This window comes from Kitasatospora sp. NPDC048365 (assembly GCF_043200835.1).
In the GTDB taxonomy this organism is placed as follows: domain Bacteria; phylum Actinomycetota; class Actinomycetes; order Streptomycetales; family Streptomycetaceae; genus Kitasatospora; species Kitasatospora terrestris.
The window spans coordinates 165608-277685 of sequence record NZ_JBICYJ010000004.1; the positions used below are offsets into that span (position 1 = coordinate 165608).

Consider the following 112078-nt stretch of genomic DNA (forward strand, 5'->3'; position numbering starts at 1 on the left):
CGAGGAGGTGATGGCGGTCGCCTCGGCCGCCCGCCACTACGGCCGCAAGGCCGCCTCCTACCTGCGCGACCGCCGCCGCGGCGGCGCGGTGCCCGGCCTGACCAGTGCCGTCGAGGCGCGCCGCCCCAAGGGCGTGGTCGGCCAGATCTCGCCGTGGAACTACCCCTTCGAGCTGTCGGTCGGCGACGCGCTGCCCGCCTTCGTGGCCGGCAACGCGGTGGTCAACAAGCCGGACACCCAGACCGCGCTCACCGCGCTGTGGGCCCGCGAGCTGTTCGTCGAGGCCGGGCTGCCCGCCGAGATCTGGCAGATCGTGCTCGGCGACGGCCCGGTGGTCGGCCCCGAGGTGGTCGACCGGGCCGACTACGTGGCCTTCACCGGCTCCACCCGCACCGGCCGCGAGGTCGCCCAGAAGGCCGCCGCCCGGCTGGTCGGCGCCTCCCTGGAGCTCGGCGGCAAGAACGCCATGCTGGTGCTGGCCGACGCCGACCTGGACAGGGCCGCCGAGGGCGCCGTCCGGGCCTGCTTCTCCTCCGCCGGCCAGCTGTGCATCTCGATCGAGCGGCTGTACGTGCACCGCTCGGTCGCCGAGGACTTCCTGGCCCGGTTCGCCGCCCGCACCGCCGCGCTGCGGCTCGGCGGCGGCCTGGCGTACGGCGCCGACATGGGCTCGCTGGTCTCCCCGCGCCAGCTGGAGACGGTCGGCCGGCACGTCGAGGAGGCGGTCAAGGCCGGCGCCACCGTGCTGGCCGGCGGCCGCGCCCGCCCCGACCTCGGCCCGCTGTTCTACGAGCCGACCATCCTCGACGGCGTCACCCCCCAGATGGCGGTCTGCGCCGAGGAGACCTTCGGCCCGGTCGTCTCGATCTACCGCTTCGACACCGACGACGAGGCGGTCGCCGCCGCCAACGCCACCCCGTACGGCCTGAACTCCAGCGTCTGGACCAGGGACACCCGGCGCGGCCGGGCGGTCGCGGCCCGGCTGCGCACCGGCACGGTCAACGTCAACGAGGCGTACGCGGCCGCCTACGGCTCGGTCGCCTCGCCGATGGGCGGCATGGGCGAGTCCGGCCTCGGCCGGCGGCACGGCTCCGAGGGCATCCTGCGCTACACCGAGGCGCAGACCGTGGCCGTGCAGCGGATCCTGCCGATCGGCCCCTCCATGGGCCTGGACGACGAGGCGTTCGCCCGGCTCTTCACCACCGGCCTGAAGGCCATGAAGGCGTTCCGGCTCAAGTGAACGACCACCACACCCAGAAGCAGGAGTCGGTCATGACGGACAGCGGTTTCGACTACGACGTGGTCGTGGTCGGCTCGGGATTCGGCGGCGCGGTCTCCGCGCTGCGGCTCACCGAGAAGGGCTACCGGGTCGCGGTCCTGGAGGCCGGGCGCCGCTTCGGCCGCGACGAGCTGCCGAAGAACTCCTGGGACACCAGGAACTACCTGTGGGCCCCGGCCCTGGGCCTCTACGGCATCCAGCGGATCCACCTGCTGCGCAACGTGCTGATCCTGGCCGGCGCCGGCGTCGGCGGCGGGTCGCTCAACTACGCCAACACCCTGTACGTCCCGCCGAAGCCGTTCTTCGAGGACCGCCAGTGGGCGCACATCACCGACTGGCAGGAGGAGCTCGCGCCCTTCTACGACCAGGCGCAGCGGATGCTGGGCGTGCGGCTCAACCCGACGCTGACCCCCTCGGACGTCCACCTCAAGGAGGCCGCCGAGAAGATGGGCTGCGGGGACACCTTCCACATGGCCCCGGTCGGCGTCTTCTTCGGCGACGGCCAGGACTCCGACGGCGACTCCAAGACCACCCCCGGCGCCGAGGTCCCCGACCCGTACTTCGGCGGCGCCGGCCCCAGCCGCAAGGCCTGCGTGGAGTGCGGCGAGTGCATGACCGGCTGCCGGCACGGCGCCAAGAACATGCTCACCGAGAACTACCTCCACCTCGCCGAGCGGAACGGCGCCGAGATCCACCCGCTGACCACCGTCGCCCGGCTGCGCCCGCACGGCGAGGGCTACGCCGTGGACGTACGGCGCACCGACTCGCGCTCGAAGGACCCGAAGAAGGCCGGCGCCCGCACCATCACCGCCGCCCGGGTGGTGGTCGCGGCCGGCACCTACGGCACCCAGACCCTGCTGCACCGGATGCGCGAGGGCGGCCACCTGCCCGCGATCTCCGGCCGGCTCGGCGAGCTGACCCGCACCAACTCCGAGGCGCTGGTCGGCGCGCAGACCACCGACCGGCGGTACGGGGAGCGGGTCGACTTCACCAAGGGCGTCGCCATCACCTCGTCCATCCACCCGGACGCGAACACCCACATCGAGCCGGTCCGCTACGGCAAGGGCTCCAACGCGATGGGCGCGCTCTCCATCCAGCAGGTCCCCGGCGCCGGGCGCGGCCCGCGCTGGCTGCGGTACGCGCTGACCGCCGCCCGCCACCCGTGGATCTTCGCCCAGTCGATGAACCAGCACCGCTGGTCCGAGAAGATCATCATCGGCCTGGTGATGCAGTCGCTGGACAACTCGCTCACCGTCTCGCTGAAGAAGTCCGGCACCGGCAAGGGCAAGCTGACCTCCCGCCAGGGCCACGGCGCACCCAACCCGACCTGGATCCCGGCCGCCGAGGAGGGCGCCAAGGCGCTCGCCGAGTCGATCAACGGCTTCCCCGGCTCCACCGTCGGCGAGATCTTCGACATCCCGATGACCGCGCACTTCCTCGGCGGCTGCCCGATCGGCGACAGCGCCGAGACCGGCGTCGTCGACCCCTACCACCGCCTCTACGGCTACCCCGGGATCAGCGTGGTGGACGGCTCCGCGGTCTCCGCCAACCTCGGCGTCAACCCCTCACTGACCATCACCGCCCAGGCCGAGCGCGCCATGTCGATGTGGCCCAACCGCGGCGAGGCCGACCCGCGCCCCGCCCAGGGCGAGGACTACCGCCGCGTCCGGTCGGTCGCGCCGGAGCGGCCCGCCGTCCCCGAGAACGCCTTCGGCGCGCTCAGGCTGCCGCTGCTCGCCGTCCCGGAGGTGCCGAAGCGCACCGAGGCCTGAGCGTCCGACAGCCCCCGCGGCCCCATGGGATATAACAGCCCTTCCGGTGAACCACAGGGCTACGGGGCGGGGGCGGGACGGCATGGCGATCTGCATGGTCTGCGGGGCGGGCTCACCGGAGGGCACCCGGCGGTGCGCCTCCTGCGGCACCGCCTTCGCCACCGGTGACGACTCCGGCCCCGGCGCCGTCCTCGGCGGCGCCGGGCCGGCCATCGGCGAGGTGGTGGAGGAGACCGGCGGCGCACCGGCCACCTCGCACTGGGGCAAGGGCGTGGTGCACCACGCCCGCGGCGAGCGCCTGCGCTTCGACCGGGCCTGGCTCGTCGCGCCCCGCACCCTGCTGCTGCCGACCGCGCTGCTGCTCGCCCTCCCGCTGCTCCTCGCCGGTGCCGCGAGCGGCTGGCTGATCCGCAGCGGCGGAGACTACGCGGAGCACTACGGCACCTGGCTCGCCTTCGTCCTCACCGCCTTCGGGGCGCCGTGGCACTCGACCGTCGTGTTCGAGGGCGGCGCGGTCTCCTTCGGCACCACCACCGAACTGCGGGCCGTGCCGCTCGTGGTGTCGCTGGGCTGGCTGCTGCTGCTCCGCCTCACCGTGCGGCGGGCCCTGCGCGCCCGGGTCCGGGCCGGCGCCGCGCCCTCGCTGCGCGAGGCGGGGGTCGAGGCAGCCCGGACCGCCCTCGCCGCGGGCCTGATCGCCTGGCTGCTGGCCACCGTCGGCGGCGTGCGGATCGCGGTCGGCACCGACGAGGACATGGACCGCTACACCGGGATCGACGCGGGGGCGGTGGCCTGGCAGGCGGCCCTGACCTTCGCCCTCGCCGCCGGCCTGCTCGCCTTCGCCACCTACGGCCGGGACGCGCTGCGCGCGGAGGCCGGCCGGCGCCGCGCGCTCGACGGCTGGCTCACCGCGGCGGGCATCTCGGCCCGGGCGGCCGCGGCCACCCTGGGCCTGGCCGCCGTGGTCGGCTGGGTCTTCGCCGCGTTCGACGGGGAGAGCTGGACCCGCTCGCTGCTCGGCGCGAACGTCGGCATGTTCGTGCTGGGCCTCGGCTCCGGCGCCGAGGCCATCGCGCCCGAGGGCGGCTATCTCGGGACCGGCGAGCAGGTTTTCGTCTCGCTGTTCGACCTCGACGGCAGGTCCCCGCACCTGTGGTGGCTGGTGCTGCTGCCACTGGCCTGCGCGGTGCTGCTCGCGGTGCTCGCCCGCCGCGCGGCCCTCGGCCCGGCGGACCGGCTGAAGCTCGCGGCGGTGCACGGCGCGGTGCTCTGCGGGCTGACCCTGGCGGCCTCGGCCACGCTCACCTTCTCCCAGGACAGCCCCGACGAGTTCGGCGCGGAGGCCGTCCGCAACGGCCAGTCGGTCGACCTCTCCACCGGGTGGGCGGCGGGAACCGTCCTGCTGGCGAGCGTGTTCTGGGCCGCGCTCGGCGCGTTCAGCGGGGTCTCCTCGCTCCGGCCCGCGCCGCCCGTCGTCCCGGCGGAGGGGGCGGAGCCGGCCCAGGTCGAGCAGGTCGGGGCGGTGCTGCCGGACGAGCCGGCGCCGGTGCCCGCGCCCGCCGGCGGGGACGCGCACGCCGCCTACCGGCGGCCGGTCGGCGACTGAACCCGCGCGGGGCGGCCGGCGGAGCGGCCGGGCAGGGCAAAGGGCCGGGCAAAGGGCCGGGCAGGGCAAAGGGCCCCGCGGGGGAACGGGGCCCTTTGTCGCTCAGCACGCGGCGTCAGGGCTGCGCCGGTGCTGGGGTGACGGCGCCGGGGGAGGAGCGCCGTCTCGTCGAATGGTCTGTGGCACGCGCGCGGACCGTGGGGCTCACGGAGCGTGAGGTGATAACCGTTCTCGTCAACGGTCTTCGGGTGGACCGGATCGGTGGTCCGGTGGCCCCCCACATCAGCATCGTGCTGGAAGAAGGCCGTACTGTGCAACCGATTCGACGCACTTCGGCACAGTCCAATTTCGGACGGGCCGCCCCGGACCGGCCCGTCCGGGAGCCGACGGGCAGTCACGGTGCGTAGTACTCGGCAGGTGGGGGCGCACTGGGGCGTACGCCGGGGCGGGCGGTCCGAAGGGGTGTGGCGGCCGGCACCGGTACCGGCCACCACACCCCCGGGTCCGCCCGGTCGCGGTCGGGGGTCGCTGTCCCCTGCTGACCCGACCGCAGCACCGGAGCGCGGTCCCACGGCGGGCCCGTGCCCGCCACGCGCACCGGTGGACCGGAGTGTTGATCCACGCGTGGTTCTCCGTACCCACCGCCCGCTTCCTGGCTGGCCGCGCGGCGGTCGTACGGTCTGCCGGGTGCAACGATTCGGCACCCCGGCCGGTCACGGCGCGCCGGGTCGGCAGACGAGTGAACCGGGGGCGTTCGAGCAGCCCGGTAGACTCGACCCCAGACACTCCCCACACCGCTGCCGGAAGGCCGTCCGTGTCCTCTGCTATTCCCGTTCAGTCCGTACCTGAGAACGACACCGTCCTGGTGGTCGACTTCGGTGCCCAGTACGCCCAGCTCATCGCCCGTCGGGTGCGTGAGGCGAGGGTCTACAGCGAGATCGTGCCGAGCAGCATGCCGGTCGCCGAGATGCTCGCCAAGAACCCGAAGGCGATCATCCTCTCCGGCGGTCCGTCGTCGGTCTACGAGGAGGGCGCGCCGCAGATCGACCGGGCGCTCTTCGAGGCCGGCGTCCCGGTCTTCGGCATGTGCTACGGCTTCCAGCTGATGGCCGTGACGCTCGGCGGCACCGTCGACAACAGCGGCGCCCGCGAGTACGGCCGCACCCCGCTGTCCGTCTCCCGCACCGGCTCCACCCTGTTCGAGGGCACCCCGGCGCAGCAGTCGGTGTGGATGTCGCACGGCGACGCCTGCTCCGCCGCGCCCGAGGGCTTCACCGTCACCGCCTCCACCGACGTGGTGCCGGTCGCCGCCTTCGAGAACGACACGCTGAAGCTGTACGGCGTGCAGTACCACCCGGAGGTCATGCACTCCGAGTACGGCCAGCAGGTGCTGGAGCACTTCCTGTACCGCGGCGCCGGCATCGCCCCGAACTGGACCACGGTCAACGTGGTCGACGAGCAGGTCGCGCTGATCCGCGAGCAGGTCGGCGACAAGCGCGCCATCTGCGGCCTGTCCGGCGGCGTGGACTCCGCCGTCGCCGCCGCGCTGGTGCAGCGCGCCATCGGCGACCGCCTGACCTGCGTCTACGTCGACCACGGCCTGATGCGCAAGGGCGAGACCGAGCAGGTCGAGAAGGACTTCGTGGCCGCGACCGGCGTCAAGCTGGTGGTCGTGGACGCCGAGGAGCGCTTCCTGAACGCCCTCAAGGGCGTCTCGGACCCCGAGGAGAAGCGCAAGATCATCGGCCGGGAGTTCATCCGGGTCTTCGAGCAGGCCCAGGCCGACATCATCGCGGACGAGGGTCCGGCGGTGGAGTTCCTGGTCCAGGGCACCCTGTACCCGGACGTGGTGGAGTCCGGCGGCGGCACCGGCACCGCCAACATCAAGTCCCACCACAACGTCGGCGGCCTGCCCGAGGACCTCGAGTTCCAGCTGGTCGAGCCGCTGCGCAAGCTGTTCAAGGACGAGGTCCGGATGGTCGGCCAGGAGCTCGGCCTGCCGGAGGAGATCGTCCAGCGCCAGCCGTTCCCCGGCCCGGGCCTGGGCATCCGGATCGTCGGCGAGGTCACCAAGGAGCGCCTGGACCTGCTCCGCGACGCGGACGCGATCGCCCGCGAGGAGCTGACCGCGGCCGGCCTGGACCGTGAGATCTGGCAGTGCCCGGTCGTCCTGCTCGGCGACGTCCGCTCGGTCGGCGTCCAGGGCGACGGCCGCACCTACGGCCACCCGATCGTGCTCCGCCCGGTCTCCTCCGAGGACGCGATGACCGCCGACTGGTCGCGCCTGCCGTACGAGGTGCTGGCGAAGATCTCCACCCGGATCACCAACGAGGTCCGCGACGTGAACCGCGTGGTGCTGGACGTCACCAGCAAGCCGCCGGGCACCATCGAGTGGGAGTAGTCTCCCCACGCGTTCGAATCGGCCGCGCCGCCGCTCCCGTACGACAAGGGAGTGGCGGCGCGGCCGTGTGTGCGCCGTGTGTGCACACGAGAAGGCAGAATCGGACCGGAACCGGTCGGAAGTCGACCGGTGGTGAGCGAGAGGCAGCGGCATGACGGGCGGGCATGGCGACCAGCGGACGACGGACAGAGCTGCCGGCTGGAAGGAGACCGCTTCCACGTACGCACTGCTGCCGCTGCGGCTCTTCCTCGGCGTGACCTTCGTCTACGCGGCCTTCGACAAACTCTCCGACTCCCACTACCTGGCCGGCGCCGGGGACGCGGCGTCCTTCTACTCCCAGACCCAGGCGGTCAAGGGGAGCAGCCCGATCGGCTTCCTGCTCGGCCCGGCGCTGTCCGCGCCGACCCTCTTCGGCCTGCTGATCGCCTTCGGCGAGCTGGCGGTCGGCCTCGGCACCCTGTTCGGCCTCTGGGGCCGGGTCGCCGCGGCCGGCGGCGCCGCGCTCAGCGCCACCCTCTGGCTGACCGTCAGCTGGGGCGTCAGCCCGTACTACCTGGGCAACGACCTCGCCTACCTCTTCGCGTGGACGCCGCTGCTGCTGGCCGGCACCCCGTACCTCTCGGTCGACGGCTACCTGGCCGCCCGGGCGCGGCGCGACCGGCGCCGGGGCCTGGACGACGCCGCGGTGCGCCGGCGCTCACTGCTCGACGGCGGCATCGCGGCGGTCGCGCTCGGCGGCGCCGGGCTGCTGGCCGGCTCGCTGACCGCCACCTTCGTCCGGAAGAAGGACACCGCCCCGGTCGCGGCCACGCCCGGCTCCACCGCCCCGGCGCCGGCCGCGTCCGGTGGCGCGTCGGGCGGGGCCTCCGGCGGGGCGAAGGTGACCGTGGCGGCCGCCTCGGTGCCGGTCGGCGGCTCGGCGCAGGTGCAGGAGCCCGGGACGGGCGACGCGGTGTACATCGTGCAGCCGACCGCCGGCCAGTACTGCGGCTTCTCCTCGATCTGCACCCACTCCGGCTGCACCGTCAACGCGCCGAAGAACGGCGAGCTGTACTGCCCGTGCCACGGCTCCAAGTTCAATGCCACCACCGGAGCGGTGATCACCGGCCCGGCCACCAAGCCGCTGCCCAAGTACACCGTCACCAAGAACGGCGACCAGCTGGAGCTCGGCGCCAAGCAGAGCTGACCCGGGCCCCGGCGGGTCAGCGGCCGCGGCCCCGCCGGGCCATCGCCACCACCGCCCCGCCGAGGCCGGCGGCCATCAGCGTCACCACCGCGACCGGCACCACCAGGTGCCCGGCCACCTCGTGGTCGGTCGCCGCCGCGACCAGGTACAGCACCGCGATCCCGGTGAACAGCACCCCCGCGACCAGCGAGAACAGGTCGAACCCGTGCTTCCTCATCCCTGTACCACCTCAGCGTCGCCGAGCCCGACCAGCACCGTGAGGTCGAGCGTTCCCTTGGCGGCCTGACCGCCCGTCGGATGGAGCTGCACGTCCCGGTCGGTGCCGCCGCCGGAGATCTTCTCCCCGCCGGGCAGCGTCACCTCGCCCAGGCCGTTGCGGACCGTCAGCCGCACCTCCACGTCGTCCGGCACGGTCACCGTCAGATCGCCGGCGCCGAGGCGGACCTCGGTGGTGAGCGTCGCGCCCGCCGGGTCGAGCCCGGACAGGTCCAGCTTCACGTCGCCCGCGCCCAGGCTGTAGTGCGGCTGCAGCTCGGCCGCCGACGTCACCGTCCAGTTCCGGTCGCCGAAGGTCGAGTCGACCGTCGCCGCCGAACCCGCCGCCCCGGCCAGCGCCAGCGTCAGCACCATCGCCGGCACGGCCAGCCCCCGCACCCGGCCCCACCGGGTGCCGACCAGCATCGCCAGGCCGAGCGGCAGCAGCGCCGCCGCCAGCACCGCCGTGAGCGGCAGACCCGGGTGGTCGCGGCCGACCAGGAACGCCGCCGTGCCCGCCCCGATCGAGGCCAGCACCGCCAGCGGACCCAGGTACGAGCGGTGCCTCACCACCTTCACCGGCGCCGCGGCCCCGCCCTCCGCGTCGAGCGGCCGCTTGCGCAGCGGGTCGCCCTCCGGCAGGTCGGTCCGCTGCCACCAGGCCTGCGCCGGAGCCCCGGGCGGCGGCGTCGTCCCCTGGTACGGGTTGCGCTCCGGGTGCCGCGGGTCCCACAGGTAGCCGCTCGGACCGGCCGGCGGGGTGTCGGAGGGCACCTTGCCGCTCTCCCGGGCCTCGGCGTGCGCCCGGTGAGCCGCCGTCATCCGCTCGTGCACCTCCGACGCCCTCGCCTCCCACTCGTTGCGCAGGTCCGCCGAGAGCCGCCGGCCCCAGGTCGTCCAGTCCACCGGCTCGCCGGAGTCGGCCAGCCGGTCCCGCGGGCCCGGCGTGCTCGCACCGGGCCGGCCGTGGCCGGGCTCGCCGTGCGCCCGGCGGCGGCGCTCGGGGTCGTAGCGGACCGCCAGGAACACCAGGCCGCCGAGCAGCAGCAGCGGGAACAGCTGGTCGCCGTCGCCCATCGAGGAGAAGAACACCCCGGTGCCGATCACGGTCAGCAGCACCGCGCCGATCGACTGCCCGTCGACCCGGCCGGTCAGCACCCGCTGCACCTCGCTGCGGCCGTCGTCCCCGTCGGCGCCGACGGCCTCGCGCGGGACCACCAGCCAGGCCAGGCCGTACAGGAAGAGACCGAGGCCGCCGGTCAGCCCGAGCACCGCGACGACCACCCGGAAGACCACCGGGTCGATGTCCAGGTAGCGGCCGAGGCCGCCGCAGACGCCCGCCACCACCCGGTGCCGGGAGGAACGGGTCAACGGCGGTCGCGCCGGGGTCTCTTCGCGCTCGTTGTCAGGGGCGTCCGTCATACCCACCATCCTGGCCGCTCCGGCCGCGTTCTTTAACCGCCGGACGCCCCGGCCGGACCCTGAACTCTCCCTGATACCCGTATCAGGGCCGGACCCTGATGCGCCCGCACCCGCGCACCTGCGACCATCGGACCCGTGGCAGCACCCGACACCAGGCCGAGCGCCCCCGAGACCGCGGCGGGCGACCCCGCGACCGCCGAACCGCTCCCGTACCGCCGGCTCTACCGCAGCCCGCGCGGCCGGATCCTCGGCGGCGTCGCCCACGGCCTCGCGGTCCACCTCGGCCTGCCGGTCGCCTGGGTACGGATCGCCTTCATCCTGCTCTTCTTCACCGAGGGCATCGGCGCCCTGCTGTACGCGGCGTTCTGGGTCGTGGTGCCGCTCGGCATCGGCGAGCCCGCGCCCGGCAGCGCCGACCGCTGGGTCTACACCCGCGGCGGCTTCGTCCGGGCCGGCGCCGGCGAGGGCGGCGGCGAGATCAGCAAGGGCGCGCTCGGCCGCGCCGGGCGGCTGCGCGAACTGGTCCAGCGCTCCTTCCACGGCGAGACCGACCGCGACCCGGCGGCAGAACCCGGCGCCGTCGGGTCCGGCGACACCAAGCGCGGCGGCGGGCTCGGCCAACTGTTCGCCCTGCTCGCCCTGGTGATCGGCCTGATGGCGCTGCTCAGCGCCCTCGGCATCCAGACCGCCAAGCCGTACGTCTGGCCGCTGCTCGCCGTCGGCGTCGGCGTCGCCCTGGTCTGGCGGCAGGCCGACGACTCGCGCTGGCAGCGCTGGTTCGGCCTGGAGGACGGCAGCCGCAAGAGCCGCGCCTACCTGCGGATCGGTGCCGGCGTCCTGCTGGTCCTGGTCGGCATCGTGGTCTTCTTCATCCTCCAGGGCCACGCCTCCCCGCTCGCCCTGGTCATCGAGTCGATCGTCGCCGTCCTGGCCGGCTGCCTCGTCCTGGTCGGCCCGTACGCGCTGCGCCTGTGGCAGGACCTCGGCGACGAGCGCACCGCCCGCATCCGCGCCCAGGAGCGCGCCGAGATCGCCGCGCACGTCCACGACTCCGTCCTGCACACCCTCACCCTGATCCAGCGCCGCGCCGAGGACCCCAAGGAGGTCCTGCGCCTCGCCCGCGCCCAGGAACGCGAACTGCGGCTGTGGCTCTACCGCCCCGAGGCGGTCGCCGAGGCCGCGCCCGACACCATGGCCGAGCGCCTGCGCGAGGTCGTCGCCGAGGTCGAGGACCGGCACGGCGTCCCCGTCGAACTGGTCTGCGTCGGCGACTGCCCGATGGACGAGAAGATCTCCGCGCAGATGCAGGCCGCGAGGGAGGCGATGGTCAACGCGGCCAAGTACGGTGGCGGGGGACCGGTCCAGGTCTACGCGGAGGTCGAGGGGAGGACGGTGTCGGTGTTCGTTCGCGACCACGGCCCCGGCTTCGACCCCGACGACCTGCCCGAGGACCGGATGGGCGTACGCGAGTCGATCATCGGCCGGATGAGGCGCAACGGGGGCACCGCCAAGGTGCGGCCCGCGCCGGACGGCGGCACCGAGGTCGAGCTGGAGATGGAGAGGGCAGATGACTGAGTCCGGCGTTGAGACCGCCGTGGAACCGGGACGCACCGCACGCGTGGTCCTGGTCGACGACCACCGCATGTTCCGGACCGGCGTGCGCGCCGAGATCGGCCGCACCGAGACCACCGGCATCGACGTGGTCGGCGAGGCCGACGACGTCGAGTCCGCGGTCCAGGTGGTCGCCGAGACCCGGCCCGACGTGGTCCTGCTCGACGTCCACCTGCCCGGCGGCGGTGGTGTCGAGGTACTGCGCCGCTCCGCCCCGCTGATGGGCGAGTCCGGCGGCGTCCGCTTCCTCGCGCTCTCCGTCTCCGACGCCGCCGAGGACGTCATCGGCGTCATCCGCGGCGGCGCCCGCGGCTACGTCACCAAGACCATCACCGGTACCGACCTGGTCAACGCGATCTTCCGGATCGCCGACGGCGACGCGGTCTTCTCCCCGCGGCTGGCCGGCTTCGTCCTCGACGCCTTCGCCGCCACCGACACCCCGCCGGTCGACGAGGACCTCGACCGCCTCACCCAGCGCGAGCGCGAGGTGCTGCGCCTGATCGCCCGCGGCTACGCGTACAAGGAGATCGCCAAGCAGCTCTTCATCTCGGTGAAGACCGTCGAGAGCCACGTCTCCGCCGTGCTGCGCAAGCTCCAGCTGAGCAACCGTCACGAGCTGACCCGCTGGGCCGCTGCCCGCCGCCTGGTCTGACCGGGGTCCGGCCCGGGGTCCGACCGGGGGCCGACCGGGGGCCGACCGGGGTGGTGCGGCGGACGGGCCGTCAGGCCGGTCGCACCGCCCCGGCGAAGGGCATCACGTCGATGGACTCGTAGCGGACCGGGGCGCCCGGGTGCGGGGCGTGGATCATCCGGCCGTTGCCGGTGTAGAGGCCGACGTGGCTGATCCCGGAGAAGAAGAACACCAGGTCGCCCGGCTGCAGCTGGTCGCGGGTGACCCGGGGCGCGGCCGCGATCTGGGACCAGGTGGTGCGGGGGAGCGAGACGCCGGCGCTCCGCCAGGCCGCCTGGACCAGGCCGGAGCAGTCGTACGAGTCCGGGCCGGTGGCGCCCCACACGTAGGGCTTGCCGAGCTGGGCGCGGGCGAACGCGATGGCCTGGGCCGCCCGCGCGTCGGTGACCGGGACCAGGGCGTCGAGGGCGGTGGCGGTCAGCGCGTCGATGCCGGTACCGGTGTCGAGCAGGGCGCGGGCGCCGCTGCGGGAGGCCCGGGCGACAGCGGCGCGCTGGGCCGGGTCGAGGCGGGCGAGCAGGGTCTGGGTCTCGGCAAGCCGCCGCTGCACCTCGGCCTTCTGGCCGGCCAGGCGCTGCTGCCGCTCGGCGAGGTCGGCCAGCCTGGCCCGGGCCTCGGCGGCCCGGTCGCGGGCGGCGGCCTGCTGGCGGCCGAACTGCCGCAGCGCCTCCTGCTCGGCCTGGCCGGCCTGCCCGAGCCGGGCGGAGCGCTCCAGGAACTCCTGCGGGTCGTCGGAGAGGGCCAGCTGCATCGCGGCGGAGAAGCCGCCGCTGCGGTACTGCTCGGCGGCGACGGCGCCGAGCCGCGTCCTGGCCTCCTCCGCCTCGGAGGTGCGCCGGGCCAGCTCGTCCTGGAGCTGGGTGACCTGCCGCTGCAGGGTGTCGATCTCGTCCTTGGTGCCGTCGTACTGCTGGGTGGCCTGCTCGGCCTGCTGGTACGCCTCGTCGATCCGGGCGGCGATCTGGTCCGGACCCGCGACCGGCTCGGCGTGGGCGGCCGGCGCCAGCGTGCCGGTGACCGCGGCGGCCCCGGCGGCGGTGGTGAGGGCGAGGACACGGGTGCGACGGACCGGGGCGGGCTTGCGGTGGCGGTTGCCGATCGGTTTTTTGTGCGACGCCATGGCGGCGCTCTCCTTTCGAGCCGGCCCGCGCGGGTGGTTCCGGGGTGGGCGGTCCGGCGATGGGAGGGCGACGCTAGCCGTCCGCGGCGCGCGACAGGCCGTACGTCACGGGCGTGATCGCAATCCTGCGGAACTGTCCGTTCCTGTCCGCGGCGGTGGCGGGGAGGGCGCGGGCGGCGACCGGTTCGGGTGGCCGGGGCGACCGGAGATGAAGGGCCTCCGGGCTGTCGGCGGCGGGCCATAGACTCGGAGTGCCATGAGTAGCCTCTTTGACGACCTCCCGCTCCCCGGTTTCGAGGACCCCGCCGTCGGGTCTAGCCGTCCCGCCGCCGAGCCCGTGCCCTACGACGAGGAGCCCCCGTACGAGGAGGCTCCGCCCTACGACGCCGTGCCCTACGACGCCGTGCCGTTCGAGGAGGAGATCCCCGGGGATCTGTTCCAGACGGACTTCGCCGCGCAGGACGAGCGCGACGCCTTCTACCGCAACGGCGCCGCCCGGCCGGTGATCGACCCGGCGCAGCTGCTGGAGGGCATGAACGACCCGCAGCGCGAGGCGGTGCTGCACCACGGCTCGCCGGTGCTCATCGTGGCGGGCGCCGGCTCGGGCAAGACCCGGGTGCTGACCCACCGGATCGCCCACCTGCTGGCCGCGCGCGGCGTGCAGCCCGGCGAGATCCTGGCGATCACCTTCACCAACAAGGCCGCCGGCGAGATGCGCGAGCGGGTGGAGGCCCTGGTCGGGCCGCGGGCCCGGGCGATGTGGGTGTCCACCTTCCACAGCGCGTGCGTGCGGATCCTGCGCCGCGAGTCCAAGCTGCTCGGCTTCACGTCCAGCTTCTCGATCTACGACGCGGCCGACTCGCAGCGGCTGATGGCCCTGGTCTGCCGCGACCTCGACCTCGATCCCAAGCAGTTCCCGCCGAAGTCCTTCACCGCGAAGATCAGCAACCTGAAGAACGAGCTGATCGACGAGGAGACGTACGCCGACCAGGCCGCCAACCCGATGGAGAAGAAGCTCGCCGAGGCGTACTTCCTCTACCAGCGGCGGCTGCGCGAGGCCAACGCCCTCGACTTCGACGACATCATCATGACCACGGTGAACCTGCTGCAGGCGTTCCCGGACGTCGCCGAGCACTACCGGCGCCGCTTCCGGCACATCCTGGTCGACGAGTACCAGGACACCAACCACGCCCAGTACACGCTGGTCCGCGAGCTCAGCGGCGGCACCGCCGCGCACACGCCGAAGCTCACCGTCGACGGCGACTTCGTGAACCCGGCGGACGCCCGGCTCGCCCAGATCCCCCCCGCCGAGCTCTGCGTGGTCGGCGACGCCGACCAGTCGATCTACGCCTTCCGCGGCGCGACCATCCGCAACATCCTCCAGTTCGAGGAGGACTACCCGAACGCGACCACGATCCTGCTGGAGCAGAACTACCGCTCCACCCAGACCATCCTGAGCGCCGCCAACGCCGTCATCGAGCGCAACACCAACCGGCGCAAGAAGAACCTCTGGACGGCGGGCGACCAGGGCGAGCAGGTGGTCGGGTACGTCGCCGACGACGAGCACGGCGAGGCGCAGTTCATCGCCGACGAGATCGACCGGCTGACCGACGCCAAGGACGCCCGCCCCGGCGACGTGGCGATCTTCTACCGGACCAACGCGCAGTCCCGCGTCTTCGAAGAGGTGTTCATCCGGGTCGGCCTGCCGTACAAGGTGGTCGGCGGCGTGCGCTTCTACGAGCGCAAGGAGGTCAAGGACGTCCTCGCCTACCTGCGGGTGCTGTCCAACCCCGAGGACACCGTGCCGCTGCGCCGCATCCTCAACGTGCCCAAGCGTGGCATCGGCGAGCGCGCCGAGGCGATGATCGACGCCCTCGCGGCGCGCGAGCGGATCAGCTTCGCGCAGGCGCTGGTCCGGGTCGACGAGGCGTACGGGATGGCCGCACGCTCCGCCAACGCGGTGCGGAAGTTCAACGAACTGCTGGCCGGGCTCCGGCAGGTCGTCGAGTCCGGCGCCGGGCCGGCCGCCGTGCTGGAGGCGGTGCTGGAGGAGACCGGCTACCTGGCCGAACTCCAGGCCTCCACCGACCCGCAGGACGAGACCCGGGTGGAGAACCTCCAGGAGCTCGCCTCGGTCGCCCTCGAGTACGAGAAGGACCCCGGCGAGCGCCCCGAGGGCGAGGGCGACGACGGCCCGCCGGTCGGCTCGCTCGCCGACTTCCTGGAGCGGGTCGCCCTGGTCGCCGACTCCGACCAGATCCCGGAGGACGACGAGGACGGGTCCGGGGTCATCACGATGATGACCCTGCACACCGCCAAGGGCCTGGAGTTCCCGGTGGTCTTCCTGACCGGCATGGAGGACGGGATCTTCCCGCACATGCGCGCCCTCAACCAGGTCAAGGAGCTGGAGGAGGAGCGCCGGCTCGCCTACGTCGGGCTCACCCGCGCCCGGCAGCGGCTCTACCTGACCCGGTCGGTGCTGCGCAGCGCCTGGGGGCAGCCCTCGTACAACCCCGCCTCGCGGTTCCTGGAGGAGATCCCGGACTCGCTGGTGCAGTGGAAGCGCACCGGCGCCGCGTCGGCGCCGCCCTCCCGGCTCACCGGCGGGTCGTACGGCTCGTACGGCGGGTCCTCGGGCGGTTCCGGCGGCTCGGGCGGTTCTGGCGGTTCGCGGGGCGGCGGGCGGATGTCGGGCGGCGGCGCGCACGCCGCGCCGAAGGCCGGCTGGGGCAAGTCCGCGCGCACCGTCGCCGACCGGGACGTCGTCGCGCTCGCCGTCGGCGACCGGGTCACCCACGACACCTTCGGCCTCGGCACGGTCGTCGCCACCCAGGGCGTCGGCGACAAGGCCCAGGCCACCGTCGACTTCGGCTCCGCCGGGCGCAAGCAGCTCCTGCTGCGCTACGCGCCGGTGGAGAAGCTGTAGCGGAGCACCGGCCGGCCCGGTAGCCGGTCGGGCGCTCGCTCGGCGCGCGGTCGGTCGGTGGTCGGCGGTGGTCGGTGGTTGGTGGTCGGCCGTGGTGGTCAGTGGTCTGCCGTGGTCGGTCAGCGGTCGGTCAGCGGTCGGTCAGCGGGGGTCCAGGCCGTGGCCGAGCAGCCACGGGACGGGGTCGACCGGGTTCTCGCCCTCCGGCCGGACCTCGAAGTGGAGGTGCGGCCCGGTGCTGTTGCCGGTGGACCCCGAGTAGGCGATCACGTCGCCCGCCCGGACGGGGCCCTTGCGCACCCGGTACGACCGCAGGTGGCCGTACCAGGTCTGGGTGCCGTCCGGCGCGGTGACCGTCGCCAGGTAGCCGTACGCGCTGCTCCACCGGGTGGAGACGGTGCCGTCGGTGACCGCCCGGACCGGCGTGCCGGTGGCCACCGGGAAGTCGATGCCGGTGTGCCGGGCGGTCCAGTGCGCGCCGGTCTGTCCGAAGCCGGCGCTGAGCCCGTGCTGCTCGACCGGCAGCGCGTAGCGCGGCCGGACGGCCTCGGCCTCGGCCGCGGCCTGCGCCTCGCGCTGGGCCAGGGCGGCGCGGTCGGCCCGCTCGCGGTCGGCACGCTGGGCCTCCCGGCGGGCGAGCTGCCGGCGGACGGCCTCCTGCTGTTCGGCCCGCTGCTCGGCCTGGTGCCGTCCGGCCCCGCCGAGTTCGGGACCGGCGAGTCCGGTGCCGGCACGGGCACCGGTGGCGCCGTTCTCGCCCCGGCCGGGGGAGGGGGTGGGGTGGTCGGCGGTCCGCTGGTGCACCACCACGGCGGCCGCGGCGAACACGCCGAGGGTCGCCGCCGAGGGCAGCGCCACGGTCAGGACGGCCGTCCGGGTCGCGCTGCGGGCGCGGGCGCGTCGCTCGGCCCGGAGTTCGCTGCGGTTTCCGGTGCGGGTGGTCGGTGCCATGGTGCCGCCTCGGGGAGGTGCTGCCGAATCAGGAGAAATCAGCCGAGACTGTAGTCCTTTGCGGTCAGAGCGGACAAAGTGTGCATCTCAGCAGGCGTGGCGCTCCGTCAGCTCCGGCGTCAGCTCCGGCCCGGAGAGCGCGTGCCGGACCAGGGCGAGCGTCAGCGGGTGTGCGGGCAGGGCGAGATGGCCGACGCCCGGGACCATCAGATTGTCGGACGGCAGGTCCGGGTGGCGGATCCAGGCGCTGCGACGGGGCACCACCACCTCGTCCAACTCGGCGGCGAGCGCGGTGAACCGGGCGGTGCAGCCCGGCGCCGGCCGCCGCAGCTCGACCAGCAGATCGCTGCCCGGGCGCAGCTGGCGGGTGATCGGCAGCAGCGCGGGCAGCCGTGCGACGGCCGTGCCCTCGTGCGGGGTCGCGAGGGTGACCACGTGCGGGGCGAGGCCCGCCCCGCCGAGGCGTTGGACGTAGTACCGGGCGATCAGGCCGCCCAGGCTGTGCCCGATCAGGGTGACCGGGCGGCCGTCGTGCGCGCGGGCCGCCCACTCGACGTGCCGGGCGAGCAGGACGGCGGCGGCCCGGACGTCGGCGGTCAGCGGCGAGTGGTTGAGGGCGTGCAGGTGCGTCCAGCCGTGCCGGTGCAGGTGGCGCAGCAGCGGGCCGAAGACCGCGCGGTTGTCCACCAGGCCGTGCAGCAGCAGGACCGGGCCGTGGTGCGGCGGGGCGGTGACCGGCCGGGCCGGGCACACGGCGGCGACCGTACGGTTGCCGCCCACGCCGGTGGGGTAGCGGAGCAGGTGCTGGGCGAGCGCGGCCGCTTCGCCGCCCGCGCCCCGGAGCGCGGCGGTGGTCCGGCCGAACGGGATGGTCATCGGCTCTCCCGGGGTGGGGCTTTGATTTTCCCCGCGCCTCGGCAGCCGGAAACGGCGAACCGGCCCGGCGGGCGCCGCCCGCCGCCCGGCCCGGAGGGAACCCGTCGGTACGGGAGTCGTGGACGGCAGCGGTCAGGAGGCAGCGATGGGTGTGTCGGGGCCGATCCGTGTCGTGGTCGCCAAGCCGGGGCCGGACGGCCACGACCACGGCCACGACCGCGGGGCGAAGGTCATCGCCCGCGCGCTGCGCGACGCCGGCATGGAGGTCGTCTGCACCGGCCTGCACCAGACGCCGGAGCAGATCGTCGGCACGGCGATCCAGGAGGACGCGGACGGCATCGGGCTCTCCGTCCTCTCCGGTACGCACATGACGCTCTGCGCCGAGGTCGTCGAGCTGCTCCGCGAGGGGGACGCCGAGGACATCACGGTGTTCTGCGGCGGGATCGTCCCGGACGAGGACATCGCCGAGCTGAAGGCCCTCGGCGTCGCCGAGGTCTTCACGCCCGGCACCTCCACCCGGGCCGTGGTGAGCTGGGTCGAGGCGAACCTGCGCCCGGCGGGCTGAGACCCGCCCGCGCGGCGGCGGCGGGGGGCCGGGGCGGATGCCCGACCCCCTTCGCGCCTCGTCCTGCGTCCGGTGCTCAGTACTTGGTACTTGGTGCTCAGTGCTCAGTGCGGCTGCCCGGTGAGCTCGTCGAGCATCGCGGCGCGGAAGCGCAGGGTGCCGGCCAGCCGGCCGAAGGTGTCCGCCCAGGCGGTGTCCGGCGAGGCGTCGGCGGCCAGCGCTTCCACCGCCGGCGCGGTCTCCGGGGCGAGCGCCCGCTCGGTCATGCCGAGGACCCCGCTGTGGCTCCACGGGTACGCCCCGGTGGTGGCGGCCCGCTCCAGCGCGGCCACCACGGCGGTGCTGAGCGGTGGCGTCCACGGCGTCGCGCAGGCGCCGAGCAGCTGGAAGGCATCGCCGAGCCCGTGGGTCCGGACGAACGCGGCCGTCCAGGTGGCGCGCTCGGCCGGGGGCAGGACGGCCAGCAGCCGGGCGGGCGCGCCCGGGGTGCGGTCGGCCCGGCCGGGCTTCGGCGCGGGCCCGAGCAGTGCCCGGGCCCAGGCCGCGTCCTGCTGGCGGACCGCCGCGCGGGCCCAGGCCTCGCGCAGGTCGTCCGTCCAGTCCGCGTCGCCGTCGGCGGCGGGCAGCCGCAGCAGCTCGTCGGGCGTCAGGCCGGTGTCCGCGGTCCACAGCGAGAGCGGGGCGGCGGCCACGATCTCGCCGAACCACCACGCCCGCTCGCCCCGGCCGGTCGGCGACTTGACGGGTATTCCGTCGTGCTGCATCGCGGCGTCGCACTCGGCGGGCGGGGTGACGAGGATCCGCCCGGGGGCGGGCTCCAGGTGGACGGCGGCCCGGGCGCGCTCGGCCATCCGGGCGGCGAGGGCGGAGCCGGGCAGGGTGGAGAGCAGCTCGGCGGCGGTGGCCCGGACGTTCTTCGAACGGTCCGCCAGGGCCGCCTCGACGAAGGGCTCGTCGGCGAGGGAGAGGCCGTCCTGCAGGGCGTCCAGGAAGAGCACCCTGTCCTCGGCGCGCTCGGTGGACCAGGTGGAGCGGAGCAGGGCCAGACCGGCGGCCGGATCCCGACGGCGCAGCCTGGTCAGGTGGGTGACCCGCTCGGCGAACAGGCCCTCCTGCCAGAGCTGGTCACCGCTCTCGGCGCCGCTCCGGCCGCCAGTGCCGCCAGTGCCGCCAGTGCCGCCCGCGTCGGCCGTGCCGGACCTGTCGGGCGCGTCGGGCGTGCCGGTGGGGTTGCCGGTGGCGGTCGGAGTGGCGGGCGCGGGTGTGGCTTCCGGGGCTTCCGCCGTCTCGGAGGTCTCGGCCGTTTCGGCGGTCTCGGCGACGGTGCGGGCGACGAAGCGCCACTCGGTGTTCCGCGCGGCGAGCCAGCGGCCGAGCGGGCCGGCCAGGGCGACCGCGTCGGGCCGCAGCTCGCTGCGGGCGCGGGCGGCGTCGAGCAGCGCCGGGACGAGTGCGGGCGGCAGCCGGTACCCGTGCTCGCGGGCGACGGTGAGCCACTGCGGCAGCAGCTCGGCCAGATTGGCGGTGGTGGCGGCGGACCGGCCGCTGACCAGGACGGAGAGCCGGCGGGCGGCGGCCTCGGGGACCTCCGGGCGCGGGTCGGCGGGTGCGGGCTCCGGCAGCTCGGGTGCCGGGTCGGCGAGCGCGCCGGCCCGGCGGCGGACGGCGGCGAGCGAGGCCAGGTCGAGCAGTGCGGTGGCCTGGTCGGTGCGGTCGATGGCGTCGGCGGCGGCCAGCAGCGCGGTGCTGCCGACCGGTGCGGGCAGCGGCCGCCGGTCGGTGCCGAGCAGGGCGGTGGTGCGCAGCTCGGCCCAGTCGTCGCCGACGGGCGCGGCGGCCGGCGTGGCGGTGGCGGCGGTGGTCACGGGCGGGCTCCGATCGACGGGCGGGCCCCGACCGGACGGCGGGCCCCGGGCGCCGGGCGGCGGGGGGAGGCGGACGTCGGCCGGCGGGTGGCGGGCGCGGTGCCCGGGCCGGGGGCCGGACGGCCGGCGACGGCCGACGCCTCGCGGTGGCGGACGGTGCGCCACCTGCGGCTCCAGCCGGTGGCGGTGGGCATGAGGTGGGTCGTCACTGGCTCACTCCGATCGGTCGGGCGGACTGCGTCCAGGCGGTGACGGGGGCGAAGCCGGCGTGGCCGCACTCGCCGAAGAGGGTGACCGGGTGGCCGGCCGAGACGGCGGCCAGCCGCCACAGGGCCGACTCGGGCACCGAGCCGGGGCGGATGCGCAGGGCCCGGTGGCCGTCCGTCAGCTGCCAGCCGTCCGGCCCGAGGACCGGGACCACGCCGGTGAGGACGGTGGGCCAGGCGTCCAGCCAGGGGTCGTCGGCGACGGCGGAGCCGTACTCGACCATCGCCTCGGCGGGGGACAGCCCGACCGGCGGCTCGGCCGGACCGGCCTCGGGCGTGCCGTACCGGGTGCCGAGGACGGCGCGCAGCTGCCGGGCGCCGGGGTGGAAGGCGAGCTCGGCCTCGACCGTCTGCCCGGTGGGCAGGGCGAGGTCGGGGGCCTGACCGGGCCGGCCGAAAGCGAGCAGCAGGGCGTTGCGGCCGGTCTTGGCGCCGCGCAGCCACAGCCGCCGGGTGGTGAGCCGCTCGTCGGCCGTGTCGCGGCTGCCGAGGACGTGCCAGCGGTCGCGGACGGTGGGGCCGGCCAGCAGCTCGGCGGAGTCGGCGGTGAAGCCGACGCGGGTGCGGACGGTGGCCGCCAGCGGGGCTGGCAGGGTGTCGATCCGGCCGTAGGCGCCGGCCAGCAGGTGCAGCATCGCGTACTCCTCCAGCAGGCTCTCCTGCGGTGCGTCGGCCAGCTCGCGGACCCGGCCGGCCAGGCCGGGGGCCTGGGCGTCGACCATGCGGGCCGCGACCTCCTCCCAGACGCCGGGCGGGGTGGGCTCGGCGAGGCCGCGCCGGATGTCGTCGGCCAGGCGCAGCCGCAGCTCCTGGGCGCCCGCGGCGACCCGGGCGGCCCGCCGCTCGGCCCGGCGGCCGGCGGCGGCCGGGTCGGCCTCGGTGGCCCTGGTCTGCTGCCGGGCGGCCTTCTGCTCGGCGGCCCGGCGGCGCCCGCCGGTCCACTCGGCGACCCACTCGGGCGGCTCGGAACCCTCCTGGACCGCCTCCGGGCTGCCGCTCCACAGCAGGAGCAGCCCGAGGGCGTGCTTGCACGGGAACTTCCGGCTGGGGCAGCTGCACGTGTACGCGGGCGTGCCGAGCTCGACGGCCGTCCGGTACGGCGTGCTGCCGCTGCCCTTGCACTGGCCCCACAGGACGCCCTCGCCCCAGCCGGTCTCGGACCAGGGCGCGGGGGCGGACAGCTTGCCGGCGGCCTTCCGGGAGGCCGGGTCGGGGGCGAGGGACAGGACGTGTTCGGTGCTCCAGCGTTCCTCCATGGCCACGACGCTAGGAGCCGCCACTGACAAATCCGGGGGATCGGGCCCGACCGTCACTCGAACTGATGAACGATCAGAATCCGGGCCCGGTTCTGTCAGTGGCGGGGTGCATGGTTGTTCCCACAGGCCGCGAACGGGCGTACGAAACGCCTGGTCCGGGCCCCTGCACGGCCTCTGCGCCGATGGTCCCGCCGATCCCCTGAGCTGCTCGCGCCCCGCCACCGGTGCATCCCGAGCCGCCCGTCCGAAGGAGCAGTTGATGACCACGACGACCAGCGAGCCGACGACCACCGGGGCGGTGCTCCGGCAGCACGCGGAGGACGCCTTCGCCGCCGAGCTGGCCGCGCTCGCGGCGCACGACGACCGGCCGCGCCCGGAGCGCTGGCGGCTCTCGCCGTGGGCGGTGGCCACCTACCTGCTCGGCGGCGAGCTGCCCGACGGCACCGTGATCACGCCGAAGTACATCGGCCCCCGCCGCGTGGTGGAGGTCGCGGTCACCACCCTGGCCACCGACCGCGCGCTGCTGCTGCTCGGCGTCCCCGGCACCGCCAAGACCTGGGTCTCCGAGCACCTCGCGGCCGCGATCAGCGGCGACTCCACGCTGCTCGTCCAGGGCACCGCGGGCACCCCCGAGGAGGCCGTCCGCTACGGGTGGAACTACGCGCAGCTGCTCGCCCACGGCCCCAGCCGCGACGCCCTGGTCCCGTCCCCGCTGATGCGGGCGATGGCCGACGGCCGGATCGCCCGGGTGGAAGAGCTCACCCGCATCCCCGCCGACGTGCAGGACAGCCTGATCACCATCCTCTCCGAGAAGACCCTGCCGGTCCCCGAGCTCGGCACCGAGATCCAGGCCGTCCGCGGCTTCAACCTGATCGCCACCGCCAACGACCGCGACCGCGGCGTCAACGAGCTCTCCTCCGCACTGCGCCGCCGGTTCAACACCGTCGTGCTGCCGCTGCCGGCCACCCTGGAGGAGGAGGTCGAGATCGTCACCCGCCGGGTCGGCCAGCTCGGCCGCTCGCTCGACCTGCCGGAGCTGCCCGGGGGCGCGGAGGAGATCCGACGGGTCGTCACCGTCTTCCGCGAGCTGCGGGCCGGCCTGACCGCCGACGGCCGCACCAAGGTGAAGACGCCCAGCGGCACCCTCTCCACCGCCGAGGCGATCTCGGTGGTCACCAACGGCCTCGCCCTCGCCACCCACTTCGGCGACGGCGTGCTGCGCGCGGGCGACGTCGCCGACGGCATCCGCGGCGCCGTGGTCCGCGACCCGGTCGCCGACCGGCAGGTCTGGCGCGAGTACCTGGAGGGCGTGGTCCGCGAGCGCGACGGCTGGAAGGACTTCTACCGGGCCGCCCGGGAGGTGCGCGCATGACGACCCCCCAGGTGACGCTGCTGGGCATCCGCCACCACGGTCCCGGCTCGGCCCGGGCGGTGGCCGCCGCCCTGGAGCAGCTCCGGCCGGACGCCGTGCTGATCGAGGGTCCGCCCGAGGCGGACGCGCTCGCCGCGATGGCCGGCGACAAGGAGCTGGTGCCCCCGGTGGCCCTGCTCGCCCACGTGGTGGACGACCCGGGCCGGGCCGCGTTCTGGCCGTTCGCCGTCTTCTCCCCGGAGTGGGTGGCCCTGCGGTACGCCGCCGACGCCGGGTCCGCGGTCGGCTTCATCGATCTCCCCGCCGCGCTGACCTTCGCGCTCGCCGCCCGGCGGGCCGAGGAAGCGCAGAGCGGGCCGGGCGCCCCGTCGGGAGTGCCGGGGGGCACTTCCGACGGGACGGGCCCGCAGGAGGACGACGGCCCGACGATCGGCGACCCGATCGGCGAGCTGGCCCGCGCCGCCGGCCACGACGACCCCGAGCGCTGGTGGGAGGACGTGATCGAGCACCGCTCGCCCGGCGCCGACGCGCTCGCCCCGTTCGCCGCGGTCGCCGAGGCGATGGCCGCCCTGCGCGAGGAGGGCACCGCCGGGCGGAGGGACGAGCTGCGCGAGGCGTGGATGCGCCAGCAGATCCGGGCCGCCCGCCGCGCCGGGCACCAGCGGATCGCCGTGGTCTGCGGCGCCTGGCACGTCCCCGCCCTGCAGTCCATGCCCAGCGTCGCCCACGACCGCGCGCTGCTCGCCGGTCTCCCGAAGAAGCCGAAGACCGAGGTCACCTGGGTGCCGTGGACGCACCGCAGGCTCTCCCAGCACACCGGGTACGGCGCCGGGATCGACTCGCCCGGCTGGTACCACCACCTCTTCACCACCGGCCAGGACGACACCCGCGGCACCGCCGGCACCGGCCCGGCCACCGGGCGGGACACCATCGCCCACTGGATGACCCGGGTCGCCGAACTGCTCCGCGCCGAGGACCACCCGGTCTCCTCCGCCCACGTCATCGAGGCCGTCCGGCTCGCCGACACCCTGGCCGCCATGCGCGGCCGCCCGCTGCCCGGCCTCACCGAGACGCTGGACGCCGTGCGCGCCGTCATGTGCGACGGGTCGGACGTCGCGCTCGCCCTGGTCCACGACCGGCTGGTGGTCGGCGACGCGCTCGGCGAGGTCCCGGCCGACGCGCCCGCCGTGCCGCTCCAGCGCGACCTCGCCCGGGTCCAGCGCAGCCTGCGGCTCAAGCCGGAGGCGGGCGAGCGCGAGCTCGTCCTCGACCTGCGCAAGGAGCTCGACGGCGAGCGTTCCCGGCTGCTGCACCGGCTGCGCCTGCTCGGCATCGACTGGGGCACCCCCAGCCGATCGACCGTCAACTCCACCGGCACCTTCCGGGAGACCTGGCGCCTGCGCTGGGAGCCCGAGTTCGCCGTCCGGGTGGTCGAGGCCGCCCAGTGGGGCACCACCGTGGAGTCCGCGGCGACCGGCAAGGCCGTCGAGGAGGCGGTCCGCGCCGCCGAGCTCGCCGAGCTGACCGCGCTGGCCGAGCGCTGCCTGCTGGCCGGGCTGCCCGACGCCCTGCCTGCCGTGATGCGGCTGCTCGCCGACCGCGCCGCGCTCGACACCGACGTCGCCCACCTGGCGGCCGCCCTGCCCGCCCTGGTCCGCTCGCTGCGCTACGGCGACGTCCGGGCCACCGACGGCCACGCCCTCGGCGAGGTCGCCCACGGCCTGGCCGAGCGCATCTGCGTCGGCCTGCCGCCCGCCTGCACCGGCCTGGACACCGACGGCGCGACCGCCATGCGCGCCCACCTGGACGCCGTCCACGCCGCCGTCGCCCTGCTCGCCGGCCCCGGCCGCGCCACCGGCTCCGCCGCACCGGCGACGGACGGCGGAGAGCCCGGCGGCCAGTCCGAGCCCGTTGCCGTTGCCGAGCACGCGGGCACTCCGGGTGTCCCCGCCGCCGGGGCCGGGATCGACGAGCGGTGGGCCGCCGCCCTGCGCTCGCTGGCCGAGCGGGAGCCGGCCGGCGGCCCGGCGACCGGGGTGCCGGGGCTGCTGCGCGGCCGCGCCGTCCGACTGCTGCTGGACGACGCCCGGCTCGACACCGCCGAGGCGGGTCGCCGGATGGGGCTGGTCCTCTCCACGGCGGGCGCGCCCGCCGACGCCGCCGGCTGGATCGAGGGCTTCCTGGCCGGCCAGGGCGCCCTGCTGCTCCACGACACCGCCCTGCTCGGCCTGCTCGACGACTGGCTGTGCGCGGTCCCCGCCGACTCCTTCACCGATCTGCTGCCGGTGCTGCGCCGCACCTTCTCCGCCCTGGAGGCGGGTGTCCGCCGCACCGTCGGCGAGCGGGTCGCCACCGGGCCGCTCACCGACCGGCCCGTCCCGGTCGCCGCGGTCGCGGCCGATCTCGACCCTGGCCGCGCCGACGCCGCCCTGCCCACCCTCGCCCTGCTGCTCGGGCTGCCCGCCGCGGCCCCGTGCCACCGGCCCGGCGGGCCGCGCATCCCCCGCCAGACCGACCGCCGGGCCTCCTGACCGGCCACCGCTGCCCGACCGCACCGCTGCCCGACCGCATCGCCCGCCGCCCCGAAGCGCCTCCGCCGCCGCGGACAATGCCCCGCCCCACCACCCAGCTCGAAGGAGTGTCAGATGACCACCGTTCAGGCACCCGCCGACCCCGCCGTCGAGCGGCTGCGCCGCTGGCGGCTCGTGCTCGGCGGGGAGGCCGACGGCACCGGCTGCCGGCTCTCCGGCCGGGACGCGGCGATGGACGGCGCGCTGGCGGCGCTGTACCGGGGCGGCGAGTCCGGTGGTGAGGCCCGGTCCCGGTCGGCCCGCTCGGCGGGCCTGGGCGGTTCGGCCCCGCAGGTGGCCCGCTGGCTGGGCGACATCCGCGAGTACTTCCCGACCTCCGTGGTGCAGCTGATGCAGCAGGACGCGATCACCCGCCTCGGGCTCGACCGGCTGCTGCTGGAGCCGGAGATGCTGGAGGCGGTCGAGCCGGACGTGCACCTGGTCGGCACCCTGCTCTCGCTCAAGCACGCGCTGCCCGAGACCACTCGGGAGAGCGCCCGCGCGGTGGTCGGCAAGGTGGTGGCGGAGCTGGAGCGCCGGCTGGCCGACCGGACCCGCTCCACCCTGGGCGGCGCCCTGGACCGCAGTGCCCGGGTCAACCGGCCGCGCCACCGGGACATCGACTGGGGCCGCACCATCCGGGCCAACCTGAAGAACTACCTGCCCGACGCCGGGCCGGACGGGCGCGGCACGGTCGTCCCCGAGCGGCTGGTCGGCTACGCCCGCGCCCAGCGGGCGGTGAAGAAGGACGTCATCCTCTGCATCGACCAGTCCGGTTCGATGGCGGCCTCGGTGGTGCACTCGGCGGTGTTCGGCGCGGTGCTGGCCTCGATGCACAGCCTGGACACCCGACTGGTGGTCTTCGACACCTCGGTGGTCGACCTGACGGAGCAGCTGGACGACCCGGTCGACGTGCTGTTCGCGACCAGGCTCGGCGGCGGTACCGACATCAACCGGGCCCTGGCGTACTGCCAGTCGAAGATCACCCGGCCGTCGGAGACCGTCGTGGTGCTGATCAGCGACCTCTACGAAGGCGGTATCCGCAACGAGATGCTCAAGCGGGTGGCGGCGATGAAGGCGTCGGGCGTCCAGTTCATCGCGCTGCTCGCGCTCTCCGACGAGGGTGCCCCCGCGTACGACCACAGCCACGCGGCCGCGCTGGCCGCGCTCGGCGCGCCGGCCTTCGCCTGCACGCCGGACGTGTTCCCGGACATCATGGCCGCCGCGATCGAGAAGCGGCCGCTGCCGGTGCCGGAGCAGCGCTGACCCGATCCGGTTCACCCGGCCGAGTGATCCGGGCGGGTGCTTTCCGGCCGGTCCCCGGGCGGCTGCCGGGCGGTCGCCGACCGGCCCCGTCGGACCTCACCGTGCGGCGGTGCGGAAGGTGAGGCCCGCGGAAGGACAAGGCCGGAGCCACCCGCTGTGACGGTTCTCACCAAAGCGGACCCGGTCCCGGGCGAAACACGCCCGTCGTACGGGGATAACCTGCCAGACGGACGTGACGCGCGTGTTGATTGACGATGCGCCCGGTAGCTGCGTGGGCCGCAAGGCTGTACATCTGCGTACCCGCTCAGCCCCGACGACCCGCAGCGAAGATCCTGCCGTGGCACGCTCGTAGAGACACATTCCGCGACCACGAACAAGGACAAACACGTGGACCTGTTCGAGTACCAGGCGAGGGACCTCTTCGCCAAGCACGGTGTACCCGTGCTTGACGGTGATGTCATCGAGACCGCCGCAGACGCTGCCGCCATCGCGGAGCGCTTCGGCGGCCGCGCCGTCGTCAAGGCTCAGGTGAAGGTGGGTGGCCGAGGCAAGGCCGGTGGCGTGAAGCTCGCCGCCGACCCGGCGGACGCCGTCGCCAAGGCCGAGGCGATCCTCGGCATGGACATCAAGGGCCACACCGTGCACAAGGTGATGCTGGCCCAGACCGCGGACATCAAGGACGAGTACTACGTCTCGTTCCTGCTGGACCGCACCAACCGCACCTTCCTGGCCATGGCCAGCGTCGAGGGCGGCGTGGAGATCGAGGTCGTGGCCGAGGAGAACCCGGACGCGCTGGCCAAGATCCCGGTCGACGCCAACGAGGGCTGCACCCCGGCCAAGGCCGCCGAGATCGTCGCCGCGGCGAAGTTCCCGGCCGACGTCGCCGACCAGGTCGCCGATGTCCTGGTGCAGCTGTGGAAGGTCTTCATCGCCGAGGACGCGCTCCTCGTCGAGGTCAACCCGCTGATCAAGTCCGGCGACGGCAAGATCATCGCGCTTGACGGCAAGGTCTCCCTGGACGAGAACGCCGAGTTCCGTCAGCCCGAGCACGAGGCGCTCGAGGACAAGGCCGCCGCCAACCCGCTCGAGGCGGCGGCGAAGGCCAAGGGCCTGAACTACGTCAAGCTCGAGGGCGAGGTCGGCATCATCGGCAACGGCGCGGGTCTCGTCATGAGCACCCTGGACGTCGTCGCCTACGCCGGTGAGAACCACGGTGGCGTCAAGCCCGCCAACTTCCTCGACATCGGTGGCGGCGCCTCCGCCGAGGTGATGGCGAACGGCCTGGAGATCATCCTGGGCGACACCGACGTCAAGTCGGTCTTCGTCAACGTCTTCGGCGGCATCACCGCGTGCGACGCGGTCGCCAACGGCATCGTGCAGGCGCTCGCTCTCCTCGAGGAGAAGGGCGAGGCCGTCACCAAGCCGCTCGTCGTCCGTCTGGACGGCAACAACGCCGAGCTGGGTCGTCAGATCCTGACCGACGCCAACCACCCGCTGGTTCAGCAGGTGGACACCATGGACGGTGCGGCCGACCGCGCCGCCGAGCTGGCGAACGCCAAGTAAGGAAGGGGACTAACACCATGGCTATCTTCCTTACCAAGGACAGCAAGGTCATCGTCCAGGGCATGACCGGCTCCGAGGGCATGAAGCACACCCGCCGCATGCTCGCCTCCGGCACCCAGATCGTCGGCGGTGTGAACCCGCGCAAGGCCGGCACCACCGTTGACGTCGATGGCACCGACGTGCCCGTCTTCGGCTCCGTGGCCGAGGCCATGAAGGAGACCGGTGCCGACGTCACCGTCATCTTCGTGCCGCCGAAGTTCACCAAGGACGCCGTCGTCGAGGCGATCGACGCCGAGATCGGCCTCGCCGTCGTCATCACCGAGGGTGTGCCGGTCCACGACTCGGCCGCCTTCTGGGCGTACGCCGGTTCCAAGGGCAACAAGACCCGGATCATCGGCCCGAACTGCCCCGGCCTGATCTCCCCCGGACAGTCCAACGCGGGCATCATCCCGGCGGACATCACCTCCACCGGCCCGATCGGCCTGGTCTCGAAGTCCGGCACGCTGACCTACCAGCTCATGTACGAGCTGCGTGACCTCGGCTTCTCCTCCGCCGTCGGCATCGGTGGCGACCCGGTCATCGGTACCACCCACATCGACGCCCTCGCGGCGTTCGAGGCGGACCCGGAGACCAAGATCATCGTCATGATCGGCGAGATCGGCGGCGACGCCGAGGAGCGTGCCGCGGCCTACATCGCCGAGCACGTCACCAAGCCGGTCGTCGGCTACGTCGCGGGCTTCACCGCGCCCGAGGGCAAGACCATGGGCCACGCCGGCGCCATCGTCTCCGGCTCCTCCGGCACCGCCCAGGCGAAGAAGGAGGCCCTCGAGGCCGCCGGCGTCAAGGTCGGCAAGACGCCGTCCGAGACCGCCCGCCTGGCCCGCGAGCTGTTCAACGCCGCGAAGTAACACTCGGGGCAACGCCCCACGCGGTACACGCCGAGGGCGCCGCGGACGGTTCTTCCGTCCGCGGCGCCCTCGGCGTTCGTGCGCTGTGGAGAAACGTTTCAGCGGGTGGCCGGCGGCGACTGCACCGACTGCACCGACTGCGTCGGATCCTGAGCGACGGGTGCCTGCCCGGCCGACGGCTGGGCCCCGGACGGCTGGGCCCCGGACGGCTGCGCGGCCGCGGCCAGGGCGGGCGGCGCGACGAGCCGGGCGGGCAGACCCGGCGCCGGGCTGCACCACGCGCTGCGCAGACCGGGCGAGCCGTCCGGCTGCGCGGCCGGTCCGGCGCTGCCCAGCGACGCCGTGGTGCACACCGCGGGCGGCGCGGGCTCCGCCGGCCGGAACAGATCGGACGGGCCGCTGCCCAGCAGCGTCGTCACCACCGCCGTCCCCATCGCCACCGACAGCAGCGCCGCCGAGCCCGTGGTCACCGTCGACCGCAGCCGGCTGCCGGACGCCAGCATCGCCGGAGCATGCAGCCGCGGCGACGGGCAGCCGTGCACCGCCGCCCGGTACAGCAGACCGCCGAGCCGCTCGCCGAACCCGTCCTCCGCCGGATCCCCGCCGACCAGCTCCGGCACCGACCTGGCCAGCGCCGCCCGGGCCGTCAGCACCCGTCCCTCGGCGGCCGCCGTGCTCGACTCCACCGACGCCGCGACCGCCGACACCGGCAGGCCCAGCGTGTCGTGGAGGACCAGAGCCTGCCGCTGCGGGCGGGACAACCGGTGCAAGGCCTTCAGCAGCGCCCGGTCGCGCGGGGTCAGCCGGTTCGGTGCCTCCGGTTCCGTCGCCGGGCCGACCTTGATCCGGCGGTGCGGCAGCCGCAGCAGGTGCGAGCGGCGCGGGCTGCCCCGGCGCCACGGCGACAGCGCGGACTCGAACGCCCGCGCCCGGACCCAGCCCTCCGGGTCGGGCAGCGCCGACACCGCGGCCCAGCTGCGGCACGCGTCGCCGAGCGCGAGGTTCACGCAGTGCGTGGCGCGGCGGCGGTGGCCGGTCAGCAGGTACGTCTGCTGCACCAGGCGGGTGTGGGCGACCGCGCACAGCTCGGCGAAGCCCGCTGGTGCGGCCTCGGCCGCGACGGCCGGCGGGGCTGCGGGGTCCGGCTCCGCGGGGGCCGGCGCGGGCGCGGGGGCCGGCGAGGGTTGGGGGGCTTCCTCGGCCTCTGGAGTCGCGGCCGGGGCCGGTTCGGACTCGGGGACCGTACCCGGGGCCGGGGCCGGGGCCGGGGCCGGAGTCGCAGCCGGGGACGGGGTGGTCGGGCTCGGCGCGAGGGGCGCAGCCGCAGCGGGTGACGGTGTCGGGCCCGGCGCGGTCGCAGGGGTCGGAGGCGTAGTCGGCGTCGTGGTGGTCGGGCTCGGCGCGAGGGGCGCAGCCCCAGCGGGCGGCGGGGTTGGGGCCGCGGTCGGTGTCGGCGGCGGGGTGGGCGCGGAGGCCGGAGCGGGTGCCGGTGTGGGGCCGGCGAGCAGGCCGGTGAGGGCGAGGGCCTCGTCCCGGCTGCTGACGCCGAGCTTGCGCATCGCGCGGTGGACGTAGGCGCGCGCGGTGGCGGGCGCCAGGCCGAGGTGGTCGGCGGCGGCGCGCAGGTCGTCCCCGGCGGCGAGCCGGGCGAGGACCTCGGCCTCACGTGGCGTCAGCAGGCGCAGCGCCTTGGCGGCGTCGGCCCGGGCGCGCGCGGACGGACCTCCGGGCTGCGGGGGCTCGGCGGTCTCGGGCGAGGTCGGAGGCGAGGGGGTGGTCACCGAGCGTGGACCTCCCCACCGGACGGGCGTCCCGGAATTACGCACATAGACTGATAATCAGGGACACGGCGAAGGTTTGCCCGTTGACACCCCGCAACGGGTGATCTTGGGAGCATGAAGCCCATGACGCAGCTGATGGGTCGTCCGATTCTGGGGCTGCCGGGCGAACTGGGTGCCCGTTCGGCCCTCGCCGACCTGCTCGCCGGCGTCCGTACCGGGCTGCTCACCTTCTCCCTGGTCGCGGTGCCCGTGCTGGGCCTGTGGGTCCTGGCCCCGTACGGCGACGACACCGCTCCCGCGGCGGCCCGGGTGGCGTCCGCGATCTGGCTGCTCGGCCACGGCGGACCGCTGCGCAGAGGCGTGGAGGAAGCGCCGGTGACGGTCGCCCCGCTGCTGCTGACCGTGATCGCCGCGGTCCTGCTGCACCGCGCGGGGCGGCGCATCGCCCGGCGCGGACGGTTCAGCTGGCGCGCCCCGCTGGCGGTGGGCGCCGGATACCTGCTGGTGGCGGCCGGGGCGGTGGCACAGTGCGCGGTACCGGACGCCACCCTGCGCGCCCGCCCGGTGGCCGACCTGGCGGCAGTGGCGGCGCTCGCCGCAGCCGCGCTGACCACCGGCGTACGGGCGGGCCTGCGCGGCGCCCACCGGGACGGGACGCCCGGGCACCCGGCCGCCCGGCGTGCTGTCCGCCCGGCCGCGCACCGGGCGGCCGACGGAGTCGGCAGGGTAAACGGGGCCGGCGGGGCCGAACGTCGGACGGACCGCTGGTCGCACCGGGTACCGGCGGCGCTCCGGCCCGCCGGGGCGGCCCGGGTGGCGGGCCGGGCGGCCGCGCTGTGGCTGCTGGCGATGGTGGCGGCCGGGGGAGCGGTGCTGGTCCTCGCGGTGGTGCTGGGCACGGCGGGCCGGTCGGCGCGGCTGCTCGGGACCGGGCCGGCGGACTGGCTCGGGATCCTGCTGGCGTGCGCCGCGCTGCTGCCGAACGCGGTGGTCTGGGCCGCGGCGTACGCGCTCGGCCCGGGCTTCGCGGTCGGCACGGGGACGGTGGCGGCGCCGTTCGGCACCCGGCTGGGCGCGGTGCCCGACTTCCCGCTGTTCGCGCTGGTACCCGCGCCGGGCGGCGCGGGCTGGGGGCTGCTGGCCTGCGCCCTGCCGCTGGGGGCGGGCGTCCTGCCCGCGCTGCTCCTCGGCCGGGCGGCGATCGAGGCGGACTCCCGGTACCCGGCCGACCCGGCGGGACCGGAGGGATCGGGGCACCTGGTCGACCCGGTGGAGTACGGCGCCTCCGGCGACGGGTCGCGGGTCCTGCGGGGCCGGGTGGTGGCCGCCGACGGCCGGGCCCTGTCCGGCTCGGCCCGCTACGGCGACCACGAGGCGGTGGCGGCGGCCGACGCGGGGCACGGCGCTGCGCCCGGCTCCGGCGGTCGGTGGTACTCGGGCGGCTCGCAGCACTCCGGCGGGCGGTACGCCGACGGCGGGCAGGACCCGGCCGGCGCCCCGCAGGCCGGCGGGCGGTGGGGGGTGCGGGGGACGGCGGTGGCTGCGCTCGGGGCGGCGGGGTGCGCGGGGGGCGTGGCAGCGGTGGTGGCGTGGGCGGCGGGCGGCGCGCTCGGGGCGGGGCGGATGTCGGCGCTGGGGCCGTCGGTCTGGCAGACCGGGGTGGCCGCGGCGGGCTGGCTGGCGCTGGCGGCGGTGCCGGGCGCGGCGCTGGTCCGCTGGTGGGGCCTGCGCGGCGCGGAGCGGGACTGGTGGGCGCGGCTGACCCGGCTGGGCGTGCGGTGGACGGCGCGGCCACGGGTGGCGCTCAACCGGACGCTGGCGTGGCTCGCCGCCCTGCCGTCACCCTGGGCGGCCCTCCGGCGAAACGGCTGACCCGCCCCGCGGAGCCGCCGGGCCGGGCCGGTCGGGGCCGGTTCGCTGCTGCCGGATCGCCTGCGGCGGGTCGGCCGAGACCGGGTCACGGGCCCAGGACACCGGCGCCGGGCTGCCGCTGCGCGGACGCCGAGTCGGGCTCCGACGCCGGGCCGCCGCTGCGCGGACGTCGGGCGCGGGCTCCTGCGTCGGGCCGCCGGGACCGGGGCGCTGCTCCGGTTCCGGCGGGGGTCGGCTACTGCGGGCCGGTGATCAGGTTGACCAGCCAGTGCGGTGCGAGGTTGCTGCAGGAGGCGGCGCCCTGGTCGGTGAGGGCGTCGCTCATGCAGCTCAGGTAGTCCTGGTAGTACAGCTGGACGCCGAACCAGGCGAAGGTGAAGAGCAGCGCGATGCCGCCGGTGATGAGTCCGCCGAGCGCGGCCGGGACCTGGGGCGGGGTGGGCCAGCCGGCCAGGTTCCCGCCGTTGCCGTTGCCGCCGGCGGGGGCGCCGGTCGGGGCGGGTGCGGCGGCGGCGCGTCCGGCGCGCAGGGAGCTGAGCGCCCAGTGGACCGCGAGCAGGCCGAGCACCAGCGCCACGTACGACAGGCTGAGCAGGGTGCAGAACATCGCCCCGAGGCCGGCGCTGAGCGCGTAGCGGGAGCGGCGCTGCACCGGGTCGTTGGGGTCGAACTTCGGCTGCGGCGGCGTGGGCGGCTGCTGCGGGGGCGCGGACCAGCCGCCCCGGTAGCCGGGGCTCCAGGGGTGCGGCGGCGGCACCTGGACGGGTCCGTCCTCGTCCGCACCGCCGGACGAACCGTTGCCGGACGAGCCGTTGCCGGCCGACCCGCCGTTCGGCCCGCCGCCGGCCGGGGTGCGGGGACGCCACGGCTGGTCGGGGGTGCCCTCCGGCGGGGGCGCGAAGGGGTTGCGCTCGCCGGTGTCCTCGCCGCTGCTCATGGTGTCGGCCCGTTCCTTCTCGTGAGGGCGTGCGGGCGCCGGGTGGCGGTCCGCGGGTCAATGATCCCCCAGCCGTTCGACGCCCGGACGGCGCCCCGCCCGTTGGGTTCGGCGGGTGGTGGTGGGAGCTCGGCCCGGGTGGGGTCCGGATCGGGGCGAGATCCCTGTCTCAACTACGCGCGTAGCGTTGCCCGGCGGTTACAGATGGCCTTCGACCAGCCGTTATCGTGGTGACGGTCAGCAGCTCACCACGGTTCCCGGGCGGTCCGCAGCGCCGCGTCTCCCGGTGCATCCGCCGGTACCCGGTTCGACCTTCCGCGCCCCTTGTAGTGGCCCCACCGCCGGTGGATGTACCAGCATGGGGGCACCTCCCGGCCGAAGGCTGGGGGAGCAACATGACGTACGGAGATTCGCGCAGTGGCCGCCGCTTCCGCCCAAGTGTTCCCGCCCCGCACGCCCGGACCGGCCCGGCTGGTGGTGCTGGTCTCCGGTTCCGGCACCAACCTGCAGGCGCTGATCGACGCCGCGGTGGACCCGGCGTACGGCGCCGAGATCGTCGCCGTGGGCGCCGACCGCACCGACATCGCCGGCCTGGAGCGCGCCGAGAAGGCCGGTATCGGGACCTTCGTCGAGCGGATCAAGGACCACGCCGACCGGGCCGCCTGGGACGCCGCGCTGACCGCCGCCGTCGCCGCCCATCAGCCGGACGTGGTGGTGACGGCCGGCTTCATGAAGATCCTCGGCCCGGAGTTCGTCGCCGCCTTCGCGGGCCGGATCGTCAACACCCACCCGGCCCTGCTGCCGGCCTTCCCCGGCGCGCACGGCGTCCCGGACGCCCTCGCGTACGGCGTGAAGGTCACCGGCTGCACGGTCCACCTGGTCGACGCCGGGGTGGACACCGGGCCGATCATCGCCCAGGGCGTGGTGGAGGTCGAGGACGCCGACCACGCCGACGGCGGCGAAGCGCTGCACGAGCGCATCAAGACTGTCGAGCGCAAGCTGCTCGTCGAGGTCGTGGGCCGGCTGGCCCGCGAAGGCCATCGCATCGAAGACCGAAAGGTATGGATTCCGGCATGAGCGCCGCCTCCAGCACCACGCCCCCCGTGTCCGAGAACGTCCGCCCGATCCGCCGCGCGCTGATCAGCGTGTACGACAAGACCGGTCTGGAGGAGCTGGCCCAGGGCCTGCACGCCGCCGGGGTCACCATCGTCTCCACCGGCTCCACCGCCGGCCGGATCGCCGCCGCCGGCGTGCCGGTCACCGAGGTGTCCGAGCTGACCGGCTTCCCGGAGTGCCTGGACGGCCGGGTGAAGACCCTGCACCCCCGCGTGCACGCCGGCGTCCTCGCCGACCTGCGCCTGGAGTCGCACCGCGCGCAGCTGGCCGAGCTCGGTGTCGAGCCCTTCGACCTGGTCGTGGTGAACCTCTACCCGTTCAAGGCGACCGTCGCCTCCGGCGCCACCCCGGACGAGTGCGTGGAGCAGATCGACATCGGCGGCCCGTCGATGGTCCGCGCCGCCGCCAAGAACCACCCGTCGGTCGCCGTGGTCGTCGACCCGGCCCGCTACGGCGACGTGCTGAAGGCCGCCGCGGAGGGCGGCTTCGACCTGCTGACCCGCAAGCGCCTGGCGGCCTCCGCGTTCGCGCACACCGCCGCCTACGACGTGGCCGTGGCCTCCTGGTTCGAGGAGTCCGGCTACACCGAGTCCGAGGACGCGTTCCCGGCCTTCCTGGGCGCCACGTACGAGCGCCAGAACGTGCTGCGCTACGGCGAGAACCCGCACCAGTCGGCCGCCATCTACTCCGACGGCTCCGGCGGCCTGGCGGGCGCCGAGCAGCTGCACGGCAAGGAGATGTCGTACAACAACTACGTGGACACCGACGCGGCCCGCCGCGCCGCGTACGACCACGCCGAGCCGGCCGTCGCGATCATCAAGCACGCCAACCCGTGCGGCATCGCCACCGGCGCGGACGTCGCCGAGGCGCACCGCAAGGCGCACGCCTGCGACCCGCTGTCGGCGTTCGGCGGCGTGATCGCGGTCAACCGCCCGGTGAGCGTGGAGATGGCGGAGCAGGTCGCCGAGATCTTCACCGAGGTCGTGGTGGCCCCGGGTTACGAGGACGGCGCCGTCGAGGTGCTGGCCCGCAAGAAGAACATCCGCGTGCTGGTCGCGCCCGAGGCCCCGGCCAACGCCAAGGAGGTCCGCCCGATCTCCGGCGGCGTGCTGCTGCAGGAGACCGACCGGATCCACGCCGAGGGCGACGACCCGGCGACCTGGACGCTGGCCACCGGCGAGGCGCTGGGCGAGGCCGAGCTGGCCGAGCTGGCGTTCGCCTGGCGGGCCTGCCGGGCCGTCAAGTCCAACGCGATCCTGCTGGCCAAGGACAACGCCTCGGTGGGCGTGGGCATGGGCCAGGTCAACCGGGTCGACTCCGCGAAGCTCGCGGTCGAGCGGGCCGGCGAGCGGGCCAAGGGCTCGTACGCCGCGTCCGACGCGTTCTTCCCGTTCCCGGACGGCCTGCAGGTGCTGATCGACGGCGGCGTCAAGGCCGTGGTCCAGCCCGGCGGTTCGGTCCGTGACGAGGAGGTGGTCGCGGCCGCGACCGCCGCCGGGGTGACGATGTACCTCACCGGTACCCGGCACTTCTTCCACTGACGGAACGGTGAAGGCCCCGCACTCCGAGCTCGGAGTGCGGGGCCTTCACCGTTCGCGTCACTGGGACTTGACGACCACGGTGCTCATGATCTTGTCGGCGAAGGTCTGCTTCTTCGCGTCCCACAGCGGCCACAGGTAGCCGAGGCAGCAGAAGCCGTCCAGCACGTGGCAGAGCTGGCGGACGAACGCCATGCCCCAGCCGACCGGCTGGCCGTCGGCCTCGCGGACCAGGCGGATGTTGACCGCGCGCTGGCCGAGGCTCTGGCCCTTCACACCCTGCAGGTAGGTGTAGAACGCCACGGCGGCGAGCTGCAGCAGGCCGCCGATCAGGAAGAAGACGGTGCCGCTGCCGGCGTCGCTCGCGCTCATGGTGCCCGCGACGTACTCGCCGTTGGCGTCGATGTAACCGGCGTTGGCGGCGTCCACCGTGGCGCTGATCATCTTCGAGTAGCCGATGCCCAGCACGATGCCGGGGATCAGGAAGATGGTGAACTGGTCGATGATGCGCGCCACCACGCGGCTGCCCCAGCCCGCGTAGAAGTTCGCCACCATGCCCGCGTTGGGGTAACCGCCCGGGTAGCCGGGCTGCTGCGGGTAGCCGTAGCCCTGCTGCGGGACGGTGCCGTAGCCCGGGGCCGGCTGCTGCTGCGGGTAGCCGTAGCCGGGGGCCGGCGGCGGGGCCTGCTGCGGGTAGCCGTAGCCGGGCTGCTGCGGGGCGCCGTAGCCCTGCGGCGGCTGCTGGCCGTACGGGTTGTTGGGGTCGGGCGGGTAGCTCATCAATGCCTCCGGGCAGGATGGGACATGAGGACGGGTGACAGGAAGATCCTGGGACGGACGGGCATGCGAGTTGCCGACCGGGTGGGAGATTAGCGGACGGCGGTGACGCTGGGGAGAGCGATCTCGACCCAACGGGCGTCCGCCGGAGCGCGGTTCAGGGCCGGGAGATGCCCAGCCGGTGCAGCTGCCAGGTCCAGGCGGCGACCACGGCCGCGCCGATCAGGGCACCCCGGCGGCGGTTCGACAGGCCCCACCACCAGCGGCCGGGGCCGAGCGGGGCGAGCAGCAGGCCGGTGACGGCGATCACGGTGACCGGGTTGGCGGCCAGGGCGGCGGTCCAGTCGCCGTGCCCCGCCTCGATGAACACCGTGGTCGACCCGCAGGCCGGGCACGGGATCCCGGTGAACCGGCGCAGCAGGCACAGCACTCCGGGGTCGTGCGCGTCGTGCACCTGGGCGACCGCCACCGCGGCGACCGCGCCGCCGGCGCCGCGCAGCAGCACCCGCAGCAGCGCGCCCTGCACCGAGTCGGCGGAGCGCCGCCAACGGTCGGTCAGTCGTGCGGCGGCCGCGCCGGTGCCACTCATGCGTCCGGGGCGACGACGACGAACACGATGACGGCGATGAAGACCAGCACCGCCAGGGTGTTGAGGACGATCCCGCCGATCGCCGCGCCGCGGCCCTGGCCGGTCTTGGTCGACCGGTTCAGGCCGCCGATGCCGATGCCGAGGCCGACCAGGCCGAGGATGCCGCCGTAGAAGCAGGAGAGCAGGATCGAGATGAAGCCGATCACCACGGACGCGGTGGCCAGCTGGTTCTGCGGCGGGGCCGCGACCGGCTGCTGCGGGTAGGGCTGGTACGGCTGCTGCGCCTGGTACGGCGGCTGCTGCTGCGGGTACCCGCCCTGCTGGTAGCCGGGCGGAGGCGTCTGCTGGGGGTACCCGTAGCCGGGCTGCTGCTGCGGCTGGCCGTAGCCGCCGCCCTGACCGTACGGGTCGGGTGTCTGGTACGGATTGCTCACCTTGGTTCCCCCGAGATCGTTCCCCCGTCGCGACCGACCCCCCGTCACCAGGTCGGATCGGCACATGTCTGCAGCCCACATCGTCGCGGGTGGCGCCCCGCGGTGTCCAGCGGCGCTCATCGCACGGACACAACTGTGGCGCAACCGCAACGCGCTCCATACGGGAGAATGGGCGCATGACTGCCCAGATTCTCGATGGCAAGGCCACCGCGGCCGCGATCAAGTCCGAACTCGCCGTCCGCGTGGCGGCCCTCAAGGAGCGGGGCATCGTCCCCGGCCTCGGCACCGTCCTGGTCGGCGACGACCCGGGCAGCCGCTGGTACGTCAACGGCAAGCACAAGGACTGCGCCGAGGTCGGCATCGCGTCCATCCAGCGCGAGCTCCCGGCCACCGCCACCCAGGAGGACGTGGAGAACGTCGTCCGCGAGCTCAACGCCGACCCGGCCTGCACCGGCTACATCGTGCAGCTGCCGCTGCCCAAGGGCCTCGACCCCAACCCGGTCCTGGAGCTGATGGACCCGGACAAGGACGCCGACGGCCTGCACCCGACCTCGCTCGGCCGCCTCACGCTCGGCATCCGGGGCCCGCTGCCCTGCACCCCGCTGGGCATCGTCGAGCTGCTGCGCCGGCACGACGTGCAGCTGGACGGCGCCGAGGTGGTCGTGGTCGGCCGCGGCGTGACCGTCGGCCGCTCGATCGGCCTGCTGCTCACCCGCCGCACCGAGAACGCCACCGTCACGCTGTGCCACACCGGCACCCGCGACCTCGGCTACCACCTGCGCAAGGCCGACGTGGTGGTGGCCGCCGCCGGCGTGCCGCACCTGATCAAGCCGGAGGACATCAAGGCCGGCGCGGCCGTGCTGGACGTCGGTGTCAGCCGCAGCGAGGGCAAGATCGTCGGCGACGTCCACCCGGGCGTGGCCGAGGTGGCCGGCTGGATCTCCCCGAACCCCGGCGGTGTCGGCCCGATGACCCGCGCGATGCTGCTCAACAACATCGTCGAGGCGGCCGAGCGCCGCGCCGGCGTCTGACAGGCATGGCCAGCCGACGCCGGCTGCCCGGGCGGACCACCAGCACCCATCCGCCCGAGGGTGCCGCTCCCGCGCTGGACCGCAGCCACCCGCTGCCGGTCCGGCAGTGGCCGATAACGATGGTGCTGGCCGTCGCGGGCCTCGGCCTGCTGATCACCTCCACCGGCGGGTTCCGGCTCGGCCTGCTGGTGGTCGGCGGTTCGCTGCTGGTCGCGGCGGTGCTGCGACTGGTGCTGCCGGAGGTCGGCATGCTGGCGGTGCGCAGCCGCTTCACCGACGTGGCGGTGCTGCTGTTCCTCGGCGGGGTGATCACCGTGCTCACCCTGGTGGCCCAGCCGGACCCGTGGCTGCGGATGCCGCTGCTGGACAACATCGGGCGGCTGGTCGGGCGCACACCGCACTGACCCGGTCGGCCGCCCGCCGCACCGACGGCGGAGTAACGCTCGTCTCATGGGGAGCCCGTTCGCAACCGGCGGGCTCCCCTTGCGATAACCTGGGTCGGTTCTCTCGATATCGAGAGATCATCCTCGGCTCCAGTGCGCCGACGTGCCTGGGGCACCTGGCGATTTGCTGGAGTAGGTAGATATGACTCGCACCCCCGTCAACGTCACGGTCACCGGAGCGGCCGGCCAGATCGGCTACGCGCTGCTCTTCCGCATCGCCTCGGGCCACCTGCTCGGCGCCGATGTCCCGGTGAACCTCCGTCTGCTGGAGATCCCGCAGGGCCTCAAGGCCGCCGAGGGCGTCGCGATGGAGCTCGACGACTGCGCCTTCCCGCTGCTGCGCGACATCACCATCACCGACCAGGCGAACGTGGCCTTCGACGGCGCCAACGTCGCCCTGCTGGTCGGCGCCCGCCCGCGCACCGCCGGCATGGAGCGCGGCGACCTGCTGTCCGCCAACGGCGGCATCTTCGGCCCGCAGGGCAAGGCGATCAACGACAACGCCGCGGACGACATCAAGGTCCTGGTGGTCGGCAACCCGGCCAACACCAACGCCCTGATCGCCCAGCGCAACGCCCCGGACGTGCCGGCCGAGCGCTTCACCGCGATGACCCGCCTCGACCACAACCGCGCCGTGGCGCAGCTCGCCAAGAAGGCCGGCGTCACCGTCGAGGACGTCAAGAAGGTCACCATCTGGGGCAACCACTCCGCCACCCAGTACCCGGACCTGTTCCACGCCGAGATCTCCGGCAAGTCGGCCTTCGAGGCCGTCGGCGCCGACCAGAAGTGGGTCGAGGACTTCTTCATCCCGAAGGTCGCCAAGCGCGGCGCCGAGATCATCGAGGTCCGCGGCGCGTCCTCGGCCGCCTCGGCCGCCAACGCCGCCATCGACCACGTGTACACCTGGGTCAACGGCACCCCGGCCGGCGACTGGACCTCCATGGGCATCGTCTCCGACGGCTCGTACGGCGTGCCGGAGGGCCTGATCTCCTCCTTCCCGGTCACCACCCAGAACGGCACCTTCGAGATCGTCCAGGGCCTGGACCTCTCCGAGTTCGACCGCAAGCGGATCGACGCCTCGGTCGGCGAGCTCGCCGAGGAGCGCGACGCGGTCCAGGAGCTCGGCCTCATCTGAGCGCCCGCAGCCTGAAACGGCCGGGCACCCCGTGCGGGGTGCCCGGCCGTCGGCCGTTCGGGGGCCGCCGCTAGCGGCGGACCAGCAGCGACACGGCCATGCCGGAGACCGTCTTGACGTGGTCCAGCTTGTAGCGGTCCTGGAGGGCCTTGGCGTACGCGGGCGGCAGGGTGCCGAACGGGTCCTGGCCGCCGTCCTTGGTCACCAGCCAGATCCGCGGCGGGGGTGTGGTGCCCAGCGCGGTCTTCGGGTCGGGGGTCAGGGTCGGCCACAGGTCGTCGCGCTCCTGGCCGCTCTGCCCGGCGAACACGTCCCGCAGCACGATGTCCTTGGGCAGGTAGTACCGGACGCCGATGTCCACGCCCCACCACAGCTGCCACTGGTTCTGGCCGTACGCGACGGCGTCGCCCGGGTGGTAGCCGGCGGCCACCAATCGGGCGGCGGCGCGGTAGTCCAGCGGGTCGAACCAGGTGACCGGCACCGGATAGACGTACTTGGCGTGCGAGAGCGTGCCGTGCAGCACCCGCTGGTCGGGGAGCGCCAGCAGGCCGATCACGGCCAGGCCGGCCAGCGTGGCCCGGAGCCGGACCAGGGCGAGGCCCGCACCGGCGAGCACCGACACGCCCGGCAGCACGAAGAACATGTACTTCGGCATGAAGTACGACACCGAGCCGTGCGTGGACGCCACCCAGAGCGCCCCCACCGGGATCAGCGCCAGGCACCAGCCGAGCAGCACCGAGCCCGGCCGCTTCGAGCCGACCGCCAGCACCGCGACCGTCAGCACGGCGACGGTGACCGACGTGCCGCCGAGTATCTGCGGCCAGATGTTCCAGAGGTCGCCGAACACCGGTCGGCCGATCCAGCCGATCTGGCGGGCGGCCTGCTTGCCGCTCAGGTGGACCAGCGGATAGGCGGCGACCACCGCCGCCAGCACCGCGCCGACGAACCCGGCCGGCAGCCGCCAGTTCCGCCGGTCCCGCCACCAGGCCAGGGCCACCCCGACGGCGTGCGGGGCGAGGTAGACCAGCGACACCAGGTGCAGGTAGCCGGAGCAGCAGAGCGCCACCGCGTAGGCGAGCCAGCGCAGCGCGGTGGGCCGCTCCAGGGCGCGCAGCAGCAGGACCAGTGCCGCGGCCGCCGCGAACACCACGAAGCCGTACGACCGGGCCTCCTGGCCGTACCGGGCCACCGTCGGCAGCATCGCGAAGACCAGGCCGGCGACCAGGCCGGCGCGCGCGTCGAACATCCGGCGTCCGGCGAGCGCCGTGCACCCGGCCGCGCCGGCCATGGCCAGCACGCTCGGCAGACGCATCGCCAGCGGGCTCTCGCCGAAGACCGAGATCCAGAAGTGCAGGAACAGGTAGTACGTGCCGTGCACCGCGTCCACGTGCCGGATCATGTCGATGATGTCGCCGGCCGGCCGCCGCACCACCGACAGGGTGGCCAGCTCGTCGTGCCACATCACCGGGACGGTGACGTGGTACAGGCCCACCACCAGCGTCGCCAGAACCGGCCACAGCCAGACGCTGCGGACCGGTCGCGGTACCCGGTGCAGCGCGTCGAGACCGCGTCTGTGACGGGGCTGTTCCGGGCGCCGCTCGGAGGCGTCCGGGGCGCTGGACAAGGTCGGGGGCATGGAATCGGCCGTCCTTCGGGAAAGATCGCTCTTGGCCCTGGAATTATCACAGTCCGATGCGGGGACCCGCGGCCGCCCTAGGATGTCCGGCTGTGAGCGAAACCCTTCAGGATGCGGCACTCGTCCTGGTCTTCATCATGCTGGGCGGCCTGTTCAACGTGGCCGAGATCTCGCTGATCTCGCTGCGCGAGGGCCAGATCCGGGCGCTGGAGGCGACCGGATCCCGGCGCGCCGTCCGGGCCGCGCACCTGGCCGCCGACCCCAACCGCTTCCTGGCCGCCGCCCAGGTCGGGGTGACCTGCATGGGCTTCCTGTCGGCCGCCCTCGGCGCCGACACGCTGGCCGACAAGGCCGCGCCGCTCTTCGTCGAGCTGGGCCTGGAGCAGGGGGTGGCGGACGCCGTCGCCCTGGTCGGCCTGACCCTGGTGATCTCCTACGTCTCGCTGGTGCTCGGTGAGCTCGCCCCGAAGCGGCTCGGCCTGCAGCGGGCGGAGTCCGTCGCGGTGCTCGCCGCCCCGGTGGTGGACGTCATGTCGGTCACCCTGCGGCCGGTGATCTGGCTGCTCGGGCACTCCACCAATCTGGTGGTCCGGCTGCTCGGCGGCGACCCGAAGGCCGGCCGCGGGCACATGAGCTCGGAGGAGCTGCGCGGCCTGGTGGCCGCCAACACCGAGCTGGGCAGCGACGAGCGGGCGCTGATCAACGACGTCTTCGCGGCCGGCGAGCGCCAGCTGCGCGAGGTGATGGTGCCGCGCACCGAGGTCACCTTCCTGGACGCCGAGCGGCTGGTCGCCGAGGTCCGCCCGGAGACCGACGACTCCCCGCACTCGCGCTACCCGGTGGTCGAGGGCTCCTACGACGCGGTGACCGGCTTCGTGCACGTCCGCGACCTGTACGGGGCGCGCGGCGAGCGGGCCGCCCGGGTCCGCGACCTGGCCCGGCCGATCAAGCTGCTGCCCGCCACCAAGCGGGTGCTGGAGGCGATGAGCGAGATGCGCCGGGAGGGCCACCACCTGGCGATCGTGGTCGACGAGTACGGCGGCACGGCCGGCATCGTCACCCTGGAGGACCTGGTCGAGGAGGTGATCGGCGAGATCCGCGACGAGTACGACGCGCAGGACACCACCGCGACCCGGCTGCTGGCCGGCGGCGCGCTGGAGCTGGACGGCCTGCTCAACCTGGCGGACTTCGCCCAGGAGACCGGGTTCGCGCTGCCGGAGGGCCCGTACGAGACGGTCGCCGGCTTCCTGGTGCGCGAGCTGGGCCGGCTGCCCGCCAAGGGCGACCAGGTGACCACCGCGGACGGCGCCCGGCTGACCGTGGCCCGGCTGGACGGCCGGCGGATCGAACGGATCCGGGTGAGTGCGGTCACACTGTCGAATCCTCCAGGAGCGGAAGTTTCCTGAGCGGTGGCCGAAGCTGGAACAATGGCGCCCATGGTCAACGCAGCGGTCACCGGTCCCGTGAAGGACCGTCCTCGGGTGCTCTCCGGCATCCAGCCCACGTCCGGCTCCTTCCACCTGGGCAACTACCTCGGCGCGGTGCGCCAGTGGGTGGACCTCCAGGAGGCCAACGACGCCTTCTACATGGTGGTCGACCTGCACGCGATCACCGTGCCGCAGGATCCGGCGACCCTGCGGGAGAACACCCGGATCTCCGCCGCGCAGCTGCTCGGCGCGGGGCTGGACCCGGAGCGCTGCACGCTGTTCGTGCAGTCGCACGTGCCCGAGCACGCGCAGCTCGGCTGGGTGATGAACTGCCTGACCGGCTTCGGCGAGGCCAGCCGGATGACCCAGTTCAAGGACAAGTCCTCCAAGCAGGGCGCCGAGGGCACCACGGTCGGCCTGTTCACCTACCCGATCCTGCAGATCGCCGACATCCTGCTGTACCAGGCGGACGCCGTCCCGGTCGGCGAGGACCAGCGCCAGCACGTGGAGCTGACCCGCGACCTCGCGGAGCGCTTCAACAGCCGCTACGCGCCGACCTTCACCGTCCCCAAGCCGTACATCCTCAAGGAGACGGCGAAGATCCAGGACCTGCAGGACCCGGCGATCAAGATGAGCAAGTCGGCGTCCTCGCCGAAGGGCCTGATCAGCCTGCTGGACGAGCCGAAGGTCTCCGCCAAGAAGTTCAAGAGTGCGGTGACCGACACCGGCACGGTGGTCTCCTACGACGAGCAGGAGAAGGCCGGCGTCTCCAACCTGCTGCGGATCCACTCCGCGCTGAGCGGGCAGAGCATCGAGCAGCTGGTCGCGCACTTCGAGGGCAAGATGTACGGCGCCCTGAAGACCGAGCTGGCCGAGCTGTTCACCGCCTGGGTGGAGCCGTTCCAGGCCCGCACCCGCGAGTTCCTGGACGACCCGGCGGAGCTGGACCGGGTCCTCGGGCTGGGCGCCGACAAGGCGCGTGCGGTGGCCTCCGAGACCCTGGCCACCGTCTACGACCGCATCGGCTTCCTTCCGCCCAAGCGCTGATGCCCGCCGACGTCGCCGCGCCCGGTGACGGCCTCCCCGAGGCCGTCACCATCGGCGTGTCCATACACGTGCCCGAGCCGTACGGCACGGCCCTGCAGGACGCCCGGGCCGGGCACGGCGACCCGGCGGCACGGTCGATACCCACCCACGTCACGCTGCTGCCGCCGACCGAGGTGGCGGCGGCCGCGCTGCCCGGCATCGAGGCGCACCTGCGCGCGGTGGCGGCCCGGCACCGGCCGTTCCGGATGCTGCTGCAGGGCAGCGGCACCTTCCGGCCGGTCTCCCCGGTGGTCTTCGTCCGGGTCGAGGAGGGCGCCCAGGAGTGCCGGGTGCTGGAGGCCGAGGTCCGTTCCGGGCCGCTCTCCCGGGAGCTGGCGTTCCCGTACCACCCGCACGTCACGGTGGCGCACGGCCTCGCCGAGCAGGTGCTCGACGAGGCGTACGAGAAGGCCCGGGGCTTCACCGCGGCCTTCGCGGTGGACGGCTTCGTGCTCTCCCGGTTCGGGCCGGACGAGGTCTGGCGGCCCTGCCGCGACTACCCCTTCGGCTCGGCCCGCTGACCCTCCCGGCGGGCGGTGAGCAGGGTCAGGCAGAACGCGCCGATGAACATCGGCCCGACCATGTAGCGGTACAGCGGCGCCGGGTTGGCGACCAGGATGGACAGCTGGTAGCCGACCGTCACGCCGGCCAGCGCCAGCACCGGGCGCATCCGCCGGCCGCGGGCGAACAGCCACAGCGCCGCGTAGCCCAGGTACGCCCAGGTGGCGCCGCGGAACAGCAGCCAGTCCAGCTGCCGGGTCTTCCAGGCGTTGTACCAGAACTGCGCCGCGTGGTTGAGCTTCGTCGACAGCGGGTGGGTGTACAGCGTGCTGCGGTACGGGTTGCCGTCCATCGGCCCGCCGGGGCGGGCGATGTCGTACAGGTCGTGCGGGGTCGGGGCGGCCGAGGCGATCCAGGTGTAGGCGTTGAGCTCCTTCGGGCCCGGGAACGGCGCCCAGCCGATGTGGGCCCGGCAGATGTGGGCGTCCGCGATCAGGTCGGGCCGCTCCTTGACCAGCCGCTTCCAGATCGCGATCAGCCGGTCGTTCGAGCGCTCGGCCGCGTTCCGGTCGAAGGACCAGTCGTTGAACAGCTTGTCGGCCACGTAGCAGTTCCGGCCGTCCGCGCTCCAGTTGTCCAGCGGCAGCACGCCGGCCAGCACCGCCCGGTCGGCGTCCTTGAACACCGCCGGCTCGGCCGCGTAGGCCACGGCCAGGTCGTGGTAGTGCAGGGAGTAGACCGACACCGTCGAGGGCGGCCGCACGCCGAGCGCCGGGTACAGGTACAGCTGGCAGACCAGCGAGAGCGCGACCGCGGCCGCGGTCAGCACGCCCAGCAGCAGCCGCCGGCCGCGCACCGCGACCACCAGCACCAGGCCGGCCACCAGCGCCATGCCCAGCCCGTTGTTGCGGAACAGGCCGAGGCCGGCCAGCGCGCCGCCGAGCACCCACCAGTCGATCCGCCCGGCCCGGCCGACGACCACCTTGGCGGACGCCGCGAAGACCAGCAGCGCGCAGAGCGTGAACGGCACGTCCTTCCAGACGTACAGCACGAACGCGCCGGTCGGCGGGGCGACGGCGAGCACCAGCGAGGCCGTGGCCGTCCACCGCCCGCGCACCCCGAGCGCCCGCAGCGCCACGCAGGTGTAGGCCAGGGCGGCGGACGCCGCCAGGGTCTGCGCCAGGGTGAGGACGGCCAGCCGGCCCGGCAGGTGCAGCACCAGCCACACCATGGCGTCGTAGAGCACCGAGTGGTCCGACACCCAGGAGCCGGAGGTCACCTGGGCCACGTACACCACGGAGTCGTAGCTGGTCAGCCCCGGGTAGGTGGCGGCCCACCAGAGCAGCAGCACCAGCTCGACGCCGGCGGCCACCGCCAGCGGCAGCCGCCACCGGGCGGGGACGCTCCGGGCGTGTCGGCGGGACCGGGCCGGCGGGGGGCCGGTCGGGGCGTCGAGCAGCGTGGTCATTGCCAACCTTCGGGGAGATCCGGCCGTCGGCCGGCACGGGAACGAGCGGGGTTACCCTACCGGCGCCTGTTCGGCACCCAGCTCCAGCATCCGGGTCACCACCCGGCCCGCGGCGCCGCCGTCGTCGAGCCGGCAGTGCAGCTCCCGGAACCGCCGGTACTTCTCCTCGTACCGCTCGGGCAGCGCGCCCTCGTCGGCGAGCCGGCGCAGCCCGGCGACCAGCTCCGCGGAGCCGGGCACCAGCGGACCGGGCGCGTCCTGTTCGAAGTCGAAGTAGAAGCCGCGCAGGGTGTCCCGGTAGTGCTCCAGGTCGTAGGTGAAGAACAGCATCGGCCGGCCGGTCACCGCGAAGTCGAAGGCGATCGAGGAGTAGTCGGTGACCAGCACGTCGGCGGCCAGCAGCAGGTCCTGCACGTCCGGGTAGCTGGCCAGGTCGTACAGGAAGCCGTCGCCGGCGCCCAGCAGCGGCTCGCGGACGTGCGCGTGCGGGCGGACCAGCAGCACGTGGTCCTCGCCGAGCGCGGCTTTCGCGGCGGCCACGTCGATCCGCAGGTCGAGGCGGAAGCCCTCGCCGCCCTCCGCCTGCTGGTCCTCGCGCCAGGTCGGCGCGTAGAGCACCACCCGCTTGCCCTCGGGCAGGCCGAGCCGGCGGCGGAGCTCGGCGGCCTCGGCCGTGCCGGCCCGGGCCAGCACGTCGTTGCGCGGGTAGCCGGACTCCAGCACCTCGCCCTCGTAGCGGAAGGCCCGCCGCAGGATCGGCGTCGCGTAGCCGCTGGGGGAGACCAGCAGGCTCCAGTTGGGCACCTCGCGGTCCAGCGCGGCCAGGTAGCCGGCGTCGCCGAGCCAGCTGTTCTCCACGTCGTGGGCGATCCGCTTGATCAGCGAGCCGTGCCAGGTCTGCACCACCACCTGGCCCGGCCGGCGCTCCAGGAACTCCGGCAGGTGGGTGTTGCCCACCAGGTACCGGGAGGTGGCCAGCGCCTCGTACCACTCCGGGCTGAAGACCCGCACCGGCCGCACCCCGGCGGGCACCTCGGCCTGCGCGTCGTCCACCGCCCACAGGTGCTCCAGCGGCTCGCCGCGGCGGACCAGCTCGGCGTGGACGGCGCGCGGCGAGTCCGCGTAGCCGCGGCCGCTGAACACGTCGTACAGCACCGCCTCGCGCAGCGGCTGCTGCCGGGCCTGCGGGTAGTGCACCTCGCGCAGCCGCTCCTGGGCGTACGCGCTGCGCTCGGCGGCGGACAGCACCGGGGTGGAGTCCACGATCAGGGTGTCGTGCCAGCGGCGCTGGAGCAGCACCCGCTTGGTGCCGGTGGTGTCGGAGCCGACCTCGACCGGCAGCGGCAGCGCGGTCAGCGCGTCCGGGGCGAGCAGCACCGGCTGCTCGGCGTCGGGCTGTCCGGCCGGGCGGATCCGCAGCCCCCACACGCCCTTGCGCAGCGGGAAGCGCCGGCCGTCCGGGTCGGTCCGCATCGCGGGCAGGTGCACGGTGAAGTGCTCGCCGCCGTCGAGCCGGTGGACGCTCTCGCCGGTGCCCTGGTCGTGCCGCAGGACCAGCTCCAGCGGGCCCCGGTCGGGCAGCGGGGCGTGGCCGGTCAGCTCGAACCCGTCCGCGGTGGCGGTGATCCGCCCCACCAGGCCGGCCGCCTGCTGGGCGCAGAACTGCGGGTACCCGTCGGAGAGCTCCTTGAGGTAGAGCACCCGGTCGGCGCCGGGCAGCCGGAACTGGCCCGCTATCGGCGCCTGCCGGTGGTCCAGGACCGGGCGCACCGCGGAGCCGTCCGGGCGGACCAGCTCGGCGTCCCAGTGCTCGCGCTCCGGGTCGGCGACGCCGGTGAAGTGCTCCAACCCGACCCGGACGGTGAACCGGCCCGCTCCGGCCGGCCGGAGCGGGAAGGTGGGCTCGGCGGACGACTCGCGGTGCCGCAGCCGCAGGACCGAGCCCTCGGGGAGGTCGGCCGCCCCGGAGAGCAGCAGCGCGTCGCCGTCCCGTTCGGCGCCGGTGATCCGGGCCCGGACGTTCTCCACCCGTATCCGCAGCGCCCCGCCGTGGAAGTGCGGGACGATCCGGGCCGCGTCGCCGACCCACCGGCTCAGCGGGTACTCGCCGGATCCGCACCAGTGCTGGGCGACCGCCCCGTGCACGGTGCGCAGGCCGTCCTGCAGCACCACCTCGACCTGCCACTCGCCGTCCCGCCAGCGGCCGCCGCGGCGCAGCCGCTCCGGGTCGACGGACGCGGTGAAGCCGGCCCAGTCGTGGCTGAACCGGGTCTGCTCGCTGTCGTCGGTGGCCTCCGGCAGGAACAGCGCCCGGGTCCGCACCCGGACCGCCGAGCCGTTGCCGGTCGGCCGGAGCCAGACCCGGGTGAGCGCGGCGGCCAGCCGGCCGGTGTCGCGGTCGCCGTGCCGGGCGACCCCGGTGATCTCGAACCCGCGTGCCGTCCAGGTGGTGGACATCGCGCGGATCACCGGCTCGGCCGGTTCGGGCAGGACGGTCGTCCCCTCGGAGCGGGGGGAGGGGACGACGGACGTGGAAGTGGACAGCGGCACCGGGGGACGCCTCTTACTCTCGTGCAGGAACAGACAGTCATCTCACAGGGCGAAGACACCCCTGGTCAATGAATGTCCGGTGAAAAAATCCCCCGGTGCGGCGTGTGCGATCAGTCCCCCAGCATCGCGTCCACAACCCGCTCCGAGGCGTGACCGTCCTCCAACGAACAGTAGGCCTCGCGGAAGGCGCGGTAGGCCTCCCGGTGGGCGGCGGCGTCGGCCTCGACCCGGCCGAGCGCGGCGACCAGCTCCGCGGAGTCGCCCACCATCGGACCCGGCGCCTGGGCGGTCAGGTCGAAGGTGAAGCCGCGCAGGTTGTCCCGGTAGTGCTCCAGGTCGTAGGTGAAGAACACCATCGGACGGCCGGTGGCCGCGAAGTCGAACATCACCGAGGAGTAGTCGGTGACCAGGACGTCCGTGATCAGCAGCAGCTCGGCCATGTCGGGGTAGCTGGTGACGTCCCAGACGTAGCCGTCGCCGGCCTCCGGCACCCGGGCGCAGACCAGCTCGTGGCCGCGGACCAGCAGCACCTGGTCCTCGCCCAGCGCGTCCTTGGCGGCGGCCAAGTCGATCCGCAGGTCCAGCTGGTAGCCGTCCTGCGGCCGGCGGCGGTCCTCGCGGTAGGTCGGCGCGTACAGCACCACCTTCTTGCCCTCGGGCAGGCCGAGGCGCTCGCGCACCTGCTCGGCGGTCTTCTCCCGGTCGGCGGCGAACAGCACGTCGTTGCGCGGGTAGCCGGTCTCCAGCACCGTGCCCTCGTACTTGAAGGCGCGGCGCAGCACCGGGGTGGAGACCTCGTTCTGCGACAGCAGCAGCGACCAGTGCGGCACCTCGCGGTCGAGGTGCTCCAGGTACTCCGAGTCGGTGAACCAGACCTTCTCGAAGTCGTGGCCGATCTGCTTCAGCGGGGTGCCGTGCCAGGTCTGCACGACCTGCTGGCCGGGCCGCCGGGTGAAGAACTCCGGCAGGTGCGAGCTGGTCACCACGTACTTGGCGGTGGCCAGGGCCTCGTACCACTCCGGCGACCAGCGGCGCAGCGGCTCGGCGGTCTGCGGCAGGTCGGCCTGCAGGTCGTCGCTGGCCCACAGGTGGCGCACCGGCGTGCCGCGGCGCACCAGCTCCTCGTGGATCGCGCGCGGCGAGCCGGCGTAGCGGCTGCGGCGGCCGGTGTAGTACACCACGGTGTCGGTCAGCGGCCGCTGCTGCATCGCCGGGTAGGCGGCGCGCTGCGTGCGCTGGCGGTAGCCGCTGCGCTCCTCGGGCGGCAGCACCTCGTGCGACTCCAGCGACAGCAGGTCGAACTGGCGGCGCTCCAGCGCGACCCGCTTGCCGCGGGCGAGCACCTCGACGGGCAGCGCGGCGTGGCAGGACGGGGCGAGCAGGATCTGCGGCCAGTGGGAGTCGGCCGGCGCGTCGACCGGGCGGAAGTAGACCTCCCAGGTGCCCTTGTGCAGCGGCACCTGGCCGGCGTAGCTGGCGGTCGGCACCGCGGGCAGCGCCGCGCGGAACCGGCCGTCGGCGATCTCCACCGGGTAGTGGTGCTCCTCCTCGCGCCAGTCGTGCCGGATCACCAGCTCGTACCGGTGCGCGCCGGGCAGCGGGAAGCTGCCGCTGAGCACGAAGCCCTCGCCGTCGAGGGCGGCCGTGACCTCCTCGACGACCGGCTGCAGCACCTGGTCGCACAGCTGCAGGTGCCCGTTGGAGGACGGCTTGGAGTACAGCGCGCGGGCGCCGTCGGTGCCGATCGGCACGTCGACGTGGGTGGCCGCGGCGCGCTCGTCCACCGCGATCGGCAGCACCGTGCCGTCGGCGAGCAGCAGGGCGGCGTCCCAGTGGTCGCGGTAGCGCTCGTCGGCGGCCGGGTCGAGGGCGTTCCACGCGTCGCGGACCGCGGTCAGCTCGGCGACCGGCACGTCGGCGGAGAACGGGACGCTGCGGTCGACGGGGGTGCCGAGCTCCAGCGGGAAGGTCAGCGGCCGGTCCGACTCGGCGTGGGTCAGCCGCAGGACGGCGCCGGACAGCTCGGCGCCGGACAGCGCCGAACCCTCGATCCGGACGGTGCCGCGCGCGGCGGTCACCGCGGTCATGCGGGCCTTGACCAGCTCGACCCGCAGGTTGACGTGGCCGTCCTTCAGCCAGGAGGTGATCCGCACGTCCCGGTCGACCCAGTGCGCCGGCGGGTACTCGGCGGTGTCGCTCCAGCCGCCGGAGACCCGGCCCTTGTAGACGCCGCCCTTGCCGGCGCCCGCGATGAGCACCCGCCAGGAGCCGTCCTTCCACTGGCCGCGGTGCTTGAGCCGGGTCGGGTCGATCACCGCGTCGAAGCCCGCCCAGTCGCAGCTGTACAGCGCGTGCGGGGAGCTGGCGGTGGCCTCCGGGCTGTACGTCGTCCGGGTCTGCACCATGACCACGCGGCGGCCCTTGGCCTCGCGCAGCACCAGCACCTTGATCATGTCGTGCTTGCTCTCGGCGCCCAGGTGCTCCGGGAAGGCGTGCCCGGTCAGGTGCAGCTTGCCCTCCTGCCAGGTCGCCTCGTACAGCCGGCTGCGCATCACCAGCGCGTTGTTCAGCCGCAGCAGCTCGGCCGGCACGCTCTTGCGGCCGCCGCGCAGGAACGGGTAGTCCGCGTACGGACGCAGCAGGCCGCGGGCCGGGGCCGCGCCGTTGCTGTCCTTCTCGAACTCCATCTGCTCGATCAGCTCGTCGATCCGGCCCTGCAGCGTCAGGTGGTACTTCAGCCGCAGCGGCGCGCGCAGCTTGCGCACCTGCTCGGGGCCGATCGCGCGCAGCAGCCGGCTGACCGACTCCTGGTAGGCCGCGTTGTACGCCGGGTCGCCCTCCGCCACCGACCAGAAGAACATCGGGATCTCCTCGAGGAGATTGTTCTCGTCGTAGGAGTTGAGGTAGCCGCGGAACTTCGGGTCGGTCTGCTCCAGCATCCAGGCGCGGACCAGCTCCATCGACTTCACCCGGTCGATGACGCCCTTGGGGTTGGTCTTCATCTGCGTGATCGACATCTCGCCGACCTCGCGCTCGCGCCAGTGGTAGATCGGCTCGGAGAGCACGTCGACGCTCTTGGCGAGGTAGTGGTGCGGCACGCTGACCGGGGCGTCCTCGTACAGGATGCCCTCGGGGTAGAGGATGCCGGCGGTGTCGAAGAAGGTGCGGCGGTAGACCTTGTTCCACGCGGTGCGGTCGGTGACCAGCGCCGGGATCTCGGTCACGTGGGTCTTGAGCCGGGTCTCCTTGAACGGCTTGCGGTGGCCGCCGGACGGGTAGTACCCGACCGCGCGGAAGCGCAGCACGTTGCCGGTGCAGAAGTCGGACCCGGTCTCGTCCAGGGTGCCGATCATCAGCTCGTAGGCGCTCGGCGGCAGCGTGTCGTCGCTGTCCACGAAGGCCAGGAACTCGGTGCCCTCGGAGAGGTGGCGCCAGCCGGTGTTGCGGGCCGCGCCGAGGCCCTTGTTCTCCTGGCGGACGAGACGGAAGCGGGAGTCCTTGGCGGCGTACGCGTCGGCGATCGCGGCGCTGGAGTCCTTGGAGCCGTCGTCGACCATGACGCACTCGAAGTCGCTGAAGGTCTGTGCGGCGATCGAGTCGAGGCATTCCTCCAGGTAGCGCTCGACGTTGTAGATCGGGACGACGACGGAGAGGCGGGGTGCCATCGGCTGCGCAGAGCCTTTCATCAGGGAGTGCGACCGGGGTGTCCGGACGGGAAGATCCGGCAGGTTACCAGCCGAAATCCTACCTGCCGAACCTCGCTGATCGTCGCGTGGCCAGGCCGGGCCGGGGGAGCCGGCACCCGCGAGACGCGGCCGTGCCGGTCCCGCATGGGCGCTGCGCAGCACGGTATACACCCTGAGTGGAGTTCCTCACCAAGCTGCCCGTGATCGGGCCCGCCGCCGCCAGGGTGATGCGCAGTCGCCCGTACCGGACCTACGAACACTTCACCGCGGTGAAGGCCAACCGGCTCGCCGGCGCGGTCACGTTCTTCGGCTTCCTCGCGCTGTTCCCGCTCCTCACCGTCGCCCTGGCGATCGCGGTGGCGACCCTCTCCGACCACCGGGTGCAGGAGCTCCAGGACAAGATCTCCGAGCAGCTGCCCGGCCTGTCCGACGCGCTCGACCTGGACTCGCTGGTCGCCAACGCCACCACCGTCGGACTGGTCAGCGGCGTGATCCTGCTGCTCTCCGGCCTCGGCTGGGTGGACACCATGCGCGGCTCGATCCGGGACGTCTGGCGGCTGCCCGCCGAGTCCGGCAACCCGGTGCTGCTCAAGGCCCGCGACTGCGTGGTGCTGCTCGGCCTCGGCGCGGTCTGCCTGCTCTCGCTCGGCGCCTCCGCCGCCGCCACCACGCTGGCCCGCCGGCTGGCCGACGCGATCGGCCTGGACGGCGGCGCCGGCCGCTGGGCGCTGACCGCGATCGGCTTCCTGATCGCCGTCGGCGCCGACCTGTTGCTCTTCGCCTACCTGCTCGGCCCGTTCCCGCTGATCACCGACCAGCTGGCCACCGGCCGCAGCCGCCGCGACCTGCTGCAGGGCGCGCTGATCGGCGCGGTCGGCTTCGAGCTGCTCAAGGTGCTGCTCTCCTCGTACCTCGGCTCGGTCGCCGGCCGCAGCCTGTACGGCGCCTTCGGCGTCCCGGTCGCCCTGCTGCTCTGGATGAACTTCGTCACCCGGCTGCTGATGTACTGCGCCGCCTGGACCGCGCTCGCCGACCGCAAGGATGCCCGCGAGCGGGCCCTCGCCCAGGCCGACGCCGCCCGGGACGAGGCGCTGGCCGCCTACTGACCGCTCAGCGGCGGCGGCGCACCGTCCTGGCGCGCAGCAGGGCCAGGCCCGCCGCGCCGGCGCCCAGCAGCGCCGTCGCCCACCCCACTGCTCCGCCGTCGCCGACCGTGAGCACCGCCGGGGCGGCCTGCGGCGCGGCCGCCGACCGGCCGGCGGCGGCCGCGGGCGGGTCGGCCGGCGGGGCCAGGTCCTCGGCCAGCGTGCCGACCGGCGCCACCTTGCCCGCCGCCGCGAAGCCCCAGTCGAGCAGCGCCGCGGTCTCGTCGTACACCTTCGGGTTGGTCGCCGTGTGCATCACCGTCACCAGCAGCGTCCGCCCGCCGCGCTCGGCGGCGCCGGTGAAGGTCGCCCCGGCGTTGGTGGTGTAGCCGTTCTTCACCCCGATCAGCCCCGGGTAGTGGCCCAGCAGCCGGTCGGTGTTGGCGATGCCGAACGAGCCGCGCTGCCCGGTCGCCTTGTCCACCGCGCCGGGGAACTGCGCCGAGCGGGTCGCACAGTACGCCCGGAAGTCGGGGTTGCGCAGGCCCGCCCGGGCGAACAGGGTCAGGTCGTACGCCGAGGAGAGCTGCCCGTCCTCGTCGTAGCCGTCCGGGGTGACCACCCGGGTGTCGCCGGCCTGCAGCGTCCGCGCCCGGTCCTGCATCTCGGCGACGGTCCGCTCGATCCCGCCGTTCATGTGGGCGAGCACCCGGACCGCGTCGTTGCCGGAGCTCAGGAACACCCCGCGCCACAGGTCCTCGACCCGGTACTCCAGGTCCTCCTTGATCCCGACCAGGCTGGAGCCCGGGCCCATGCCGGTCAGTTCGGCGGGCGCCACCCGGTGCACCGTCGACCGGTCGAGCTTGGGCAGCACGGTGTCCGCGAACAGCATCTTCAGGGTGGACGCCGGCGGCAGCTGGGCGTGGGCGTTGAACGAGGCCAGCACCTCGCCGGAGTCCGCGTCCGCCACCACCCAGGACTTCCCGGTCAGGTCCGCCGGCAGCGCCGGCGCCCCGGCCCGCGGCGCCACCTGCACGCCCGAGGCGGCCAGCCGCGCCCCGCCGATCACCGGCCGGGCCGGCGGCGGTCCGTCGGCCGTCAGCGCGACGGCGGGACCCGGGGCCAGCAGACCGATCACCGCGGCGGTCGGCAGGAGTCCGAAGCGACGGAGTAGCTGCATTGGGGGAAGGTACCCGCGGCCCCGGACGATCCCTGGCATATAAGCAGATTTCCCTCGTTCGGGTGCCCGCCGCTGGGCCGCCCGGCGCACCGGCGATACTGGGTGCCATGAAGCTCAGCCGCACCGTGTCCTGGTTCCTCACCGCCTTCGGCGTCTGGTCGCTGTTCATCTGGACCACCTTCGTGAAGAACCTCTGGAAGGACTCCGGCGGGCAGGCCTTCGTGGGCGGCGACCACTCCCAGCCCACCGCCTTCTTCTGGGTCCACCTGCTGCTCGCCGTCACCTCCCTCGCGCTGGGCCTGGCCGTCGGCGCGATCGGCGTCCGCGGCCTGCGGGCCCTGCGCCGGCAGGGCGCGGAATCCCTTTGACGCGGCGTCCGACCCGCTGACAGAGTCTCCGATCGTTCGAATCCGGACGAGTCCGAGGGGGCCCCTGTCTTGCCCGTCAACCGCCGTACACCCGCCGCCGCGCTGGGCGCCGCCGCCGTGGTCCTGCTGACCGTCGCCGCGCCCGTCGCCGGCGCCCAGGACGGCCGCTCCGCCGTCACCGCCGACTGCGCCGCCTGGCAGACCACCGAGCCCGTGCTCACCGCGCACACCGACGCGCCCGCCGCCCGCTTCAAGGTCTGGAACGCCGCCGGGAAGAAGGTCCTCGACCGGACCGCCGACACCGCCGCCGACGGCACCGTCCAGGTCCGCCCCACGGGCCTCGCCGAGGCCACCGGCTACACCTGGCAGGCCTGGCCGGAGTACCGGCCGGGCAGCGACAAGCCCACCGGCACCTGCACCTTCGGCATCGACGCCACCGCCCCGGGGCTCACCGTCGCCTCCACCGACTTCCCCGAGTCCGGCAGCGGGGGGACCCCGCAAAAGTACGCCGGCCAGCTCGGCACCTTCACCCTCACCGGCACCGACGCCGGCTCCGGAGTCGCCTGCTTCCGCTACGTCCTGAACGGGACGCTCGGCGTCGGCTCCGACTGCCAGGCCGGCGCAGGCCCGGACGGCACCGCCACCGTCCAGCTCAAGCCCAAGGACTGGGGCACCAGCCTGCTCACCGTCCAGGCCGTGGACCGGGCGGGCAACGCCGGACAGCCCGTCACCTACAGCTTCTACGCGCCGTCGAACCCCAACCCGCCGCAGACCCCGGGCGACGTGGACGGCGACGCGGTGCCCGACATCCTGCTCCCGGACGCCGCGGGCAACCTGCAGGTCATCAGCGCGGCCGCGACCGACACCACCCCCACCTCGGTGGTCCCCGCCAGGGTCGCACCCGGTGGGGGCGGTTGGAACGGCCTCCAGGTGGCGCACCGGGGCTGGGACGACGTCCACGCGCCGGTCGACGACCTCTACGTGCACGGGCTGGGGAACGCCCACATCGACGTCCTCCGGAACTTCTCGCTCGGGGCGTTCGACGGAACGGGCGCCATGGTGGGTGGCCGCCCGTCCACCTGCGGCGATGTCGTCTGCCCCGCCGACTACGCCCTGACCTGGGCCCAGGCGGACCAGCTGGTCTCGCTCGGGACCCTCGACCAGTACCCGATGCCGTCGGTGGCCACCGTCGAGAACGGCGACCTGTGGCTGTTCACCGATCCGGGCACGGTGTTCTCCTTCTGGAACGTCAAGAAGCTCTCCACCGGCGGGGTCTGGGCCGGCTACGACCTGGTCGCCCCCGGCAAGGCCGCCGACGGGTCGGTCGCGCTCTGGGCCCGCGAGCGGGCCACCGGCACACTGCGCGCCTACCCGCTGCCGCTCGGCGGCGGTGTGGCGGGAGACTTCTCGGCGCTCGCCGACCCGGCGTCCGGCACCGTGCTCGGCACCTTCCCGGTCGCCGACTACCCGACGCTGGGCAGCTCCGGCGACGGTGACGGCGACGGCCTGCCCGACCTGTACGCGGTGACCGCCGACCGCCACCTGCTGACCTACCGCGGCACCACCGCGCCGAAGGACCTCGGCACGCTGCGCTGATCCCCGCCTCCCGCGCACCCGGACCCGTCCGATCCCGCGATCGGACGGGCCCGTCCTGTCAGGAGCATGGACGGCGGGGCGGGGGCTGCTGCTAGCCTGCCGCACACACTCGGCCGAACTGGCGGTCGAGGCGCCCGTCCCGGGGTGTGGGGGACGCAGGGGAGGCCACATGTCCGGCAGCGCGACCCTCAGGCCCTCGCCCGTGGCCGAACCGGTGCGCTCCCAGGGCCACCGGCGGCACCGGCGGGCCCGCTCACGGGTGCGGATGCCGCTCGCCGTGGCCGCCGCCACCCAGGCGGTCTGGCTGTTCTGGTGGGCCGCCACCGACCACCGGGCGCCGGCCGCCGGCTACGGCGGCGCCGACCCGTACGGGCTGTACACGGCGGCGCTCCGCGGCTCCGTCCGGCTGGCCGGCGGCGCCGGGCCGCTCGCCCTGGCGCAGACCACCCTCGCGGCACTCGCCCTCGGCTACACGGTGGCCGCCCTGGCCCGCCTGGGAACCCGGGCCCGCTGGACCGCCCCGACCGCGCTGCTGCTGGCCGCGGCCCCGCCCACCGGAGCGTTCGTGGTGGCGCTCGCCCCGGACGTGCCCTTCACCGTCTGCGTGGTGCTGGCGACCGCCGCCGCGCTGCGCCTGCTGGCCCGCCGCGCGGACGGCACGCTGGACGGCCGCGGCCCGGTCCTGCGGCTGGACCTGCTGGTGCTGGCCGCCGCCCTGCTGGGCCTGGGCACCCTGCACCCGCACGGCCCGCTGGTCGTCCTGCTGACCGCCGCGCCGCTGCTGTTCCTGCTCGGCGGGGCCCGCCGCCGGATCGCCCTCGCCCTGGTGGTGGCCGTGGTGGTCCCGGTGGTGCTCGGCATCGCCCGGATCCCCGGCGTGCACCGCCCGCCCGCCAACACGGTCCACGCGCTGCGCCTCGGCGACCTCGCGGTGGCGTACCACCGCGACCCCGGCGCCTTCACCGCCGCCGAGCGGGCCGACCTGGCCGCCGCCGCGCCGCTCGCCGACTGGGACCAGGCCGGTGAACGCTGTTACCGGGCACCGGAGTTCACCGGGCCGGCCGACCGGTGGACCACCCTGCTCGGCCGCCGCCCCGACCTGGTGCTGGCCGCCCGGCTGTGCCGCGGCCAGCTGGCCTGGTCGGTCGGACCCGGCCCGGCGGAGCTCGGCGGCGCCACCGGGGTGCGCGCCCCGGACACCACCCGCGGGCCGCTCGGCCGCGCCGCCGCCTGGCTGCACACCGCGTTCCGCGTCCCGCAGCTGGACTGGCTGCTGTGGCGCGGCGCCACCTGGAGCTGGATCGCCTGCGTCGCCCTGCTGGTGCACGCCCGACGGCACCGGCTGCCCGCAGCCCTCCCGGTCGGCGCGGCCGTGCTGCTCGCCGTCCAGGCCGGCCTGCTGGCCACCGCCACCGGACAGGACCACCGGGCGATGGCGCCCGCGCTCTTCCTCGGCCCGCTGCTGCTCACCCTGGTCACCGCACCGCGCCGCCGGAACGCCTGAGGGCCCGTCCGGAGCGAACTCCGGACGGGCCCTCAGGGCGGTGGACTAGAAGCGACGCGTGACGAGCGCGCGCTTCACCTCCTGGATCGCCTTGGTGACCTCGATGCCACGCGGGCAGGCCTCCGAGCAGTTGAAGGTGGTGCGGCAGCGCCACACGCCCTCACGGTCGTTCAGGATCTCCAGGCGCTGCTCGGCGCCCTCGTCGCGCGAGTCGAAGATGAAGCGGTGCGCGTTGACGATCGCCGCCGGGCCGAAGTACTGGCCGTCGTTCCAGAACACCGGGCACGACGAGGTGCACGCGGCGCACAGGATGCACTTGGTGGTGTCGTCGAACCGCTCGCGGTCCTCCTGCGACTGCAGGCGCTCACGGGTCGGGTCGTTCCCCTTGGTGATGAGGAACGGCATGACGTCCTTGTACGCCTGGAAGAACGGGTCCATGTCGACGATCAGGTCCTTGAGGACCGCGAGGCCCTTGATGGCCTCGATCGTGATCGGCTTCTCCGGGTTGACGTCCTTGATCAGGGTCTTGCACGCCAGCCGGTTGCGGCCGTTGATCCGCATGGCGTCCGAGCCGCAGATGCCGTGGGCGCACGAGCGGCGGTACGTCAGGGTGCCGTCCTGCTCCCACTTGATCTTGTTGAGCGCGTCCAGGACGCGCTCCTTCGGGTCGATCTGCAGCTGGTAGTCGACCCACACCGGGTCCGGGTGCTCCTCCGGGTTGAACCGGCGGATCCGGAAGGTGACGCTGATCAGCTGGCCGGCGCCCGCCTCGGCGGCGTCCAGAGCGGCCGAGTGCTTCTCGACAGTCGGGGTGCTCATCAGTACTTACGCTCCATCGGCTGGTAGCGGGTCGTGACGACCGGCTTGTAGTCGAGGCGGATGGAGGTGGAGCCGTCGGCGGCGACCTCCTGGTACGCCATGGTGTGCTGCATGAACTTCACGTCGTCGCGCTTCGGGAAGTCCTCGCGGAAGTGACCGCCGCGGGACTCCTCGCGGGCCAGCGCGGAGACGGCCAGCACCTCGGCCAGGTCGAGCAGGTTGCCCAGCTCGATGGCCTCCAGCAGGTCGGTGTTGTACCGCATGCCCTTGTCCTGGATCGCCACGTTCTTGAAGCGCTCCTTGAGGCCGGCGATGTCCTGGACGGCCTGCTCCAGGGTCTTGCCGGTGCGGTACACGGACGCGTTGGTGTCCATGGACTCCTGCAGCTCCTTGCGGATCTGCGCGACCGACTCGGTACCGGTGGACTCGCGGAGCTGGTCGACCATGTTCTGCACCAGCGCGCCCGGGTCGGCCGGGAGCTCGACGAACTCGGCGCCCTCGGCGTACTCGGCGGCGGCGATGCCCGCGCGGCGGCCGAACACGTTGATGTCCAGCAGCGAGTTGGTGCCCAGGCGGTTGGCGCCGTGCACCGACACGCAGGCGACCTCGCCGGCGGCGTACAGGCCGGGGACGATGTCGGTGTTGTTCGACAGCACCTCGCCCTCGACGTTGGTCGGGATGCCGCCCATGGCGTAGTGCGCGGTCGGCTGGATCGGGATCGGGTCCGTGTAGGGCTCGATGCCGAGGTAGGTGCGCGCGAACTCGGTGATGTCCGGCAGCTTGGCGTCCAGCTGCTCCGGCTCGATGTGCGTGAGGTCCAGGTAGACGTGGTCGCCGTCCGGACCGCAGCCGCGACCCTCGCGGATCTCGGTGTAGATCGCGCGGGAGCAGACGTCACGGGACGCGAGGTCCTTCATGACGGGGGCGTAGCGCTCCATGAAGCGCTCGCCGTCCTTGTTGCGCAGGATGCCGCCCTCGCCGCGGGCGCCCTCGGTGAGCAGGATGCCCATCCGCCAGATGCCCGTCGGGTGGAACTGGAAGAACTCCATGTCCTCCAGCGGCAGGCCGCGGCGCAGCGCCACCGCCTGGCCGTCACCGGTCAGGGTGTGGGCGTTCGAGGTGACCTTGAACATCTTGCCGGTGCCGCCGGAGGCGAACACCACGGCCTTGGCCTGGAAGACGTGGATCTCGCCGGTGGCCAGCTCGTAGGCGACGACGCCCGCGGTCTTGCCCTCGTTGAGCAGCAGGTCGAGGACGTAGAACTCGTTGAAGAACTCCACGCCCTCCTTGACGCAGTTCTGGAACAGCGTCTGGAGGATCATGTGACCGGTGCGGTCGGCCGCGTAGCAGGACCGGCGGACCGGGGCCTCGCCGTGGTTGCGGGTGTGGCCGCCGAAGCGGCGCTGGTCGATCCGGCCCTGGTCGGTCCGGGAGAAGGGGAGACCCATCTTCTCCAGGTCGAGGACGGCGTCGATGGCCTCCTTGCACATGATCTCGGCGGCGTCCTGGTCGACCAGGTAGTCACCACCCTTGACCGTGTCGAAGGTGTGCCACTCCCAGTTGTCCTCCTCGACGTTGGCGAGGGCGGCGCACATGCCGCCCTGGGCCGCGCCGGTGTGGGACCGGGTGGGGTAGAGCTTGGTCAGCACCGCCGTGCGGCTGCGCTTGGTCGACTCGATGGCCGCGCGCATGCCCGCGCCACCGGCGCCGACGATGACAGTGTCGTACTGGTGAATCTGCATGGGGGTCAGTCGCCTCTGGCTCGTCAGATGTTCGGGTCGAAGGTGAAGATCACCAGGGTGCCGAGCAGGACCGTGAACACGGTCGCGACACCCAGGAGGCCCTTCAGCCACAGACGAGTCGAGTCCTTCTCCGCGTAGTCGTTGATGACGGTGCGCATGCCGTTGGCACCGTGCAGCATCGCCAGCCACAGCATCAGAAGGTCCCAGACCTGCCAGAACGGCGAGGCCCAGCGGCCGGCCACGAAGGCGAAGCTGATCTTGGAGACGCCGCCGTCGAGGACGAGGTTGATCAGCAGGTGGCCGAGGACCAGCACCACCAGGACGACACCCGACAGGCGCATGAACAGCCAGGCGAGCATCTCGAAGTTGGTGCGGGTGCGGCGCGGGGTCTTCTTGCTGCGCGCGCGGGCCGGCTCGACGACGAAGCCGTCGGCCGGGTTGCCCGTCCCCAGGCCCTGGCCCGTGTGGGCCTGCAGGGCGGGGACGATCACGTCCTTGGTCTCAGACATGGAGATCAGCCCCCGAACCAGGTGCGAAGGGTGTGCTGGAGGATCGGGTAGAAGGCGCCGGCCATCAGGACGACCCAGACACCCACGACGGTCCAGAGCATCTGCTTCTGGTACTTCGGGCCCTTGGCCCAGAAGTCGACCGCCACGACCCGCAGGCCGTTCAGCGCGTGGAACAGGATGGCGGCGCTCAGGCCGTACTCCATCAGGTTCACGTACCAGGTCTTGTAGGTCGAGATGACGGTGTCGTAATCCTCGGGCGACACCCGCACCAAGGCGGTGTCGAGGACGTGCGCGAAAAGGAAGAAGAAGATGAGGACGCCGGTGACTCGGTGAGCCACCCAGCTCCACATGCCTTCCCGGCCGCGGTACAGCGTTCCAGCCGGCACGGAAAACCCTCCGGAAGCGGGGTTGGGGGCTCGGCCGGCTTCGGTGTCGGTCAGCCCGGCCGGGTACGGTCCACCGGCCGCGAGCATCCTATCGACGCCGTGTCCGCCAATGCCTCCGGGGGCCCCAGGTGTGATCAATCAGGCACGCACGGGCTAATCCAGACGGGAACCGTGACGCAGGGTAGTCGGTTCGTTGCGCTACGGTGCGCGCATGCCCCTCACCCGAGCCGTCCGCGCCCTGGCGGCCGGCGCCCTCGCCCTGCTGGCCGGCTGCGGCTCCACCGCCCCCGCGCCGTCCTCCGACAGCGCCGCGCCGTCGGCGGAGCCGGACGCCGCCGCGCTGCGGGCCGCCGCCCTGACCGACGCCGACCTCGGACCCGGCTGGACCGTCACCCTGATGAACCCCGGCCAGGGCGACACCACCGCGCCGAGGGAGAAGGCCGACCGCCCCGCCTGCCAGCCGATCCTGGACGCGGTCTCGCCCGGGGCCAGCGGCTCCGGCCCGCTCGCCGAGGCCGACCTGGACATCGCCCGGGCCGACGACGGGCGGCGCAGCGTCTACGCCGGGCTGCTCGCCTTCCGGGCCGGCCGGGCCGAGCGGATCCGGGCCGAGCTCGACCAGCTCCTCACCGTCTGTACCGTCTTCCACTCCGCGGCCGCGGGCGGTCCGACCACCACGCACCGGCTGCAGCGGATCGACACGCCCACCCCGGAGGGAGCGGACGCCGCCACCGCGTTCACCCTGACGAATGAATCCGAGGGCACCGCGTTGGTCCAGCGGGCCCTGATGGCCAGGACCGGCGAGGTGCTGGCGGTCTTCACCACGGTGGGCTCGCCGAAGGAGCCGGCGCCCGAGCCCGACCGGCAGGTGGTCCGGGCGCAGCTCGCCAGGCTCGCCCGGCACTGAGCCCCGCTCCGGTGGAACGGGGCCCGGTGCCGGGCGACAGCGGTGCGGTCAGCGCTTGCCGGCCGCCGCGTGGGTGGCCACCAGGTGCTCCAGCCGGGTCAGCGCGATCCGGCGCAGCTCCTCCGAGGCGACCAGGCGCTCCTCGTCCGGGTCGTTGGCGAGCCGGGTGCGGATCGAGGTGAGCACGCTGTCGAGCATCTCCTCCGGCTCCACCCCGTCGAGGGAGACCACGAAGACGTGGCCGAACCGGGCCTCGTACGCGGCGTGCGCGGCCCGCAGGGCGGTGTGCGCCGCCTGGCTTCCGGGGGCGCGCATGCCGAGCAGCGGCTGCGGCATCCAGCTCTCGTCGGCCAGCGCCTCGGCCAGGTCGGCCGGCCGCAGGTCGTACGACGCCTCGCTGGCGGCGGCGAGCAGGGACTCTATGTCGGGGTACGGCCGGTGTGCGGTGAGCCGCAGGGCCCACCGGTGACTGCCGCAGCAGGCGAGCAGGGCCTCCTCGGCGGCGCCGGAGTCGGCCTCGTTGAAGCGGTGAAGCCCGAGCAGGGACGGATCCGTCCGCGCGTCCAGACGCTGCGGCGGGATGTCACTGGTCAGCGGGTCCTCCTCGTGAGGGCGGGAAGGGGGGATGCTCCAGAGACGAAAGTAGGTGCTGTGCGGTTGCGCGACGTACCTCGGCCCCAGGACCCGCTACGGGCCGCCCGGGCAGCGGCACCACGGTAGTTGAGCGCTCATCAGTTGTGGAGGCAGCGGACGGAATTCACTCGTACGAGCTATCAAGTTGTGATCCGCTGCCTCATGGCGTTCACCGGCGTCCGCTCAGCGCTCCCGGTGCACCTTGTGGTTGGCGGCCTGGGCGCGCGGGCGGACCACCAGCAGGTCGATGTTGACGTGGCTCGGTCGGGTGACCGCCCAGGAGACGGTGTCCGCGATGTCCTCGGCGGTGAGCGGCTCCGCCACGCCTGCGTAGACCGCCGCCGCCTTGTCCTCGTCACCGCGGAAGCGGGTGACCGCGAACCCCTCCGACTTCACCATGCCCGGGGCGATCTCGATCACCCGGATCGGCTCCCCGCACAGCTCCAGGCGCAGCGTCGCGGCGATGGTGTGCGCGGCGTGCTTCGCCGCCACGTACCCGCCGCCGCCCTCGTACGCGGCCAGCGCGGCGGTCGAGGACATCACCAGCACCGTGCCGTCGCCGGTCGCGCGCAGCGCCGGCAGCAGCGCCTGCGTCACGTGCAGCACGCCGAGCACGTTGACCTCGTACATGGCCAGCCAGTCCGCCGGGTCGCCGGCCTCCACGGTCTCCGCGCCGATCGCGCCGCCCGCGTTGTTGACCAGCACGTCGACCCGGCCGACCTCGGCGGCGAAGGCGTCCACCGCGGCCCGGTCGGTGACGTCCACGGTGTACGCGCGGCCGCCGATCTCCTTGGCCAGTGCCTCGATCCGCTCGGTCCGGCGGGCCGTCAGCACCACCTGGAAGCCGTCCGCCGCCAGCCGCCGCGCGGTCGCCGCGCCGATCCCGCTGCTGGCGCCGGTGACCACCGCCACCTTCTGCTCGCTCATGTGCCCTGTCCCTCCGTGTCCGGTCGATCCGCACAGATCATCCCAGGAGGACAACAGGCAGGGGCGCGGGGACAGTGCCCCGCGCCCCTGGAAGCGCAGCGGCTCAGCGCCGGAAGAACCCGGTGGCCGGGGTGCCGAGGCCGGTGGCGGTGTCGTAGCCGCGGGTCGCGGTCAGGCCGTAGTCGGAGGCGATCCGGTACAGGCGGACCTTGAGGACGCCGTTGACCTCGCCCAGGTCGACCACGTTGCCGAGCTTGGTGTGCACCTTGGCGTCGTCGACGTCACGGAAGGCGCCGGTGCCGGCCCGGTCGTAGAGGTACGGGTTGGCGAAGCCGATCGCGCGGCCGCCGCGGGCGTCGATCGCGTCGGCGACCATCGCCGCGAACTCGGGCGCGGAGACCGAGGTGCCGCCGTAGCCGCCCTCGCTGTAGGTGCCGCCGGAGGTGTAGCCGACCAGGGTGGCGGCGACCAGGTCGCCGCTCATCGCGACGTCGGGGGTGGCGCGCAGCGGCGTGGCCGAGGCGGTGCCGTCGGCCGCGGTGTGCGAGACGGAGTCGGGGACGACGCCGTGCTGGTACCAGGGCTGGGCGAAGTCCTTGGAGACGCCGCCGCCACCGCCGAAGTAGAAGTTGCCCGGGAACGGCGTCCAGGACTTCTGGTCGGCGGAGAGAACCGAGCGCCGGTCGCCCATCGAGACCTCGTGGCCGTAGTGGCCGGCCTTGTCGGCGAGCTGCAGCGCGGTGCCGCCGACCGAGGTGACCCAGGGGGAGGCGGAGGGCCAGTCGGCCTGCGCCTGGCTGGTGTCGGCCTGGCAGTTGACGCCGGTGGCGGCGGCGCCGGGAGAGCTGTCGCCGCAGTCGCCGGAGGAGAAGGTGAAGCCGATGCCGGTGACCGCGCCGAGCTGGAAGAGCTGGTTGTCGGCGGCGACCACGGCGGGGTCGAGGTCCCCTCCGGTGCCGTGCATGATCTCGCCCCAGGAGTTGGAGACCACGTCGGCGAGGTGGCCGTCGACCACCTTGGCCATGGCGTCGTACAGGTCGTCGTCGTAGCAGGAGTTGCCGCCGACGTAGACCACCTGGGCGTCGGGGGCGAGGCCGTGGGCCATCTCGACGTCGAGCGCCTCCTCGCCGGCCCAGCCGTCGGCGCCGCCGCACTCGTCCTGGTGGACCCACTTCTCCGGGGTGACGTACTCGGTGTACTGGCCCGGCGCGAACGGGCGGTCGCCGTGCAGGGTGGCGAAGTGGCCGGCGTCCTGCTCCATGGTGGGCAGGCCGTAGGCGTCGATGATCGCGATCCGGGCGCCCTTGCCGGAGACCTTGGCGTCGGTCACGCCGTAGGCCTTGCGGAGCTGGCTCGGGACGTAGGAACAGGGCGCGAAGGGCTCGTTCTTCTCGTAGCCCTCGGGCGCGCCCTTGGCGGTCTTCGAGCCGTAGCCGTCCTCGGAACAGGTGGGGACGGTGGGCAGGGTGGCGGGCTGCTTGGCGTCGGGGCCGGCGAGCGCGGCCTTGGCGCGCTGCTCGGCCTCGCGGACCGAGACGGCGTGCGAGAGGTTCGGCCGGACCGCGTCGCTGAGCCCGCCGACGGCGAGCACCGCGCCGGCGGCGGCCGGCGGCACGGTGGCGTCCTTGACCGGGGCGCGGTGCAGCCCGTCGGCGGTGCGGTAGCTGCGGAAGCCGGTGCCGAAGGCGCGGGTGAGCGCGCCGGTGGTGCCGGAGACCTGCAGGTAGTGCGAGGTGCCGGCGTCCACGGTCAGGCCGGCGCCGGTCACCCAGGCGGTGACCGCCGCGACCTGCTCGGGGGTGGCGCCGAACCGGTCCTTGGCGTCGGCGTCGCCGAGGTACTTCCCGTACGCGGGGGAGGAGGGGTCGGAGACGGCGCGGGCGAGCGCGGCGAGCGCGTCCCGGTCGCGGCCGGCCAGGTAGATCCGGGCGCTGCCCGGGGCGGAGTCCGGTACGGCGCCCGCGTCGGCCTGGGCGGTGGCCCAGGCGGGGTGGGTGCCGGTGAGCTCCTTGGCGGTCGGTGCGGCGGCGCCGTCGCCGGCGGTGGCGGCGCCGGCCGGGGCGGCCAGCCCGATGGTTCCCAGGACCAGGGCCGCGGTCAGCGGCGCGGCCAGTCCGGCGAGCCGGTGGCGTGCGATGGGCACGACGGTTCCCCCCACTTCGTGAGTTGACGGAGTGTCATGCACGTCTGTTCGACTGTGCGGAAGCTGTCTATTCGCACGGTTGTGCCGGACTCAAGGGCGTGGGAGAAAGCTTTGCCCGCGCAGAGGGAACGTTTGACCTGGTTGGGGGGAGGCCGCGTGTCCGGAACGCGCCCGGGTCGTTGCACAGGGCAGCGATCGTCCGAAAGGCGGCTGAATCGAGATGTCATACCCATCCGCGCGGCCGGTATGCACCAATCCGGTGAGCTCTTCGACGGAAGCCGGGCAGAAAGCCCACCACCGGCCTACGATGGTTGAGGTGAACGATCCTCAGCCCGCCGCCCGGGCCGCCCTCGCGACCGACGTCCGCCCCGCCGCAGACCTGCGCTCCCGGGTACGCGCCTACGAGGCCGAGCTGATCGCCTTCCGCCGTGACCTGCACCGGCACCCGGAGCTGGGCCGCCAGGAGTTCCGCACCACCCGGCTGCTGCGCGAGCGGCTGCTCGCCGCCGGGCTGCAGCCCACCGTGCTCCCCGGCGGCACCGGCCTGCTGGTCGACATCGTCCCGGCGGGCACCCGCCCCGGCACGAAGCTGCTGGCGTTCCGCGCGGACATCGACGCGCTGCCGATCGACGACACCAAGACGGACGCGCCGTACCGCTCCACCCTGCCCGGCCGGGCCCACGCCTGCGGGCACGACGTGCACACCTCGGTGGTGCTCGGCACCGCCCTGGTGCTGGCCCGGGCCCGGGCGGCGGGCGAGCTGAAGCAGCCGGTCCGGCTGATCTTCCAGCCCGCCGAGGAAGTGATGCCCGGCGGCGCGCTGGACGTGATCAAGGCCGGCGGGATGGAGGGCGTCGGGCGGATCTTCGCTGTGCACTGCGACCCCAAGGTGCAGGTCGGCCGGATCGGGCTGCGGGTCGGCGCGATCACCTCGGCCTGCGACCGGGTGCTGCTCACCCTGGACGGGCCCGGCGGCCACACCGCCCGCCCGCACCTGACCACCGACCTGGTCACCGCGGTCGCCAAGCTGGCCGCCGACCTGCCGTCCGCGTTCTCCCGGCGGATGGACCCGCGCTGGGGCGTCTCGCTGGTCTGGGGCCGGATCGCGGCCGGCTCCGCGCCGAACGTCATCCCGCTCCACGCCGAGCTGGAGGGCACCGTCCGCTGCCTGGAGCTGGCCGGCTGGCGGGAGGCGCCGGAGGTGATGGACGAGCTGGTCGCCCGGATCGCCGAGACCTACCGGGCCAAGTGGACCATCGACTACCACCGCGGGGTGCCGCCGGTGGTCAACGAGCAGGAGTCGATCGCCCAGCTGGAGGCGGCGATGACCGCCCGCTTCGCCGAGGGCCGCGGCCCGGTGGTGGAGGACACCGAGCAGAGCCTCGGCGGCGAGGACTTCTCCTGGTATCTGGAGCACGCGCCCGGCGCGCTGGCCCGGCTCGGCGTCCGCGCCCCGCACGAGAAGGGCGTCCGGGACCTGCACCAGGGCAACTTCGACGTGGACGAGCGGGCCATCGCGGTGGGTGTGGAGCTGTTCTCCTCGCTGGCCCTGGAGCACGGCCGGATCTGATCCCGGCGGGTGAACGCCGGGGCCACCCCGGATTTCGGCGCGGTTCACTGGCCCGGCGGGCCAAGATCGGCGTACCGTGGTGGCCCGATACCACTGGGTAGTGACATCGGGTTGAACAGATGTGACGTTATGTCCGGATTTCTTCGGACGTCCGACCACATTTTGATAACAACCCGGATGGCCTTGCAGGCCGTAACACAACCGTGTTCTACGCGCGTTACGGTGGCGCTCGACCACGCCAAACGGGTGTGTGAGAAGGAGAAACTCCCTTGCGCCGTTCAATGAAGCTCGCCGCGGTTGTGCTCTCGGGTTCCCTGGGCATCGCCTCGCTCGCCGCTTGCGGCGCAAAGAGCGACTCGTCCTCCGGCTCCTCTTCCGCCTCCGCCGGCGCCGGTGCCTCCGGCCTCAAGGTCGGTATGGCCTACGACATCGGCGGTCGTGGCGACCAGTCGTTCAACGACTCCGCCGCCCGCGGTCTCGACAAGGCCAAGAACGAGCTGGGCGCCACGGTCTACGAGGCCGAGGCCAAGACCGGTGAGGCCGAGACCGACAAGGAGCAGCGTCTCAAGGACCTGGTCTCGTCGGGCTACAACCCGGTCATCGCCGTCGGCTTCGTCTACCAGGACGCGGTCAACAAGGTCGCGAAGGACAACCCGAACGTCAAGTTCGCGATCATCGACTCCGCGTCGGCCGACCAGCCGACCAACGTCACCTCGCTGACCTTCTCGGAGGAGCAGGGCTCCTACCTGGCCGGTGTCGCCGCCGCCCTGAAGTCCACCGCGAAGCACGTCGGCTTCATCGGTGGCGTCCAGTCCGAGCTGATCAAGAAGTTCGAGGCCGGCTACGTCGCGGGCGTCCACTCGGTCGACCCGAACATGAAGGTCGAGGTCACCTACCTCACCACCCCGCCGGACTTCTCGGGCTTCACCGACCCGGGCAAGGGCAAGCAGGCCGCCCAGGGCCAGCTCGACAAGGGCGCGGACGTCATCTACTCCGCCGCCGGCTCCTCCGGCAACGGCGCCATCGAGGCCGTCGCCGGCGCCAACAAGTGGGCCATCGGCGTCGACTCGGACCAGGCCGCCCAGCCGGCCCTGCAGAAGTACAGCGCCCGCATCCTCACCTCGATGGTGAAGAACGTCGACGTCGCGGTCTTCAAGTACATCGAGTCCGTGAAGAACGGCAACCCGATCACCGGTGTGAAGAACTTCGACCTGGCCCAGGGCGGCGTCTCGCTGGCCACCACCGGCGGTCACATCGACGACATCAAGAAGCAGCTGGACGACGCGGCCGCGAAGATCACCTCCGGCCAGACCAAGATCCCGACCGCTCCGCAGGGCTGATCCAAGCCCCACCTCCACCGGCTGCCGCCCGGCAGCGGGTATGAATGACGGAGAGTCAGGGAGGGGCCCGGACGGATGCGCACCCCGCGCATCCCCCGGGCCCCATCCCGTTCCCCGTCCGTAGATCTCTCCAGCGCGACGATGCGCCAGACGACCACGAGGAGATCGCCATCACCGGCTCCGACCCCGCCCTCCCGGGCGGACTCCCCAGCGCGGGGACGGCGACACCGGCCGTCGAACTGCGCGGTATCACCAAGCGCTTCCCCGGAGTCGTGGCCAACCACGACATCGACATCACCGTGCAGCGCGGAACCGTGCACGCCCTGATGGGCGAGAACGGCGCGGGCAAGTCGACGCTGATGAAGATCCTCTACGGCATGCAGAAGCCGGACGAGGGCACCATCACCATCAATGGCGAGCAGGTCGAGTTCAACACCCCGGGCGACGCCATCGACCGCGGCATCGGCATGGTGCACCAGCACTTCATGCTCGCGGACAACCTCACCGTGTGGGAGAACGTCGTCCTCGGCGGCGAGAAGCTGCACGGGATAGGAGCCAAGGCCAAGGCGAAGATCCGTGAGATCTCCGACCAGTACGGCCTCGGGGTCAGGCCCGACGCCCTGGTCGAGGATCTCGGCGTGGCCGACCGCCAGCGCGTGGAGATCCTCAAGGTCCTCTACCGCGGAGCCCGGATCCTGATCCTGGACGAGCCCACCGCCGTCCTGGTGCCGCAGGAGGTCGAGGCGCTCTTCGGCAACCTGCGCGAGCTCAAGGCCGAGGGCGTCACCGTCATCTTCATCTCGCACAAGCTGCACGAGGTGCTGTCGGTCGCCGACGCGATCAGCGTGATCCGCCGCGGCACCACCGTCGGCGACGCCGACCCGCAGAGCGTCACCGCCCGCCAGCTGGCCGAGATGATGGTCGGCGCCGAGCTGCCCTCCCCGCAGACCCGCGAGTCGACCGTCACCAGCACCGAGATGCTCACCGTCGACGCGCTGCGGATCGCCAAGCCGGACGCCGAGGGCATCGAGCGCGTGGTCCTCGACGACATCTCGCTGACCATCCACAAGGGTGAGATCCTCGGCATCGCCGGCGTCGAGGGCAACGGCCAGGCCGAACTGGTCGAGGCCGTCATGGGCATGCTGCCGCTGGACGCCGGCCGCGTCTCGCTGGACGGCAAGGACCTCACCGGCGCCCTCACCCGGGCCCGCCGCGAGGCCGGCATCGGCTACATCCCCGAGGACCGCCATCGGCACGGCCTGCTGCTGGAGGCCCCGCTCTGGGAGAACCGGATCCTCGGCCACGTCTCCGAGACCCCCAACTCCAAGGGCGTGCTGCTCGACCCGGCCGGTGCCCGCAAGGACACCCTGCGGATCGTCGAGGAGTACGACGTCCGCACCCCCGGCATCGAGGTCACCGCGGCCTCCCTCTCCGGCGGCAACCAGCAGAAGCTGATCATCGGCCGCGAGATGAGCCACCACCCCAAGCTGCTGATCGCCGCCCACCCGACCCGCGGCGTGGACGTCGGCGCGCAGGCGCAGATCTGGGAGCAGATCCGCGTCGCGCAGCGCGAGGGCCTCGCGGTGCTGCTGATCTCCGCCGACCTGGACGAGCTGATCGGCCTGTCCGACCGGATCCAGGTGATCTACCGCGGCCGCCTGGTCGCCGACGCCGACCCGGCCACCGTCACCGCGGAGGACCTGGGCACCGCGATGACCGGTGCCGCCCGCGGCCACATCGAGTCCGAGCCCGACGCGGTCGCCGAGGCCCAGGCCGTCGCCGCCGAGGGCACCGAGACCCAGTCCGACGGTCCGACCGACACCGCCGACGACCCGCAGGCGGGGGAGTAACCCGATGACCACTGAGAACTCCGCCGCGAAGGCGTCCTTCAAGGACCGCTTCGACGGCGAGCGCATCCTGCTGGCCCTGGCCGCGCCGGTGCTCGCGGTGCTGCTCTCCGCGGTGATCTGCGGCGTGCTGCTGGCGATCTCCGGCAAGGACCCGTTCAACGCCTTCCAGGTGATGTGGGACTACGGCACCGCCTCGGACGGCCAGGTGCTCACCCTGAACCGGGCCACCACGTACTACGTCGCCGGTTGCGCCGCCGCCTTCGGCTTCCGGATGAACCTGTTCAACATCGGCGTCGAGGGCCAGTACCGGCTCGGCATGCTGTTCGCCGCGTACGTCGGCAGCCAGGTCGACCTGCCGGCCGTGCTGCAGATCCCGCTGCTGCTGATCACCGCGATGCTGGTCGGCGGCCTGTGGGCCTCGATCGCCGCCCTGCTGAAGGTCTACCGCGGCGTCAGCGAGGTCATCTCGACCATCATGCTGAACGCCATCGCCACCGCGGTGGTCGGCCTGCTGCTCGTCCCGGGCGTCTTCGCCCCGGCGAAGGGCGGCAGCAGCAACGCGATCAACACCGCGCCGGTCTCGCAGTCCAGCCACTTCTTCACCATCCCGACCGCGGGTGGCGACCTGTACGGCTTCATCTTCGTCGCCATCGCGATCGGCGTGCTGTTCCACTTCACCCTGAGCCGCACCCGGTTCGGCTTCGACCTGCGCGCCACCGGCCGCTCGGAGACGGCCGCCAAGGCCTCGGGCGTCAACGTCAAGCGCATGATCATCACCAGCATGGTGGTGTCCGGCGCGCTGGCCGGCATGATCGGCCTGCCGGAGCTGCTGCAGCACTCGTACTACTTCGGCCAGAGCGTGCAGCTGAACCTCGGCTTCATCGGCATCTCGGTCGCCCTGCTCGGCCGCAACACGCCGATCGGCATCGTCTTCTCGGCGCTGCTGTTCGCCTTCCTCGACGTCGCGGGTACCCGTCTGCCGCTGCGCGGCGACTACCCGCAGGAGATCGTCGCGGTCATGCAGGGAACCATCGTCATCTGCGTCGTCGTCGCCTACGAGCTGGTCCGCCGCTACGGCCTGAAGCGCCAGCAGCAGAAGGTCGGCGCCGAGCTCGCCGCCCAGGCCGCCGCGGCCGCCAAGAAGGAGGTCTCGGCGTGAGTACGGCAACTGCCACCAAGCCGAAGTCGGGCGGGGCTCCCGCCAAGCGCGGGAAGATCACCTGGCCCGTCGTCCTGCTGCTGATCGCCGGTGCCCTGGTGCTGGTCTCCGCGGTCGAGGCGTACACCGGCAACTACGGCCTGACCTCCTCCGGGCAGATCAGCGCGGCGCTCTCCTCGGCCGTGCCGATCGCGATGGCCGGTCTCGGCGGTCTGTGGTCGGAGCGGGCCGGCGTGGTCAACATCGGCCTCGAAGGCATGATGGTCGCCGGCACCTTCTGCGGCGCCTGGGCGGGCTACCTGGTCAACCCGTGGGTCGGCCTGCTGGCCGGCATGGCGGGCGGCGCGCTCGGCGGTCTGCTGCACGCGCTGGTCACCGTGACCTTCGGCGTCGACCACATCGTCTCCGGCGTCGGCATCAACCTGCTGATCCCCGGCATCTGCGCGTACGTCAACCGGATCTACTACAAGGACTACGTGGCGAACGGCGCGGGCGCCAACCAGTCCCCGCCGGCCGACCCGCTGCCCGAGATCACGATCCCGGGTCTCTCCAGCTGGCTGGAGAGCATCGAGTCGCACCACTGGTTCCTGGTCTCCGACGTCGCCGGCATCCTCGCCGGCCTGGTCACCAACCTGTCGGTGGTCGTGGTGATCGCCGCCGTGCTGCTGGTCGTCACCTACTTCCTGCTCTGGCGCACGGTGTTCGGCCTGCGGCTGCGCTCCTGCGGTGAGAACCCCACCGCCTCGGAGTCGCTGGGCGTCAACGTCTACAAGTACAAGTACTACGCGGTGGTCGCCTCGGGCGCCTTCGCCGGCCTCGGCGGCGCGTACCTCTCGCTGGTCGCCGCGCACTTCTACAAGGACGGCCAGACCCAGGGCCGCGGCTTCATCGGCCTCGCCGCGATGATCTTCGGCAACTGGATGCCCGGCGGCCTCGCCATGGGCGCCGGCCTGTTCGGCTTCACCGACAGCCTCCAGCTGCGCGACGCGGACAACGTCCACGTCCTGCTGCTGGTCATCGCGATCGCCATGGCGCTGCTCGCGCTCTGGCAGCTCTACCGCCGCAAGTTCACCGGCGCGGTGATCAGCGCGGTCGTCGCCGTCGGCCTGGGCCTGTGGTACGCGCTCACCGACACCGTCCAGCGCCCGCTGATCGTCGCCACCCCGTACGTCATCACGCTGGTCGTGCTGGCCCTCGCCTCGCAACGCCTGCGGATGCCCAAGGCGGACGGCCAGATCTACCGCAAGGGCGAGGGCAAGTGACGGCCGCCGTCGACTGGGCGCGGCTGCGCGAGGCCGCGCGGGACGCGATGGCGCACGCGTACGCCCCGTACAGCAAGTTCCCGGTCGGGGCGGCCGCCCTGGTCGACGACGGGCGCACCGTCACCGGCTGCAACGTGGAGAACGCCTCGTACGGGCTCGGGCTGTGCGCCGAGTGCGGACTGGTCTCGGCGCTGCACGCCGGCGGCGGCGGCCGGCTGGTGGCGTTCACCTGCGTGGACGGCGCCGGCGAGCTGCTGATGCCGTGCGGCCGCTGCCGCCAGCTGCTGTTCGAGCACGGCGGCCCCGAGCTGCTGGTCGAGCTGCCCTCCGGGGTGCGGCCGATGAGCGAACTGCTGCCCGACGCCTTCGGGCCGGAGCGGCTCTAGTCGCTGAGGTTGTTACGCGCGTAGAGTGTCGCGGGAGAGCAGGACATCCCGCGGCACTCTTCGCATTTCTGACCCACCCTCCGGGAGTACAACACCATGGACGCCATCTCCGTCATCAGGACCAAGCGCGACCGCGGCGAACTGACCGATCCGCAGATCGACTGGGTGATCGACGCCTACACCCGCGGCGAGGTCGCCGACGAGCAGATGTCCGCCCTCGCCATGGCGATCCTGCTCAACGGCATGAACCCGCGCGAGATCAGCCGCTGGACCGACGCCATGATCCGCTCCGGCGAGCGGATGGACTTCACCGCGCTCGGCGTCCCCACCGCCGACAAGCACTCGACCGGCGGCGTCGGCGACAAGATCACCCTCCCGCTCGCCCCGCTCGTCGCCGCCTGCGGCGCCGCCGTCCCGCAGCTCTCCGGCCGCGGCCTCGGCCACACCGGCGGCACCCTCGACAAGCTCGAATCCATCCCCGGCTGGCGGGCCCTGCTCTCCAACGACGAGATGATGGACGTCCTGCGCACCACCGGCGCCGTCATCTGCGCCGCAGGCGACGGCCTCGCCCCCGCCGACAAGAAGCTCTACGCCCTGCGCGACGTCACCGGCACCGTCGAGGCCATCCCGCTGATCGCCTCCTCGATCATGTCCAAGAAGATCGCCGAGGGTACGGGCGCCCTGGTGCTGGACGTCAAGGTCGGCAGCGGCGCCTTCATGAAGAACCTCGACGACGCCCGCGAACTCGCCCGCACCATGGTCGGCCTCGGCAACAGCGCCGGCGTCAACACCGTCGCCCTGCTCACCGACATGTCCGTGCCGCTCGGCCTCACCGCCGGCAACGCGCTCGAAGTCCGCGAGTCCGTCGAGGTCCTCGCCGGCGGCGGCCCCGCCGACGTCGTCGAGCTCACCCTCGCGCTCGCCCGCGAGATGCTCGCCGCCGCCGGCGTCCACGGCAAGGACCCCGCCGACGCCCTGCGCGACGGCTCCGCCATGGACCACTGGCGCCGCATGATCGCCGCCCAGGGCGGCGACCCCGACGCCACCCTCCCCGTCGCCCGCGAGCAGCACGTCGTCACCGCCCCCGCGAGCGGCGTCCTCACCGAACTCGACGCCTACGCCGTCGGCGTCTGCGCCTGGCGCCTCGGCGCCGGCCGCGCCCGCAAGGAGGACCCGGTCCAGGCCGGCGCCGGCGTCGAGATCCACGCCAAGCCCGGTGCCGAGGTGACCGCCGGCCAGCCGCTGCTCACCCTGCACACCGACACCCCCGAGCGCTTCGACTACGCGCTGGAGGCGCTGACCACCGGCATCACCGTCAGCCCGGCCGGCACCGCCTTCACCGCCGACCCGATCGTCCTCGACCGCATCGCCTGACACGCGACGACCACCGACGGCCGCGCCCCCGCTCCGGGGGTGCGGCCGTCCGCGCGTGGATCAGACGGGCAGCAGCCGGTCGAGCAGGAACTCGTCGCCGGTGACGGCGCCAGGGTGATCATGCCGCCGGCGATCTCGATCTTCCCGATCCCCGGGACCTCCTGAAGCCGATCCGCAATCTCGCGCAAGCGGGCGTACGCACCGGTGTCGATGCTCATGCTCGGAGTCCAGCGACGGCGGCAGCGCGTGATGTCGCGGTAGGGCCAGCATCAGGATGGATACACCCGCTGGCCGGGCTGTGGCGCGAGGGTGACGGTACGTAGCGTCGGCGCCATGGAATCCACAGATGCAGCAGGCAAGCTCCGGCGCGTGCTCCGCCGGCTGAACATCGGAACTGCCCTGGCGGTCCTGGCCACTGCGACCCTGACGGCGGGAGCCGCCTCGGCGGACACCGCGCACCGGAGCGACCGCGGACGGTTGGTCTCCGTCCAGCACGTGACCACCCTGGCCGCGAAGGAGGATGCCGCCGCGGCACTGGCGGCGGCCGGGTACGACGGGAGCGCGGTCCGGTTCGGAGTGGACGCCTACCGGCTGGTGTACCGAACCGTGGACCCCGGCGGCCGACCGACCACCGCCAGCGGACTGCTGGTGCTGCCCCGTGGCGGCGACCACGAGTTGCGGACGGTGTCATTCACCCACGGCACCGCCAGCTACCGGCCCGACGCCCCGTCCTCCATGGTCAAGGTCGGGTTCGTGTCCTCACCCGCCGTCACGTACGCGTCCGCCGGGTTCGCCGCCGTCGCCCCGGACTACCTCGGTCTGGGCACGGGCCCGGGACTCCATCCCTGGATGGACGTGCCGTCGGAGACGACCGCCTCCCTGGACATGCTCCGGGCCGCCCGCGCCTTCGTTCCACGGACGGGGCGGGCGCTGGGGCACGACGTGCTGGTCACCGGGTTCTCCCAGGGCGCCTCGGCGGCGATGGGACTCGCACGGGCACTCCAGGCCGGCGACGACCGGTGGTTCCGGCTCGAAGCCGTCGCACCGGTCAGTGGCGCCTACGACTTCCGGCACGCCGAGCTGCCGGCGCTGCTCGACGGGTCCCTCGACCCGAAGTCGAGTGTGCTGTACGCGGCGTACCTTCTCGTCGCCTGGAACCGGCTGCACCACCTGTACGACTCTCCGGACGAGGTCTTCCGGGCGCCGTACAGCAGCACGGTCGAGGCGCTGTTCGACGGTGCGCACACCGGTCCGCAGCTCTTCGCCGGCACCCCCGACGCCATCGACGCGCTGCTCACCCCGCACGGCTTCGAGATGCTGCGGAACCCGACCGGCCGACTGGCCGAGGCACTCCGGGTGGCCGACAGCACCTGCGACTGGGCGCCCCGTGTCCCGGTCCGCCTGTACGCGGCCGACGCGGACGAGCAGGCGGCCGACGCCAACACCGACCACTGCGAGGCCGCGTTGCGGTCGCACGGCGTCGACGTGGCCGTCGTCGACCTCGGTGCCCCGGACTTCGCGGGCTCCAGGCACCTCGGCTCCAACGTCGCCGGCACGGCGGCCGTCGTGCGCTGGTTCGGCCAACTGCGCTGAGCAGCCGTCCGGCGGCGTCGAACGCGAGGCACGTCCGGCGGACGTGCCTCGCACCGGCGGGTCGCGGGGTCGCCTCAGGCGGTCGCGTGGCGGGCGTGGTGGGCGTGGTGGGCGCGGTGGGTGGCGTAGAGGGTGATACCTGCGGCCAGGGTCATGGCGACCAGGCCGACCGCGGCGGCGCCGTCCCAGCCGGAGGAGTGGTAGGCGTCGGCGCCGAGGGTGCCGCCGAGGCTGTTGCCGAGGTAGTAGGTGATCAGGTAGAGCGCGGAGGCCTGGGCGCGGCCGTGGGTGGCGGTGCGGCCGACGGCCGAGGAGGCGGTCGCGTGGCCGGCGAAGAAGCCGGCGGTGATCAGGACCAGGCCGAGCAGCGCGGCGGCCAGCGAGCCGGCCAGCGAGAGCAGCAGGCCGGCGGCGGTGGTGCCGATGGCCACGTACAGGGTGCCGCGGCGGCCGAGCCGTGCGGTGAGGCGCCCGGCGGAGGCGGAGGACGCGGTGCCGACCAGGTAGACGACGAAGATCGAGGCGGCGAGCGACTGCGGCAGGTTGAAGGGCGCCGAGGTCAGCCGGTAGCCGACCGTGTTGTAGACGGCGCCGAAGACCGCCATGAAGAGCATCCCGAGGGCGTACAGGCGCAGCAGCAGCGGGTTGCGCAGGTGCGTGCCGACGGTGCGGGCGAGGGCGCGGGCGTCCACCGGGGCGGGCCGGAAGTTGCGGGCGCGGGGGATGAGCAGCCGGAAGACGAGCGCGGCGAGCAGGGCGAGCGCGGCGGAGACGGCGAGCCCCCAGCGCCAGCCCCAGGCGGCGGCCGCCCAGCCGGAGACCAGCCGGCCGCCCATGCCGCCGATCGAGTTGCCGGCCACGTACAGGCCCATCGCGGAGGCGAGCGCGCTCGGGTGGATCTCCTCGGCGAGGTACGCCATCGCGGTGGCGGGCAGTCCGGCGAGCGCGGCGCCCTGGACGGCGCGCAGCACCACCAGGGTGGTGAGGTTCGGGGCGAGGGGCAGCAGCAGTGCGATGCCGGAGGCGGCGACGGTGGAGGCGGTCATCACCGTGGTGCGGCCGTACCGGTCGGAGAGCGCGCTGGCCGGGAGCAGGGCGAGGGCGAGGCCGAGGGTGGCGGCGGAGGCGGTCCACGCGGCCTGGCCGGGCGTCAGGTCGAGGTCGGCCGAGAGGATCGGCAGCAGGCCCTGGGTGGAGTACAGCAGGACGAAGGTGGCCACACCGGCGGCGAACAGCGCCAGGTTGGCGCGGCGGAACGCGCGGTCGCCCGGGCGGTGGCGCAGGTCGGTTTCCGAGGGCGGGGACGACGGGGTGGAGGCGCCCGGTCTGGCGGGCGCCCCGGTACTGGAGGGCTGCATGGATCGAACGTAGGGCCCGCGTCGTTGATGCGTCCAATGCATGGATGGGGGAAGATCCATACCGTGACGCATGAGAGCAGCTCGCAGCCGGTCCGCCTCGCCGAGCTCGGCCCGGAGGCCGATGTGACCCGCCTCGCACCGCTGTTGGCCGAATTCGCGGCGGTCGCCCGACTGGAGCACGTGACCCAGGCGGCCCAACTGCTCGGCATGCCGCAGCCCACCCTCTCCCGGGCGGTCGCCCGACTGGAGGCCGAGCTCGGCGTCGACCTGCTGGCCCGTCAGGGGCGCACCGTACGGCTGACCCGGGCCGGCCGGCTGCTGCTCGGCTCCGTCGAGCGGGCCCTCGCCGAACTGGAACGCGGCGCCGACGCCGCCCGGGCGGAGGCCGACCCGGCGGCCGGGCGGGTGGCGTTCGGCTTCCTGCACACCATGGGGACGGACGCGGTGCCCGCGCTGCTGCGGGGCTTTCGCAGCGAGCACCCGCGGGTGCGGTTCCAGCTGGTGCAGGACTACGTCGCCGCGATGCTGGAACGGCTGCGCGCCGGGGAGCTGGACCTCTGCCTGGTCTCCCCGGTGCCGGACGCCCCCGACCTGGTCGCCCGACCGCTCGACGAGCAGCGGCTGCACCTGGTCGTCCCCGCCGACCACCGGCTCGCCGGACGCCGCCGGATCCGGCTCGCGGAGGTCGCGCAGGAACCGTGGGTCGCGGTGGAGGAGGGGTACGGGCTGCGGGTGATCACCGACGGCTTCTGCGCGGAGGCGGGGTTCGTGCCGCGGATCGCGTTCGAGGGGGAGGAGGCGGAGACCCTGCGGGGCCTGGTGGCGGCCGGGCTGGGGGTGGCGCTGCTGCCGCCCGCGCTGGTGCCGCGGCCGGGCGTGGTGGAACTGGAGGTCACCGCCCCGCGCACCCGCCGCGCGATCGGCCTGGCCTGGGTCGCCGGCCGCCCGCTCACGCCTCCGGCGACGGCCTTCCGCGACTTCGTCCTCTCCCGCCGCGGCCGCCTCCTCGACCACGACTGACCGGCGCGCCGCGCGAAGACAACCGCGCTGCACGCCGCGGGACCGTCGCGCTGCGCGCCGCCCGGGGGCGTCACTCGGCGAGGGTCGCGGCCAGCCGGTCGAGGACGTGCGGCCAGCCGTGGCCCATGCCGTCGAGGGCGCTGCGGCCGAGCGGGGAGTCGAGGTCGAATCCGGCGTGTTCGAGCAGCAGGCGGGTGCCGGTGCCTTCGGGGACGAGTCGCCAGGTGAGGGTGGTGTCGAGGGTGTCTTCGGCGAAGGAGTAGCGGAGCAGGCGCTCGGGTTCGACGGCGAGCACCTCGCAGGGCTGTTCGCCCCACGGGCCCATGTCGAGGGTGAAGCGGTGGCCGACCTCGGCGCGGATGTCGCCCGCCGCCCACCAGCGGGCGTGGGTCCGGGGGTCGGTGAGGGCGTGCCAGACCTTCGCGGGCGGGTGCGGGAGGAAGCGGTCGAGCTCGATGGTGGTGCGGGGCTCGGTCATCCGGGGGTGTCCTTCTCGGTGGGGGTCGGTTCGGCGTCGAGCAGGTCGGCGAGGGCGGTGAGCCGGCCGCGCCAGTAGTGCTCGAAGGGGTGCAGCCAGGCGCCGACCTGGGCGAGTGGCGCGGGGTCGAGGTGGTAGTAGCGCTGCCGTCCGCGGGGCTCCTCGCGGACCAGGCCGGCCTGGCGGAGGACCTGGAGGTGTTCGGAGACGGCGGGGCGGCTGAGCTCGAAGCGTCCGGCCAGGTCGCCGGCGGCGCGCGGTCCGTCGAGCAGGGCGTCGAGCAGACGGCGGCGGACGGGGTTGGCGAGAGCGCTGAAGACGTCGGTGGCCACGTCCGGACAATACGTCGGAGATTTCCGACAGGTCAAGCGTCGGAATTTTCCGACATGAGGCGAGAGTGGTGTGGCGAGTGGGAATCTACGCGCGTAGGAGCTACACTCTCGCAATGGAGAAGCAGATCCCTGCCACCGCGGGTACCGCAGCCCCGCGCATTCCCACCCCCGAGCAGATCGCCCGCGCCCCCAAGGTGCTCCTGCACGATCACCTGGACGGCGGGCTCCGCCCCGAGACCATCGTCGAACTGGCCGCGGCCTGCGGCTACGAGGGCCTGCCCACCACCGACCCGAAGGAACTCGGCGTCTGGTTCCGGGAGGCCGCCGACTCCGGCTCGCTGGTCCGCTACCTGGAGACCTTCGCGCACACCTGTGCCGTGATGCAGACCCGCGAGGCGCTGGTCAAGGTCGCCGCCGACTGCGCCGAGGACCTGGCCGCCGACGGCGTGGTCTACGCCGAGGTGCGGTACGCCCCCGAGCAGCACCTGGAGGGCGGCCTCACCCTCGACCAGGTGGTGGAGGCGGTCAACGAGGGCTTCCGCCTCGGCGAGGCCAACGCCCGGGCCCGGGGCAACCGGATCCGGGTCGGCACCCTGCTGACCGCGATGCGGCACGCCGCCCGCTCCCAGGAGATCGCCGAGCTCGCCAACCGCCACCGCGACCAGGGCGTGGTCGGCTTCGACATCGCCGGCGCCGAGGCGGGCTACCCTCCCACCCGCCACCAGGCCGCCTTCGACTACCTCAAGGGCGAGAACAACCACTTCACCATCCACGCCGGCGAGGCGTTCGGTCTGCCGTCGATCTGGGAGGCCCTGCAGTGCTGCGGCGCCGACCGGCTCGGCCACGGCGTGCGGATCGTCGACGACATCACGGTCGCCGAGGACGGCACCGTCCGGCTCGGCCGGCTGGCCGCGTACGTGCGCGACAAGCGGATCCCGCTGGAGATGTGCCCGACCTCCAACCTGCAGACCGGCGCCGCGAGTTCGTACGCCGAGCACCCGATCGGGATGCTCAGCCGGCTGAAGTTCCGGGTCACCGTCAACACCGACAACCGGCTGATGAGCGGCACCAGCATGAGCCAGGAGTTCCAGCACCTGGTGGACGCCTTCGGCTACACCCTGGGCGACATGGAGTGGTTCACGGTGAACGCGATGAAGTCCGCGTTCCTGCCGTTCGACGAGCGGCTCGCGATGATCAGCGACGTGATCAAGCCTGGCTACGCCGAGCTCAAGGCGGAGTGGCTCTTCAGCCCGCGCGCCTGACCCGGACCGGAGGGGCGTCGGGCTGCCGCCGAGAGCCCGACGCTCATCCGACTATTCAGTCCTGGGGGTGACGCGTCTTTGATCCGTGCGCTCGCTTGTCACTACGGTGGGCCAGTCATTGATGACTCGGCGTGACGATCGGCGTCCCAGGCGCCGTCCGAACGCCGGGGCCCGACCAGGACTCGAGGACGCACACATGAAGCAGGCCACTCTGAAGGCTGCCGGTACGGCTGCGCTGGGCGCCGCGATCGCCGTCGTTGCCGCGGGTTCCGCCTCGGCCGCCGCCCCGGGCGGTCTCGGACTGCCGACCAGCGCGCTGACCAACCCCGGCCTGACCGGTGCCGCGACCGGTGCGGTCGCCAAGGTCCCCGGCGGCGACCAGGTCACCCAGGTGGCCGGCACGCTCAACCCGGACGTGGCCGCTCCGCTGGCCCCGGCGCCGGCCGCCCAGGCCCCGGCCGCCCAGGCTCCCGTCGAGCAGGCCCCGGCCGCGCAGGCCCCCGCCGCCGAGGCGCCGGCCGCGCAGGCCCCCGTCGAGCAGGTCCCGGCCGCGCAGACCCCGCTCGCCGACCCGGCCGCCGCGATGCCCGCCATGCCGGCCGCTCCCGCCGCCGCCAACCGCGTCGGCGGCCTGGACTCCGTCCCCGGCGGCCAGGGCCTGGCCAAGACCCCGGTCGGCGGCGTGGTCGGCACCCTCAGCGGGCTGAGCCCGACCGGCGGCGGTGCCCCGTCCCTGCCGGGCCTCGGCGGCTGACGCCCGCTCCCCGCACAACGGGCCGAGGGCCGCTCCCGCGCGACGTGCGCGGCAGCGGCCCTCGGCCCGTTCCCGGTCACTCCCGGGCGGATCGCCCCCCCCGGGCGGGTCACGGCTCCTGGGGGAGGATCAGCCACAGCGCGAGGTAGATCAGGAACTGCGGGCCGGGCAGCAGGCAGGAGAGCAGGAACAGGATCCGGACGGTCCACGGCGTCATGCCGAAGCGCTTGGCGAGCCCGGCGCAGACGCCGGCGATGACGCGGTTGTGGCGGGGGCGGGCAAGCGAACTCATCGGTCACTCCGAGGTGTTGGCCCCGTCCGGACTCTCCGGTGGGCATGACTCCATACTCCCGGCCGCGGCCCGCGCGATCGTCAGCCCACATGCCGATCCGCACCCCCGAGGTATCACCGGGCAGGCCGACCCCGCCCTCAGGGACGACTCAGGGGCGGCCCCTGACACCCCGCCCCGGACCCCGCGCTCTCCGCCGCCCTCCCGCGGGCGGGCCGGGGGGCGGGCCGGGGGCAGGCCGGGGGCGAGGGCAAAGGCTTCGTAAAGCGGCGGGCCCCGGCGACCGACGGGCCACCCCGGACTGCCAGACTCCGCGTGCCCCGCACCCCCGGGGCACCAGGCACCACCTCAAGGACACCCCGCACCATGCACGCACCCCGGCTCCTCGCCGCCACCCTCGTCTGCTCCGCCGCCCTGGTCGGCCTCACCGCCTGCGGCCCGACCGACGCGAAGAAGAGCACCGACGCCGCCGCCCCGAGCGCCTCCGCGGCCCCGAGCAAGGCCCCCGCGCTCGGCGACCTCACCGCCGCCGAGATCATCAAGAAGGGCCAGGAGGCCAGCGCCAAGGCCACCTCGGTGAAGCTCACCTTCGACCTCACCAGCGAGGGCCTCCACCTCACCGGCACGGTCGCCCAGGACGCCACCGGCAACTGCGTCGGCCAGGTCACCTACGGCGACAAGGGCGCCTTCGAGCTGCTGCGCACCGGCGGCAAGATCTGGCTGAAGCCCGACGCCAAGTTCTGGCAGGTCATCGCTCCGGAGGCGGCCAAGGCCGGAGCCGGCAAGTACCTGGCGGGCGACGCGAACGGCCCCCGCCTCAAGGACCTCGCCACCTTCTGCGACCTCGGCCTGGAGTCGCTGAAGAAGGTCGGCAAGAACGACGACGGCACCGACGACACCGCCGGTGCGGTCAAGGGCGCGCCGAAGCAGGTCGGCTCCCTCAAGGCGGTCGTGGTCACCGACGCGGCCGACGGCGAGAAGTCCGAGGTGGCCTTCGCCGCCGAGGGCGAGCCCTACCTGCTGCAGCTCTCCATCTCCGGCAAGGAGCCCAGCACGATGACGTTCTCCGACTTCCAGCAGCCGGTCGCCGTCACCGCTCCCGCGGCCGCGCAGGTCATCGACGCGGCGAAGTACCTGAAGGGCTGAGCCCGGTGAACGACGGGGCCGGTCCCGCGGGCAGCGCCGAGCGCCGCCCGCGGGACCGGCCCCGGTCGTCGGCGGGCCCGTCGGCCGCCGGGACGTGGCTCGCCGGGGCCTGGGCCGCCGGGCCGTGGGCCGCGCGCTCGCGGCGGTGCAGCAGTGTGGTCCGGACCGCCGGGACCACCGTCAGATGGGCCAGCGCCGCGCCGAGGGTGCCCAGCAGGATGTCGTCCACGTTCAGGACGCGGCCGGGCACCGAGCCGCCGAGGATCTCCAGCCCGGTGGCCAGCAGCGCCACCGTGCCCGTGGTGCGCAGCAGGGACGGGAACCAGGACACCCGCAGCCGCCCGCCGGCCAGCGGCAGCAGCACCCCGACCGGGGCCAGCGGCAGCAGTCCGGAGGCGAGCTGGACGGCACCGGCGAGACCGCGGGTGGCCAGCGCCTGCTCGACCGAGGCGAGCGGGGTCAGGTTGGCCGGGTAGGTCCAGCTCACCGACAGCGGGCGGAGCGTCAGCCAGCCGAGCAGCAGCAGGTGGAGCGCCAGCAGGACCCGTGCCGTCGTTCGCAGCGGTCGGGACGCTCCCGGTCCCGCTGGTCGGTCGCCGGTCGGAACGCCGGTACGCGCGGTGGTGCCATGTCGGTGCACGTACCGGAGGACGCGGTCCGCTTCCGACCGGTTCCCACCGGTGACCGCGTCACCCGGATGCCGGGCCGCCCGGCCACGGGGCGCCGTCGCGCACCGGGGCACGGGCGCGCCGGTCCAGGGCAGGCCGGTCAGGGGCAGCGGCTGCCGGACGCGCTGGGGGAGGCGCTGAACACCGGCGCCGGCGACTTCGGCGGGCCGGGCGTCTTGCCGGCCGGCGTGGTGGCGGCGGTGACCGCGGGGCCGGTGGACGGGACGCCGCCGCTCTCGCCGGGCGCGGCTGTCCCGGGCGGCGCCACGGACGGGACCGGGGTCGGCGCCGCGGCGGTGGCCACGCTGGGGACCTGGACCGGGTTGGGGCAGGCCGTCCGGCTGGCGGGGGCGCCCGCGTCCACCGGTACGGCGGTCGGGCGGATCCCGCAGCCGGCCAGGGCCAGCAGGGCGAGGACGGCGATCGGGAGGGTACGGCCGGGGGTCACTGGGTGCCCTCCTTCGGGTTCTCGGCCCGGTCCGGGTCGGCGGTGGGCGGGGTGAGCGGCAGGATCAGGGTGAACACCGCGCCGCCCTGCGGTCCGTTGGCGGCGGTGATGGTGCCGCCGTGGATCTGCGCGTTGGCCATCGCGATGGACAGGCCCAGGCCGCTGCCCTCGGAGCGGGCCCGGCCCTTGTCGGCCTTGTAGAACCGGTCGAAGACGTGCGGCAGCACGTCCTCCGGGATGCCGGGTCCGCTGTCGGAGACCTGGATCACCACCGAGCCGTCGGCCTCCCGGACCTTCACCCGCACCGGCGAGCCGCCGTGCTTGAGCGCGTTGCCGATCAGGTTGGCGAACACCACGTCCAGGCGGCGCGGGTCGACCACGGCGAGGACCCCGCGCGGCGCGTCCACCTCCACCGCGTCGTACCAGGCGCGCCCGTCGATGCAGGACATGATCAGGTCGGCGATGTCCACCTCGTCGGCGACCAGCCTGGCGGTGCCCGCGTCGAAGCGGGTGACCTCCATCAGGTTCTCCACCAGGTCGGACAGCCGCCGGGTCTCGCTGACCACCAGCCGGACGGCCGGCTCGATCATCGGGTCCAGCGAGTCGGCCTCGTCCTCCAGGATGTCGGTGACGGCGGTCATCGCGGTCAGCGGGGTGCGCAGTTCGTGCGACATGTCGGCGACGAACCGCCGGGACTGCGCCTCGCGCGCGCTCAACTCCGCGACCTGCTCGGACAGCGACTCCGCGGCCCGGTTGAAGGTCCGTGCCAGGTCGGCGAGTTCGTCGCCGCCCTCGACCTCCAGCCGGGTGTCCAGCTCGCCCTCGCCGAGCCGTCGGGCGGCCTCGCCCAGCCGCTTGACCGGCCGCAGCACGGTGGCCGACGCGGCCTGCGCCAGCAGCGCCGAGCCGATCAGCGCGAGCAGTGTGGCGATCGCCAACGACCAGCCCAGGGTGTTGAGATCGGCCCGCTCGTTCTGCAGCGACTTGAACATGTAGGCGGTCGGCCCGGTCGGCACCACCTTCGTCCCGCCGACCACGTACGGGCCGTCCAGGTTCACCCGCTGCCAATACAGGTGGTAGACGTACGGGTTGCCCGGACCGATCTCCCGCGGCCGCCCGACCTGGGTGGCCAGCGGGCCCGGGACCTGCGCGGTGGTGAAGCGGCCCGGGTCGGAGGAGGCCACGCACTCGGGGTGCGCCTCGTCGACCACCACCACGTCGTAGTTCAGGCCCGAACTCGCGACCTGCACGGCGAGGTTGGCCAGCTCCTGGCAGGAGGCGTCGAGCGGCAGCGCGGAGACGTTCCGGGTGAGCGACACCCGGAAGTCGTTCAACGCGGTGTCCTGGGCGCGCTTGAGGACCGCGTCCCGGTTCAGCCAGTACGCGATCCCGGACGCGGACACCGCGGTGACCAGCGCCACCACGGCGAACACCGCGATCAGGCGCACCCGCAGGGAGCGCAGCCGACGGCGCGCCCCGGCGCGCGGACGGTGCGGAGCAGACAGGTCGGTCACCAACAACTCGCAGGGCTCGGAAAGTTACGCGGGCGGGTCCAGACGGTACCCCACGCCGCGCACGGTGCGGATCAGAGTCGGCGCCGAGGGCACCTCCTCGACCTTCGCCCGCAGCCGCTGCACGCACGCGTCGACCAGCCGGGAGTCGCCCAGGTAGTCGTGCTCCCAGACCAGCCGCAGCAGTTGCTGCCGGGACAGCGCCTGCCCCGGGCGGCGGCTCAGCTCCAGCAGCAGCCGCAGCTCGGTCGGGGTCAGCTGCAGGTCCTGGCCGTCCTTGGTGACCGTCATCGCCGAACGGTCGATCACCAGGCTGCCGTACGCGGCCGAGTCGGAGCTCTCCCGCTCGCCGCGGCGCAGCACCGCGCGGATCCGGGCGTCCAGCACCCGCGGCTGCACCGGCTTGACCACGTAGTCGTCCGCGCCGGACTCCAGGCCGACCACCACGTCGATGTCGTCCGAGCGCGCGGTCAGCAGGATGATCGGCAGCTGGTCGGTGCGGCGGATCCGCCGGCACACCTCGAAGCCGTCGATGCCGGGCAGCATCACGTCGAGCACGATCAAGTCCGGACGCTGCTCCTTGAAGAGCTTCAGGCCGTCCTCGCCCGAGGCGGCGGCGGCCACGCGGTGGCCCTGGCGGGTGAGGGCGAGTTCGAGGCCGGTCCGGATGGCGTCGTCGTCCTCGATCAGAAGCAGGAAAGGCACGGGCTCATTCTGACCCAAGCGGAGCTCCGGAGCACCCACCCGGAGCAACCCGGGAACCGGACGGTTCCCGTCGTGCGTCCGCGCCAGTGGCAGCGGTGTGGACGAAAGTCCCGGGCCTTGTGACAGCGCTGTGACAGTCGGCGGACACCGCCATGACGTCGACCGGGCAGGATTTTCCTTGTCGCCGGAACAACGCACCAGGTCACACCGGTGCGACGGCGATCCAGAGAACCGCTCGTACCGATCATGGGGGTGCACGATGACCGCAACGCTGATGAACCGCACCGCGACGCGTTCAGCCATCGGCCCGGCCCGGACCCGGTTCGAGGTGCGCACCGACCGGGCCTCCGGTTCGGTCGTCGTGCGGGGCTGCACCCACACCAACCGCACCCGCCGCCCCGGCCTCGCCGTGGTCGAGCCGGTCGCGGAGCCGGTGGCGCAGCCGGTCGTCGAGTCCTTCGCCGCGCCGGTCGAGGCCGCCCGCGGGACCGACAACATCGTCGAGTTCACCGCCTACGTGCGGGAGCGCCGCGCCGCGCTCTACGCCACCGCCTACCACCTGACCGGCGACCGGTACGAGGCCGAGGACCTGCTGCAGAGCGCCCTGTTCTCCACCTACCGCGCCTGGGACCGGATCACCGACAAGGCGGCCGTCGGCGGCTACCTCCGCCGCACCATGACCAACCTGCACATCTCCGCCTGGCGGCGCCGCAAGCTCAACGAGTACCCCACCGAGGAGCTGCCGGAGACCGCCGGCGACACCGACGCGATGGGCGGCACCGAGCTGCGCGCCGTGCTCTGGCAGGCGCTGGCCAAGCTGCCGGAGAACCAGCGGACCATGCTCGTCCTGCGCTACTACGAGGGCCGCACCGACCCGGAGATCGCCGACATCCTCGGCATCAGCGTCGGCACGGTGAAGAGCTCCATCTGGCGCGCGCTGCGCCGGCTGCGCGAGGACGAGCAGCTCAACCGCACCGGTGACACGGTGCACGCCTTCGGCGAGCTGGTCGCCTGACGGCCGGAACAGGACTCCCGTCGGGGGACGGGTGAAGAAGGGCTTGGGCGGCGGCAACCGGTTCGGGGGAACCGACGGCCGCGGGGGGAAACCAGGCCCGAACAGACGGAACGGACCCGGTGCGGGGGAGAAGCACCGGGTCCGTTCCGTCGTTGTCGTGCCGCGGGGCGGCGCGGGGCCTCAGACGCGCAGCGCGCGGGCCTCCTGGCGGGCGACGGCGTGCACCCGGCGCTCGGCCTCCAGGCCGTCGCAGGCGTAGGCGCCGAGCTCGACCTGGCGGGCGACGATGCCCCGCTCGGCGCGCATCAGGCGGACGCCGCGGCGGACCAGGTAGGGGACGGACTTGCGGCCCTCCCGGACATCGCGGCGGAAGCGGCGCCAGGCGGTGGTGATCGGGCGGTTGCGCAGGCACAGGGCGTCGCCGAGCAGGCGCTCGGCCCGGCACTGCTCGGCTATCTCGGCGGCGAAGATGCCCTCCGCGATGAACGCGGGGGCCTCGCCCAGCTCCAGGGTGTGGGTGCCGACCCGGCCGTTGTCCGGGATCGAGTAGACCGGGACCTCGGCGCGGCCGGTGTCCACCAGTTGCCGGATGGCGGCGAGCGCGTCCTCGCGGTGCCAGGAGAGCGGGGAGTCCCAGTCCGTGCCGCCGTCCTCCGGGAACTGCGGGAGGGTGGGGTCGTCGCCGTCCTTGTAGAAGTCGTCGAGCTGGAGGACCGGCAGGCCGGTCCGCTCGGCCAGCGAGGACTTCCCCGAGCCGGACGGACCCGAGAGCAGGATGACGCGGGCACGTGCGGTGGTACGGCGGTTCAGCGGGAGGTCACTCACGAGACACCAGTCTGACGTATCGGACGGGCCGTGCGATACCGGGCGGACCGAGATGTTCGCGACAGCGGCCGGCCGACGGTGCCCGGACAGGACGACGGTGCCCGGACAGGGGGACGGACCCGCACCAGGGGGGAGGGTGCGGGTCCGTCAGACCGTCCGGGCCCCCGGGGGGGGTAGGGGCACGTGGGACGGCCGGTCTCTGGTCGGGTCAGATACCCATCGGGTGCCAGACCGTCTTGGTCTCCAGGAAGGAGAGCAGGCGCTCGGTGCCGGGCGCGTCCGTCCAGTCCGCGGCGGACGGGTCCACCGGGGGCCGGACGACTCGCTTCAGCGTATCCGCGGCGGACGCCTCCAGCTGCGCCGCCGCGCCGGGCCCGTCGGCGGCGATCGCCCCGGCCAGGTCGAGCGCGTTGACGTCCTGGTGGGAGGCGAGCGTCGGGGCGATGTCGGCGGTCTTCCCGGAGAGGATGTTCACCACGCCGCCGGGCACGTCCGAGGTGGCCAGCACCTCGCCCAGCGACAGCGCCGGCAGCGGCGCGCCGGCGGCGGCCGCGACCACGACGGTGTTGCCGGTGGCGATCGCCGGGGCGACCACCGACACCAGGCCGAGCAGCGAGTACCCGTGGCCGGCCTGCGGCGCCACGATGCCGACCACGCCGGTCGGCTCCGGGGTGGACAGGTTGAAGAACGGCCCGGCGACCGGGTTGGCGCCGCCCGCGATCTGCGCGACCTTGTCGGTCCAGCCCGCGTACCAGACCCAGCGGTCGATCGCGGCGTCCACCAGCGCGGCCGCCTTCTTGACGCCCAGGCCCTCGGCCGTCGCCACCTCGGCGGTGAACTGCTCGCGGCGGCCCTGCAGCATCTCGGCGACCCGGTACAGCACCTGGCCGCGGTTGTACGCGGTGGTGCCGGCCCAGCCCTTGACCGCGGCGCGGGCGGCCAGGACGGCGTCCCGGGTGTCCTTGCGGGTGCCGAGCGGTGCGTTGGCCAGCCACTGGCCCTTTGCGTCGGTCACCTCGTACACCCGCCCGCTCTCGGAGCGCGGGAACTTCCCGCCGACGTACAGCTTGTAGGTCTTGAAGACGTCAAGACGCAGTGCCACATCAGACATCGAGGTAGGCCTCCAGACCGTGGCGGCCACCCTCGCGGCCGTAACCCGACTCCTTGTAGCCGCCGAACGGCGAGGTCGGGTCGAACTTGTTGAAGGTGTTCGCCCAGACCACACCGGCCTTGAGCTTGTTGGCCATCCAGAGGATGCGCGAGCCCTTCTCCGTCCAGATGCCGGCGGAGAGGCCGTACGGCGTGTTGTTGGCCTTCTCGACCGCCTCGGCGGGGGTGCGGAAGGTCAGCACCGACAGCACCGGGCCGAAGATCTCCTCCTGGGCGATCCGGTGCGCCTGGGAGACGCCGGTGAACAGCGTCGGCTTGAACCAGAAGCCGGTGCCCGGCAGCTCGCAGGCCGGCGACCAGCGCTCGGCGCCCTCGGACTCGCCGATCTCGGTGAGCGCGGTGATCCGGGCCAGCTGCTCGGCGGAGTTGATCGCGCCGATGTCGGTGTTCTTGTCCAGCGGGTCGCCGACCCGCAGGGTGCCCATCCGGCGCTTCAGCGCGTCCAGCAGCTCGTCCTGGATCGACTCCTGGACCAGCAGGCGCGAGCCCGCGCAGCAGACGTGGCCCTGGTTGAAGAAGATGCCGTTGACGATGCCCTCGACCGCCTGGTCGAGCGGCGCGTCGTCGAAGACGATGTTGGCGGCCTTGCCGCCGAGCTCCAGCGAGAGCTTCTTGCGGGTGCCCGCCAGCTGCTTGGCGATCGCCCGGCCGACCGGGGTGGAGCCGGTGAAGGCGACCTTGTTGACGTCCGGGTGCGCGGTCAGCGCCGCGCCCGTCCGGCCGTCACCGGTGACGATGTTGACGACACCCTTCGGCAGACCGGCCTGGCGGCAGATCTCGGCGAAGCGCAGCGCGGTCAGCGGGGTGGTCTCGGCCGGCTTGAGGACGACCGTGTTGCCGGTGGCCAGCGCCGGGGCGATCTTCCACGCCAGCATCAGCAGCGGGAAGTTCCACGGGATGACCTGGCCGGCCACGCCCAGCGGCTTCGGGTTGGCGCCGTAGCCGGCGTAGTCCAGCTTGTCGGCCCAGCCCGCGTAGTAGAAGAAGTGCGCGGCGACCAGCGGCAGGTCCACGTCGCGGGTCTCGCGGATCGGCTTGCCGTTGTCGATCGACTCCAGCACCGCCAGCTCGCGCGAGCGCTCCTGGATGATCCGGGCGATCCGGAACAGGTACTTGGCGCGCTCGCTGCCCGGCAGTGCCGACCAGTCGGCGAACGCCTTGCGGGCGGCGGCGACGGCGCGGTCCACGTCCTCGTCGGTGCCCTGCGCGAAGGACGCCAGCACCTGCTCGGTGGCCGGGTTGACGGTCTTCAGCGCCTCGCTGCCGGAGGAGTCGACGAACTCGCCGCCGATGAAGTGCCCGTACGAGGTCGCGATGTCACCCGCGGCGGCCGGCGACTCGGGCGCCGGGGCGTACTCGAAGAGGCCGGACTTCGCCGGCTGCTCGACGACCGTGTTCTTGTTCTTGGCCATGTTCCTCAGTCCACCGTCACGTAGTCGGGACCGGAGTACCGTCCGGTGGTCAGCTTCTGGCGCTGCATCAGCAGGTCGTTGAGCAGGCTGGAGGCGCCGAAGCGGAACCAGTGCGGGGTCAGCCAGTCGTCGCCCAGGGTCTCGTTGACCATCACCAGGTACTTCATCGCGTCCTTGGTGGTCTTGATGCCGCCGGCAGGCTTCACGCCCACCTGGATCCCAGTCTGCGCCTTGAAGTCGCGGACGGCCTCGAGCATCAGCAGGGTCACCGGGGGAGTCGCGTTCACCGCGACCTTGCCGGTGGAGGTCTTGATGAAGTCGGCGCCGGCCAGCATCGCCAGCCAGGACACCCGGCGGACGTTGTCGTACGTCTGCAGCTCGCCCGTCTCGAAGATCACCTTGAGGTGGGCGGCGGTGCCGTCGGGGCGCTTGCACGCCTCCTTGACCGCGACGATCTCGTTGAAGACGTCCAGGTAGCGGCCGGAGAGGAAGGCGCCCCGGTCGATCACCATGTCGATCTCGTCGGCGCCGGCGGCCACCGCGTCGGCGGTGTCGGCCAGCTTCACCGGCAGCGCGGCGCGGCCGGCCGGGAAGGCGGTGGCGACCGAGGCGACCTGGATCGGCGTGCCGCGCAGGGCATCCTTCGCGGTGGCGACCATGTCCGGATAGACGCAGATCGCGGCCACCTGCGGGGTGGTCGGGTCGGTCGGGTCGGGCGTCCTGCCCTTGGTGCACAGGGCGCGCACCTTGCCGACCGTGTCCGCGCCTTCCAGCGTGGTCAGGTCGATCATCGAAATGGCCAGGTCGATGGCGTACGCCTTGGCCGTGGTCTTGATCGAACGGGTGCCGAGGGTCGCCGCGCGGGCCTCCAGGCCCACCTGGTCGACGCCGGGCAGACCGTGCAGGAAGCGGCGGAGCGAGGCCTCGGACGCCGCGACGTCCTCGAGACCGCTGCCCGCTGCGCCGGGGGCGTTGGCTGCAAGAGTGGACATAGTCACCAGACCAGCATATCTACGCGCGTAGCCGAGGGCTAGGGGTGGGCGGTTTCGATGTCTGACCGAAATGAGAGTGCGCAACCCTGGGTTGACAGTGGAGGGGTGTCAACCTAAGGTTGACATATGACGAACCCGGCTGGCACCAACCCGCAGATCAGCCTCGACGACCTGATCAACGGCATCCGCAAGGCCCACCCCGAAGCCCTCGACCAGCTCACCAACGCGGTCCTCGTCGCCGAACACCTCGGCGACGTCGCGGACCACCTGATCGGCCACTTCGTCGACCAGGCCCGCCGCTCCGGCGCCTCCTGGACCGACATCGGCCGCTCCATGGGCGTCACCCGGCAGGCCGCCCAGAAGCGCTTCGTCCCCAAGGACCCGGCCGCAGCCGGCTCCGAGGAGCTCGACCCGAGCCAGGGCTTCAGCCGCTACACCACCGCCGCCCGCAACGTGGTCATCCATGCCCAGGAAGCCGCCCGCACCAACGGCAACCCCGAGATCCGGACCGAGCACCTCCTGCTCGGACTGGTCGCCGAGCCCGACGCGCTCGCCGCCCTCACCCTCGGCGCGCTCGGCGCCGGGCCCGACGCGGTGCGCACCGCCGCCACCGCCGCCCTCCCGCCCGCCGTCGACGGCCTCCCCGCCCTGATCCCCTTCGACGCCGGGGCCAAGAAGGCCCTCGAACTCACCTTCCGCGAGGCCCTCCGCCTCGGCCACAACTACGTAGGCACCGAGCACATCCTGCTTGCCCTCCTCGAACAGCAGGACGGCGCCGGCCCCCTCGCCGACCTCGGCGTCGCCAAGCCCGCCGCCGAGTCCCACATCGTCACCGCCGTCACCGCCGTCCTCGACGCCGACGCCTGACCCCTCCGTCCCGGGCCCGCCGCCGGTGGTGGACCACCGGCGGCGGGCGGGGCGGTCAGGGGGCGTTGTTCTGGTCGAACATCGTGTTGTAATCGGCCAGTTGGATGATCTGGGATTCGCTCAGCGCGCCCCGGTACAGCCAGGCGTCGTCCAGTTCGCCGGCGAAGTGGTCGGTCCACTCCTGCCCGCTGCGCGACCGGCCGAACTGGAGGGCGTTCAGCTTCCCGAACGGCCGGACCGACGGCACGATCGAGACGCTGGGGAAGCAGAACTCGTCGCCCGGGGCGCACTGCTGGTTCTCCGGCGCGCCGTTCACGTAGAGCTTGAGTGCGGCGGCGTCGGCGTCGTACACGACCGCGAGGTGGTTCCACTGCTCGAACAGGGGGACCGCCGGCGTGTGGGTGGCGATCGATCGTGCCGCGTCCGGCCGGGCCGAGTCGCGGATCTCCGCCTCCCAGTGGCCCACGCTGCTCGCGGTGCCGGTCGCCGCCCGGTGCTTCCAGCGGAGGGTCAGCGCGCTGCCGCGCTTGCCGGTGAGCGCCAGCACGGTCATGTCCCGGGTGGGCGTCGCGATCGGGCTCGCCCAGAGCGCCAGCGAGAAGCTGCCGGTGGTGTCCACCGCGACCGGGGCCTCGGCGTGGCCGTCGATTCCGTCGAGGGCCAGGGTGCCCGGTACGAGCAGCGGGCCGCCGCTCGGGTTGATCGTTGCGCCGCCGCCCAGTCGGGCGTCCAGGTGGCCCGGCCACTCGTCCGGAGTGACGGTCGGCGAGCCGGTGGCGGCGTCCAGACGCCACCGGGCGACGGGCGTGGCCTTGGCGGGCGGGGCCTCCGCACTTCCTGCGCGCGGCCGTGCCGTGGCGGCGGCCTGCCCTGCGGACAGCGGGCCGAGCGCCCCGGTGGCCGCCAGTAGCCCCGCCGCCAGACCGAATGATCTCCTACTGATCGTCATGCGCGCAGACGTTTCCGCACGACCGGTCCTTGCGGCAAGGCCTTTTCGATCTGTGGGACGTGAAGCGGGGCGCAATCGGCCGGGCCGGGGCGGGGGCGCGGTGACAATGGCGGGGTGAGCGACGAGATGCAGGCCGCGGAGAAGAAGCGGACCGGGCGGCGGCCCGGAGGGGAGGACACCCGGGGGGCGGTGCTGGCGGCGGCCCGGGCGGAGTTCGGGGCGAAGGGGTACCAGAAGGCGAGCATGCGGGCGATCGCCCGGGCGGCCGGGGTGGACGCGGCGCTGCTGCACCACTACTTCGGCAGCAAGGATCGGCTGTTCATGGCGGCGCTGGAGTTCCCGATCGACCCGCGGGCGGTGGTGGAGCGGGTGGTGCTCGCGGGGGACCGCGCCTCGGTGGGCGAGCGCCTGGCGGCGTTCGTGCTGGAACTGTGGGAGCAGCCGGCGATCCGGGACCGGCTGCTGGCGCTGCTGCGCACGGCCGCGGCGTCGGAGGAGGTCGCGGCGCTGGTGCGCGGCTTCATGGTGACGGAGCTGGTGGGCCGGCTGGCCGCGGTGCTGGACGGGGAGCGGCCGGAGCTGCGGGTGGAGTTGGCGATGTCGCAGATCGTCGGCCTGGCGATGGCCCGGTACGTGATCGGGGTGGAGCCGCTGGCCTCGGCGCCGCCCGAGGAGCTGGTCCCGCTGCTCGGCCGGACGGTGCAGTCGTACTTCGACGCGCCGTGAGCTGACCTCACGCACCCCCTTGACGGGTCGCGTCGGCGCCGCAAAACTCATCACATGATGAATTCCTCGCCGGGGTCCGCCGCCCCCGCGATCCGGATCGCCGGACTCACCGTCGACCGCGGCGGCCGCACCGTCCTGCACGGCCTCGACCTGGAGCTGGAGCGCGGCTCGATCACCGGCCTGCTCGGCCCCAGCGGCTGCGGCAAGACCACGCTGCTGCGCTCGGTCGTCGGCGTGCAGCGGATCACCGCCGGCACGGTCGAGGTGCTCGGCGAGCCCGCGGGCGGCGCCGGCCTGCGCCACCGCGTCGGGTACGTCACCCAGGCGCCGTCGGTCTACGCCGACCTGACCGTCGCCGAGAACCTCGACTACTTCGCCGCCGTGCTCGGCGCCCCGCGCACCGACCCCGCCCGGGTGGTCGCCCGGGTCGGCCTGGCCGGGCACGAGCGCGACGCGGTCGGCCGGCTCTCCGGCGGCCAGCGGGCCCGGGTCTCGCTCGCCGCGGCCCTGCTCGGCACGCCCGAGCTGCTGGTCCTGGACGAGCCGACGGTCGGCCTCGACCCGGTGCTGCGGCAGGACCTGTGGCGGCTGTTCCGCGAGCTCGCGGACGGCGGCGCCACCCTGCTGGTCTCCAGCCACGTGATGGACGAGGCCACCCGCTGCGACCGGCTGCTGCTGATGCGCGAGGGCCGGCTGCTCGCCCACGACAGCCCGGACGAACTGCTCAGGTCCACCGGCGCGGCCGACATCGACAGCGCCTTCCTGGAACTCGTGGAGAGCGCCCGATGAACCCGACCCGTACCCTCGCCACCGCCCGGCGCGTCCTCGCCCAGCTGCGCCACGACCCGCGTACCATCGCGCTGCTGCTGGTGGTGCCCTGCCTGCTGCTGGTCCTGCTGAAGTACATGTTCGACGCCCAGCCGGGCACCTTCGACCGGATCGGCCCCGCGCTGCTCGGCGTCTTCCCGCTGATGGTGATGTTCCTGGTCACCTCGGTGGCGATGCTGCGGGAGCGGACCACCGGCACCCTGGAGCGGCTGCTCACCATGCCGCTCGGCAAGCTCGACCTGCTGCTGGGCTACGCGCTGGCGTTCGGCGCGGTCGCCCTGGTGCAGGCGGCGCTCGCCTCCGCGCTGACCATCGGCGTGCTCGGCCTGGACATCGCCGGGCCGACCTGGCTGGTCTTCTCCGTCGCGGTCGCGGACGGGCTGCTCGGGATGGCGCTCGGCCTGCTGGTCTCCGCCTTCGCCGCCACCGAGTTCCAGGCCGTGCAGTTCCTGCCGGCGGTGCTGCTGCCGCAACTGCTGCTCTGCGGACTGTTCGTGCCGCGCGAGGACATGGCACCCGTGCTGCGCTGGATCTCCGACGTGCTGCCGCTCTCGTACGCGGTGGACGCGATGGCCCGGCTCACCACCTCCGCCGGCGTCCAGGGCCGGACCCTGCTCGACCTCGGCGTGGTCGCCGTGTGCGGGCTGCTCTCGCTCGCCCTCGGCGCCGCCACCCTGCGGCGGCGCACCGCCTGACCCGCTCCGCCCGACGTCCGCCCGACGTCCGCCCGTCACCGCTGGTGGCGGGCGGTCTTCGTGGCCGTCCCGTGGCCTGGTCGTGCTCTGGAGACTCTGGGAAGCACGGGAGGGATGGGGCAGAATCGACGACATGACCGATTCCGACGGCACGCCCGACCAGGGCTCCGCCGCCCCCGAGCAGAAGTACGCCGACCGCGTGCAGCGCTCCGTCCCCGGCATCATCGCCGGCGTGATGCTGCTGGCCATCGCCGGCTGGCTGATCATCGACGCGGTGATCAACGGCACCGGCCGCACCCCGTGGATCGCCCTCGCGGCGGCCCCGGTCTTCGCCTTCCCGGTGATCGCGTACACGCTGCGTCCGGCCGTGCTCTCCAACGACCGCCGGCTGCTGGTCCGCAACCCGCTGCGGACGATCGACGTCCCGTGGGCGTCGGTGGAGGGGCTGAAGGCCGGTTACTCGGTCGAGCTGTTCGCCGGCGGCAAGAAGTACCAGGTCTGGGCCGTCCCGGTGTCGCTGCGCCAGCGCAAGCGGGCCAACCGGATGGCCGCCCGCGCCGCCGCCTCCGGCGACACCACCAGCAGCCGGTGGAGCGTCCCGGCCGGCCGCAGCGTCCGGCCAGGCCAGTCGGACCCGACGCGCGCCTGGTCCGACCAGGTGGTGAGCGAGCTGCAGGAGCTGGCCGACACCAACGCGGCCAACCCGCTGGCCGCCGGCGAGGCCCGGGTCACCTGGTGCTGGTGGATCATCGCCCCGACCCTGGCCGGCCTGATCGCCCTGGTCACCCTGATCGTCGCCACCTGACCGCAGCGCCTCCCGCACGCAGCGCCACCTGACCGCAGCGCTTCCCGCACGGGGCGCCGGACCGCCTGAGCAGGCGGACCGGCGCCCCGTCGGACTTTCCGGGGGCGGCCTCAGATGCCCGCCGCGCCCGCCAGGTCGCGCTTGATCGCGGCGAGGATCTCCGCCGCGCGGTCGCGGGTGGTGCCGAGGTCGGCCGCGGTGGGGACCGGGAGGACGACTTCGAGGTAGCACTTGAGCTTGGGCTCGGTGCCGGAGGGCCGGACCACGATGCGGGCGGAGGTGACGCCCTCGCCGGCCAGGTAGTAGCGCAGGCCGTCGGTGGGCGGCAGGTCGGCGGAGCCGGCGGTGAGGTCGTCGGCGCGGGTGACGCGCAGTCCGGCGAGCTCGGTGGGCGGCTGCTCGCGCAGCCGTCGCATGGCGTCGGCGATCACCGTCAGGTCGTCGACCCGGACCGACAGCTGGTCGGTGGCGTGCAGCCCGTGTTCGAGGGCGAGGTCGTCGAGCAGGTCGGTGAGGGTGCGTCCGGTCCGCTTGAGGCCGGCGGCGAGTTCGGCGACCAGCAGGGCGGCGGTGATGCCGTCCTTGTCGCGGACGCCGGACGGGTCGACGCAGTAGCCGAGCGCCTCCTCGTAGCCGTAGCGCAGGCCGTCCGCCCGGGAGATCCACTTGAAGCCGGTGAGGGTCTCCGCGTAGCCGAGGCCGGCGGCGGAGGCGATCCGGCCGAGCAGGGTGGAGGAGACGATGGTGGTGGCGAAGGTGCCGGTGGCCCGCTTGTCGACCAGTGCGGCGCCCAGCAGCGCGCCGACCTCGTCGCCGCGCAGCATCCGCCAGCCGCCGCTGCCGCCGCCCGCCGGGACGGCGACGGCGCAGCGGTCGGCGTCCGGGTCGTTGGCGATGACGATGTCGGGGCCGACGGCGGCGGCGGTGCGGAAGGCGAGGTCCATCGCGCCGGGCTCTTCCGGGTTGGGGAAGGCGACGGTCGGGAAGTCGGGGTCGGGCTCGCCCTGTTCGGCGACGACGGTGGGGGCGGGGAAGCCGGCCGCCTTGAAGGCGGCGAGCAGGACGTCCCGGCCGACGCCGTGCATCGGGGTGTAGACGACGTCGAGGTCGCGGGCGCCGTCCGGGGCGACCACGGTGACGGCGCGTCGCAGGTACGCCTCGACGACGTCGTCGCCGAGCACCTCCCAGCCGTCCGAGGCGCGCGGGACGTCGGCCAGCGAGCCGATCGCGTCGATCTCGGCGGCGATCTCGATGTCGGCGGGCGGGACGATCTGCGAGCCGTCGCCCAGGTACACCTTGTAGCCGTTGTCCTGCGGTGGGTTGTGGCTGGCCGTGACGGTGACGCCGGCGGCCGCGCCGAGGTGGCGGACGGCGAAGGCGAGCACGGGGGTGGGCAGCGGCCGGGGCAGCAGGGCGGCGCGCAGGCCGGCGCCGACCACGACGGCGGCGGTGTCGCGGGCGAAGTCCCAGGACTTGTGCCGGGCGTCGTAGCCGATCACCACGAGGTCGCCGAGCGAGGGGTTCTTGCGGACGTACGCGGCGAGGCCGGCGGCGGCGCGGATGACCACGGCGCGGTTCATCCGCATCGGGCCGGCGCCGAGTTCGCCGCGCAGGCCGGCGGTGCCGAACTGGAGGCGGTCGGCGAAGCGTTCGGCCAGCCGGGACCAGGCGATCCGCTCCTCGCCCTCGGCCTCGGGGCCTTCGGCGGCGGCCAGCAGGGAGGTCAGCTCCTCGCGGGTCTGCGGGTCGGGGTCCTCGGCGAGCCAGGCGCGGGCCCGGGCGAGGAGGTCGGTGGTGGAGGCCTGCGGCATGGGTGCCCTGCTCCCTCGTGAGGTTGTCGTCGCCAATGGGACCGGGCCGCCGGTCGGAGCGTGGGGGCAGCCCCACACCCCGGCCGACGGCCCGTCCGTTACCGATTCTGCGTCAGGTGCGGATCAGATCCGCTCAAGCACCTTCGCCAGCAGCGCGCCCATCCGCTCGGCCGAGGCCTTGCCGGCCTCCAGGACCTCCGCGTGGTTGAGCGGCTCGCCGGTGATGCCGGCGGCGAGGTTGGTGACCAGGGAGATGCCGAGCACCTCGGCGCCGGCCTCGCGGGCGGCGATGGCCTCCAGGGTGGTGGACATGCCGACCAGCTCGCCGCCGATGACCCGGGCCATGTGGACCTCGGCCGGGGTCTCGTAGTGCGGGCCGCGGAACTGCACGTAGACCGCCTCGTCGAGGCTCGGGTCGACCTCGCGGCACAGCGCGCGCAGGCGCTTGGAGTACAGGTCGGTGAGGTCGACGAAGTTGGCGCCGACGATCGGGGAGTCCGCGGTCAGGTTGATGTGGTCGCTGATCAGGACCGGCTGGCCGGGCACCCAGCCCTCGCGCAGGCCGCCGCAGCCGTTGGTCAGCACGATGGTCCGGCAGCCGGCCGCGGCGGCGGTGCGCACGCCGTGCACCACGGTGGCCACGCCGTGGCCCTCGTAGTAGTGGTTGCGGCCGAGGAAGACCAGGGCGCGGCGGTCGCCCCCGCCCGGGATCCGGACCGAGCGGATGGTGCCGGCGTGGCCGGCCACGGCGGGCGCGGGGAAGCCGGGCAGCTCGGTGACCGGGAACTCGGCCAGCGTCTCGCCGAGGGCGTCGGCGGCCGGCACCCAGCCGGAGCCCATCACCAGGGCGACGTCGTGGTGCTCGGCGCCGGTGAGCTCGCGCAGGCGATCGGCGGCGGCCCGGGCGGCGGCGTAGGGGTCGGCGGAGACGACCGACTGAGGAGAAGCGTTCACGTCGCCGAGGATAGTCAAGAAACCACTACGCGCGTAGACAGATCGTGGAAGCCATGCCGGATCGTTACCCGGATTGCGTAGAACGACAGCTTTCGACCCGCTATCGTCCGCCGCGCCTGGAGGTACCTCTCAACAGGGACGGCGGCGCAGGTCCAGCACGTAGTCGTCCGGCGCGCCGGCGCTCTCCGCGGCGTCCGCGATCAGCCCGAGGTAGCGCGCGGCGGGCAGCCCGCCCTCGTAGTCGTTCAGCACGTACGTCCAGACCGACACCTCGCCGTCCAGGGTCTGCGCGCGCAGCCGGACCTTGCGGTAGATGCCGAGCTGCACACCCTCCCAGCGGTCCAGGCCCTCCTCGTCCATCGGCGCCACGTCGTAGAGCGAGACGAAGACCTGCTCCTTCTCGTCCTCCACCACCGTGGCCAGCGAGCCCTCCCAGCCCAGCTGCTCGCCGCCGAAGGTCAGCCGCCAGCCGGGCAGCCAGCCGGTGCCGCGCAGCGGGGAGTGCGGGGCGCGCCGGCTCATCTGCCGGGCGTCGAGGTTGGTGGCGTAGGCGGCGTAGAGCGACATGGTCGCCAGCCTACGGGAGATCACCGCGGGAACCTGAGACCCGATCACGGCGCACAACCCCCGGAACAACGCCCCCGGCGTGGATTCCGTTCCGGCATGCGGGAGAATGGGGCACGTGACTCGGATCGTGATCATCGGTGGCGGACCCGGCGGATACGAGGCGGCCCTGGTGGCCGCCCAGCTCGGCGCGGAGGTGACCGTCGTCGACCGCGACGGCCTGGGCGGATCGGCGGTGCTCACGGACTGCGTGCCGTCCAAGACCCTGATCGCGACCGCCGAGGTGATGACGACTTTCGACTCCTCGTACGAGGAGCTCGGCATCATCGTCGCCGACGACACCCCGCCGCTGGAGCAGCAGGCCCGGGTGGTCGGCGTGGACCTCGGCAAGGTCAACCGCCGTGTGAAGCGCCTGGCGATCGCCCAGTCGCACGACATCACCCAGGCGGTCACCCGGGCCGGCGTCACCGTGCTGCGCGGCAAGGGCCGGCTCGGCGCCGGCGGCCAGGCGGTCGACGGCTCCCGCGAGGTGCTGGTGGGCCGCGAGGACGGCAGCACCGAGTCGCTGCGCGCCGACGTGGTGCTGATCGCCACCGGTGTCCACCCGCGCGAGCTGCCCGACGCCCAGCCGGACGGTGAGCGGATCCTGACCTGGACCCAGGTGTACGACCTGGAGGAGCTGCCCCGCGAGCTGATCGTGGTCGGCTCCGGCGTCACCGGCGCCGAGTTCGCCGGCGCGTACCAGGCGCTCGGCTCCAACGTCACCCTGGTCTCCTCGCGCGACCGGGTGCTGCCCGGGGAGGACCCGGACGCCGCCGAGGTGCTGGAGGACGTCTTCCGCCGCCGTGGCATGAACGTGATGGGCCGTTCGCGCGCCGAGAGCGCCAAGCGGATCGGCGACCGGGTCGAGGTCACCCTCTCCGACGGCACGGTGATCGAGGGCACCCACTGCCTGATGGCGGTCGGCTCGATCCCGAACACCGCGGAGATGGGCCTGGAGGAGGCCGGCGTCCAGCTCAACGACTGGGGCCAGATCAAGGTCGACCGGGTCTCCCGCACCACCGCCCCCGGCGTGTACGCGGCCGGCGACTGCACCGGCGTCTTCATGCTCGCCTCGGTGGCCGCCATGCAGGGCCGGATCGCGATGTACCACGCGCTCGGCGACGCGGTGCAGCCGCTCAACCTGAAGACCGTCGCCTCCAACGTCTTCACCGACCCGGAGATCGCCACGGTCGGCTACACCGCCGCCGACGTCTCCTGCGGGAAGATGGACGCGGTCGAGATCAAGCTGCCGCTGCGCGGCAACCCGCGGGCCAAGATGCAGGGCATCCGGGACGGCTTCGTGAAGCTCTTCGCCCGCCCCGGCACCGGCATCGTGGTCGGCGGCGTGGTGGTCGCCCCGCGCGCCAGCGAGCTGATCCACTCCATCTCGCTCGCGGTGGACAACAACCTGACGGTCGAACAGGTGGCCAGTGCGTTCACGGTCTACCCGTCGCTCTCCGGCTCCACCGCCGAGGCCGCGCGCCAGCTGCACATCCGCAAGCGCGAGGGCTCCTCGGACGCCTGAGTCCCACTGCTTCACCGGCGTCACTCGGTCAGCGGAGCGCGCATTGTACGGTCGCGCGCCGCACCGAGGTGAGCAATTCCGACTACCGGCTGCAAACGCCTGAAAGCAGACGGTCACTCAGGTTACCGTCGGTCCTGTGTTTGCAGCAGAACGTCGCCAGTTGATCCTCGAAATGGTGCGCGCCAACGGAGCCGTGTCGCTCCGTGAGCTCGCCCGCGTCGTCCAGACCTCCGAAGTCACCGTACGCAGAGACGTGCGGGCGCTGGAGGCCGAAGGGCTGCTCGACCGCCGGCACGGCGGTGCGGTGCTGCCCGGAGGCTTCAGCCGGGAGCCGGGATACCCGCAGAAGACCCACCTCGCCGCCGCCGAGAAGAGCGCGATCGCCGACCTGGCGGCCGGGCTCGTCGAGGAGGGCGACGCGGTGGTGGTCGGCGCGGGCACCACGACCCAGGAGCTGGCCCGCCGGCTCGCCCGCATCCCCGGCCTGACCGTGGTCACCAACTCGCTGCTGGTCGCCCAGGCGCTGGCCCATGCCAACCGGGTCGAGGTGGTGATGACCGGCGGCACCCTGCGCGGCTCCAACTACGCCCTGGTGGGCAGTGGGGCCGAGCAGTCGCTGCACGGCCTGCGGGTCGCCAAGGCGTTCATCTCCGGCAGCGGGCTGACCGCCGAGCGCGGCCTGTCCACCACCAACATGCTCTCCGCCAGCGTCGACCGGGCGCTGGTGCAGGCGGCGGCGGAGGTGATCGTGCTCGCCGACCACACCAAGCTCGGCACCGACACCATGTTCCAGACCGTGCCGACCGAGGCGATCACCCGGTTGGTCACCGACGAGCACACCGCCGCCGAGGACCCGACCGCCCGGGAGCTGGACGCGCTGGCCGACTGCGGCGTGCAGATCGCGGTCGCCCCGCTGGGCCTGGCCGCCGAGCAGCCCGCCCACCCGGTGCCGGGCACCGCGACCGGTCCGCGCCGCCCCAGCCCCCCGCCGGCCGGTGCCCCGCTCCCCGGCCAGCGCCGCCCCGGCACCCACAACGGCCCGCCCGGCCAGCTCCCGACCCGGCTGGCGAGCATTCGCTGAGCAACCCCCTGACGGCCGGCCCCCGGGTGCCCTAGGCTGCCGCGCGTGAGCGCTGAGCAGCAGGTGGGAATCGTCGTACACGGTGCCAGTTCCGGTACCGGGGAGGCGACTTGGGGGCAGCGGGCGATCTCGGACAAGGTGGCCGGGCTCGGCGCCGACGCGCCGCGGTACAACCTGCGGCTGGCCGCCCCGGTGGACCCGGGCATGCCCGCCGCCGCGGTGCTCGACGCCCTGACCCGCCTGCTGCACCTGCACGAGGCGCTGCGCACCCGGCTGCTGCCCGCCCCGGACGGCCTGCGCCAGCAGGTCGACGCCGAGGGCGGACTCGCCGTCGCCGTCCGGGTGTCCACGCCCGACCGGGCGGCCGACGAGGCCACCGCGCTGCTCGCCGAGCTGGGCGACCGCCCGTTCGACTGCGCCGTCCAATGGCCGTTGCGGGTGGGCCTGGTGGAGGTCGCAGGGCTGGTCCGGCACCTGGTGCTGGTGCTCTCGCACACCGCCTGCGACGGCTGGGGCATGCGCCGGCTGGTCCGCGACCTGACCGAGCTCTCGCTGGGCCGCGGCGTCGAGCAGCTGCGCGCCGAGCGGCCGAGCCGGCAGCCGCTCCAGGAGGCCGCGCTGCAGCACTCCGAGCGCGGGGCGAAGCGCGACGCGGCCGCCCGCCGGCACTGGCGGGACAAGCTCGCCGCGGGCCCGCGCCGGCTCTTCCCCGCACCGGACGGCGCCGCGCCCGACCGGCCCTTCCCGAACGCGGTGCTGCGCTCCCCGCGGCTCGCGCGGGCGGTGGCCCGGGTGGCGGCCGCGCACCGGGTGAGCGAGCCGACGGTGCTGCTGGCGGCCGGCGCGACCATGCTCTGCCGGCTCTCCGGGGCGCCGGACGCGATGTTCCAGGTGGTGGTGGCCAACCGGTTCACCGCCGGGACGGCCGACGCGGTGACCACCATGGCCCAGCAGGGGCTGTTCCACCTGCCCGGCCCCGGGCCGGACTTCGCCGACACCGTGCGCCGCACCCAGGGAGCCTCGCTGGCCGCGTACCGGCACGCCGGCTACGACGCCGCCGCCCTGGAGCGGGACATCGCCGGGCTGGACGCCGCCGACCACTCCTGCTGGTGGAACGACACCCGCGACCCGCTGGCCGCCCTGATGGACGGCCCCACCGCCCCGGCCGACGGCCCGACCGAGCTGGCCTGGCCGCAGGTCTTCCCGCCGCGCGAGAACACCACCTTCGCGGTGGACGTCAACGCCGCGCCGGGCGCCCTGGAGCTGGCGATGACCGCCGACAGCGCGCTGCTCTCCCGCCGGGACATGGCGGACTTCCTGCACGGCATCGAGGAACTGGTGCTGACCGAGGCCGGAAAGGCCTGACGGCCCGCACCCCGGGCGGGGTACGGGCCGTCGGGTCACGACCGGACTCAGACGTCCTTGATCTCGCAGAGCGCGGCGCCGCTGCTCACCGAGGCGCCCACCTCGGCCTTGAGGCCGACGACGGTGCCCGCCTTGTGGGCGTTGAGCGGCTGCTCCATCTTCATCGCCTCCAGGACGACGATCAGCTCGCCCTCGGCGACGACCTGGCCCTCCTCCACGGCGACCTTGACGATGGTGCCCTGCATCGGCGAGGCGAGGGTGTCACCGGAGACCGCGGCACCGGCCTTCTTGGTGCCGACCCGGCGCTTGGCCTTCGCGGAGCCCGCGGCGGCGGCCGCCGGGGCGGCGGAGACACCGAGCGAGGACGGCAGCGAGACCTCGATCCGCTTGCCGCCGACCTCGACCACGACGGTCTCGCGGCCCTCGGCCTCCTCACCGTCGGCGCCCGCACCCGCGAACGCCGGGATGGTGTTGTCGAACTCGGTCTCGATCCAGCGGGTGAAGACCGTGAACGGCTCGTCGCTGCCGTGCACCTCCGGCGCGAACGCCGGGTCGGTGACGACCGCCTGGTGGAACGGGATGGCCGTGGCCATGCCCTCCACCTTGAACTCCGCCAGCGCGCGGGCGGCACGCTGCAGCGCCTGCTTGCGGTCGGCGCCGGTGACGATCAGCTTGGCGAGCAGCGAGTCCCAGGCGGGGCCGATGACCGAACCGGTCTCGACGCCGGCGTCCAGACGGACGCCCGGGCCGGACGGCGGGGCGAACAGCGACACCGTGCCCGGGGCGGGCAGGAAGTTGCGGCCCGGGTCCTCGCCGTTGATGCGGAACTCGATCGAGTGACCGCGGATCTCCGGGTCGTCGTAGCCGAGCGCCTCGCCGTCGGCGATCCGGAACATCTCGCGGACCAGGTCGATGCCGGTGACCTCCTCGGAGACCGGGTGCTCGACCTGCAGGCGGGTGTTGACCTCCAGGAAGGAGATCAGGCCGTCCTGGGAGACCAGGAACTCGCAGGTGCCGGCGCCGACGTAGCCCGCCTCACGCAGGATCGCCTTGGAGGCGCGGTACAGCTCGGCGTTCTGCTCGGCGGTGAGGAACGGCGCGGGCGCCTCCTCGACCAGCTTCTGGTGCCGGCGCTGCAGCGAGCAGTCACGGGTGGAGACGATCACCACGTTGCCGTGCTGGTCGGCCAGGCACTGGGTCTCGACGTGGCGTGGCTTGTCGAGGTACTGCTCGACGAAGCACTCGCCGCGACCGAAGGCGGCGACCGCCTCGCGGACCGCCGACTCGTACAGCTCGGGGATCTCCTCGAGCGTGCGGGCGACCTTCAGGCCGCGGCCGCCGCCGCCGTACGCCGCCTTGATGGCGACCGGCAGGCCGTGCTCGGTGGCGAACGCGACGACCTCGTCGGCGCCGGAGACCGGCTCCGGGGTGCCGGCGACCAGCGGGGCACCGGCGCGCTGGGCGACGTGCCGGGCGGTGACCTTGTCGCCGAGGTCGCGGATGGCCTGCGGCGGCGGGCCGATCCAGATCAGGCCCGCGTCCAGCACGGCCTGGGCGAAGTCGGCGTTCTCGGACAGGAAGCCGTAGCCGGGGTGGACGGCGTCCGCACCCGCGTCGGCGGCCGCCTTGAGCACCTTGGCGATGTCCAGGTAGCTGGTGGCGGGGGTGTCGCCGCCGAGCGCGTAGGCCTCGTCGGCCGCGCGGACGTGCAGCGCGTCCCGGTCCGGCTCGGCGTACACGGCGACGCTGGCGATACCGGCGTCCCTGCAGGCCCGGGCGACGCGGACGGCGATTTCTCCGCGGTTGGCGATGAGCACCTTGCGCACTGTGGCTCCCTTCTTGAACCTCGTTGAGTCTAGGGATCGAGAGGTCCTACCGGCGAGTAGAACCAGGTGGTGAGCATGCTCACACGGAGCGTGACGCTTCTGCGTGATCACACGGGCACGGAGCGGGATGCTCCGCTGGTGGTGACGGTACGCGCTGCACGTCGAAGCTGGCTCGTGCGGCGGGCGCGCCCGTCAGGTCGCCGCGTGGCCTTCGCCACACGGCCCGCGCTCAGCCCGCCGCGGGGGCGGGTGCGGCGGCGGGTGCGGCGGCGGGTGCGGCGGCGGGTGCGGCGGCGGGTGCGGCGGCCACCAGGTCGCTGACGTCCGCCGCCAGGTCGACCACGTCGGGCCCGTAGGCGCCGGAGTCGACCACCCGCAGGACCACGGCGAACGCGCCGTCCGACCCGTAACGGCGGGCCAGCGAGCGGTGGTTGGCGAGCAGGTAGCGGACCGCCGCGTGGTTGGAGACCGCGGTCTGCCCGGCGATCAGGAAGACCGGCCTGGCGTCCGGCCCGACCCGCAGCCGGGCGAGCACCGCGAACACCTCCCGGCCCGGCCGGCCGGGCTCGTGCAGGTACGCGAACTCCCGCTCGCCCGCCCGTATGGTCAGGTCGTACGGCGGCCCGTCGGAGTCGAGCGCGAACTCGATCCCGGGCAGCCAGGAACGCAGGTGGGCGGCCGTCCGGTCGTTGCTGGCCGGGCCGCCCAGGCAGAACTCCGCCTTGGCGCCCAGGCCCTGACGGACCTGGTCGTGCGCCACCAGCTCGGGGCGCGCGCCGCACTCCTTGACCAGCGCGGACAGCTCCATCAGCGCGTACACGTCGTTGCGCGAGACGCTGCCGCCGGAGCCGGCCTTCCGGTTCACCACCAGCAGGCAGTCGGAGCCGGCCGGCATTCCGAAGAACGCCTGGATCCGGCCGAGCCGCCGGCGGCGGCGCACCGTCTGGGCGAGCCAGCCGAGCCCGGCGCTGATGCCGGTGGCGACCAGCCCGAGCACCACGTTGAGCACACTGTCGGTCATTGCTCCGTGGTCCCCTTCCCGGCCGGTCGGCTGCGCCAGCCTAGCCGGGCCCGGTGGGGTGCGGGGTGGTTCCCCTGCAACAGATGTACGGCCCCGGTTCTGTCCGGATCGGCACCCCGGAAGCGGAGGGCGAGGTGCCGATTCCGCCGCCGGCCGTAACGTCTTGGACCAGATTGGTTCAGACCATTGACGCTCGATCGCCGGCCTCCCTAGCGTGCGGGGCGGCTGTTGCAGTCCATGTTGACGGGGGAGAGATGAAGCGAACCGCCCTGCCGGTGGCCCTGGTCGCCGCGACACTGGTCCTCGCCGGGTGCACCGGCTCCGACCCGGGCGGCGACACCGCCGCGGCACCGAGCCCGAGCGCGAAGACCTACGGCTGCCTCACCAAGGACCAGGCCGCCAAGGGCTCCTTCGGACTGGAGGCCGGCACCGCGGCCGGCGGCACGCTCGACGCCTACTACCGCGACTCCGACGCCGGCGGCGCCAAGGTCGCCGTCGTCCTCTCCCACCAGCTGGACGGCTCGCTCTGCGAGTGGGCCCCGCACCTGGACGCCTTCACCAAGGCCGGGTACGCCGTCCTCCCCTTCACCTGCAGCGGGGACGTCACCGACGGCATCAAGGCCGCCGCCGCCCACCTCAAGGGCAAGGGCGTCGGCAGGGTCGTGCTGATCGGCGCCTCCAAGGGCGGCGCCGCCTCGCTGGTCGCGGGCAAGCTCGACAACCCGCTGCCGGTCGCCGCGATCGTCACCCTCAGCTCGCCCGAGGCGTACGGCCAGTTCAACGCCGCGCTCGCGGTGAAGGCTGTCAAGGCGCCGACCTTCTTCGCCGCCGAGGAGGGCGACGCGCCCTTCAACGCCGACGCCAAGTCGCTGTACGACGCCGCCACCGCCACCGGGAAGCAGCTCAAGCTGTACCCCGGCTCGAACCACGGCGCCCCGCTGCTCGGCGACGGCGCGCTGCCCGACGTGCTGGCCTTCCTGGCCGCGAACGCCCCGGCGAGCGGCTGATCCTCAGGCCCAGAGGTCGGTGATCCGCACGTCCAGGTCGGCGAGCAGGCGGCGCAGCAGCGGCAGGGACAGGCCGATCACGTTGCCCGGGTCGCCGTCGATGCCCTCGACGAACGGCGCCGACCGGCCGTCCAGGGTGAACGCGCCCGCCACGTGCAGCGGTTCGCCGGAAGCGATGTACGCCGCCAGCTCCTCGTCGTCCGGCGTGCCGAAGCGCACCGTGGTCGACGCGGTCGCCGACACCTGCCGGCCGGTCACCGTGTCGATCACGCAGTGGCCGGTCTGCAGCACGCCCGCGCGGCCGCGCATCGCCCGCCAGCGCTCCAGCGCGTCGGCGGCGTCCTTCGGCTTGCCGAGCGCCTGCCCGTCCAGCTCCAGCACCGAGTCGCAGCCGACCACCAGCTCGCCGTCCAGGAGCCCGACCGCCACCGCCTTCGCCTTCGCCTCCGCCAGCACCCGGGCCAGCTCGCCCGGCGTCGGCGCCGAGATCGCGTCCTCGTCCACCCCACTGACCTGGACCCGGGGATCCAGCCCCGCCTGCCGCAGCAGACCCAGCCGGGCGGGAGAGGCGGACGCGAGCACGAGAACACGGCGGTTGGTCATGCGCCCCAGCCTAGAGTGCCTGGCGCCGCCCACGGGCCGGCTCGGGGTCAGGCGACGAGCAGGATCGCCGCCAGGACCGCGAGCACCGCCAGCAGCCGGCTCGCGCGGAGCAGCATCTGCTGCGCGCGGCGGGCTTCGGGCGACGGCTCGTCGCGGGGGTCTGACCAGAGCACATCACCAGCGTGCGCCCGGCGCCTCGACTCGCGCCTGAGTACGCGTACTCAGTTCCCGCACGACCGCGGCCGGTCGGATCCGGGGCGCGGCGGGGGCGGGGCTCAGTCGGGCTGGAGCGAGCGCCAGATCCGGTCCGGGAGGACGCGGACCGCCCGGGGGAGGTCCATGTCCTGCGGTCCGGCCAGCCAGCGGTGCGCGGCGACCGCGACCGGGCCGATCAGCAGCACCTCGATCAGCGGCGCCGGCAGTTCCGCGATCTCCCCGGCGGCGATCCGGGGCCGCATCCAGGCGGCGATCTCGGCGAACTTCGCGGCCTTCGCCGAGCGGATCCGCTCGGCGTGCACGCCGAGGTAGCTGGAGTACGCGGAGCCGTGCAGGAACCGCCCGGCGTCCGGGTTCCGTTCGGCGTAGCCGAGGTAGGCGGTGACCAGGGCGCGGACGCCGGTGCGGGCGGTGCGGGTGCGGCGCAGCGCGGCGAGCATCCCGTCGTACTGCTCCTCCATGCAGCGCACGTACAGCTCGGTCGCCAGGCCGTCGAAGCTGCCGAAGTGGTGGTAGAGGCTGCCGAGGCTGACCCCGCTCGCCGCGGTGACCGCGTTGACGGTGAACCCGGGCTGTCCGCCGGCCGCGTACACCTCCAGGGCGGCGGTCAGCAGCCGCTCGACGGTGGCCTCGCCACGGAGTTGCTTCGCCATGGCAGGACAGTCTAGTTCGGGCCAATGGCAGAACAATTTTCTAGAAACCTACTCCATGGTAGAGACCACTCGGGTCATACTGCCGCCCATGGATGACCTGTTGCGCACCCTGGTGTCCGGGGTCCTCGCCGCGCTGCTGATCGCCCTGGTGGGCGCGTTCGGCGCCCGCACCCGGCGCCGCGGTGTGGCCCGGGCCGAGGCCGCCGCGCCGACGCCGGTCGAGGAGCCCTCGCGGGCGCTGCTGCGCCGGGCCGAGGAGGCCGACCGGGCCCGTGAGGCGGCCCATGCGCAGGGCCGTGCCGACGAGGCGCTGGCCGCCGCCCGGGTCGCTGTCGACCGCTGGACCGAGCTCGGCCGCCTGCGGGCCGACCGCTTCGCCGCCGAACGGCAGGCCGCGGTCGACCGGCTCGCCGAGCTGGGTGCCGCCGCCGGATCCGCCTGACCGGGAAGGGGTGCACCGATGCCGGTGGCCGGCTGGCGCGGCCGGGACCGCGATCCGCAGGTGGTCGCGGCCGATCTGGCCCGCGCGCTGGGAGCCGAACTCCGCCTGGAGCGGCCGCCGTTCGTGCGGGTCCTGGCCGGGGAGACGGACGGGGTGCCGGCCGGGAGCCTGCTGCCGGCCCGGGAGCGGTTCACCGGGATGCCGGCCCCGACGCAGCTCTTCGTCCACCTGGACGCCTGCGAGCCGCGGCCGTTCGAGGTGCGGGCGTCGGTGCTCGGCGGCGGGGCGGTCCGGCGGGCGTTCGGCCTGGGGTTCCTGGTGTACGCGGTGCCGCTCGGCGTGCGGGTGGCCGGCCGGGTCGCGCTGGGGGAGCGGCGGCGGGGGCGGGCGAGTGCCTTCGCGGGGGATCCGGCGGCCGCGGAGCGGCTCAACGCCGACCCGGAACTGCTGGCGCTGGCGGCCGCGTTGGCGCCGAGCGCGGCCGGCCCGGACGGCGCCCGCCGGTGGGCCGTCGAACGGCTGCTGGCCGTCGAGCCCGGTGCGACGCTGGTCGTCCGCACCCTGCACCGGCCCACCGCGACGGGCTGGTCCCTCGCCGCGGAGCCGGTGCTCGCCCTTGCCGCGATGATCGAGGGCGCACTCGCCT

The 112078-nt window shown here is 73.7% G+C and carries 98 protein-coding genes (2 of these 98 cut by a window edge); 52 read left to right on the top strand and 46 right to left on the bottom strand.

Translation table 11 applies throughout. The features are described 5' to 3' along the window. The 5 genes from ACGFX4_RS05615 to ACGFX4_RS05635 form a co-directional block, all read left to right on the top strand. A protein-coding gene (locus ACGFX4_RS05615) for a succinic semialdehyde dehydrogenase (RefSeq protein WP_393070514.1) crosses the window boundary here: on the top strand, positions 1 to 1240 show its 3' portion. 395 nt of this gene lie to the left of the window's left edge; the window shows 1240 of its 1635 coding nt (coding positions 396-1635); its start codon lies off the left edge, out of view; its stop codon occupies positions 1238 to 1240. A 32-nt stretch (positions 1241 to 1272) separates the two neighbouring features. Next, entirely contained in the window at positions 1273 to 3051 is a 1779-nt protein-coding gene (locus tag ACGFX4_RS05620; protein ID WP_393070516.1) for a GMC oxidoreductase, read from the top strand. A gap of 82 nt (positions 3052 to 3133) precedes the next feature. Further along, a complete protein-coding gene (locus ACGFX4_RS05625) occupies positions 3134 to 4657 on the top strand; it encodes a hypothetical protein (protein WP_393070518.1) in 1524 nt (507 codons plus the stop codon). An 826-nt stretch (positions 4658 to 5483) separates the two neighbouring features. Then, positions 5484 to 7058: a glutamine-hydrolyzing GMP synthase gene (gene guaA / locus ACGFX4_RS05630; protein ID WP_393070721.1), complete on the top strand. Its 1575-nt coding sequence runs from the start codon at positions 5484 to 5486 to the stop codon at positions 7056 to 7058. A 151-nt stretch (positions 7059 to 7209) separates the two neighbouring features. After that, entirely contained in the window at positions 7210 to 8244 is a 1035-nt protein-coding gene (locus ACGFX4_RS05635; RefSeq protein ID WP_393070520.1) for a Rieske 2Fe-2S domain-containing protein, read from the top strand. A gap of 16 nt (positions 8245 to 8260) precedes the next feature. On the opposite strand, the gene ACGFX4_RS05640 is transcribed toward ACGFX4_RS05635, so the two are convergent. Both ACGFX4_RS05640 and ACGFX4_RS05645 read right to left on the bottom strand, forming a co-directional pair. Then, the gene (locus tag ACGFX4_RS05640; protein WP_393070522.1) at positions 8261 to 8461 is read right to left on the bottom strand and encodes a hypothetical protein; all 201 of its coding nucleotides are present in this window, start codon (positions 8459 to 8461) and stop codon (positions 8261 to 8263) included. Next, positions 8458 to 9921, bottom strand: a complete 1464-nt coding sequence (locus ACGFX4_RS05645) for a PspC domain-containing protein (protein WP_393070524.1) — start codon at positions 9919 to 9921, stop codon at positions 8458 to 8460. Before ACGFX4_RS05645 ends, ACGFX4_RS05640 begins: the two co-directional genes overlap by 4 nt. Before the next feature lie 135 nt (positions 9922 to 10056). Between ACGFX4_RS05645 and ACGFX4_RS05650 the strand changes: the two genes are divergently transcribed. Together ACGFX4_RS05650 and ACGFX4_RS05655 are read left to right on the top strand one after the other, a co-directional pair. Further along, complete coding sequence (locus tag ACGFX4_RS05650) at positions 10057 to 11496, top strand: PspC domain-containing protein (RefSeq protein ID WP_393070526.1); 1440 nt, start codon at positions 10057 to 10059, stop codon at positions 11494 to 11496. Further along, positions 11489 to 12184: a LuxR C-terminal-related transcriptional regulator gene (locus ACGFX4_RS05655; RefSeq protein ID WP_393070528.1), complete on the top strand. Its 696-nt coding sequence runs from the start codon at positions 11489 to 11491 to the stop codon at positions 12182 to 12184. Before ACGFX4_RS05650 ends, ACGFX4_RS05655 begins: the two co-directional genes overlap by 8 nt. Positions 12185 to 12254: 70 nt before the next feature. Here ACGFX4_RS05655 and ACGFX4_RS05660 read toward each other — a convergent pair whose 3' ends face one another. Beyond that, positions 12255 to 13343, bottom strand: a complete 1089-nt coding sequence (locus tag ACGFX4_RS05660; protein ID WP_393070530.1) for an NlpC/P60 family protein — start codon at positions 13341 to 13343, stop codon at positions 12255 to 12257. A gap of 256 nt (positions 13344 to 13599) precedes the next feature. Between ACGFX4_RS05660 and pcrA the strand changes: the two genes are divergently transcribed. Then, positions 13600 to 16269 (top strand): DNA helicase PcrA, encoded by a 2670-nt coding sequence (pcrA, locus tag ACGFX4_RS05665; RefSeq protein WP_393070532.1) that lies wholly within the window; start codon positions 13600 to 13602, stop codon positions 16267 to 16269. 141 nt (positions 16270 to 16410) lie between these two features. Here the strand turns inward: pcrA and ACGFX4_RS05670 are convergent, their stop codons facing one another. Together ACGFX4_RS05670 and ACGFX4_RS05675 are read right to left on the bottom strand one after the other, a co-directional pair. Beyond that, on the bottom strand, positions 16411 to 17220 hold the full coding sequence (locus tag ACGFX4_RS05670) for a M23 family metallopeptidase (protein ID WP_393070534.1): 810 nt from the start codon (positions 17218 to 17220) through the stop codon (positions 16411 to 16413). Positions 17221 to 17307: 87 nt separating this feature from the next. Next, positions 17308 to 18096, bottom strand: coding sequence for an esterase/lipase family protein (locus ACGFX4_RS05675; RefSeq protein ID WP_393070536.1), 789 nt, complete (start codon positions 18094 to 18096; stop codon positions 17308 to 17310). A 145-nt stretch (positions 18097 to 18241) separates the two neighbouring features. Here ACGFX4_RS05675 and ACGFX4_RS05680 point away from each other — a divergent pair, with 145 nt between their 5' ends. Then, on the top strand, positions 18242 to 18661 hold the full coding sequence (locus ACGFX4_RS05680) for a cobalamin B12-binding domain-containing protein (RefSeq protein WP_393070538.1): 420 nt from the start codon (positions 18242 to 18244) through the stop codon (positions 18659 to 18661). Positions 18662 to 18765: 104 nt separating this feature from the next. Here ACGFX4_RS05680 and ACGFX4_RS05685 read toward each other — a convergent pair whose 3' ends face one another. From ACGFX4_RS05685 to ACGFX4_RS05695, 3 genes are read right to left on the bottom strand one after another with little or no spacing between them, the layout of a single operon-like run. After that, positions 18766 to 20526: a DUF5691 domain-containing protein gene (locus tag ACGFX4_RS05685; RefSeq protein WP_393070540.1), complete on the bottom strand. Its 1761-nt coding sequence runs from the start codon at positions 20524 to 20526 to the stop codon at positions 18766 to 18768. Beyond that, positions 20523 to 20735: a hypothetical protein gene (locus ACGFX4_RS05690; RefSeq protein WP_393070542.1), complete on the bottom strand. Its 213-nt coding sequence runs from the start codon at positions 20733 to 20735 to the stop codon at positions 20523 to 20525. The genes ACGFX4_RS05685 and ACGFX4_RS05690 overlap by 4 nt, the downstream gene beginning before the upstream one ends. Further along, a complete protein-coding gene (locus ACGFX4_RS05695) occupies positions 20732 to 22048 on the bottom strand; it encodes an SWIM zinc finger domain-containing protein (protein ID WP_393070544.1) in 1317 nt (438 codons plus the stop codon). Before ACGFX4_RS05695 ends, ACGFX4_RS05690 begins: the two co-directional genes overlap by 4 nt. A 259-nt stretch (positions 22049 to 22307) precedes the next feature. Between ACGFX4_RS05695 and ACGFX4_RS05700 the strand changes: the two genes are divergently transcribed. The 5 genes from ACGFX4_RS05700 (at position 22308) to sucD (ending at position 29727) form a co-directional block, all read left to right on the top strand. Next, entirely contained in the window at positions 22308 to 23420 is a 1113-nt protein-coding gene (locus tag ACGFX4_RS05700; RefSeq protein WP_345697507.1) for an AAA family ATPase, read from the top strand. Further along, a complete protein-coding gene (locus tag ACGFX4_RS05705) occupies positions 23417 to 25951 on the top strand; it encodes a DUF5682 family protein (RefSeq protein ID WP_393070547.1) in 2535 nt (844 codons plus the stop codon). Before ACGFX4_RS05700 ends, ACGFX4_RS05705 begins: the two co-directional genes overlap by 4 nt. A gap of 114 nt (positions 25952 to 26065) precedes the next feature. Next, positions 26066 to 27256, top strand: a complete 1191-nt coding sequence (locus tag ACGFX4_RS05710; protein WP_393070549.1) for a VWA domain-containing protein — start codon at positions 26066 to 26068, stop codon at positions 27254 to 27256. A gap of 387 nt (positions 27257 to 27643) precedes the next feature. After that, entirely contained in the window at positions 27644 to 28819 is a 1176-nt protein-coding gene (gene sucC, locus ACGFX4_RS05715) for an ADP-forming succinate--CoA ligase subunit beta (protein ID WP_393070551.1), read from the top strand. Between the two features lie 17 nt (positions 28820 to 28836). Further along, positions 28837 to 29727, top strand: coding sequence for a succinate--CoA ligase subunit alpha (gene sucD, locus ACGFX4_RS05720; protein WP_393070553.1), 891 nt, complete (start codon positions 28837 to 28839; stop codon positions 29725 to 29727). A 98-nt stretch (positions 29728 to 29825) separates the two neighbouring features. On the opposite strand, the gene ACGFX4_RS05725 is transcribed toward sucD, so the two are convergent. Then, positions 29826 to 31508: a LuxR C-terminal-related transcriptional regulator gene (locus ACGFX4_RS05725; protein ID WP_393070555.1), complete on the bottom strand. Its 1683-nt coding sequence runs from the start codon at positions 31506 to 31508 to the stop codon at positions 29826 to 29828. 123 nt (positions 31509 to 31631) lie between these two features. Between ACGFX4_RS05725 and ACGFX4_RS05730 the strand changes: the two genes are divergently transcribed. Next, complete coding sequence (locus tag ACGFX4_RS05730; RefSeq protein ID WP_393070557.1) at positions 31632 to 33380, top strand: DUF6350 family protein; 1749 nt, start codon at positions 31632 to 31634, stop codon at positions 33378 to 33380. Between the two features lie 235 nt (positions 33381 to 33615). Here ACGFX4_RS05730 and ACGFX4_RS05735 read toward each other — a convergent pair whose 3' ends face one another. Continuing rightward, entirely contained in the window at positions 33616 to 34317 is a 702-nt protein-coding gene (locus tag ACGFX4_RS05735) for a hypothetical protein (protein WP_393070559.1), read from the bottom strand. Positions 34318 to 34734: 417 nt separating this feature from the next. On the opposite strand from ACGFX4_RS05735, the gene purN reads away from it, so the two are divergent. Both purN and purH read left to right on the top strand, forming a co-directional pair. After that, positions 34735 to 35394 carry a phosphoribosylglycinamide formyltransferase gene (purN, locus tag ACGFX4_RS05740; RefSeq protein WP_393070561.1) on the top strand — a complete coding sequence of 220 codons (660 nt, stop codon included), beginning with the start codon at positions 34735 to 34737 and terminating at the stop codon, positions 35392 to 35394. Next, the gene (gene purH, locus ACGFX4_RS05745) at positions 35391 to 36974 is read left to right on the top strand and encodes a bifunctional phosphoribosylaminoimidazolecarboxamide formyltransferase/IMP cyclohydrolase (protein WP_393070563.1); all 1584 of its coding nucleotides are present in this window, start codon (positions 35391 to 35393) and stop codon (positions 36972 to 36974) included. The genes purN and purH overlap by 4 nt, the downstream gene beginning before the upstream one ends. Before the next feature lie 57 nt (positions 36975 to 37031). On the opposite strand, the gene ACGFX4_RS05750 is transcribed toward purH, so the two are convergent. The 3 genes from ACGFX4_RS05750 to ACGFX4_RS05760 form a co-directional block, all read right to left on the bottom strand. Next, positions 37032 to 37751 carry an RDD family protein gene (locus ACGFX4_RS05750; RefSeq protein WP_393070565.1) on the bottom strand — a complete coding sequence of 240 codons (720 nt, stop codon included), beginning with the start codon at positions 37749 to 37751 and terminating at the stop codon, positions 37032 to 37034. Between the two features lie 154 nt (positions 37752 to 37905). Then, the gene (locus tag ACGFX4_RS05755) at positions 37906 to 38337 is read right to left on the bottom strand and encodes a DUF2752 domain-containing protein (RefSeq protein ID WP_393070567.1); all 432 of its coding nucleotides are present in this window, start codon (positions 38335 to 38337) and stop codon (positions 37906 to 37908) included. Then, on the bottom strand, positions 38334 to 38771 hold the full coding sequence (locus ACGFX4_RS05760; RefSeq protein ID WP_393070569.1) for a hypothetical protein: 438 nt from the start codon (positions 38769 to 38771) through the stop codon (positions 38334 to 38336). Before ACGFX4_RS05760 ends, ACGFX4_RS05755 begins: the two co-directional genes overlap by 4 nt. 176 nt (positions 38772 to 38947) lie before the next feature. Here ACGFX4_RS05760 and ACGFX4_RS05765 point away from each other — a divergent pair, with 176 nt between their 5' ends. From ACGFX4_RS05765 to ACGFX4_RS05775, 3 genes are all read left to right on the top strand, one after another. Then, the gene (locus tag ACGFX4_RS05765; protein ID WP_345697494.1) at positions 38948 to 39802 is read left to right on the top strand and encodes a bifunctional methylenetetrahydrofolate dehydrogenase/methenyltetrahydrofolate cyclohydrolase; all 855 of its coding nucleotides are present in this window, start codon (positions 38948 to 38950) and stop codon (positions 39800 to 39802) included. Positions 39803 to 39807: 5 nt separating this feature from the next. After that, positions 39808 to 40206, top strand: a complete 399-nt coding sequence (locus ACGFX4_RS05770; RefSeq protein WP_393070572.1) for a DUF3017 domain-containing protein — start codon at positions 39808 to 39810, stop codon at positions 40204 to 40206. Positions 40207 to 40387: 181 nt separating this feature from the next. Next, positions 40388 to 41380 carry a malate dehydrogenase gene (locus tag ACGFX4_RS05775; RefSeq protein ID WP_345697492.1) on the top strand — a complete coding sequence of 331 codons (993 nt, stop codon included), beginning with the start codon at positions 40388 to 40390 and terminating at the stop codon, positions 41378 to 41380. 70 nt (positions 41381 to 41450) lie between these two features. Here the strand turns inward: ACGFX4_RS05775 and ACGFX4_RS05780 are convergent, their stop codons facing one another. After that, the gene (locus ACGFX4_RS05780) at positions 41451 to 43016 is read right to left on the bottom strand and encodes a glycosyltransferase family 39 protein (RefSeq protein ID WP_393070574.1); all 1566 of its coding nucleotides are present in this window, start codon (positions 43014 to 43016) and stop codon (positions 41451 to 41453) included. A 92-nt stretch (positions 43017 to 43108) separates the two neighbouring features. On the opposite strand from ACGFX4_RS05780, the gene ACGFX4_RS05785 reads away from it, so the two are divergent. Genes ACGFX4_RS05785 through ACGFX4_RS05795 form a run of 3 tightly spaced genes read left to right on the top strand, consistent with a single transcriptional unit; the run spans position 43109 to position 46050 of the window. Beyond that, entirely contained in the window at positions 43109 to 44422 is a 1314-nt protein-coding gene (locus ACGFX4_RS05785) for a hemolysin family protein (RefSeq protein ID WP_393070576.1), read from the top strand. Between the two features lie 30 nt (positions 44423 to 44452). Next, positions 44453 to 45490: a tryptophan--tRNA ligase gene (trpS, locus tag ACGFX4_RS05790; protein WP_393070578.1), complete on the top strand. Its 1038-nt coding sequence runs from the start codon at positions 44453 to 44455 to the stop codon at positions 45488 to 45490. Beyond that, a complete protein-coding gene (locus tag ACGFX4_RS05795; RefSeq protein ID WP_393070580.1) occupies positions 45490 to 46050 on the top strand; it encodes a 2'-5' RNA ligase family protein in 561 nt (186 codons plus the stop codon). The genes trpS and ACGFX4_RS05795 overlap by 1 nt, the downstream gene beginning before the upstream one ends. Here the strand turns inward: ACGFX4_RS05795 and ACGFX4_RS05800 are convergent. From ACGFX4_RS05800 to ACGFX4_RS05810, 3 genes are all read right to left on the bottom strand, one after another. Then, positions 46026 to 47498 carry a hypothetical protein gene (locus ACGFX4_RS05800; protein ID WP_393070582.1) on the bottom strand — a complete coding sequence of 491 codons (1473 nt, stop codon included), beginning with the start codon at positions 47496 to 47498 and terminating at the stop codon, positions 46026 to 46028. The two genes, ACGFX4_RS05795 and ACGFX4_RS05800, sit on opposite strands and share 25 nt — an antisense overlap. A 51-nt stretch (positions 47499 to 47549) precedes the next feature. Next, on the bottom strand, positions 47550 to 50048 hold the full coding sequence (locus ACGFX4_RS05805) for a CDP-glycerol glycerophosphotransferase family protein (RefSeq protein ID WP_393070584.1): 2499 nt from the start codon (positions 50046 to 50048) through the stop codon (positions 47550 to 47552). A gap of 110 nt (positions 50049 to 50158) precedes the next feature. Next, positions 50159 to 53713: a CDP-glycerol glycerophosphotransferase family protein gene (locus ACGFX4_RS05810; protein WP_393070586.1), complete on the bottom strand. Its 3555-nt coding sequence runs from the start codon at positions 53711 to 53713 to the stop codon at positions 50159 to 50161. Between the two features lie 197 nt (positions 53714 to 53910). On the opposite strand from ACGFX4_RS05810, the gene ACGFX4_RS05815 reads away from it, so the two are divergent. Beyond that, positions 53911 to 54840, top strand: coding sequence for a YihY/virulence factor BrkB family protein (locus ACGFX4_RS05815; protein WP_393070588.1), 930 nt, complete (start codon positions 53911 to 53913; stop codon positions 54838 to 54840). Between the two features lie 4 nt (positions 54841 to 54844). On the opposite strand, the gene ACGFX4_RS05820 is transcribed toward ACGFX4_RS05815, so the two are convergent. Continuing rightward, positions 54845 to 55999: a D-alanyl-D-alanine carboxypeptidase family protein gene (locus ACGFX4_RS05820; RefSeq protein ID WP_393070590.1), complete on the bottom strand. Its 1155-nt coding sequence runs from the start codon at positions 55997 to 55999 to the stop codon at positions 54845 to 54847. A gap of 107 nt (positions 56000 to 56106) precedes the next feature. Here ACGFX4_RS05820 and ACGFX4_RS05825 point away from each other — a divergent pair, with 107 nt between their 5' ends. The 3 genes from ACGFX4_RS05825 to ACGFX4_RS05835 all read left to right on the top strand — a co-directional run bounded on the left by ACGFX4_RS05825 (position 56107) and on the right by ACGFX4_RS05835 (position 59467). Continuing rightward, complete coding sequence (locus ACGFX4_RS05825) at positions 56107 to 56367, top strand: SCO4848 family membrane protein (protein WP_393070592.1); 261 nt, start codon at positions 56107 to 56109, stop codon at positions 56365 to 56367. 69 nt (positions 56368 to 56436) lie between these two features. Next, a complete protein-coding gene (locus ACGFX4_RS05830; protein ID WP_393070594.1) occupies positions 56437 to 57963 on the top strand; it encodes a hypothetical protein in 1527 nt (508 codons plus the stop codon). 169 nt (positions 57964 to 58132) lie between these two features. Next, a complete protein-coding gene (locus ACGFX4_RS05835) occupies positions 58133 to 59467 on the top strand; it encodes a hypothetical protein (protein ID WP_393070596.1) in 1335 nt (444 codons plus the stop codon). 45 nt (positions 59468 to 59512) lie between these two features. Here the strand turns inward: ACGFX4_RS05835 and ACGFX4_RS05840 are convergent, their stop codons facing one another. The 4 genes from ACGFX4_RS05840 to sdhC are packed head-to-tail and all read right to left on the bottom strand — an operon-like array spanning position 59513 to position 62923. Continuing rightward, positions 59513 to 60286 (bottom strand): succinate dehydrogenase iron-sulfur subunit, encoded by a 774-nt coding sequence (locus ACGFX4_RS05840; RefSeq protein ID WP_393070598.1) that lies wholly within the window; start codon positions 60284 to 60286, stop codon positions 59513 to 59515. After that, entirely contained in the window at positions 60286 to 62028 is a 1743-nt protein-coding gene (gene sdhA / locus ACGFX4_RS05845; protein WP_393070600.1) for a succinate dehydrogenase flavoprotein subunit, read from the bottom strand. Before sdhA ends, ACGFX4_RS05840 begins: the two co-directional genes overlap by 1 nt. A gap of 23 nt (positions 62029 to 62051) precedes the next feature. Further along, the gene (sdhD, locus tag ACGFX4_RS05850) at positions 62052 to 62537 is read right to left on the bottom strand and encodes a succinate dehydrogenase, hydrophobic membrane anchor protein (protein WP_393070602.1); all 486 of its coding nucleotides are present in this window, start codon (positions 62535 to 62537) and stop codon (positions 62052 to 62054) included. A gap of 5 nt (positions 62538 to 62542) precedes the next feature. After that, positions 62543 to 62923, bottom strand: coding sequence for a succinate dehydrogenase, cytochrome b556 subunit (gene sdhC / locus ACGFX4_RS05855; protein WP_393070604.1), 381 nt, complete (start codon positions 62921 to 62923; stop codon positions 62543 to 62545). Positions 62924 to 63134: 211 nt separating this feature from the next. On the opposite strand from sdhC, the gene ACGFX4_RS05860 reads away from it, so the two are divergent. After that, positions 63135 to 63830: a hypothetical protein gene (locus tag ACGFX4_RS05860; RefSeq protein WP_393070606.1), complete on the top strand. Its 696-nt coding sequence runs from the start codon at positions 63135 to 63137 to the stop codon at positions 63828 to 63830. A 48-nt stretch (positions 63831 to 63878) separates the two neighbouring features. On the opposite strand, the gene ACGFX4_RS05865 is transcribed toward ACGFX4_RS05860, so the two are convergent. The 3 genes from ACGFX4_RS05865 to ACGFX4_RS05875 all read right to left on the bottom strand — a co-directional run bounded on the left by ACGFX4_RS05865 (position 63879) and on the right by ACGFX4_RS05875 (position 67533). Next, positions 63879 to 64424, bottom strand: coding sequence for a 2-oxo-4-hydroxy-4-carboxy-5-ureidoimidazoline decarboxylase (locus tag ACGFX4_RS05865; protein ID WP_393070723.1), 546 nt, complete (start codon positions 64422 to 64424; stop codon positions 63879 to 63881). A 222-nt stretch (positions 64425 to 64646) separates the two neighbouring features. After that, positions 64647 to 65390 carry an SDR family oxidoreductase gene (locus ACGFX4_RS05870; protein WP_393070608.1) on the bottom strand — a complete coding sequence of 248 codons (744 nt, stop codon included), beginning with the start codon at positions 65388 to 65390 and terminating at the stop codon, positions 64647 to 64649. A gap of 103 nt (positions 65391 to 65493) precedes the next feature. Next, the gene (locus ACGFX4_RS05875; RefSeq protein WP_393070610.1) at positions 65494 to 67533 is read right to left on the bottom strand and encodes a protease pro-enzyme activation domain-containing protein; all 2040 of its coding nucleotides are present in this window, start codon (positions 67531 to 67533) and stop codon (positions 65494 to 65496) included. 307 nt (positions 67534 to 67840) lie between these two features. Here ACGFX4_RS05875 and ACGFX4_RS05880 point away from each other — a divergent pair, with 307 nt between their 5' ends. From ACGFX4_RS05880 to ACGFX4_RS05915, 8 genes are all read left to right on the top strand, one after another. Beyond that, entirely contained in the window at positions 67841 to 69103 is a 1263-nt protein-coding gene (locus tag ACGFX4_RS05880) for an amidohydrolase (protein WP_393070612.1), read from the top strand. Between the two features lie 269 nt (positions 69104 to 69372). After that, a complete protein-coding gene (locus tag ACGFX4_RS05885) occupies positions 69373 to 70443 on the top strand; it encodes a BMP family protein (RefSeq protein WP_393070614.1) in 1071 nt (356 codons plus the stop codon). 44 nt (positions 70444 to 70487) lie between these two features. Continuing rightward, positions 70488 to 72293, top strand: coding sequence for an ABC transporter ATP-binding protein (locus tag ACGFX4_RS05890; RefSeq protein ID WP_393070616.1), 1806 nt, complete (start codon positions 70488 to 70490; stop codon positions 72291 to 72293). A gap of 4 nt (positions 72294 to 72297) precedes the next feature. Beyond that, a complete protein-coding gene (locus ACGFX4_RS05895; protein ID WP_393070618.1) occupies positions 72298 to 73452 on the top strand; it encodes an ABC transporter permease in 1155 nt (384 codons plus the stop codon). Then, positions 73449 to 74714 (top strand): ABC transporter permease, encoded by a 1266-nt coding sequence (locus ACGFX4_RS05900; protein WP_393070620.1) that lies wholly within the window; start codon positions 73449 to 73451, stop codon positions 74712 to 74714. Before ACGFX4_RS05895 ends, ACGFX4_RS05900 begins: the two co-directional genes overlap by 4 nt. Beyond that, complete coding sequence (locus tag ACGFX4_RS05905) at positions 74711 to 75100, top strand: cytidine deaminase (protein ID WP_393070622.1); 390 nt, start codon at positions 74711 to 74713, stop codon at positions 75098 to 75100. The genes ACGFX4_RS05900 and ACGFX4_RS05905 overlap by 4 nt, the downstream gene beginning before the upstream one ends. A gap of 96 nt (positions 75101 to 75196) precedes the next feature. Beyond that, a complete protein-coding gene (locus ACGFX4_RS05910; RefSeq protein WP_345697466.1) occupies positions 75197 to 76474 on the top strand; it encodes a thymidine phosphorylase in 1278 nt (425 codons plus the stop codon). Positions 76475 to 76807: 333 nt separating this feature from the next. Further along, the gene (locus ACGFX4_RS05915) at positions 76808 to 78067 is read left to right on the top strand and encodes an alpha/beta hydrolase family protein (protein ID WP_393070624.1); all 1260 of its coding nucleotides are present in this window, start codon (positions 76808 to 76810) and stop codon (positions 78065 to 78067) included. A 74-nt stretch (positions 78068 to 78141) separates the two neighbouring features. Here the strand turns inward: ACGFX4_RS05915 and ACGFX4_RS05920 are convergent, their stop codons facing one another. Beyond that, positions 78142 to 79425: an MFS transporter gene (locus tag ACGFX4_RS05920; RefSeq protein ID WP_393070626.1), complete on the bottom strand. Its 1284-nt coding sequence runs from the start codon at positions 79423 to 79425 to the stop codon at positions 78142 to 78144. A gap of 63 nt (positions 79426 to 79488) precedes the next feature. Here ACGFX4_RS05920 and ACGFX4_RS05925 point away from each other — a divergent pair, with 63 nt between their 5' ends. Then, the gene (locus ACGFX4_RS05925) at positions 79489 to 80445 is read left to right on the top strand and encodes a LysR family transcriptional regulator (RefSeq protein WP_393070628.1); all 957 of its coding nucleotides are present in this window, start codon (positions 79489 to 79491) and stop codon (positions 80443 to 80445) included. Between the two features lie 70 nt (positions 80446 to 80515). On the opposite strand, the gene ACGFX4_RS05930 is transcribed toward ACGFX4_RS05925, so the two are convergent. Together ACGFX4_RS05930 and ACGFX4_RS05935 are read right to left on the bottom strand one after the other, a co-directional pair. Then, positions 80516 to 80923, bottom strand: coding sequence for an SRPBCC domain-containing protein (locus ACGFX4_RS05930; protein ID WP_393070630.1), 408 nt, complete (start codon positions 80921 to 80923; stop codon positions 80516 to 80518). Continuing rightward, the gene (locus ACGFX4_RS05935; protein ID WP_393070632.1) at positions 80920 to 81255 is read right to left on the bottom strand and encodes an ArsR/SmtB family transcription factor; all 336 of its coding nucleotides are present in this window, start codon (positions 81253 to 81255) and stop codon (positions 80920 to 80922) included. Before ACGFX4_RS05935 ends, ACGFX4_RS05930 begins: the two co-directional genes overlap by 4 nt. A gap of 113 nt (positions 81256 to 81368) precedes the next feature. Here ACGFX4_RS05935 and ACGFX4_RS05940 point away from each other — a divergent pair, with 113 nt between their 5' ends. Both ACGFX4_RS05940 and ACGFX4_RS05945 read left to right on the top strand, forming a co-directional pair. Continuing rightward, a complete protein-coding gene (locus ACGFX4_RS05940) occupies positions 81369 to 82517 on the top strand; it encodes an adenosine deaminase (RefSeq protein ID WP_393070633.1) in 1149 nt (382 codons plus the stop codon). Between the two features lie 196 nt (positions 82518 to 82713). After that, the gene (locus ACGFX4_RS05945; RefSeq protein WP_393070635.1) at positions 82714 to 83271 is read left to right on the top strand and encodes a hypothetical protein; all 558 of its coding nucleotides are present in this window, start codon (positions 82714 to 82716) and stop codon (positions 83269 to 83271) included. Between the two features lie 109 nt (positions 83272 to 83380). On the opposite strand, the gene ACGFX4_RS05950 is transcribed toward ACGFX4_RS05945, so the two are convergent. Continuing rightward, positions 83381 to 83563 carry a PspC domain-containing protein gene (locus ACGFX4_RS05950; RefSeq protein ID WP_393070637.1) on the bottom strand — a complete coding sequence of 61 codons (183 nt, stop codon included), beginning with the start codon at positions 83561 to 83563 and terminating at the stop codon, positions 83381 to 83383. Between the two features lie 363 nt (positions 83564 to 83926). Here ACGFX4_RS05950 and ACGFX4_RS05955 point away from each other — a divergent pair, with 363 nt between their 5' ends. Next, complete coding sequence (locus tag ACGFX4_RS05955) at positions 83927 to 84706, top strand: hypothetical protein (RefSeq protein WP_393070639.1); 780 nt, start codon at positions 83927 to 83929, stop codon at positions 84704 to 84706. Here ACGFX4_RS05955 and ACGFX4_RS05960 read toward each other — a convergent pair. The 4 genes from ACGFX4_RS05960 to ACGFX4_RS05975 all read right to left on the bottom strand — a co-directional run bounded on the left by ACGFX4_RS05960 (position 84675) and on the right by ACGFX4_RS05975 (position 88038). Then, on the bottom strand, positions 84675 to 85346 hold the full coding sequence (locus tag ACGFX4_RS05960; protein ID WP_393070641.1) for a VanZ family protein: 672 nt from the start codon (positions 85344 to 85346) through the stop codon (positions 84675 to 84677). The genes ACGFX4_RS05955 and ACGFX4_RS05960 overlap by 32 nt on opposite strands. Positions 85347 to 85474: 128 nt before the next feature. After that, a complete protein-coding gene (locus tag ACGFX4_RS05965) occupies positions 85475 to 85822 on the bottom strand; it encodes a hypothetical protein (RefSeq protein WP_393070642.1) in 348 nt (115 codons plus the stop codon). Beyond that, positions 85819 to 87327, bottom strand: coding sequence for an ATP-binding protein (locus tag ACGFX4_RS05970; protein WP_393070724.1), 1509 nt, complete (start codon positions 87325 to 87327; stop codon positions 85819 to 85821). Before ACGFX4_RS05970 ends, ACGFX4_RS05965 begins: the two co-directional genes overlap by 4 nt. A gap of 33 nt (positions 87328 to 87360) precedes the next feature. After that, positions 87361 to 88038 carry a response regulator transcription factor gene (locus ACGFX4_RS05975; RefSeq protein ID WP_345697452.1) on the bottom strand — a complete coding sequence of 226 codons (678 nt, stop codon included), beginning with the start codon at positions 88036 to 88038 and terminating at the stop codon, positions 87361 to 87363. Between the two features lie 259 nt (positions 88039 to 88297). Between ACGFX4_RS05975 and ACGFX4_RS05980 the strand changes: the two genes are divergently transcribed. Beyond that, entirely contained in the window at positions 88298 to 89053 is a 756-nt protein-coding gene (locus tag ACGFX4_RS05980) for a SigE family RNA polymerase sigma factor (RefSeq protein WP_393070644.1), read from the top strand. A 180-nt stretch (positions 89054 to 89233) separates the two neighbouring features. Here ACGFX4_RS05980 and ACGFX4_RS05985 read toward each other — a convergent pair whose 3' ends face one another. The 4 genes from ACGFX4_RS05985 to deoC all read right to left on the bottom strand — a co-directional run bounded on the left by ACGFX4_RS05985 (position 89234) and on the right by deoC (position 93452). After that, positions 89234 to 89878, bottom strand: a complete 645-nt coding sequence (locus tag ACGFX4_RS05985) for an ATP-binding protein (RefSeq protein ID WP_393070646.1) — start codon at positions 89876 to 89878, stop codon at positions 89234 to 89236. A gap of 208 nt (positions 89879 to 90086) precedes the next feature. Then, on the bottom strand, positions 90087 to 90989 hold the full coding sequence (locus ACGFX4_RS05990; RefSeq protein ID WP_393070647.1) for an aldehyde dehydrogenase family protein: 903 nt from the start codon (positions 90987 to 90989) through the stop codon (positions 90087 to 90089). Further along, complete coding sequence (locus ACGFX4_RS05995; RefSeq protein WP_393070649.1) at positions 90982 to 92460, bottom strand: aldehyde dehydrogenase family protein; 1479 nt, start codon at positions 92458 to 92460, stop codon at positions 90982 to 90984. The genes ACGFX4_RS05990 and ACGFX4_RS05995 overlap by 8 nt, the downstream gene beginning before the upstream one ends. Before the next feature lie 5 nt (positions 92461 to 92465). Further along, positions 92466 to 93452 (bottom strand): deoxyribose-phosphate aldolase, encoded by a 987-nt coding sequence (deoC, locus tag ACGFX4_RS06000; RefSeq protein WP_393070651.1) that lies wholly within the window; start codon positions 93450 to 93452, stop codon positions 92466 to 92468. Positions 93453 to 93578: 126 nt separating this feature from the next. Between deoC and ACGFX4_RS06005 the strand changes: the two genes are divergently transcribed. Continuing rightward, positions 93579 to 94319, top strand: a complete 741-nt coding sequence (locus ACGFX4_RS06005) for a Clp protease N-terminal domain-containing protein (RefSeq protein ID WP_393070653.1) — start codon at positions 93579 to 93581, stop codon at positions 94317 to 94319. Between the two features lie 55 nt (positions 94320 to 94374). Here ACGFX4_RS06005 and ACGFX4_RS06010 read toward each other — a convergent pair whose 3' ends face one another. Further along, complete coding sequence (locus tag ACGFX4_RS06010; RefSeq protein ID WP_393070655.1) at positions 94375 to 95268, bottom strand: LamG-like jellyroll fold domain-containing protein; 894 nt, start codon at positions 95266 to 95268, stop codon at positions 94375 to 94377. 114 nt (positions 95269 to 95382) lie between these two features. Between ACGFX4_RS06010 and ACGFX4_RS06015 the strand changes: the two genes are divergently transcribed. The 4 genes from ACGFX4_RS06015 to ACGFX4_RS06030 all read left to right on the top strand — a co-directional run bounded on the left by ACGFX4_RS06015 (position 95383) and on the right by ACGFX4_RS06030 (position 98322). Further along, positions 95383 to 95994, top strand: coding sequence for a TetR family transcriptional regulator (locus tag ACGFX4_RS06015; protein WP_393070657.1), 612 nt, complete (start codon positions 95383 to 95385; stop codon positions 95992 to 95994). A gap of 54 nt (positions 95995 to 96048) precedes the next feature. Next, on the top strand, positions 96049 to 96783 hold the full coding sequence (locus tag ACGFX4_RS06020; protein ID WP_393070659.1) for an ABC transporter ATP-binding protein: 735 nt from the start codon (positions 96049 to 96051) through the stop codon (positions 96781 to 96783). Continuing rightward, the gene (locus ACGFX4_RS06025; RefSeq protein WP_393070661.1) at positions 96780 to 97517 is read left to right on the top strand and encodes an ABC transporter permease; all 738 of its coding nucleotides are present in this window, start codon (positions 96780 to 96782) and stop codon (positions 97515 to 97517) included. Before ACGFX4_RS06020 ends, ACGFX4_RS06025 begins: the two co-directional genes overlap by 4 nt. Positions 97518 to 97650: 133 nt before the next feature. Next, the gene (locus tag ACGFX4_RS06030) at positions 97651 to 98322 is read left to right on the top strand and encodes a PH domain-containing protein (RefSeq protein WP_393070663.1); all 672 of its coding nucleotides are present in this window, start codon (positions 97651 to 97653) and stop codon (positions 98320 to 98322) included. A 110-nt stretch (positions 98323 to 98432) separates the two neighbouring features. On the opposite strand, the gene ACGFX4_RS06035 is transcribed toward ACGFX4_RS06030, so the two are convergent. From ACGFX4_RS06035 to ACGFX4_RS06045, 3 genes are all read right to left on the bottom strand, one after another. Then, positions 98433 to 100133, bottom strand: coding sequence for a phospho-sugar mutase (locus tag ACGFX4_RS06035; protein WP_393070665.1), 1701 nt, complete (start codon positions 100131 to 100133; stop codon positions 98433 to 98435). A 123-nt stretch (positions 100134 to 100256) separates the two neighbouring features. Beyond that, entirely contained in the window at positions 100257 to 101087 is an 831-nt protein-coding gene (locus ACGFX4_RS06040) for a purine-nucleoside phosphorylase (RefSeq protein ID WP_393070666.1), read from the bottom strand. Between the two features lie 129 nt (positions 101088 to 101216). Next, positions 101217 to 101654, bottom strand: a complete 438-nt coding sequence (locus tag ACGFX4_RS06045; protein WP_345697438.1) for a gamma-glutamylcyclotransferase — start codon at positions 101652 to 101654, stop codon at positions 101217 to 101219. A gap of 106 nt (positions 101655 to 101760) precedes the next feature. On the opposite strand from ACGFX4_RS06045, the gene ACGFX4_RS06050 reads away from it, so the two are divergent. From ACGFX4_RS06050 to ACGFX4_RS06060, 3 genes are all read left to right on the top strand, one after another. Next, the gene (locus ACGFX4_RS06050; protein ID WP_393070668.1) at positions 101761 to 103218 is read left to right on the top strand and encodes an NAD(P)H-quinone dehydrogenase; all 1458 of its coding nucleotides are present in this window, start codon (positions 101761 to 101763) and stop codon (positions 103216 to 103218) included. Positions 103219 to 103390: 172 nt separating this feature from the next. Next, entirely contained in the window at positions 103391 to 104299 is a 909-nt protein-coding gene (locus ACGFX4_RS06055; RefSeq protein WP_393070726.1) for a DeoR/GlpR family DNA-binding transcription regulator, read from the top strand. 45 nt (positions 104300 to 104344) lie between these two features. After that, positions 104345 to 105664, top strand: coding sequence for a condensation domain-containing protein (locus ACGFX4_RS06060; protein ID WP_393070670.1), 1320 nt, complete (start codon positions 104345 to 104347; stop codon positions 105662 to 105664). Positions 105665 to 105711: 47 nt separating this feature from the next. On the opposite strand, the gene ACGFX4_RS06065 is transcribed toward ACGFX4_RS06060, so the two are convergent. After that, on the bottom strand, positions 105712 to 107490 hold the full coding sequence (locus ACGFX4_RS06065) for an acetyl/propionyl/methylcrotonyl-CoA carboxylase subunit alpha (protein WP_393070671.1): 1779 nt from the start codon (positions 107488 to 107490) through the stop codon (positions 105712 to 105714). Positions 107491 to 107719: 229 nt separating this feature from the next. Next, complete coding sequence (locus ACGFX4_RS06070; protein WP_393070673.1) at positions 107720 to 108511, bottom strand: hypothetical protein; 792 nt, start codon at positions 108509 to 108511, stop codon at positions 107720 to 107722. A gap of 254 nt (positions 108512 to 108765) precedes the next feature. Here ACGFX4_RS06070 and ACGFX4_RS06075 point away from each other — a divergent pair, with 254 nt between their 5' ends. Further along, positions 108766 to 109518 (top strand): hypothetical protein, encoded by a 753-nt coding sequence (locus ACGFX4_RS06075; RefSeq protein ID WP_393070675.1) that lies wholly within the window; start codon positions 108766 to 108768, stop codon positions 109516 to 109518. Positions 109519 to 109521: 3 nt separating this feature from the next. Here the strand turns inward: ACGFX4_RS06075 and ACGFX4_RS06080 are convergent, their stop codons facing one another. The 3 genes from ACGFX4_RS06080 to ACGFX4_RS06090 all read right to left on the bottom strand — a co-directional run bounded on the left by ACGFX4_RS06080 (position 109522) and on the right by ACGFX4_RS06090 (position 110990). Further along, entirely contained in the window at positions 109522 to 110121 is a 600-nt protein-coding gene (locus tag ACGFX4_RS06080; protein ID WP_393070677.1) for a nucleoside triphosphate pyrophosphatase, read from the bottom strand. A gap of 47 nt (positions 110122 to 110168) precedes the next feature. Further along, on the bottom strand, positions 110169 to 110294 hold the full coding sequence (gene mmpB, locus ACGFX4_RS06085; protein ID WP_345697432.1) for a morphogenic membrane protein MmpB: 126 nt from the start codon (positions 110292 to 110294) through the stop codon (positions 110169 to 110171). 102 nt (positions 110295 to 110396) lie between these two features. Beyond that, positions 110397 to 110990: a TetR/AcrR family transcriptional regulator gene (locus tag ACGFX4_RS06090; protein WP_393070679.1), complete on the bottom strand. Its 594-nt coding sequence runs from the start codon at positions 110988 to 110990 to the stop codon at positions 110397 to 110399. An 88-nt stretch (positions 110991 to 111078) separates the two neighbouring features. Between ACGFX4_RS06090 and ACGFX4_RS06095 the strand changes: the two genes are divergently transcribed. Further along, positions 111079 to 111432, top strand: a complete 354-nt coding sequence (locus ACGFX4_RS06095) for a hypothetical protein (protein WP_393070680.1) — start codon at positions 111079 to 111081, stop codon at positions 111430 to 111432. Positions 111433 to 111450: 18 nt separating this feature from the next. Next, a protein-coding gene (locus tag ACGFX4_RS06100; protein ID WP_393070682.1) for a hypothetical protein crosses the window boundary here: on the top strand, positions 111451 to 112078 show its 5' portion. It continues 2 nt past the right edge of the window; 628 of the gene's 630 nt are visible here — the first part of the coding sequence; it begins with the start codon at positions 111451 to 111453; its stop codon straddles the right edge of the window (only 1 of its three bases is visible, at position 112078).

What these genes read in the sequence shown, in the direction of transcription:
- ACGFX4_RS05620 (WP_393070516.1), top strand. Translation starts at nt 1,273, where the DNA reads ATGACGGACAGCGGTTTCGACTACGACGTGGTCGTGGTCGGCTCGGGA.
- ACGFX4_RS05625 (WP_393070518.1), top strand. Translation starts at nt 3,134, where the DNA reads ATGGCGATCTGCATGGTCTGCGGGGCGGGCTCACCGGAGGGCACCCGG.
- ACGFX4_RS05635 (WP_393070520.1), top strand. Translation starts at nt 7,210, where the DNA reads ATGACGGGCGGGCATGGCGACCAGCGGACGACGGACAGAGCTGCCGGC.
- ACGFX4_RS05640 (WP_393070522.1), bottom strand. Translation starts at nt 8,461, where the DNA reads ATGAGGAAGCACGGGTTCGACCTGTTCTCGCTGGTCGCGGGGGTGCTG.
- ACGFX4_RS05645 (WP_393070524.1), bottom strand. Translation starts at nt 9,921, where the DNA reads ATGACGGACGCCCCTGACAACGAGCGCGAAGAGACCCCGGCGCGACCG.
- ACGFX4_RS05655 (WP_393070528.1), top strand. Translation starts at nt 11,489, where the DNA reads ATGACTGAGTCCGGCGTTGAGACCGCCGTGGAACCGGGACGCACCGCA.
- ACGFX4_RS05660 (WP_393070530.1), bottom strand. Translation starts at nt 13,343, where the DNA reads ATGGCGTCGCACAAAAAACCGATCGGCAACCGCCACCGCAAGCCCGCC.
- pcrA (WP_393070532.1), top strand. Translation starts at nt 13,600, where the DNA reads ATGAGTAGCCTCTTTGACGACCTCCCGCTCCCCGGTTTCGAGGACCCC.
- ACGFX4_RS05670 (WP_393070534.1), bottom strand. Translation starts at nt 17,220, where the DNA reads ATGGCACCGACCACCCGCACCGGAAACCGCAGCGAACTCCGGGCCGAG.
- ACGFX4_RS05675 (WP_393070536.1), bottom strand. Translation starts at nt 18,096, where the DNA reads ATGACCATCCCGTTCGGCCGGACCACCGCCGCGCTCCGGGGCGCGGGC.
- ACGFX4_RS05680 (WP_393070538.1), top strand. Translation starts at nt 18,242, where the DNA reads ATGGGTGTGTCGGGGCCGATCCGTGTCGTGGTCGCCAAGCCGGGGCCG.
- ACGFX4_RS05695 (WP_393070544.1), bottom strand. Translation starts at nt 22,048, where the DNA reads ATGGAGGAACGCTGGAGCACCGAACACGTCCTGTCCCTCGCCCCCGAC.
- ACGFX4_RS05700 (WP_345697507.1), top strand. Translation starts at nt 22,308, where the DNA reads ATGACCACGACGACCAGCGAGCCGACGACCACCGGGGCGGTGCTCCGG.
- ACGFX4_RS05705 (WP_393070547.1), top strand. Translation starts at nt 23,417, where the DNA reads ATGACGACCCCCCAGGTGACGCTGCTGGGCATCCGCCACCACGGTCCC.
- ACGFX4_RS05710 (WP_393070549.1), top strand. Translation starts at nt 26,066, where the DNA reads ATGACCACCGTTCAGGCACCCGCCGACCCCGCCGTCGAGCGGCTGCGC.
- sucD (WP_393070553.1), top strand. Translation starts at nt 28,837, where the DNA reads ATGGCTATCTTCCTTACCAAGGACAGCAAGGTCATCGTCCAGGGCATG.
- ACGFX4_RS05730 (WP_393070557.1), top strand. Translation starts at nt 31,632, where the DNA reads ATGACGCAGCTGATGGGTCGTCCGATTCTGGGGCTGCCGGGCGAACTG.
- ACGFX4_RS05735 (WP_393070559.1), bottom strand. Translation starts at nt 34,317, where the DNA reads ATGAGCAGCGGCGAGGACACCGGCGAGCGCAACCCCTTCGCGCCCCCG.
- purH (WP_393070563.1), top strand. Translation starts at nt 35,391, where the DNA reads ATGAGCGCCGCCTCCAGCACCACGCCCCCCGTGTCCGAGAACGTCCGC.
- ACGFX4_RS05750 (WP_393070565.1), bottom strand. Translation starts at nt 37,751, where the DNA reads ATGAGCTACCCGCCCGACCCCAACAACCCGTACGGCCAGCAGCCGCCG.
- ACGFX4_RS05755 (WP_393070567.1), bottom strand. Translation starts at nt 38,337, where the DNA reads ATGAGTGGCACCGGCGCGGCCGCCGCACGACTGACCGACCGTTGGCGG.
- ACGFX4_RS05765 (WP_345697494.1), top strand. Translation starts at nt 38,948, where the DNA reads ATGACTGCCCAGATTCTCGATGGCAAGGCCACCGCGGCCGCGATCAAG.
- ACGFX4_RS05770 (WP_393070572.1), top strand. Translation starts at nt 39,808, where the DNA reads ATGGCCAGCCGACGCCGGCTGCCCGGGCGGACCACCAGCACCCATCCG.
- ACGFX4_RS05775 (WP_345697492.1), top strand. Translation starts at nt 40,388, where the DNA reads ATGACTCGCACCCCCGTCAACGTCACGGTCACCGGAGCGGCCGGCCAG.
- ACGFX4_RS05780 (WP_393070574.1), bottom strand. Translation starts at nt 43,016, where the DNA reads ATGCCCCCGACCTTGTCCAGCGCCCCGGACGCCTCCGAGCGGCGCCCG.
- trpS (WP_393070578.1), top strand. Translation starts at nt 44,453, where the DNA reads ATGGTCAACGCAGCGGTCACCGGTCCCGTGAAGGACCGTCCTCGGGTG.
- ACGFX4_RS05795 (WP_393070580.1), top strand. Translation starts at nt 45,490, where the DNA reads ATGCCCGCCGACGTCGCCGCGCCCGGTGACGGCCTCCCCGAGGCCGTC.
- ACGFX4_RS05800 (WP_393070582.1), bottom strand. Translation starts at nt 47,498, where the DNA reads ATGACCACGCTGCTCGACGCCCCGACCGGCCCCCCGCCGGCCCGGTCC.
- ACGFX4_RS05810 (WP_393070586.1), bottom strand. Translation starts at nt 53,713, where the DNA reads ATGGCACCCCGCCTCTCCGTCGTCGTCCCGATCTACAACGTCGAGCGC.
- ACGFX4_RS05820 (WP_393070590.1), bottom strand. Translation starts at nt 55,999, where the DNA reads ATGCAGCTACTCCGTCGCTTCGGACTCCTGCCGACCGCCGCGGTGATC.
- ACGFX4_RS05825 (WP_393070592.1), top strand. Translation starts at nt 56,107, where the DNA reads ATGAAGCTCAGCCGCACCGTGTCCTGGTTCCTCACCGCCTTCGGCGTC.
- ACGFX4_RS05835 (WP_393070596.1), top strand. Translation starts at nt 58,133, where the DNA reads ATGTCCGGCAGCGCGACCCTCAGGCCCTCGCCCGTGGCCGAACCGGTG.
- ACGFX4_RS05840 (WP_393070598.1), bottom strand. Translation starts at nt 60,286, where the DNA reads ATGAGCACCCCGACTGTCGAGAAGCACTCGGCCGCTCTGGACGCCGCC.
- sdhA (WP_393070600.1), bottom strand. Translation starts at nt 62,028, where the DNA reads ATGCAGATTCACCAGTACGACACTGTCATCGTCGGCGCCGGTGGCGCG.
- sdhD (WP_393070602.1), bottom strand. Translation starts at nt 62,537, where the DNA reads ATGTCTGAGACCAAGGACGTGATCGTCCCCGCCCTGCAGGCCCACACG.
- ACGFX4_RS05860 (WP_393070606.1), top strand. Translation starts at nt 63,135, where the DNA reads ATGCCCCTCACCCGAGCCGTCCGCGCCCTGGCGGCCGGCGCCCTCGCC.
- ACGFX4_RS05870 (WP_393070608.1), bottom strand. Translation starts at nt 65,390, where the DNA reads ATGAGCGAGCAGAAGGTGGCGGTGGTCACCGGCGCCAGCAGCGGGATC.
- ACGFX4_RS05880 (WP_393070612.1), top strand. Translation starts at nt 67,841, where the DNA reads ATGGTTGAGGTGAACGATCCTCAGCCCGCCGCCCGGGCCGCCCTCGCG.
- ACGFX4_RS05890 (WP_393070616.1), top strand. Translation starts at nt 70,488, where the DNA reads ATGACGGAGAGTCAGGGAGGGGCCCGGACGGATGCGCACCCCGCGCAT.
- ACGFX4_RS05895 (WP_393070618.1), top strand. Translation starts at nt 72,298, where the DNA reads ATGACCACTGAGAACTCCGCCGCGAAGGCGTCCTTCAAGGACCGCTTC.
- ACGFX4_RS05910 (WP_345697466.1), top strand. Translation starts at nt 75,197, where the DNA reads ATGGACGCCATCTCCGTCATCAGGACCAAGCGCGACCGCGGCGAACTG.
- ACGFX4_RS05915 (WP_393070624.1), top strand. Translation starts at nt 76,808, where the DNA reads ATGGAATCCACAGATGCAGCAGGCAAGCTCCGGCGCGTGCTCCGCCGG.
- ACGFX4_RS05920 (WP_393070626.1), bottom strand. Translation starts at nt 79,425, where the DNA reads ATGCAGCCCTCCAGTACCGGGGCGCCCGCCAGACCGGGCGCCTCCACC.
- ACGFX4_RS05930 (WP_393070630.1), bottom strand. Translation starts at nt 80,923, where the DNA reads ATGACCGAGCCCCGCACCACCATCGAGCTCGACCGCTTCCTCCCGCAC.
- ACGFX4_RS05940 (WP_393070633.1), top strand. Translation starts at nt 81,369, where the DNA reads ATGGAGAAGCAGATCCCTGCCACCGCGGGTACCGCAGCCCCGCGCATT.
- ACGFX4_RS05945 (WP_393070635.1), top strand. Translation starts at nt 82,714, where the DNA reads ATGAAGCAGGCCACTCTGAAGGCTGCCGGTACGGCTGCGCTGGGCGCC.
- ACGFX4_RS05950 (WP_393070637.1), bottom strand. Translation starts at nt 83,563, where the DNA reads ATGAGTTCGCTTGCCCGCCCCCGCCACAACCGCGTCATCGCCGGCGTC.
- ACGFX4_RS05955 (WP_393070639.1), top strand. Translation starts at nt 83,927, where the DNA reads ATGCACGCACCCCGGCTCCTCGCCGCCACCCTCGTCTGCTCCGCCGCC.
- ACGFX4_RS05980 (WP_393070644.1), top strand. Translation starts at nt 88,298, where the DNA reads ATGACCGCAACGCTGATGAACCGCACCGCGACGCGTTCAGCCATCGGC.
- ACGFX4_RS05990 (WP_393070647.1), bottom strand. Translation starts at nt 90,989, where the DNA reads ATGTCTGATGTGGCACTGCGTCTTGACGTCTTCAAGACCTACAAGCTG.
- ACGFX4_RS05995 (WP_393070649.1), bottom strand. Translation starts at nt 92,460, where the DNA reads ATGGCCAAGAACAAGAACACGGTCGTCGAGCAGCCGGCGAAGTCCGGC.
- deoC (WP_393070651.1), bottom strand. Translation starts at nt 93,452, where the DNA reads ATGTCCACTCTTGCAGCCAACGCCCCCGGCGCAGCGGGCAGCGGTCTC.
- ACGFX4_RS06005 (WP_393070653.1), top strand. Translation starts at nt 93,579, where the DNA reads ATGACGAACCCGGCTGGCACCAACCCGCAGATCAGCCTCGACGACCTG.
- ACGFX4_RS06010 (WP_393070655.1), bottom strand. Translation starts at nt 95,268, where the DNA reads ATGACGATCAGTAGGAGATCATTCGGTCTGGCGGCGGGGCTACTGGCG.
- ACGFX4_RS06020 (WP_393070659.1), top strand. Translation starts at nt 96,049, where the DNA reads ATGATGAATTCCTCGCCGGGGTCCGCCGCCCCCGCGATCCGGATCGCC.
- ACGFX4_RS06025 (WP_393070661.1), top strand. Translation starts at nt 96,780, where the DNA reads ATGAACCCGACCCGTACCCTCGCCACCGCCCGGCGCGTCCTCGCCCAG.
- ACGFX4_RS06030 (WP_393070663.1), top strand. Translation starts at nt 97,651, where the DNA reads ATGACCGATTCCGACGGCACGCCCGACCAGGGCTCCGCCGCCCCCGAG.
- ACGFX4_RS06035 (WP_393070665.1), bottom strand. Translation starts at nt 100,133, where the DNA reads ATGCCGCAGGCCTCCACCACCGACCTCCTCGCCCGGGCCCGCGCCTGG.
- ACGFX4_RS06045 (WP_345697438.1), bottom strand. Translation starts at nt 101,654, where the DNA reads ATGTCGCTCTACGCCGCCTACGCCACCAACCTCGACGCCCGGCAGATG.
- ACGFX4_RS06050 (WP_393070668.1), top strand. Translation starts at nt 101,761, where the DNA reads ATGGGGCACGTGACTCGGATCGTGATCATCGGTGGCGGACCCGGCGGA.
- ACGFX4_RS06055 (WP_393070726.1), top strand. Translation starts at nt 103,391, where the DNA reads ATGGTGCGCGCCAACGGAGCCGTGTCGCTCCGTGAGCTCGCCCGCGTC.
- ACGFX4_RS06070 (WP_393070673.1), bottom strand. Translation starts at nt 108,511, where the DNA reads ATGACCGACAGTGTGCTCAACGTGGTGCTCGGGCTGGTCGCCACCGGC.
- ACGFX4_RS06075 (WP_393070675.1), top strand. Translation starts at nt 108,766, where the DNA reads ATGAAGCGAACCGCCCTGCCGGTGGCCCTGGTCGCCGCGACACTGGTC.
- ACGFX4_RS06080 (WP_393070677.1), bottom strand. Translation starts at nt 110,121, where the DNA reads ATGACCAACCGCCGTGTTCTCGTGCTCGCGTCCGCCTCTCCCGCCCGG.
- ACGFX4_RS06090 (WP_393070679.1), bottom strand. Translation starts at nt 110,990, where the DNA reads ATGGCGAAGCAACTCCGTGGCGAGGCCACCGTCGAGCGGCTGCTGACC.
- ACGFX4_RS06095 (WP_393070680.1), top strand. Translation starts at nt 111,079, where the DNA reads ATGGATGACCTGTTGCGCACCCTGGTGTCCGGGGTCCTCGCCGCGCTG.